The organism is Cytobacillus sp. FSL W7-1323, from assembly GCF_038595015.1.
Taxonomy (GTDB): Bacteria; Bacillota; Bacilli; order Bacillales; family Cytobacillaceae; genus Cytobacillus; species Cytobacillus kochii.
Map to the genome: position 1 here is coordinate 4,033,541 of NZ_CP151998.1, position 115,343 is coordinate 4,148,883.

Genomic DNA, 115,343 nt, shown 5'->3' on the forward strand with positions numbered 1-115,343 from the left:
CTATCGATGACAGTATGAAAGATTTTGTTTATGATTTCTCTCACTTTGCTAACACCAATGAATTACTTTTCATAACAGATATTTTAGTAACAGATTATTCTTCTATTCCATTTGAATTTTCATTACTGAATAAACCTATGATTTTTTATCCATATGATTTAAATCATTATAAAGAAAGTAGAGGGTTTTGGACCGAATATAAAGAACTTGTACCCGGTCCCGTTGTTTCTTCCACTAATGAGCTAATTGAAGTCATTCGTCAGCAAAGTTTTGATTACCATTTAATAAATACATTTAATCATGAGTGGAATACTAATAATGACGGTAAAGCGAGTTATCGATTCGTGAAATATTTACAAGCAGACTTACATTCTGAACATAAAAAAGTAGAGCGTAACCAATAGTTACGCTCTTCCTTTATACTTATTTTAATTAAAGTATTGATTCAAACCGTTATAAATTCCTTTAGCTGCTTTTTTCTGATAAGCTGCTTTCGTAACAACATCATATTCTTCAGGGTTTGAAAGAAATCCTAACTCTACTAAGACTGCCACATTTTGATTCTCACGAATGACATGGAAGTTCCCATTATTTTTAACCCCACGATCTCGTAACCCTGTTTCAGCGACAACGCCATCTTGAATCAATTGGGCTAGCTCTCGTTCATTCTCATTAGAAGGTAAATAATAGGTTTCAATTCCATTAGGACTAGGGTCTGGATTTGAATTATAGTGAATGCTAATGAAAGCATCTGCACTATATTGATGGCTAATTTCTACACGTTCAGCTAATGTTAAATATACATCAGTAGACCGAGTCATGATTACCTCAGCTCCTGCGGCATTTAAATAAGAACGCAGATAATTAGCGGTGTTAAGATTCAAGTCTTTTTCTATGCCCATTGCCCCTGGGTCATGACCACCATGTCCAGGATCAAGCACAATAACTTTTCCTTGTAATCCTTTTTCCATCGTATTCGTTTTAATATAACCAGTATGAGCTTTTCCATTTACAATCACAGTCACTTCATACCAATTCGATGTAAAGGTTTTATATTTAATTTTGGAACCTTTACTATAAGTTTTCAAGACACTAGACGTATTAGAGGCCTTTGTATAAACTGTCACTTTTGATTGTGCTGTACCTGTTAATGTTTGTTGTGGGTTTTTACTATTTTCAACATCTTTTTTATTGATATAACCTGTTGTTGCTTTTCCATTTACATAAACAGTTGCTTCGTACCAGTTGTCAGTATACGAACGATACTTAAGGATGGACCCAGAGCCATAGCTTTTCAGCACATTAGCTGAAGTTGATTCGTCTGCATATACCTTTGTTGGCGAGGCCAAAGCCACTCCTCTATAATCAGTTCTAGCTGCATCCTCGTCAATAGTTGCGCTTTTTTGAATATAGCCTGTTGTTGCTTTTCCATTTACATAGACAGTTGCTTCATACCAATTCTTCGTGAAGGTTTTATATTTAAGGGTACTACCTTCATTATAGCTTTTTAGGATACTTGAGCTTGTTGAAGTACTGCTATATACATTGACACGTTTTTTAGCAATGCCACTGAGTGTCTCTTGCTTCGCATCACTATTGATTACATCACTTTTATGAATATAACCCGTAGTCGCTTTTCCATTCACATAGACAGTCGCTTCATACCAATTCTCAGTATGTGTTCTGTATTTTACACTTGTACCTTCATTATAGCTTTTCAACACATTAGATGATTTTGATAATCCGCTATACACATTGAGTTTTTCATTTTTCACCACACCATTTAACGTAGATTGTGGTGTGTTTTCTGGAATCACATCATCTTCATGAATGAAGCCATATTGCCATTTACCATTTACATAAACTCTCGCTTCATTCCATTGAGCAGAATATGTTTGGTACACAACCGTATGCCCTTCCTTATAACTCTTTAAGACATTCGAGTTTTTAGACGGTGTAGCATAAACATGTAGATTCTCGTTATAAACGATTCCTCTCGAACTCTCTTGCTTTTCAACAAGTAAGTCAACATCATCACTATTGATGTAACCAGCTACTGCCTTACCATTTACATAAACAGTTGCTTGTAACCATTGATTATTTGACTTTTCAAATTTAAGAATTTTACCTTGAGAGTAGCTCTTTAACACTGTAGAATTTCGACTGGATTCTGTGTAAACATTTGTGGGGTTTTTAAGTGCGACACCTTGTACAGTAACTAAAGCTTTACTCATAAGCATTCTTGATTTTACAGGTTGCTCATCACTTACTTCCTGTTCATCTGGTACCGCTTGTTGTTCTTCTTCTTTTAATTCATCTTTTTGACTTTCTTCTTCAGTGAGTTCATCCTCTTCAGTAAGATTATCTTGTCCTTCTGTTGAGTCGATAGAAGTATTCTCCTCACTTACCGCCTCTTCCTCATTAGGAGCATTCTCTTGCGGTTCTTCTGTCAAAGGGGTCTCAATCGTTTCTTCCTGTTTCTCATCACTTAGCTCTTCTTCATCAGGTTTATCTTGAACAATCGCATATTGATCAATTTCTTCATTAAGGACGTAACCAAGTACTTCATTATCTTCTTCGTCCTTTGTTTGAATATAAGAGTACTCGTCCCCTAATTCTACGATATCAAATACTGAATCTTTAATTAAATGAAATAAAATCTCGCTTTCTTGTGAATCTTCAAGATATACAGCAACTTGTTGTTCTTCATTTACAACATATGTAATTGGTTCTTGTTCAACACTTTTATTATTTATCTCATTCGCATATCCTATATTCGAAGTTAAACCGAATACTAATAAAGCAATAAGAAACATGGAAATATGTTTCTTTAGTTTAGTCATTTTCTCCTCCTCTTCTAAAGTTATGATACTTTATAACTAATTTTCCAGTAGTGCTAAATTCTACATACCCCACCATTCATATTAACATATTAAAATATGACAGTATTTATTATTTTTTTTACATTCACTTTACGAATGAGAAGAACTTTTGTCTAATACTGTCTATTTTACATTTATTTTATATCCACCGAACTAATAATTTGGTATTCTATAACATATATCGATTAAATTAACATTTATATGGAGGAAAAGAAATGCGTAGCCAACCTAAGAAAAAGAAGCCGTTATGGTTAAAAATAACTGGTTCTATTGTTCTGTTAATAGTCATTGCAGTTGGCATCTATGGGTTAATGGTCTATCGTTCTGTTTCAGGGGCTGTAGAAACGATGCATCAACCAATCAAGTATAAAACAGAGAAAAGAGAGCAGGAGCTTACACTGACTGAGAAAGAGCCATTTTCTGTTTTAATGCTCGGAGTAGATGAAAGAAGCGGAGACAAAGGGCGTTCAGATACAATCATTGTTATCACTGTTAATCCAAATGACCAATCAATGAAAATGTTAAGCATCCCAAGAGATACACGTACAGAAATTGTCGGTAAGGGCATTGATGATAAGATTAATCATGCTTATGCATTCGGCAATGAGGAAATGGCAATGGCCACGGTGGAAAACTTCCTTGATATCCCAATTGATTATTATATTAAGGTAAATATGGAAGGATTTAAAGATATTGTTGATGCGGTTGGAGGCATTACAGTTAACAGTTCCCTCGCATTTGCACAAGGGAATTCTTCCTTTACAGAAGGGACAAACACCTTAAATGGCGACGAAGCATTATCCTATGTCAGGATGAGAAAAGAAGATCCAAACGGTGACTTCGGTCGTCAAGACCGTCAGCGTCAAGTGATTCAAGGAGTCATTAAAAAAGGGATGAGCATTAACACACTCACAAACTATGATGACATCTTAGATGCGTTAGGAAAAAATGTTAGAACGAACTTGTCTTTCAACGAAATGCGTGATATCCAAAAAAATTATAAAAATGCAGTCGGAAAAATTGACCAACTAACCATATCCGGAAATGGTCAGCGTATCAATGATATTTGGTATTTAATCGTTTCGAATGAAGAGCAATTAAAAGTACAAGAAGAATTGAAATCACACTTAGATATATAAGAAAAAAAGGTCTTATTCTATCAACCTATTCGGTTAAGAATAAGACCTTTTTTTAACTTCTTTTAATCAACTGAAGTGAGCTTATTGTTCCATCTTCTACTCCTTGAAATAAGTAATCAAATTCTTCTCCATGATATAAGAAAGATTTCGTCTCTTCTAACTCCATATCTGGTTCTCCTAATTGATTAAATAAGGTATCTGTAGATGGACCATTCATATCAATAATCACACCATTGATTACTTCATCTTTGTAAATAAATTCTGTATGTTCAAGAGGTTCCTCCATCACTTGCCCTTTCCCTAAAGTATTCATAACAGTTTCTAGAGGGATATCAGGACCGACAATGCCATTTAATTTGTTCTCAATCTCTTGGTCAACAACTGTATTATTTAATCTTGCCAAAACCGTTGTACTAACCCAGCCTTCCTCATTATCATTTAGTTGGATTTTAGCCCATCCGTCTTCTTCTTCTAATACTTCATATGGAAAACCAAAAATAGCAAAGTCTATTGCTTCACTTTCCATTGTTGGCTCTTGTCTTATATTAGCACTTGAGACAGTTATATACCTAATATCTAATGATTCATCCTTTAAACCTTCTTCTATAACTTTGGGTTCTTCTGATCCTGCAGATGATTCAGTTTGGTTGTTCTTCACAGTCGGAGTCGCTGAGTGATAATTATTTATTAAAACTAGCGTGCTAACGGATAATAATATTAAGAGTGCACTTAATCCTAAAACAAATTTCCATTTTTTACGACTAGGTTTTGTACGTTTTTTTACTCTTGAACTTCGCTGAATATCACTAGAACCAATGTTAGCATTATCGGGTTCAATGTTGTCAGTATAATTATTCAACTGACTACGCCTATCTAAAATATCCTGTCTAAATTTCTTCTGTTCCTCTTTGGTTAGTGATTTAAAATCCTTTAGGAACTTTTCATACTTTGGAATAATTTCATCGATAGTCCCGTAATCTCTCACTTCTCCCGCCTCTAGCCATAATGCTTTATCACAGAACTTCTTTACCTGTGCAATACTATGACTAATAAAGAAGATGGTTTTACCTTTTTGTTTAAATTCATTCATCTTATCTAAACATTTATCAGTAAAGGTTTGGTCACCAACCGAGAGGGCTTCATCAATGACAATAATATCAGGATCAATATTTACAGAAATGGCAAAGCCTAATCGTGACTTCATACCACTAGAATAGTTTTTAACTGGTTGGTCGATAAACTTACCAATATCAGCAAAGTCAATAATCTCAGGCATCAGCTGCTTAATTTCTCTCTTATTAAACCCTAACATGAGACATTTTAATTCAATATTCTCTCGACCTGTTAATTGATTGTTAAGCCCTGATGCAATAGCAATAAGCGATGCACTACCATTAATCGTTATATTACCAGTGGTAGGAGGTACTACTCCTGTAATAAGATTGGACAGTGTAGATTTTCCAGCACCATTAATACCAATCACACCAATGACATCACCTTGGTAAGCAGTGAAGTTGATATGTTGCAATCCGTAGAAATCTTCACCGTATCCTTTAGGTACGAATATATCTAATAGTTTTTCTTTATTGTTTTGATACATTTTAAAACGCTTCGTTACATTTTCAAAATGAACTGATTCAATGGCCATATCTTTTTCCCCATTATTTATTAAATTAGTCCTTTTTACTATACCAAATTTTGCAAAGAAAAAAAGGCTAAAAATCAATTTAGCCTCACACTTCATAAACATTTATTTAATTTGTTACAAGTCCTGCTTGCTTCTTCATTGCCTTTTCTTTAAAGGCACGCTTCTCGGAAGCATTCATCGCTTTATATTCCTTTAAGAAAGCCTGATATTTTGGCATGACTTCTTTAATCGGACCAAACTCTCTCACTTCACCATACTCCAGCCAAAGTGCTTTCTCACAGAAACGATTCATTTGACCAATCGAGTGACTAATAAAGAAAATTGTTTTTCCTTTTGCTTTAAACTCATTCATCTTATCTAAGCATTTATCGGCAAATGTCTGATCACCTACTGAAAGTGCTTCATCAATCACTAATATATCCGGATCAATATTTACAGAAATAGCAAAGCCTAAACGTGATTTCATCCCACTGGAATAGCTTTTGACCGGTTGATCAATAAATTTACCTATATCAGCAAAATCAATAATTTCCGGCTCTAACTCTTTAATCTGCGCTTTACTAAAACCGAGCATCAGACATTTTAATTCGATATTTTCGCGCCCAGTCAATTGATTATTCAAACCTGAATTGACAGCAATTAATGCCGTCTTCCCATTGATGGTTACCTCCCCTGTAGTAGGTGGGATAATGCCGGCAAGGATATTGGACAGCGTAGATTTACCAGAACCATTCACTCCAATAAATCCAACAACGTCACCTTTTTCAGCTGTAAAACTAACATTTTGCAACGCGTAAAAATCTTCACCATAACTTTTCGGTAATAAAATATCTAATAACTTTTCCTTATTACCATCATACATTTTATATTTTTTTGTAATATTGTTTAAAACAACTGAATGTTCCATAATTCACATCCATCTTATAGAAAGTCTACGAAGCGATCTCTAAATTTCACATGTAAAATCGAACCAACGACAAATAATAGTATAGTAATTCCCCAGAAATAAAGGCTATATTCCCAATTCACAAATGGATACCAATTTAGACCTAAGATTGTCGCACGATATCCTTCTGCTAAGTAATAAATCGGGTTCAGCTGCATTAATGTTGGCACAATCTCAGGCTCAAGTTCATATGGTGGCCATAAAAATGGTGATACATAGATGAGAATCCTCACTACTGATTGAATAGCCATTTGAAAATCACGTACGATTGTTGAAATAGTAGAGGTGATTAGTGATAGCGCAACCAAGAATATTAAGGTCGCTAACATCATATATGGTAATTGTATATAATATACAGAAATTGGATAACCCATAAATTGGAACATAATGAGTACAATAACTAGTAACATTAAATGTTGATAAAGCTTTGCAAAAATCACATAGGTAGGTATGACACTCATTGGGAAACTCATTTTGGATACCATCTTAATTCTCGAATAAACCGATTTCGAGCCCATTGTGATCGATTGATTAATAAAGAACCAAACGACTATGCCTGATAACATCCATGAAAAATAAGGAATAGCTCCTCCATCACCCATTTGTACATCAGGTCTACCAACTGCTTTAAATATCCCATAGCCAAACACAAACCAATAAATCGCAATTTGAATCATAGGGTTGATAATTTCCCATAGAATCCCTAAATAGTTGTTTCTGTTCGCACTTTTCATTTCATAAACAGAAAGGCGTCTAACTAAATAAAAACTTTTTATTTGTTCTTTTAAAACTGTCACTACAGAACGCATGCGTTTTTCCTTTCCGTGCCTTTAATTTTCTTTTAACAATGAATTACTCTCCCCGAGAAAATATTTTATCATTGAATGATGAAATTGTCATTTTCTGTTGCGACAGAGCAAAAATAAAAAGGGAATTAAAAGATGAATAATTCCCTTACATTGCCGATAATAATATTATAATGATTTCCCTAGTACTTTACCATAAAATTGGTTTAATGCTTCTTGATTATACTGTTCGTCATGAAATGTACTTCTCTCAGGTAAACATTTTTGTCGGTAACGCTCAACAAATTGAATTAACTTTTCAGCCAATGCTTCTTGACTGTTTTCTACTAACTCACCATAGCCTTCTTTAAGGACACTTCTAACACCTGTTACATCTGTTGCTATAATCGGTTTGCCTATAATCAATGTTTCGAGTAGAACGAGTCCTTGACCCTCATAATTTGAAGAAAGAACAAAACAATCACACTGATTAATAAGAGCAAAAGGGTTAGATAATTGTCCCACCAATATAATGCGATCATTCATTTTTAGCTTCTTAATAAGAGATTGCAATGATTCTTTAAGTGGTCCTTCCCCAACGATATAAAGCTTAATATGTTGATCATATTGGTATAAAGCCCAAAATGCATGAATTAATTTTTCATGACCCTTTTCAGGTGAAAGTCTACCAACAGTGACAAAGTTCACATCTACTTCTTCAGGAGCTATGACTCCTTGAATAGTTAACTTAACAGATTCTGCTAATTGGTCCGTAACAAGATAATTATTCCCGTTCACTTCGATATAATCATATTGATTCATCAGTGTCTTCACACGGTTACTATCAACAAGATTATTAACATATGTCATTTTTTTGTGACTATCTGGTACTAACTGCTCTAAGTTTTTCATATTCGTTTCATGTGTCGATTCTGCTACTGAGATGATTCTATCATAATATTTATAAATAGAAAAAATCACTTTTAGATTCTTTTTATGTTTAAATTTTCCTTTGATTTTCTTATTAAATTCTTCCATCATATCGTTATGAAGATAAATAGATTTATTCTTTATTCGCGAAAAGGCAAATAGGAGACTCCAAAAATCATTATAACCACCAAAATTTATTGCATGATCAAATTTCACGTCTCCAACTAACCGGCGAAACTCATTATAATATAAATGTGCTGGAAGTACCTTTTCTACAATTTGTCCACTGACACCACGATTCAAGATCCATTGATGTTTATAGCTATCAAGAACTGTTCTACCGAGAACACCAGGTCGATAAATAAAATGAACATTAGGATTAGCTCTTTTAATATTTACCCATTTTTCTTCAGAACCTTTCGGATTCTCTATGACAACCACTTCGTATTTATCATAATCAATCGCATTTAATAAGGTTAAAGCAGACATCGTTATACCATTATTATAGAAAGCTCCGCAATACATAATAATTTTCTCTTTATTTGTTTCCGTTTTAATTAAATGCTTCTGTTCTTTGTCTAATAAGATTGATAACAGTCTTGAAGCAGCCTGTCCATCATCATTATAACAAAACTGTTCTTGATATTCTTTGTACTTCTCATTATATTTCTCTTGCTCTAAGTCGATATTTTTAATATGCACAATCACTTCTTCTAATTGTTGAGTGAGTGGTCCAGGTAATTGATCAATCGGGAGGTAGAATCCTCTTTCATGACTATATTGTTCAATATCATCTCCATAAAAAATGACTGAACGCCCGGTCGGCAAGAAGTCAAAAAAGATGCTAGAATAATCAGTTATTAAAATATCGACTACTGATAGCAATAAATTTGTATCCATACCATTTGGTACACATAGATCTTGTTTTTGGTTTTCCTCAAAGTACTTAAAGGTAAAATAATGAGACTTCAGTAATACAGTATAATCACTGCCTAATTCCCTCTTTAATTGGAGGACATCCTGAAGTAGTTGCTCACTCATATCTGCCTCATTCCCTACCGTCCCCCGCCACGTTGGGGCATATAAGATCACCTTAGTTCCTTTCGTTACCCCTAATTGAGATAATAGATCCTTATTCGGAGCAGCTAGCGTTCGATCGACACGAGGATAACCAATATCAGCTACCCTTCCTGGATAGATTTCATAAATATCATGAGAAGACAATAGTTTTTCATATGTAAACTGATTAGGACTAACCAATATATCCGTTTGCAATAAATTCCGCTGGATATTCATATGATCAGTCATGCCCGCTTGTTTAATATCTCTTCCCAACGTCTTTAGAGGTGTCCCATGCCATGTATTTACATATACCTGACCTTCTCGTTTAATGAAATAATAAGGAAAGGACGTATTATTAATTAGATATTTGGCAGTAGCTAAGTATCTTAAATAAAGATCATTATCTACTGCCACAAATTTTATATTTTTTCTTTTTGGTAATGCGTCTACAAAAGAATCTTTTTCATTCACCACTATAATATGAAGAAACTGATCGAAATCAGTTCTTTTTTCAAACGCTAAAAAAATAGCTAATGGATTACACGTAAAACTCTTACCATGATATGCCTCATACAAAATCACTCGATCTTCCACTTTTAAATGATTCACATAATAATTATACTTCGCGCGAATCTTAAACCGTTCATTCTTAATATAATCACGTATAGGTTGTTTAATAAAAGGAACTTTGCGACTGAAGTATTTCATTAGATTACCTGCCAAATTGATCTGCTCCTCTTTCATTGAAAATATGCCAATTAAAATTATTTTGAGTATTCTTTATTTTTATTTGATTCTACTATATTTTCTAATATTTTCATAATATCATCTTTTAGTTCCTCATTCTGGAGTGAGAACTCTATAGTAGTTTTAATAAACCCTAATTTTTCTCCTACGTCATATCTTGTTCCCTCAAAATCATAGCAAAATACCGACTTATATTCATTCAATGCTTGAATAGCATCAGTCAATTGAATTTCCCCACCAGCACCAATTTCTTGATTTTCTAGATAACTAAAAATATCTGGAGTTAATATATATCTTCCCATAATCGCTAAATTAGAAGGGGCAGTACCTTTTAAGGGCTTTTCTACAAATTGATTGACCTCATACAATCTTCCATTATTATTGGAAGGATCGATAATACCATAACGATCTGTTTCATCATCATCTACAGTCTGGACACCTACAATTGAAGCTTCAAGTAAATCATATTGATTAATTAATTGCTTAATACACGGCACATCACTTTGTACGATATCATCACCTAATAGCACAGCAAAAGGTTCATCACCTATAAAATTCCTCGCACACCAAATCGCATGCCCAAGCCCTTTCGGTTCTTGCTGTCTTATATAATGAATATTCGCAATTTTAGAGGGGTATCTTACCCTTTCTAAAATATCTAACTTTCCTTTATCTAAGAGGTTCTTCTCTAACTCTGGAGCATAATCAAAATGATCTTCGATTGCTCTCTTTCCTTTACCGGTAACAATAATAATGTCTTCAATACCTGAGGCTACAGCCTCCTCAATTATGTACTGAATAGTCGGCTTATCAACAATAGGGAGCATTTCCTTTGGCATAGCTTTGGTAGCCGGTAAGAACCTTGTTCCTAATCCGGCTGCTGGGATAATAGCTTTTTTTATACTAGACATTGAACGACCCCTTTGCAATGGTTTTAATTTTCTAAAAATAGTATATAGAAGATAATTTACCATGTTTTTCATAATAAATATATCTAAAAAATATTTATAATCACATTTGTCTTTATAAAAAACACCTTAAACTAATAGTTTAAGGTATTTACCCTTATATAATATTTAATTTTCCAATTGCTTACTTATCAATTCTTTTTTTATAGTGCTAATTAATTTTGTTAGCAGGTTCACTTTCCGAGTTGACGTTATTTCCTCATTCTCCTTTACACATAATTCAAACTTAGAAATATACCACGGAATATCTACTATAAATTCAAAACGTTTTTGAGTTGTTGTAATCGCAAATTGTTGTACTACTAATTCTTCACTATTTTTAATAGTGCAAGGGATTAGTTTATTTTTATATTTAACAAACACTTCTCGATTAAATGAAGTACCTTCAATTTGGTAATAAAGATATTTCAGTCGTAATTTCTCAATGATAATTTTCCTAAAAGATGTAAATTTATTGACATCATATTGTTTACCATATTTAACCTTCAATAATACCTTCTTTTCTATTGTATTAAAATTTTGTTTTAAAATATATTTATCTTCTATTTTCCCCAAAAGCAACCGCATAAGGTATATAAACTCTTCCACTTCCGATTCTTCCAATACATCTAACATTTTACTGTAATTTTTTGAGATTAAAAAAAGTCTTAAGTGATAAATTATTAAATAACTCACATAAGGAAAGGAATTATTATCCATTTCAATTGATAACTTTAATAATGGCATATATGATTTTTTTAGAAGAGGGATGTACCTATCCCTCTTCTCCCAATTTATATCAACCAAAGAATTTTGTTCTTCTCTTTTCCTATAAAAATAAATACTGTTTTTTATAAGACCATATTTTTCAACAGACAGTATAAATTGATTTACAAAAAAAGCATCCTCAAAAAAACTAATATCAGATCTAAACGTCAATCCCAGATCATTCAGAACCCTCGCCTGAAGAATTGTCCCACCAATATAAAAATGTGGACTACTATATTCTCTAGTTATATCTATAACCCTATCATTTTTACTACTGAATCTATAATTTAATTTATGTTCTCCTTGTACTCTTCCAAAATACACAATAGGTGAAACAGCAATATTAACTGTAGGATTGGCGGTAAAGAACAAAAAGGCATTGTTCAAATAATCCAAACTCAACTTATCATCCGCATCAAGAAAAACTACATAATCCGTTGAAATAGGAACGCAGGACAAACCAATATTTCTAGCAACTGAAGGTCCACTGTTATTTATTTTTCTATATATTATGGTTTCTGGTAACTTTTCTAAGTATGCATGACATATTTTTTCACTATTATCCGTACTACCATCATTTATAAGAATTATGCTTATATCATTTAAAGGGTAATCTTGATTTATTACACTCTCGATAGTTGTACTTAGATACTTCCCAGAGTTATAAATAGGTATAATTACTGAGAATTTCATCATATTTCCTTTCTATTCCTTACTATTCATTAACTTTTGTATAAAGTTTTCTAACATTAAGTTGGAGTTTTCCGTATATATATTTGCTAAAACTGATTTAACTTTCTCATAAGTCACATTCGGATATTCTAAATTTAAGATAGTTATTTTATTCGCTAGTGTTTCAACATCTGTGGAATTAAATTCCAATAATTGCTCGTTAATATCTGAGTAAACTCCTCTTGCCTTTTCATACTGCTCAAAATCATTTATATATAATAAGAATTTCTTATTAATTGCTAGACCATCAAATATAATTGAAGAATAGTCACTTATTATTATGTCAGAAATCAATATAAGTTCTTGAACGTCAATACTTGAAGATGGATTAATAACCTGACTATTTACTTCCTTACTTCCCAAACTCATACTATGATCTTTATCAATTACTACGTAATCATCGTTTAGTTTTTCTAAAAGATTATTTAAATCCAATTTATACTTATTATCAGGTCTATGGGATTTAAAATTATAATCTCTCCATGTTGGAACATATAAAATAACCTTTTTCCCAATTGGTATATTCAAACCTTTTTTAATTGATTCAATTAGTTCTGTGTTTTCTTGATTTGATTTTAGCCATTGAACGCGAGGGTAACCAAAGTTTAATATTTTCTCTTTCGGAATAACAAAGGCAGATATAAACTTTTCAGATGCTTTAGGGGAATCAGATAGTAGAAAATCCCACCTCATAATATCTCTTTGTTTCTGCTTTTTATGGTTCCTGTTATATTTTGATATATACATTTCATGACTATCAAATAATAATTTTTTATAGGGTGTCCCATGCCACATCTGAAGCCAGTATGCACCTTGTCTTTTTTTAAAATCTAGAGGTAACCAACTTTCTCCAATTACAATCTTTGAGGTTGCTAATTTTTCATAGAATTTCATTGACCTAGGAGTAATTCTGAATTCAGAAGGAACCCTATTGTCTTTTGTAACGAAATGAATCTCAAATTGAGATTTCCTTTCCTGTAAGTATTCAAAAAAGTATCTTGAGTTGCCTATATATCTATAATCAAAGCCCAAAAACAATATAGAATTCTCTTTAATCGCTCTATTATTAAACGACTCAATTTTTTTAAGCTTTTGATGTTTTTTCTTGTTTTTATAATAATTAGTATTTCGAATAAAATCAGTCAGCTTATTATATTTAATCTTATTTTTATATTTTTTTGCAATTTTAAAAATAGGTACTAATTTCCCTTTAGACTGTAGCCAATCCACAAATAAAATTCTATTAACCTTACTTCGCTGAACATACCTTCTTCGGAATAATAAATGGTTTAAAGGTATAATATTTAAGGGGACATAGTAATGTTTGTTTTTCGTATTTAAAATGGAGATAACTTTTTTTAAAGTCTTTCTTTTATAACCAATCGGAGCCCTCTTTTTAGCATAGTAAATAGATTTTTGTATTAAATGTTTATACACCTGATAATATGAACTTTTCCCTCTTGGATTAAACAACTTTATACTATTTTCAACTGCTTTTAAATACGAAGTTATATGGTCTGTCCCCATAGTATTAGTTTTTGTAGTCGAATGTTCATTTACACGTACCCAATACAAAGGATTAGAGATTATTGCAATCGCATTGGCTTTTTGTGCAACATCAAGGTAAAATTCAAAATCTTCATAAATATACCCCTCTCCATACCTTATATTATTATTTATCAAAAACTCTTTTAAATATAATTTATTAACACTAAAATAAGTTGGTGCCTCATATAATTGTTCACAATCAATGTTATATAATGCTTGTTTATTTAAGAAAAGATCATTATTAACATATACAAGTCCTTTATCCTCATAATAATAAGCCCAATCACATAAAACAAAATCATAAGAACCCTCAATTGCTTTATCAAACATTTTCTCAAAACAACTAGAGTCTAAAATATCATCCCCATCTAAAAAGAATATATATTTCCCGTTCGACTCCTCAATACCTCTATTACGAGCAGTACCTTGTCTCATGTTTTTTTCTTGATAGATAGTTTTAATACTAAAACTTTTTGCATCATTAACTCTTTTAAACTCCTCAATAAGTTCATGAGTTTTATCAGTTGAACAATCGTCTATAATTATTACTTCAACACTACCCTTGAAACTCTGCTTCTTTACAGAATTTAAAGCTTCATCTATATAAAGCTCTACATTATATGTAGGTATAATTACGGATATATCAAATTCCATCTTGTTTCCCCTCTCAAAGCTAGTTAAAAGAACTTATATAATATAAAACATTGTAAAGTAAATTCCAATATTATAAAAGAGTAGATAAAATAACATTTTCCTATTTTAGAATAAATACTTTGTCAAATCACAGAACACCAAAACTATTATATCAGTAAAATAGGACCACACAATACCACTATTATCCTTCTTCATTGAAAATATCATATTATAAATGGTTATATCAGGAAGATTTCACTAGATCGACCAGTAAAACAAGTATTAAAATTACTTATTTGTATTTAGTAATTAAACAGTGCAAAATATCTAATTTTTAGTTAATTTTTTTGTTTTTCTTAGAAATACATAACTTTTCCCGGCAATAAATATAGTTTTTTTATTTTGTCAATGTTCTATGTAATTCATTAAACTACCCCTACCTAGGAAAAAACCGGTAAGCGCGCTTCCTTTAAGGATGAGAGAGAGTGCAGGAGTTTGAGGTTGTGCTTAAGTCGTATGAGCCAATGATTTTTAAGATTATGAGGAGTTTGGGGATTTATCGGGAGAAAGAGGAATATTATCAGGTGGGTGTGATTGCTTTGTGGGAGGCTTGGGAGCGATATGATGAAGGGTTGGGAAAGCCTTTTATTAGTTATGCTTATGCTTGTGTGAGGGGGAAATTGTTGAATGAGTTGAAGCGGTCGATTAACTACGCAGAGCGGTGGGTAGTGACTGAGGAAGAGTTTTGGTTATTGGTGGCTGGTGATGAAACGAGTGATGATTCTTCTGTTGAGTTTGAGTTTTTACGGGTTTGTCGAGGATGTTTGACGGAGAAGCAGTTTAAGTGGGTATGGTATACACTCATGTATGATCACTCGATTCGAGAGATTGCCATTAAAGAGGGGGTGTCTATTTCTGCTGTGAAGCAGTGGCGGGAAGGAGCACGGAGATCCTTAAGGAAGTAGATGGGGCGAGAAGGAACGCGCCATTAAGTGTGAACGGGAGCATTCCTCTCTTCATTAATTAATTGGATTGTCTCTTCAAGAGTGATAGGTTCTTTGGTATTTGGGTTCATATATTTGGGATAAAGTAAATAGGCGGCAGCGAATACTTCTACAAGTGTGCGTTGCCTTCTTCTTCTGGCTACCATTTGACGATCATCTGTTAAGCCCCAGTTGGAGTAAAAAGGGGCTCCGACTGTTGTAACGGGAATGCCTCGCATGAGTGCTTCGAAACCGGATAAAGAAGTAATAGTATAAACATGGTCAACGGTTTTTAGTGAATCATGCAAGCTAATTGGTTCGCTGACAATCTGTGCTAGATGTGTGACGTCTTTTGGATTGGATTGCAGCGGTCTTTTACCAGATAATACGTCAGGATGCGGCTTATATATAATTTGTGCATGAGGATTTTCCTCCCGAGCTAAGCGGACCAAGTCATTGTTTGTCCAACGTGTAGCTGCTCCCATCAAAATCGAAGCGTCATCTTCTACTTGTCCAATGACTAGTATCCGCTTGTTCGCTTTCCTGCCGTAGACTACATTCACATCTTTTGTTGAAAGATGGTTATATTTACTTAAGCCGTTTTCTTTTATTTCTTCTATGATGCGCGCTGCCCGATCTAAGATATCTTGGTCAAAATGATGATGATTCAGTAAGTGCTCTAAGTCACTTGGTTGTGTACTATCATAATAAATACCTGTCTTGTCTATGCATAAGGAGTATGGCAATGTATGCAGCGCCCCTAAACCAACAGAGCGGACAAAGCCATCCTCCACACGATATATGGGAACTTGATAGGCTTCAGCTATATCTTCTAGCTGTACATTTTGTTTAGATCCCCATATTAAAAACACTTTTTCCCTGTTTACACGGAGCAACCTGTGTAAAAAAACAGTAGTAAAAGTATGGGGGATAAAAATAATCTCATATTCACGAAAAAATTCCTTCACACACTCTTGTTTCCAATGGGAAAAGTAAAATGCTAGCGCAATCGGTTTTGTTCCACTATTCCTTTTCACTTGGCGAACACTTTGTGAATATTTTCGTAGCTCTTTTACTTTCCTAACACCTTTCTTTGCTAATACTCTCCATTTTTTCACTGTAGGACACCTTCTACGATGTAGGATTTGAGCATATCCTTGTCTTCACTGTTGCCTGAGTATAGAATTTGTTCCTCGGCTATTTTTTCTCCTGTTTGTTGAACGATCCAGAAGAGTAATAATTCACGATCGCTTGGTTTTCTGCCAAGTTGATTGACTAACTCACGATACAAACCTTGTGGGTAAGACTCTAGCTTCACACCTCGTTCTATCAATGTACGCATATAATCTGAGCCATGGGGATAGCGATGAATAAGGCCCGGCTCATTACATAATAATAATTCCACCTGTGATAAGTTGACCTGCTCATGCAATTCGGGATGAATGGCACTAAATATAACGAATGAACGGTTCCGATCAACCAATGGAAAGGTTGGTTTTGTGACAAAGATGAGGGTATCAAATTTTTGGCAGAAATGATGCAGTGCCTCTTGTGATGTCGCTTCTAGTACAATACCTATCTTTTTTTGAGTGGTCAGCAGTTGTTGAAACTGACCTTCTGATTGGATCAATTGATTGACAACCACTTTTTCACTATAAGTAGAGGCGTTTAGTTGATCAAAATCAAAATTGACTGCCAAAGAAAGATAAGGTACCTCTATTGGTTCTATTTGCTTCTCCCGTAAAAGCCGTTTCGCCTTATAGGGATGACCGCAATGATTAAGGATAGCTGCAAACTGCATAATATCTTCTTTAGAAAAATCTACATCCAACATTTTTAATGTCTCTTCTGTTGCTTGTAATAACCTATCTGATGGGCCTTCAATTTTCCATAGTAATCTAATTAAAGCAAGCATTTGTCGCTTAGATTTTTTTTCTACTTTTAATAAGGAGGAAAGTGCTGCTTGATAATGCCCAAGACCGGCATAAGCAATGCCCTTTTCACAATATAGAGAGTCAGGTAAGCTGTTCTGTCGCTGCTTTTCTTCTATTAGCCGCAAGGATTTTTCGTATTGTCTCGCATCATTTAGGAGTTCAATATACACTTGCTCTCTTCCAGGTTGATAAACTAAATTTAATGCTTGTTTATATAATTGTTCAGCTTCAGAAAAGGCAAGTGCTTGTCTTTTCTTATCACCCTCTAGCTCCATATTTTCTGCACGTTGTCTAATTAAGATTTTCATTGCTTCTTCTAGTTGAATATGTTCACCGGTATCTGGGTTCATATACCGCGGATACACAAGATAGCTGATTGCAAATAACTCGTCAATCGTACGTTTCCGTTGCCTTCTAGCGTTGGGCTGCCTATCTGTTGTTAGGCCCCATCCTGCATAAAATGGCGATCCGTAACAGGTAACTGGTATACCGCGAATAAGGGCCTCGAAGCCAACGAGAGAAGTCATCGTGTATACATGATCAATCGTCTGGAGTGCATCAACGATACCAAGCGATTCAGTTACAACTTTCGCCACATCGGTCACATCCATTGGATTAGAAAATGCTTTACGATATCCGCCGAGAACATCAGGATGGGGCTTATAAATGATTTCACATTCTGGATGCTCTTTTGCAGCTGCACGAACGAGATCATTATTGGTCATTTTCGCTTCTAGTCCATATTGGATCGATGCGTCATCTTCTACTTGCCCTATGACTAAAATTCTCTTTGACTTTTTCTCACCATAAATCTTATTGATATCAGTTTGCGCCGTATGGTTATATTTTGATACGCCCTGCTGAATAAGCTGTAGCCGACATTCTCTTGCACGCTGCAACATTTCTGCCGATACTTCGTAAGTATTTAATAATTCTTCTAAATCTGATGGCTGCCGAGCATTGAAATAAAGGGTCTTCGAATCAACAGCGATGGATAGAGGAAACGTATGGGCTGCACCTAAGCCTACTGAGCGGACAAAACCATCTTCCACACGAAGGACTTTAATACCTTTCTTAGCTGCATAAGCTGTTAGTCCTTCAGGTTCTTTGAATCCCCAGACGATAAACACTACCTGAGAAGCCTTATTGATGAAAGGTTGCAATCTTTTTAAATCCCCTTGACCAAAAACAAACGCGGTGCGATATTCTGAGAAAAATTTGCTGCTATGTTCCCTTTTCCAAGGATTAAAGCCAAACATAAAGGCGACAGGCACTGCCTCACTTTTGCTCCAATTCTCTCCCATTTCAATAAATGGCTTTTGTTCGTTCCCTTTTTTCAGTGAAAGTTGTTTTAAACCTTTTTTTATTGTTTTTTTCCAACCCATACGTACAATACCTCCTTCCTTTATACTTGTACGAAATGTGTTTTCAGCCCTTTGACCCAATCCATTTCCTTTAGGGATACGGATGGGGCTCCTCCAATGACTTCAGAAATAAATGGCAGCCCCCGCTTAGCACTACCTTTTAGTCGTGGGATAAGATGAAAATGAAGATGCCGTACAAGCTCATTCATTGAAGTCATATATAAACGTTCACTGCCAATTACTTCTTTCAATGCGATCTCAACCACTTTGACGATATGAAAAAAATCATGCTGTTCTGCCTCGTTTAAATCGTGCCAATGTTCAATATGTCTCTTCGTTTCCAAGTGTAAATAGCCTAATGCAGTTCTTGATTCAACCGCAACAAGCATCCACCGATCATTACTGTAAATTACTTCACGCTTATGAGTGAACTGTTTTTCACAAATTGCACAGCTATTCAAGAGAAACACTCCTTACTGTCTGACCGCCTGTTGGTTAAGAAAATCCTTTACAAGTGCCGTGTAATCAAAACTTTGACGAAGAATGGATTCTATAATCTCCCGCACTGCGCCATTACCGCCCATCCGTTCCGCAACGATTTCCGCTTCTTGCTTCACTTCCTCAATCGCGTTTGCTGGACATGCAGCTAACCCGACCATATTCATTGCTTCTATATCATTGAGATCATCACCGATATAACACATTTGATTCACATCAATATCTATTTCTCCCGCTAATTGTAAAAGGGCGGATACTTTATCTTTCACACCTTGCTGCACATAGTTGATGTTCAGTTCCGCTGCTCGTTTCTCAACTGCCGCAGATCGTCTGCCTGTAATAATCGCAACCTCTATCCCAACAAACTTCGCTAGGCTAATTCCCATGCCATCATGTACATGAAATGCCTTTACTTCTTCACCACTGCTTGATAACAAGAGTTTGCCATCGGTTAACACACCATCAACATCTAACACGATTAAGCGAATATTCTTCATCAGTGTGCCTCCTACAACCCAAGATGCATAAGGTCATGAATATGAATCATACCAGTGGGCTCATGTTTTTCATTGACTATCGGCAGCACATTTACTTTATGCTGCTCCATTAATGTCTTCGCTTCAGAAGCAAGGTGATTTTCTGATAGGAAATATGGTTGTGGATTACAATATTGAAGGACTTGTTCTTCAAGTATTGTATTTGTCACCGCAAATGCTCTTCGAATATCACCATCTGTTAAAATCCCGAATAATTCATTTTTCTCTGTGACTACACTAATCGCGCCCATTCCTTGTAAAGTCATAGAGAATAGTGCTTCTTGAACGGTTGCATGTGTTGCAATAATCGGGTTTTTGCGGGTATTAGCGACCACATCAGCTGTTTTAAGTAATAATCTTCTACCTAATGAGCCTGCCGGATGAAAGACTGCAAAATCTTCTGGCTGAAAGTTTCTTGCTTCTAGTAAGGCAATGGCTAAGGCGTCTCCTAAAGCTAAAGTAACCGTCGTGCTTGTTGTAGGAGCTAAACCATGTGGGCAGGCTTCTACTACATTACCTATACAAAGGACGATCTCTGACTTTCTAGCCAATGTTGATAATGGGTTTTTCACAATACTAATCATTTTTGCACCGATTCTTTTTATGGACGGGATGAGCTGTAATACTTCTTCCGATTCCCCACTATTTGATATCGCTATCACTACATCCTTTGCCGTAACCATCCCTAAATCTCCATGCAACCCTTCCGATGGATGAAGGAAAATAGAAGGTGTACCTGTACTCGCCATAGTAGCATTGATTTTTCTGGCAATTATGCCTGATTTGCCTATGCCTGTAATAACCACTCTTCCTTCACATTGGAGAATCATGGCAATCGCTTCATTGATATGTGGACCGACTTGATCTTTTAACTGCATAATAGCTGTTGCTTCTTTTTCCAAGACAGAAATTACGTGATTAGTATAATCCAGCTGGTTCGTTTTCATATTCAGCATGCTCATTCCCTCCTGCATAGGATGACGCTTTTAATAAACAATCCATAGCTACAATCGGTTTTAATATTTGTTCTACATCACTTAATTTCACCATATTCGGTCCATCAGATAACGCTTTTTCAGGGTTAGGGTGAACCTCCATAAAAATAGCGTCGACACCAACTGCTGCTGCGGCACGAGATAAGTAAGGAACAAATTCACGCTTCCCTCCTGTACTTGTACCATTGCCTCCTGGGATTTGCACACTATGTGTGGCATCAAATACAACTGGTGCCATTTCTCTCATCATTGGTAATGAACGCATATCCACAACTAAATTGTTATAGCCAAATGTTGAGCCTCTTTCTGTAAGTAATATTCGGTCATTGCCTGCTTCCTTTAACTTTGTCACAACATTGTTCATGTCAGTAGGAGAGAGGAATTGACCTTTTTTTACATTGATAACTTTTCCTGTTTTCGCTGCAGCAGTAAGCAGGTCTGTTTGTCTACAAAGAAAGGCTGGGATTTGGATAATATCCAGTACTTGACTAGCTAAAGCCGCTTGGCTAGGCTCATGAATATCTGATAACACAGGAATGCGAAAGGCATCCTTCACATTTGCTAACATGTTTAATCCCGCTTGAAGTCCAGGCCCTCTTTCGGAAAAAATAGAAGATCGATTCGCTTTATCAAATGACCCTTTGAAGATAAATGGAATGCCTAAATGAGAGGTAATTTCTTTTAATCTTGCCGCTGTCTCCATCACTACTTCTTTGCTTTCTAACATACATGGTCCGGCAATTAATACAAAAGGACGCTCACCGCCAAATACGATTTCATCATTTAATCTGACTGTTTTAGACATACTGTTTTCCCCCTAGAATCTCTTCTATTTTTTGAATATCTTCCTTTGTGTCTACACCGTGGAACGGGTCATCTGTTGCAATCATTTTAATCAGGATATTATTTTCTATCAGTCTTAGTTGCTCAAGCATTTCTGCTTGTTCAAGCGGTGTTTGTGGGAGCATAACGAATCTCATTAATATTTCACGTGGATAACCATAGACACCAATATGTTTAAAATAATCGGTTTTCTCGCCTCTTTGAAAAGGAATCGGTGCTCTCGAAAAGTAGAGTGCCTCATTTTGCTCATTTGTAACGACTTTTACCACATTTGGGTCCGTGATATCTTCAGGGCGATTAATTTTTTTCATAGCGGTGATTACAGCCCTATTTTGCTGTTTTCGAGAGGTACGAACCATCTCATTAATTAGTGTAGGCTGGATGAGGGGCTCATCTCCTTGAATATTAATGAAAAAGTCACCTTCTATATTGGATGCTACTTCAGCCATACGGTCAGAGCCCGTTTCATGGGCGGCGCTTGTTAATATCGCCTCACCCCCGATTGATTCTACTACTCTCTTAATTTCTTCATGATCAGTAGCGACAATGACGCGTTCTAATTCTTCCGATTGGCACACTTGGCGATATACCCGTTCAATCATTGGTACACCAGCAATAAGTGCAAGTGGTTTACCTGGGAATCTAGTCGATGCGTACCTTGCGGGAATGATTCCAATCGCTTTCATCCAATACACCTCTCTCATAATCTTCTAATCTATTCGCTAAATTCTTTGCTGTTTGTTTATTAGGTCGATTGAGCACACCTTCCGTTTGGTAATGAAATCGTAAATAATAGAGAAATTTTTCAATTTTATCTATAGATAAAGGCGTCGATAATGACTTTTGCAAACTTTGATATAAAAGATCTGGATGCGGACATCTTTCCACTAGTGGGTCAATATTGTATAAGGCATCTCCTAATGTAATCACCTTTTTGTAATGAGCAAGCGCTTCTATTCCGACTGTTGAATTGACCGTCACCACAGCTAAGCTAGCCTTCAAAAGCTTGTCCATCCTATATTTTTGCACAAATTGTACATTTGTATATTTGTTCTTTAATGATTGATAGTTTTGTCTTGATAAGTCTTCAGGATGTTCCTTTACAATGACTTTGATTTGCCTGTGATACGTCTGGTTATATTGTTCCACCGCTTTTAAAGTAATTTCTAGTAATTGCTCCATTGATTGAATATGTGGTGAATGATAAAAAATTTGCGTATCACGAGACACTTGAAACGGGAGAAAGATATATTCACCCCGCAAGTCAACCTCATCTTCCTTTCTTCGGCTATACCATTTCTTATGAACGAAATATTTGAGTCCTTGCCAGAAATTAATATGAGCAAAATAGTTTGGGTGGATACGCAAAAGTGACCCTGCCATTGATAATAGTTTTGCTGAAGCAACCTTCACTAGATTTTCCCTTTTTAGTTGCTTCAGTGATTCTTCCTCCGGGCGAAACATAAATTTCATCAGACGCGGACGGTCGACCTCCATATCCTGATAGAAGGAGAAGTCTCTCGGGACGCTTGAACAGGCATTAATCCCATTCGGGTCACACGTAATCGTATACGGCCTGAACAACCCATCTTCAAAGAAATACGTCCGCAAACCCTTCTTCTTTGCTAAATAACGGCATATTTGGTCAATCCAGTGATAGCCATTAAACAAGCAAATTACTTCTATGTTGTACTTATCAAGCAGGTGATCTAGTGCTGCCATGTACCGCTTATACATCCTAAGCTCACTTAGCGGAATTTCCTTTTGCAGTACCCTTTTTGTAAAAGTAATATTATATATCTGTAGATCCATTAACTCCTTGTCACTAATCGGGTATTCCTCTTTCGCCACATGATTAGGTAAAAAAACGGTCGGAATGGTCGTTTTCATTAGTAACTCATTTAATTCAAGCTGGATTAAATGAACTTGATGACCTTTTCGCTCCAACTCAGCCCCAATATCATGAAAAAGCCTCTTATTGCGGTTGCCTCGAATAAACATGAAATGAGCCATTAGCATCCTCCAAATTCATCGGCTGTATTTAACGCTTTATTTGCCTAGAGTGTATCATGACAATCGCCGAAAAATGATGGATTTACCGATTATTTACAAACCATTTAATAGATATTTACATTTGTTAGAAAATTTTCATAATAGTTAATGGAGGGTTTACAATTTAGGGGAAGTCTTTTCAATAGAGGAGCTAGCTTTAGATTTTCTTTTACAATAATCTCCGCTTCGATGATACGTTATTGAATACTTAGTTTAGTTAAACAAATTGTTTTAAGTGTAAACCTCAAACTAATGGTGTAGATTTTGATATTTCCTACTCTAAGAAAGCAATCATTCTTGGTGTATATTCTATAGATAAACACAAACTTCATCTGTGTTTTTTGTAACTTGTGTAGTTAGGAAGAATGTACTCCTTCTTATAGTTGTAATCTCGATTCGCTCACACCACTCGCCGGTTTTTTCTCTTCTTATGTTCGTATTCCCAGTTTGCCAACACCACTTGCCGATTGTTCCTCTTCTTATGTTCGTATTTTCGGTTTCCTAACACTTCTATGGATTTTCACACTTCATGTATCTGAATATTATTTTTTCCCCTTCTTCGTTACTTCTAAGTGTAATCAACTTGCACACAATTCTTTGCTACGTTCTTGGATTTCCCCCACACCATCTACTTCCCTTAAATCTGATTGACCTACTATTAAACATCCTTCCAATTTAGCAACCCCCTCTCCTCATAAAGTTAATAGCACTCACACAGTTTTACTCATGCAACTATTTTCACCCGAAACCCTTCAGATATCGGAGTCATTCAGCAAAAAAAGGCATTCAATCAAACGTTTGATTGAATGCCTTTTTCATTTATTCAGCTTTCTTCCATTCTCCTATTCTACGAGGATCTGCAGCTCCATCTAATGTACGGTCATTTAGTTGTAGGGATAAGGCATTGACACTGCCGAAGTAAGTGGCGTTGTCATTGATTTTCACTTTATAGCCTTTACTTTGTAGTTCGTTATAGGTTTCCCGTTTGAAGCCTGGTTCAATTTCAATTTTATCGTCTTCTAAATAGAAGCGTGGTCGCTCCACAGCTTGTTGTAAACTATAACCATACACAAGATGATAGAGAATGGATTCGGTGACCACTGCAGGAATTCTTCTTCCTCCAGGTGAGCCTATGCCGATAACTTCTTTATCATTTGCTAGAATCGTTGGCGAGATAAAGCTTCTTGGCCGTTTACCTGGTTCAAACACATTCGGACTTTTTTCATTTTCACTGTAATTCGTGAGTGCGTTATTCAGGAAGAACCCTTCCTCCATATACTCTCCTGTTCCAAAGAAGTTCCCTAATGAATTCGTTGTTGATACCATCATACCGTTATCATCTACGACAACAAAATGAGTGGTATGCCCATAATCTTTACGCTCTGCCTCTGAATCATTTAATCGGGCACTTTTGAAAATATCCTTATGCTCCTCCACCAACTCATCAGTAAACTCTTTACTCATTGATTTTTCCAAATCAAGATCGGTATAATCCATATCCCCTATTTGTGATAATCTCTGCTCGTAGGCAATTTTACTAATTTCTCCGAAAGAGGCGACAAATGAAGGTTCATCTTCCCATTCTTGTTCTTCTAATACTTTCTCTGCCATCTGCAATGATTGAATGACGGTCAGCCCTGAGTATGGGGGGGCAGATGAAAAAACATCATAGCCCATAAACTCTCCCTGCACTGCTTTCATTTTTTGTGAAGTATACTTACTAAAATCACTGCGGTCAAAAGAGTCATGTTGCTCAGCGAATGATTCTGCCATCTCACCTCGGTAAAATGCTGCCGCACCGCCATCACGGATGTTTTTAAGCGTCTGAGCAAGAGCTGGTTGTACGAGACGATCACCTGGTTCTATCGGCTCCCCATCAATAATAAAAGGTGAATCTTCATCCTCGTCTATCCGATTTTTTAGCGCTACCTTAAAGCGATACGATAAATCCTCATCTACCTCGAAGCCGTCTGCAGCTAGTGGGATCACTTTATCCATAATCTTCTTAAACGACATACTTCCTTCAGCCTCATGAATATCTTCCATTCCCTTTACAAATCCAGGAATGCCTGAATCTGATTCTACTTCCTCCGAAGAGAGCGGAGCCATTTCTCTATATTGCTGAACGAATGGCTTTGCGCCTTCTTGATATACAAGTGTCTCCCCGCCACCGCCAAGGCCAGAGCCATATGGTTCGACAACGGCTAATGCATAAGACACAGCAACAGCTGCATCAACTGCATTACCCCCTTCGTTTAATACTTCCATTCCTACCTTTACAGCTAACGGGTGGCTTGCACTTACCCCATATTCACCGCTCTCTGTTCCTATCATCGGGAGGCTCACCTCTTCTTCACCCTTTCCATCAAATACCCGCAGAAGAACAATCACAATGAGAATAACGACCAGCAATCCTAGCAGTATAAGTTTTTTCTTCATTGTTCCTCCTTCTTTAATCTTGGTTTTCTTGCACCTTCACCTTCAATAACTCGATTTGTATTTCTTGTTCCTCTTTTTCTGTTAGCGTATCTGTTTGACTGAAGCCAACGATAAAAAGGAATAAACTGGCTACAAATAAATAAGGCAATAAACGTGTGAAGAACTTCTTCATTCTTCTCCCTCCCTTTGTTTAACCGTAAACGTTAATTTATCATCAACTGTCGCGTGATCCACATCCAAGTCTCTCGTTAATTGTCGGATAATTGACTGCTGTGAGAGCTTGTCCCAGTTTGATAGAGGGGCCGGTGTAGCTTCTCGTATTTTCATAGGGGTAATTTCGAAATTCGTTTCCCCTGTAGGCATGAGATGAAATTGTACGAGTGCTGTTTCTCTCGTTCTTGACCAGCCTTGGTCGAAAATAAAGTTACCCAAGCTATAAAAAATAACTGTGTCATCATAGACCTCAATCGACTCTAATACATGGGGGTGGTGTCCAATAACTAAATCGGCTCCAGCATCTGCTAACGCTCTTCCCAACTCTTTTTGTCGATCACTCGCTCGACTATTATATTCACGTCCCCAATGGGCATGGACAATCACGTAATCTGCTTTTTTCTTTGCCTCTGCGGTTAATGGGATAAAAGTGGCTGGATCAAAATCTAATATGCCGGCTTGTTTTTCTCCTGCCTTCGTTTCTTCAGAACTTATGTCGGAAAAACTAAGTGTGGCAATCGTTAATCCATTGATTTCCTGATAAGAAATACGATTACTAGCATCGGTACTATTTGTCCCAGCGCCAACGGCATCGATTCCTTGTTCATGAAAGGTATCAAGGGTATCAATCATTCCCTGTTCTCCGTAATCCATCATATGGTTATTCGCCATGGCCATCGTTTTAAATCCAGCATCCTTCATCGCCGCAACCGATTCACGATTGGCTTGCAATGTAATCTCTTTGTTTTCCATCGGTTCGAGCTCTCTGTCGCTTGCTACATTTTCAAAATTCCCTGTCGCATAGTCCGCTTGATTAAACAAAGGCTGAACATAACGGAATAAATAGTCATAGCCATAACGGTTTGTTACTTCTTCCACATGTCTCCCTACCATCACATCTCCAACAGCCACGCCCGTTACTTGCGCATTCTCTTCTGGCTCAGCATCTGCATCCGTACGAATATCAAAACTATAGATAATAGCAAATGCGACTATTAACACCGGAAAAAGAATCATGATATGCACAGGAATACGCCTTTTCTGCTTCTTTAAGAAACGAAGAAGTTGTTCATGAAAATTAAGCTTCCTAGGTTTCTTTTTATGTTCCATTGTGGTCTTCTCTCTCCTTTAAAATAGGTAATACACGTACATAATGCCAAATGTGGCAGCGGATAAAAGCAGTGTGCTACCTAATGTAATGGTAACTCCTTGTTTTTGAATCGTATTTGCAATCAATCCTGGTACAATAACCCCCAGCCCTCTAAATTCATTAATCTCAAACGGTAATATCGGGTAAAAATAATCTAATATCAATTTGAGACATATCCCGGTAATCAGCATCGCAGCAAACTTGCGACGTCCGTATAAAATAACGACCTTTGATACACCGTATTTTACAATCACATAAGTTAATAAACTGACGAGCAAAATAATTAAAACAAAGATTGGCTGGTCTAATACAAGAGCCAGATAACCTGGCACGACTAACCCAGCAGGCATAATCCCAAATTTCTCAGCAAATAAGAGACTGAGTAGGACGCCTAGAATAAGAGATATGTATAAATCATCACCAAACATGGAAAACGCTCCTTAACTGACTAATTGTTTTATTTTCAAATGTTGAATTTCTTCTATTAACGGTTCTGCAGCACCATGTATATTGCCGACTCCATAAATGGTAGAACCTTTCATTTCTCCTTTTAAATGCTCGAGAATTTCTCCCGTATCCGACCCTTCTAAGTTTTCTAATGAATGGGCAGGTATAAGTCCTAGTTCGTATGCTTTCACAATCGGTTCCGCCGATTCCCCAATCACAACAAGTGTTTTCATTGGGATAAATGGTAAAACATCTCTTGCAAATTGTTCCGTACGATCAACGCGGTCTGCACGGCAATTCATGATAACAATGGGTTCCTTTGTCGGATATCCGACTTCTTCTACGCGCTTCCAAATATTCAAAGTTGAAGACGCATCATTTGCCGCAAAACCATTAACAAAATAGGATGGTTCTTTCGAATGTCCAATTGGCGAAATTCTCATCGCTCCTGGATCTGGTGGCGCATTGAGCATCCCTTGTCTTGCCGTTTTTTCATCAATACCAATCGCTTCTGCTACAGCCAGTGCTAAAGAGGCATTATCAGGGAAAACCATGTAATCGAACTGTTTTAGATATGTTTCTGAAATCTTACTATTATCTGCAACAATCACGGTCGTGTTACGTTCCGCAGCTACTTTTTCATAATAATCACGATATGCATCATCGGTAATAATTAGATAACCATTATGTGGGATAGTCGCTGTAAAAGCCTCCGCAACTTCATCTAATGTTGGTCCCATGACATCCATATGATCCTCTAATACATTAACGATAACGCCGATGTTCGCTTGTAGTAATTCTTCTTGGAAAGTGATTTGGTAATCGGGGTTAACCGCCATACATTCACTGACCAATGCTTCCGCCCCACGCTCAACCGTCTCTTTAATCACTTCCTTCTGTTCACCAATGTTAGGCCCTTGAGGCTTTCTTACGATTGGTTTCTCTTCTGGATCATTCCAATAAATCATCCTCGCATCCGTTCCGGTTGTTTTTCCTACTGTCTTATAACCAGCTTCGAATAATATCCCGGTAATAAGCCTTGTGACTGTTGATTTCCCGCGGATTCCATTAATATTTACTCGTATCTTTAACGCATCTAGCCTCTTACGATGTTTTCTCTTCTCCATAATTCCTGCCGTTAATAAAATGAGACAGCAAACAACAATAATCCACATATGCCCGCCTCCTCTTTTCCTTTTTTTTTCATTGTCAAATTGGCACGATTAATATATTAATATATAAATATTTCATAGCCATCACATGGAAATAAACTTTTTTTACCGATAGATGACAACCAGATTTGACTTAAAACAACAATTTCGGAGGGATAAATCACTATTAATAAACAATTTTTTCTAGTTGTTCAAACCGTTTTTCTTATAAAACATTTTTTATGTCCGTAGGTAGGTATTTCATTTATAAAAATTAGATGACAGGTGAAATCAATGCTGACATAAGATAGAAAAAAACTTCTCAAAGAGGAAATATCCAGAAGGGTGTCGAAAAAAAGTTGAACAAGGATGTGAAATGTATGAAAGAAAAATTATGGGAACAAATCGAAATGGATACACTAACTTCACGCCTTCTTGCTATTGGAAACCTACAAAATAATCCAATGGGCGTATCCATTCAATCATTCGGACAAACGATGGCTTACACTGTTAAAAGTATTCCGGGGCCAGCTTTTAATGTGATCAAAGGGCTTTGTGGAGAAGACGAGTTATTGCTTGATGAAATAATTGATTTTTATGATGAAAAACATATTCCTGCTCGCTTCGAAATTGCACCGAGTCATCATTCCCAATCATTATTAAAGGCATTGCATAAACGTGGTTTTTATCAGATAGACTTTCATACCACTTTATATAAGCAGTTACCAGGTACCATAAAACCTGTTAATAACGCAATAGAAATTCGCGCCTTACATCAAGATGAATTCCAAACTTTTGCTGACATATACACACAAGGCTTTCAAATGCCTTCTTTCTTACTTGAAGGCGTAGCACAAAACAATGCTGTCCTTTATTCGTTACCAGAATGGACTTTTTACTTAGCGTTAGTGGATCATGAACCGGCTGGTGTCGGCGTACTTTTTTGTAATGAAAAAGGGGGGAACCTCGCCGCTGCCTCTACCTTACCTACTTTTCGTCAAAAAGGTGTGCAGTCTGCACTTATTCAACAAAGATTTCAACATGCGCAGGAAATCGGCTGCAAATGGATAGTTGGGCAGGCCTCCTATGGTTCAGGTAGTCAGAGGAATATGGAGCGAGCAGGAATGAGGGTTGCCTATACGAAGGCGATATGGGTGAGGGATGAATCGTTATGAGGAGTAAAAAAATAGAGCCCCTTTTAAAAAGAGCTCTAATAATTGTACCTTATCTAGATGTATATCCAGCGTCCGCATGAATAGTGGTACCTGTAATATAAGATGATGCATCTGATGCTAACCATAGACTTGCTTGAGCAATCTCTCTTGGTTGACCAAAGCGATTCAACAAGCTTAGTTGTGGAGCATATTCTTCTTCCGTAAATCCAAACTGATCAAGCGCACCTCTGAGCATTGGTGTATCAATTGCACCAGGAGCTACTGAATTCACACGTATATTTTTTGGACCATATTCCATTGCAGCTACTTTAGTCATTCCAACTACTCCGTGCTTGGCTGCTACATAAGCAATATTTTGTGGTTGTGGACGGAATCCGCTTACAGATGAGATATTAACAATCGAACCACCGTTTCCTTGTTTTTCTAATTGTTGGAGCTCATATTTCATACAAAGAGCCGTACCTGTTAAGTCTACAGACATTAAACGGTGCCAATAATCTTCATCGAACTCAGCGGCTAATTTATCATCTGGTGTTAGCGCAGCATTATTTACAGCTACATCTAATTTACCATATGTGTCTACAGCAAATTGCACCATGTTTTGTACTTCCTTTGATTTCGAGATATCTACTTTTACAAAAGCGGCCTCTCCGCCACTAGCTTTGATTTCTTCTACTACTGCTTGGCCTTTTTCCTCATTAAAATCAGCTACGACTACTTTCGCTTTTGCCTCTGCAAAAAGTTTAGCCGTCGCTTCCCCCATACCCATTGCTGCGCCTGTAATGATAGCGACTTTACCTTCTAATACTGGAAATGTCATTGTTCTTTCCTCCCTTTCCTTTGTTCAGTTTCTATTAAATCTCATCATTTTTAGTGTCTCAATATACAAACTGGGTCATTTTGTTCAGTAATGTGCAACCGATTTTATTTTGTTCAGTAAAATTGCAAAATATGTAGGAATTCAACATAATAAGAGAAGAGGTGATTCTCTTGGAGCATGATTTTTTAGATAAACGCGTACAAAGGTCACGCGCAGCTATTAAAACAAAATTTATTGAATTATTATACAAAAAGCCTTTCGCCCAAATTACTATATCTGAGATTGCAAGAGAGACAAATTATAATCGTGGAACATTTTACGCCAATTTTCATTCGATGGACGAGTTACTAAAAGAGGTCATTGATGAGACATTACATGAGATGATTGAACAAATTGGTATTCCTTATCAAGCTTATGAACAAGTTTATTTACGAGAACTTCCGATTGAGGAGATTACTTTATTCAATTATTTCAAAGAACATGCATCTCTATATCAATTATTATTAAGTGACCATATTCGTGTCGATTTCCGCTATCAAATGGCACAAGCAATTGAACAACTCTTTTTAGATGAATACGACTATGTGTTGCCTAAGGATAGTTCAGTTGACGCTAAATGGTTATATATTTATCGAGCCAATGGCATTGCTGGTCTCATTATTCGCTGGATTGAAGAGGACTTCCCACATACACCCACATATATGGCTGAACAAATTGTTGAACTTATGGTCGTTTCGACTGAATCATTTTTTGTAAAAGGAAAGGGGCATCCTCATGATTAAAGTGTTATTCGTTTGTTTAGGTAATATTTGTCGTTCACCAATGGCAGAGGCGATATTTAGACATAAGGTGGAACAAGTTGGACTAGAGAAGGAAATATTCGTAGATTCAGCAGCGACGAGCTCTTGGCACATTGACGCGCCTCCACATAAAGGGACACTCGCGATTTTAAAAGACTATCGTATTTCCTCTAAAGGATTAAAAGGACGTCAATTACAGAAAGAAGACTTCGAAGCATTTGATTATATTGTGGCAATGGATGAATCGAATATAAAAGATATATACCGTATACTTGGTCAACCTCAGCATCCAAAAATATTCCGTTTATTAGATTTAACTCAAGATGCAAAAGATGTGCCGGACCCTTACTATACCGGGAATTTCCAGGAAACATATGATTTAGTGAGCGCTGGTTGTGAAGCCTTGATGAAGAAAATAAAGGAAGAACGAAGATGATGAGTTATAGACCAAACTGTTTGAGATGATGGTCTAGATGCTTGTATATACCCTTTCCCCATTGCTCAGCGGTTAGTTTACCAAAAAAAGAATGGGGATGGGTTGTACACTTTTCTGGTCCATCAGCATGGAATTGCAACAATTTTTGTTTCAACTTTTCCTTCTCTTTGCTAAAGTCCCTATCATTGACAATTAAAATGGTCGGAATCGTAGACATATTTTTAGGTAAAGTCTTTTCGTTATAAAAAATCGGTTTGGCGAAGTTTCCTACAAAGATTCCCAACCAACTCCTTTTAGGAGAAGATTCCCCCATCGCAATATCTTGAAAGGCTGAGCAATGAGCCAGCATTTGGGCGACATTCATCTTCCCCCATTGCCGTTTTGAATTGGAGCTCAAATGATCTATACGTGTTATGATTTCCTCTAAATATACCGGATCATAGATACTTTTCATTTCCCCTCCACCCCTCTTCAAGCTCAATTTATTATACAATCTATAGCTTTCAACAAAAGAATTATTAACTCCTTCTAATATAAAAAAGAGCCCCAAAAAAAGAACAAATCCTCTATAGATTTGTTCGTTCTTCAGCTACAATATTTGTCTTGGTTATTACTTCTCGTTTTCGGCAATCCAAGCAAGAATGGCTTCAATAACTTTCTTCAAGCTCATTCCTCTTTCTGTTAAGGCATATTCAACTTTTTTCGAAGAATCTTCTAAAAATGTTTTACTCACAAGTTCTTCCTTAATGAGTTCATTCAACCGTTCTGTAAGTAATCGGTCAGAAATACCATTAATTTCATCTGCTAATTCAGAAAATCTCTTCGGTCCGTCCATTAAGGAATAGATGACCATGCCCATCCATCTGCGACCTATAAATTCAATCGCTTCATGGTAGTTGCTACAGATATGCTTAGAATCCGTTTTCAATTTATGGTTACAATCCATTCTTTATAGCTCCTTTACCTGTCCTCATTAAATAGTACCATATATTCATTAGTTGACAACATAACTTACGAATGGTAAGTTTATAAACGATATAAACTTACTAAACATAAGTAAAGGTGGAGAAATAAATGTCAGAATTAGTTACTCTTATGAATGAACGCAAGTCTGTGAGGGTATTCGACCCTTCTTTTAAAATAAATCAAGAAAGTTTAGAAGAACTATTAGCACATGCTATTTCAGCTCCTTCTTCTAGTAATTTACAATCATGGAGATTTATCGCTATCCAAGATGAAGCAATGAAAAAGGCATTACCTGTATTTGGCAACAACCAAAAAATTGTAGAAAATGCTTCTGCTGTTATTGCCGTACTTGGTGATACGGAGGCTTATAAAAATGTTGAGGAAATCTATACTCAAAATGTCGAAGCTGGTTACATGGATCAATCCATTGCTGACCGTACCATCAGCAATACACACCAATTTTATCCTGGCCAACCGAAAGAAGGACTAATGAACATCGCAAGCTATGATGCTGGTCTGATTTCAATGCAATTGCTTCTGCTCGCAAAAGAACGTGAGCTAGATACAATCGTAATGGGAGGCTTCGATAAAGCTGCCTTCGCCAAACAATTTGAGCTAGAAGAAAATATATTCCCGATTACATTAATCGCTATCGGTAAAAGCGCTGCACCTGCCTTTAATACAACTAGACTACCTCTTGAGCGCGTAGTGAAGTTTTATTAATCGTATGGAAATGACACCGACTATCAATGAGAACCATTGAAAAGTAAGTTATGTGTGAACAAAGACTTTTTGGTCTTTGTTCTTTTTTATGGTGCGGTATATGACCTTTATGGATTGAAATTGGAATCGATAAGAGTTCAGATTGGAGTTTGATTTTGTTTAGATGAGGACAGATGATGTTTTAAATTTTAATAATCTTGGATTTGATTAAAATGAAAAAGCAGCAATATAGGGAAGGGTTTGGATTATTTTTTTGTAAGATTAGGTTGGAAACACGTTAATTAACTGGAGACATCGGTAAATTTGATTCGTTTAACCCGGTATCGCGTCAAGCTTTCAAATGCGGATTTCAGTTTGAACGGTTTCAACCCACATCGATTCAAAGTTTAACAATAAAAGACAGGCCCCTGTTAGTGATGAATTAGTGGAATCAGTTAAGAATGGATCAACTCAGCTATTCCTCAGCTACTGCCGTCATATCAGCCTTTGCTGCTTCCATTATGGCTTCTAACTCAGCGATTTTTTTCTGATTCTCCTCAATGGTTGGATCGTAATTTTTGATCAGTTCATTTGTGTACGCATCTAATTCAGCTACACGTTTTGCCACTTCTGACTGTGTTTTTTCTTTTATTTGTTGATCTGCTTCCGCTAGTTTTTGTGGGATTTCTTCTTTTAATTTAGCAATTTGTTTATTTTTTTCTTCGTTGACAGCCGTTTCTATCTCGGCAATGGACGCTGCTTTTTTTGCAGAAAACCAATTCGTTAGCATCGATTCCATATCTTCACCTGCAGAAACAAATCGAAAACTAACAGAAAGAAGGAAACCTGCGAAAAGGCAACTAAACAATATTTTGATATATTTCCTTTTTTTATGACTCATTTTGTTTTCCTCCCTTTACGAGATTTCCAGGGCCAAGCAAGCTGGCCCTGAAACGAATTAATCATTGACAATATTGTTGACAACGTCATCTAAACTCATCTTTGCATCTGCCTCTAATTCAGCAGCTTTCGCTGTTATAGCAGCCTCTTGTTCTGCGACTAAATTAGCTAGGATGGCATCTAATGCCTCTCGAATTTCTTCAGCCTTCCAATTCGCCTGATTACGAAGATTTCGGCTACTAATTTCAACTTGAGATTCCACTTTTGTAACAATTTCCTGTTTCGCTGCTACAATCTCTTGCTCAAGTTCTGTTACTGCATCAGCTTTCGCTTGATTTAATTCCGCTGTGACTTGCTCTAAAGCCGACTGGCCCTTCTCACTAGCAAAAGCTTGGAAACCAGCCGTTGCTTCCTCCTGCATTAAATCGCCTTTTGCCTTAATATGAAAATAGCCTTCTAAAAATAGTTGATAGAATTGATAATCCATATTTTCCAAGATCAACAATTTCTCACCATCTAGGGATGCAATATGTTCATATTTGGCCTGGTCAATAGCTAAAGTAGAACCTTCAATTTCACGCAATGTTTTCTCGTCAATTTGACTGGCTGCTAATTCCTTTAATGTTTCATTTTCTGCTCTGAGCTCTGTTAATAACTGTTCAAAATTGGCATCCGATTCACTCAGAACCTCAGCACTTGTTTGGTTAAATAAGTTATCATACCAAGTTTTCAAAGCCTGTCCCGCATCTGTATTCGCTAACGAAAAGCCTGCTCCGGTTAGCAATCCGACTGTAACTGCACCAGCTATGATTTTCTTTTTCATCTTCCCGACCCCTTTGTCGAAATTTATTTTTCTAACGTTTCTTCTAAAAATAATAGTATTTCTTGATCCATCTCAGATTTAAGTTCTTCCTTCTTTTCACCTTCATACGTATCAAATGAGTCGCTTAGTTCTTTTTTTATGTTTTGAATATCTACTTTGTATAAAGTTAAGTATTGGTTAATCTCTTTTTTCGCTTCTTCACTTGAAACTACTACGTTTTTTTCCATTGCTTTTTCATAGGTTAGTTGTGCATCTAGCTTTTGCTGTTTCATTTGTTCAGACCAAGATTCATAGGCGGTTGCCAGCTCATTGTTGGTCTGTTCCTCACTTATCTCGAATAATGCATTACTCCACTTTCCTAGAGATTCGCTCGAAAATGCTTGAACGAAGACACCTGTTAGACCAATCATGAGACAAATAATGATTGTGATGGTCGTTACCTTTTTCACTCTCATACTGTCCTTTCTTGCTCACATTTATTTTTCATAGGGGAATCAACCATAGATGTGTGTTCATTTTTAGGACAAAGTAAAGCTAGTATTCAACTGCTGTGACTTTTATCCTAGAATCATCACTTTCCCCCTTTCATTTGTCATTTGTTCTTTCATGTGTTCTATATTGTTCTTGATAAAAAACACTACACGTAGTATAAATGAGACGCATCATAATGAAAAACGTAATAGTTTACCAAAAATTCAGAATATATTATTGATATCTATGTTTTTCTCATTCTTCCTATTATTTACACTCATTCACACTTGAATAATAGAGAAGAAGTGCTTCCACTCCTTTTCTAGCAAGACTTTTAAATCCAATTACCTATATGTACAACAAGAAAAATAAGGAAAAATATTCAACCTCCCACATCCATTTAATAGGTCACTTGTTCTACCAAATACTTATCTCTCATTCCAATTTACTAGGTAGTTTTAGTATCAAAAAAAGACCTGCAAAAGTGACGATGCAGGCCTATAGTTCAGCAGTCATAGGTAGAATAGATCTAGTTCCAACTGTTTATTAATTGCTCTAGCTCCTTTTGGCTCCCTACACCTGCTATATCTTTTTCATACCAATTGTTTACTTCATCTCTCGTTACTTTCGTTTCACTTCCATTTACATGAAAACTTATCCATTCCACGTTTCGCACTAAGGAAAAAAGAACAGTCGCTTGTTTTTTCATTAATGCCTCTCCATCATTGACTTCATGATAAAATACTTCAAAACCATACGGTTCTTGCTCTGTCTTTAATTCAAAATAATCTATTGAGTCCGCTGTCTCATTCAGTATATTTCCAACGGCACTATTGTCACCAATATAGGCACCCTTATATCGGAATAATTCTTCTTCTTCTGCACCTTGGCAACCAAAGAGAAGAAAGAATGGCAAGAGTAAAATAAAAAAGTTCTTTCTCGATAACATTTAACCACCTCCTGGCCGATTTGAATCAACCCATCTCACAAACACAATAACATATTTTGTTAAATTCTCTAACAATAATCATGCAAATTCTCCTCAATTGTAATAGTATAGATTAAATACACAAATGTTGAAGGGAGATGATGTGATGAAAACGCACTCGTTACGATCAGAAAATCAGCATTTATTTTTATTTGAGGAAATAACAATTGAACAGCTTCACAAATTGTATGATACAGGTGAGTATACAGTTGAAGAAGTCATTCGATCTTTTCTTGAGCGCATTGAACAATATGAATCGACATATAATGCTTTTACATTTATGAACGAACAGGCGCTTACTGATGCGAAAACCATCGATGCGAAACGAATGCGTGGGGAAAAGGTGGGCCCATTAGCAGGTATCCCCGTAGTTGTGAAAGAAGCTGTCGATATGGTTGGTTTTCCATCTACATTTGGCTGGGCTCCACTCGCTAAACATACAGATGGAATAGAATTATTACCACAGAAAGATGCCACCATTATCTCTAGATTAAAAGCAGCTGATGCCATCATACTCGGCAAAACAAATATCCCTGCCTTTAGTTGTGCATACCATGCTAATACTAGTTGGAAAGGTCCTACATACAACGCGGTAAATAGAAAATTAACACCTGGTGGTAGTAGTAGTGGCACGGCTACTGCCGTATCTGGTAACTTTACCGTTCTTGGAGTAGCAGAAGAAACAGCGGGTTCCATACAAGTACCAGCAGCAGCGCAAGGAATTGTTGGTATTAAACCTTCATTCGGACTCATTCCTACTACAGGTGTGACTCCGCTTGCTGGCAGTACAAGAGATGTACTAGGGCCACATGCCAGAACGGTGCGGGATGCAGCGATTATGCTTGATGTTATCGCAGGCTATTCACCTGATGATGCTAAAACCATTTCTAGTACGATTCCAGAGAAGGGCTATACATCTTTCCTTTCATCACATGCTCTGAAAGGGAAAAAGATTGGTTTATACGGCCCTAGTTGGAGAGAAACGAAAATGACGGCAGAAACGGAAGCACTTTATAAAAAAAGTATTTCAATATTGCAATCACTGGGTGCAGAGGTGATTGAGGATCCTTTTCATGTAAAGCCACTGGCTCCATATATGAAAACTATTGATACAATGATTGGAAGAGAATCCTTTTTTTACGACCTTAATCAATACTTCAAAAACCTTGATCCTTCGTTAAATATGGAGAAAGTTTTCTTAAAAGCGGGAGCAATACCTTGGGAAGAAGACCAGCCCTTAGCTTCCTTTGTCCGACCACTTGAAGCCGACAAAGCTTTCGAAAATGCTGAACGCTTACCTGATTTAACACGCTTTAAAGAAACGAAGAACGAACTGTTACGCACCATTACCTACATTATGGCTGAGCAACAATTAGATGCTTTTGTTTACCCAACCATGCTAGAAGATGTACCAACTTTAGATCGTGAGGATGTTGCGACTTCTACCATATCCGAAATTAATATTAGTGGATTGCCACTCATAACAATACCAGCAGGGTTTTATAGTAACGGCTCCCCCTTTAACCTCGCTTTTTTTAGTACAATGTGGAGCGAAGGTGACATACTTGGTATGGCCTATGCCTATGAAAAAGCTGCCGGTGGCCGTATAGCTCCGCAATTAGTGAAAAAGGAGTAGCCCTTCAATCGAATGGGCTCTTTTTTTGTTAAATAGCTATTAGCATCATCGTAATCGTATAAACGATTAAGCTAAACGATACTGTCAGCCAAAAGTATTCTTCTCTGTTTCTTTTTCATCACGGATTTTCTTCAAAAGGGAAACCAAATTTAAGCAAAAAACAATACATAGGACTGGCATCAAATAGAAGCCGATGAAACTGAAAGTTAGCATTGAATCACTCCTTATATTCATGCTCCATAAAAAAAGATGCTCTTAAAGAACATCATCTTGATTGTACTAACTCATTAACACTTGATAAATGATATACCCTATGATGGCAAGAACAATAACCATTCCCCCAACAGTTGGCGCACCGTAAAAAGTTCTATTCCAGTCATCATCTGTCTTCATTTTGCTCTCTTCGTCTTTTTTCTTTTTCAAACCATCACCTCAAGTTTACTTCGCATGATATAATCGTTGAGATAGAAAATAAGCGATACAGCCGGCAAGTAATGCAAATAAATAAGGGAACGGGTTAGCAATGGCCCCAAATGCTACTGTTTGACTTTGCGTTGTACCAAATGTAATCTCGGGTGTGTATATAAGTGTCAAGATTAGACCGGATCCGATTTCAAATACATAAATAAGAACGATAAAACTTAGTAAGAATATTATAAATTTTTTCATCAGATGTCCTCTTCCTTGATATCGTTACCTATATTTTACCATAAACAGAAAATAGGAGTTGAGTAAATCTTGAGTGCAATTATATTATTTTTATTAGCCGGAATTGCAGAAATTGGTGGCGGTTATTTAATTTGGCTATGGCTAAGAGAGGGGAAACCTTTTTATTGGGGAATTGGTGGTGGTGTTGCCTTAGCCTTATACGGCGTGATTGCTACCTTTCAAGCCTTCCCATCTTTCGGACGTGTGTATGCTGCCTATGGTGGTGTATTCATTATTTTGTCTGTCCTTTGGGGCTGGGGCATTGATAAAAAAGCACCTGATATGTATGACTGGATTGGAGCTGCCATCTGCTTGGTTGGTGTTGGCGTGATGTTACTTGCGCCTCGTCATTAAGCATGCGATTAATGCTGAATTGGTGCTTAGTTTAATTGTAATGTAAAAGTCTTTCTAGGTAAAAGCGAATGATGTTTGCATAATGGGTGATTGGAGCAAGTGCGGACTTTTTAAATTTGCCCACACTTCTTGTGATTTTCGATTTCATGCTGATTTTTGAACCGTCTTTGTGTGTGGGTTTCTCAATTTGAACCTTCTTGTAACTATACGGACCCACGATTTTTACTTTTCCGCCAATAATAAACGATAGAATTTAAAATAAGCCCTGTTGCTGCGCCTACACTATCAATTAATACATCCCTTACTTCACCCGAACGCCCTGGAATAAAAAGCTGATGAAATTCATCAGTCGCCGCATAAACTGTTGTGAGAATCCAGGATATAAGCAGCTTTTGACGAGTAAGTATATTCCCTTGTCGTATGGCAAAAAGAATAAATATCCCTAAAATAAAATAAGCAAAAAAATGCGCGTTTTTGCGAATAAAAGTCTCTAAAGTATGTAAGTTTTCAATTGAAAATGGAACCCAAGCAGCGATAACTTCTGTAATCCCACCACTTAATTGACTTGATTGTGTCCCTGGTTGATGAGATAAAATAAAGATCATTGCCATCCACAGAATACTAGGGAGCCAATATAATTGTTTTTTCATAAGCATGTCGTCCTTTATATGTCATAACTCTATTATACCTTAGTAGATGACATCCTTCACGGTTATTACGCACAGATATGGCAAGTTACGGTTTTCTAAAATATTTGTTCACATTTGTGATTTGTCAGTACAACTGGTATTTTTCTAATCTTTTGTGTACATTTCTCATTCTGCTAACACTCCTAACAGCTCCCCTCCCTCTTGTGCTCGTGACCCATACGTTAACAGCTACGCCAACCTTCTTAGTTGCAACCCTAATCTCTCCCACTTTATTCAGGAGAGGCTAAACTATTAGACTCCCCATTTTACCTATCAAAAAAACCCCACGGGCAATGATGTCCGTGGAGTGATCTAATTTCACCTATTCATCATAGGCATTTAATGCATTGATACCGTGTGCTAGCGCGGAACCTGCTTTTAAAGCAGTTGCGACAAAGATGCCTTCGACAAGTTCTTCTTTTGTAATACCGAGTCTTTTCGCATTCTTTGTGTGTATGTCAATACAGTAGGCACAACCTGTAATATGGGCAACGGCGACAGCAATAAGCTCTTTATCTTTTTTATTGATGGCCCCGTCTTTCATAGCTGCTTCATCAAAACCAAAGAAACCTTTTACCGCATCTGGAGCATAGTCTTTCAACTCAGTCATTCTCTTCATATTAGCCGCTTGGTAGAGGTTATCTGCTTCTACTTCCTCATAAGCATTTAACGCATGAGTGCCATGTGCGAAGGCAGAGCCTGCTTTAAGAGCGGTTGCTACTAAGACTGCTTCTGTAATTTCCTCTTTTGAAACCCCCAATTTCTTCGCGTTACCTACATGGATTTCAATGCAATACGGACACCCCGTAACATGAGCACAGGCGACAGCAATAATTTCTTTCGTTCTTTCCGTAATAGCGCCATCCGCTAATGCTGCCTTATCAAAGGCAAAAAAGGTTTTATTGGCTTCCGCTGCTGACTTTCCTAATTCTCCAATTCTACTAATCTTTGATTTTTGATACAAACTGTCATTTGCCAACATATTCTCCTCCGATTCATTTTATTTCCCCAGAAATATTCTTGAAAAAAGGAAGAGAATCCTTTATTTTCGACAAATTCCTTTTAAATCGATCAAAACTCCCAGCGTTGAGTGAGCATTTTTCTACGTGTGTAAAATTCCACACCATCACTACCATTTACGTGAAGATCACCATAGAATGAATTTTTCCAACCTGAGAATGGGAAGAAGGCCATTGGTGCTGGTACCCCAATATTTACCCCTAGCATACCCACTTGGATACGTTCTCTGAACTGACGGACATCGCTGCCGCTCTTCGTAAACAAGCAAGCACCGTTTCCGAATTCTGATTGGTTCGTTAGATCAATTGCTTCTTGGAGAGATGATACACGGATAATTGATAAAACGGGTGCGAAGATTTCATCCTTCCAAATCTTCATTTCCGGTGTTACTTTATCAAAAATGGTTGGCCCGATAAAATAACCATCTTCATGGTAAGCTTCATCCTTGCGTCCATCACGTACTAAAATGGCACCTTCTTCTTCCCCTGATTCAATATAACTAGCTGTACGTGCTTTATGCTCTGGACGAATCACTGGACCTAAGAATACATTTTCGTCCATACCATTACCAATTGTAATTTGATCAGCAGCGGTATTTAATTTTTGTAATAAGGGCTCAATCACATCATCTACTGCCACGACAACTGAACATGCCATACAACGCTCTCCTGCAGAGCCATATGCTGCACCAATAATTTCTTTAACTGCAGCGTCTAAATCAGCTGTTGGCATAACAATAGAATGGTTTTTCGCTCCCGCCAACGCCTGTACTCGCTTGCCGTGAGAGGAAGCTGTTTTGTATACATATTCAGCAACAGGTTGGGATCCAACGAACGAAATAGCTGGAACGTCCTTATGTTCCAATAAACCATTCACGACATCATGAGCACCGTGAACGATATTCAATACGCCGTCTGGCAATCCTGCTTCTTTAAATAATTCTGCTAAGCGATTAGCAAGTAAAGGTGTTCTTTCTGATGGCTTCAATACAAATGAGTTACCACAAGCAATGGCTAATGGGAACATCCAGCACGGGACCATCATCGGGAAATTAAAAGGTGTAATACCACCCACTACCCCGACAGGATAGCGATACATACCCGATTCGATATTTGTGGCGATATCAGGTAATTGTTTACCCATCATTAACGACGGTGCACCTGCAGCAAATTCTACACACTCAATCCCACGTTGTACTTCACCATATGCTTCTTTAAAGCTTTTACCATTTTCTTCGGTTACAAGCTGTGCCAACTCATCCCAGTGGTCGACCAGTAGTTGTTGATATTTAAAAAGTACGCGTGCCCTTTTTGGTACTGGCGTTTGACTCCACTTTTTGAATGCCTCGCTTGCTGCTTTTACTGCTTCATTGACATCATCAATAGTTGAAATCGGTACTTGCGCTAACTCTTCACCAGTTGCTGGATTAGGAACCGGTTGATAGTTTTCCGTTTTTGCCTCTACCCATTGTCCGTTAATAAAATTCTTTAATGTAGATGTTGTAGTTGTTGTCATTTGTCATACTCCTCTCAAATTTTAAAATATAGAATACAAGACTACTGCTAGTAACATAGCAATTGTTGGAATAACTACACTGAGCCAGAATATTGGCCAGTACGCACGTTTATGTGTTTCTCCACAAATCGCTCGCACTGTTGTAACAACATAACCGTTATGCGGCATAGAATCTAGACCACCTGAAGCCAATGTCGCTACACGGTGCATGGCTCCTGGATCGACACCTTGAGCTAAATAGATCGGCGCTAAAATAGGTAGGGCAATACCTAAACCACCTGAGGCTGATCCTGTAATTCCACAAATTAATGTGACCGCCACCGCCAAACCTAATATAGGTGGACCTGGCAAACTTACAAGTCCATCGACTACAGAATCGAATGCAGACACTTGAGCAGCTACACTACCAAAGCCAACGACAGCACAAGTATTCGCAACGGCGACAAGTGCATCTTGTGCTCCTTTTGCTAACGCATTCCAAAATTGTGCTAAAAACTTGTACATTGTCAGACATGCAAGGACAATACCAGCCGTTAATGAAATAAGGGCTGCTGCAGTAGAAGAAGCAAACTGTGCAATAATATTTAGCATAACAATAACACAGACTAATGGCAAAATTGAGAAAACAATATGAGGTAATGTTTTTTCCTCTACCAAGAGTTCTCCTTCTGTTTTCTCCACCAAACCTGCAGATACTTCTTCTTTTGCCCTATTTCCTGGCAATGAGAAAGTTTCCCCTCTTTTAACAGCATTTTGAACGAATTTGCTTAATAACAGGCCTCCCGTAATCATTACAAGAAGTGCCATGAGTACCCCGACCCAACCGCCAGCCGTGGGAGTTGTACCGAAAAACTCAGTTGGGATTAAGTTTTGAATTTCTGGACTACCTGGTGCGGTCATCGTAAATGAAATCGATCCAAACACAAGAGCAGCAGGGATAAATCGATGTGGAAGATTCGCCGCTCTAAATAATGAAACAGCAATAGGATAAACAGCAAAACCGACCACAAATAAACTTACTCCACCATAAGTCATGATTGCGGCTGCAGCCACTACGGCAAATACAGCCCTTTTCGCGCCTAATGTTCTCTTAATCCATTGGGCAATGCTCTCAGCGGCACCTGTCTCATGCATTATCTTCCCAAAAATCGCTCCTAGTAAGAAAATTAAGAACCAAGAGGCAAAATAATTTGTGAAGCCGTCCATATAATAACCTGCCAGTGCCGTCTCTAAATTTAAGCCACCTGTTATGGCAACAACAATCGAGCTTAGAATGGCAGCAATAATGATATTAATGCCTCTTAATGTTAAAAACATCAGTAGGACTAAACCTAATATTAACCCTAGCATTCCTAACATTTAAACGCCCTCCCCCGGACTATTACTTCACTTGTTCCTTTTGAGCAAATTGATAATGATAGCAAGCAAGATATAAATCTTCTAACTCAGGAACTGTTGGCACTCTTGGGTTATTCCCAGGACTACCGCTTGCCATGGCATCATGCGTCATTTTACTAATCGATTGTTTAAATAGACTCTCATCTATTCCCCATCCAGACAGATTAGGAATATTTAAGTTCACACATAACGTTTTAACGGATTCTACTGCCAAATCAGCTGCTTGCTCATTTGTTAGAGGCTCACTTCCTTTAGTAAAGATTCTTCCTAAATCGGCTAGCCGATCGACACAAGATTCTCTACTAAACTCTAGAACAGCTGGCAATAGCATAGCATTGGAGTAGCCATGGGGCACATGGAAAAGGGCACCTATCGGTCTTGACATCCCGTGCACAAGACAAACACTTGCGTTAGAAAATGCCATCCCTGCTTGCATTGAACCTAATGCCATTGCCTCTCTTGCCTCTAAATCCTCACCATCTGTAAAAGCTGTCTCGATATTCTCGACAATTAATTTCATAGCTGATAAAGCCATCATATTTGTCATTGGGTGTGCTTTTCTCGATATGTACGCTTCTATCGCGTGACTGAGCGCATCGACCCCGGTAGCTGCAGTGACATGTTGGGGAGATGACATCGAAAGCACTGGATCCACAATAGCTACAGTCGGCATAAAGACTGGTTGTTTAATCATCATTTTGACATCATTAGTCGTATTCGTAATGATGGTTGCATCTGTTGCTTCAGATCCAGTTCCAGCAGTTGTTGGAATAGAAATATGATCGATAGCCGCACTACTTGCTAATTTATCTGCGCCCATATAGTCACCAATATATCCACCGTTAGTAGCTAATACAGCTACCGCTTTGGCTGTGTCAATGCAACTTCCACCTCCAAGCGAAATAATTAAATCACAGGCTTCCTTTTGAAAAAGAGATAATGCCTCTGCCACAAACTTATCAGTTGGTTCAGTAGATACACCTAAATAAAGAATAGTTTCAACATTAGATTTTGCTAAGTTGGCTTTCGCTTTTTTCGTCCACCCTAGGCCATCAATAATTTGGTCACTAATAATAAGGGCTTTCTTTCCTCTTAAACTGGCTTCCTCGCCAAGTTTTTCAAAAGAACCTTTCCCATATAAGACCGTTTGTGGTGTTCTAAAAATCTGCGTACTCATTTTTCTCCCTCCTCTATACATTTATTTATATGCAATTGATGTGCCAAAAAGAAAACCCTTACATTCAAAAGATTGTAAGGGTTGTAGTGTAGTAGAATCACTACATGTGTAGATTTTATGTAGTGAAATATCTACACTCATTCATATTTGATACTTTCTCAACTTTTGATATAATGTGGTTCGATGAATACCTAAACGTTCCGCTGCTTTTTTCTTATTGCCACCAACTTGACGCAAAGTATCTATAATAAGGTCTCTTTCCCGTTTTCTCCCCATATCTTTCGCTTCTTCTATTAAAGAAGGTTCCTTTGTGATAGATTTTGGTTGTTCTTCTAAATAAGTATGTATATGGGTAATGTCAATCACGGATTGTTCGACGAGGGTAACTAACCTTTCTATGACATTAACAAGTTCACGAATATTCCCCGGCCAATCCCGTTGTACAAGTATTCCAATTGCTTCAGGTGTGTAGATCTTCTCTTTGATTTGATATTGCTTGCAGATTTTTTTCGTATATTCATTTAATAATAACGGAATGTCTGTTTTCCTCTCTTTCAAGGAAGGAAGAAGAATTTCGATGATATTTAGACGATAATATAAATCCTCACGGAAGCTCCCCTCTTGAATACATTTTTTCAAGTTACGATTAGTTGCGGCAATGATCCGCGCACGAATCGGGTATTTCTTGTTACCACCAATTCTCTCCGCTTCTTTTTCTTGCAAGACTCGTAATAGTTTCGTTTGCATGACTAAAGGTAATTCGCCAATCTCATCTAAAAAGAGCGTTCCATACTGCGCCAATTCAAATTTACCTAATTTCCCACCTTTCTTTGCTCCAGTAAAAGCACCTTCTTCATAGCCAAATAGCTCTGATTCAAACAGACTTTCTGGGATTGCCCCGCAATTCACACTAATAAAAGGACCCTCGGCAAACGGACTCAATACATGCATGCTTTTCGCAACCATTTCTTTTCCTGTTCCGCTTTCTCCCGTAATCAGTGTGGTAGCCATTGTACGCGCAGCACGCCTTGTTAATCGTTTAATCTCTTTAATTTCCCTACTTTCACCAACAATATCGTCTAATGTAACATGGCGATCGTTTTTAAGTTGTTCGACAAAGGGCGGACGATTATTACTGTTTTCATGTTGATTCTTTTGTAATGATTGATAGATTTTGTATACTTCTGTCACACCCTCAAAAATAAGCATGCCAATGGCACCAATCACTTTCCCATCTTGCCATAGTGGAATACGGTGAACGATCATATCTTGGCCATTTATTCTTTGGACTACCCCACGTTCTGGTGTAGCTGTTTTAACCGTTTGATGAAGATTCGTATTTTCAATCACTTCAGTCACATGACGGCCAATCGCATCCTCTCTCTTCACACCAACAAACTGACTATAAGCTTCATTAAATTCCTGCACGACCCCATACTGATCAACAACAGCGATCCCTTCGTAGGCTCGTTCTAAAATAACCTTCAATACTTCTGTGGCATTCTCTTGCTGTTCAAGGCGATGAATCCATTTTTTATATCCATCCATCATCTCTCTTGTATGAATCATTCCGACAACACAATCATTTTCATCTACTACTGGCAGTTCCTCATAAGGAAAGGAAGCTGCATAGAGGATGGAATCATCCAACCGGACATAGGCAAAATTCCTCGTTGGCACCGGATGAATGTTGATATCTCTATCTTGACCTTTAAGTAGATAAGAAAATAATTTTTTCATAGATACGATGCCAACTAGCTTCTTATGATCATCAATGACTGGTAAGCTACTTACTTGATATCGATTCATCTTTTCACCAGCTTGTCCTAATGTTTCTCCTAAAGAAATACAAGGTGGATCAGGCGACATCCAATACCTTACTTTCAAGAATTCCTCTCTTTCTAGCTTTTCCCTTGTCTTTGAACGGTCTTCAATAAACATGAAAGGCACCTCCTGCAAGAAATGAAACGAAATATTCAAAAAATATATTGGAATTTATTCTCCTCTTCAACTATTATAAACTTATTCACTCAAACGTGATGAAGGATTCACCATATTTTTTTACATAGAAGGAGGATGTATATGTTAGAAAAGCTTTATTCATTATTACAAGAACATTATAACGAGATGGTTGAAATCAGAAGACATTTGCACCAGCACCCTGAACTTTCTTTTCAAGAAGTAGAAACACCCAAGTTCATTGCTAACTATCACCAAAAGCTTGGACATGAAGTCCGAACTGGTGTAGGAGAGCGTGGTGTTGTCGCTAAATTACATGGAGCAAAGCCCGGAAAAACCATCGCTTTAAGAGCGGATTTCGATGCATTACCCATTCATGAGGAAAATGATTTTCCTTATAAGTCTAAAAAACCCGGTGTCATGCATGCTTGCGGTCACGATACACACACAGCGACATTACTTGTTTTAGCAAAAGTACTCAATAAACTTCAAAATGAAATTGAGGGCACAATTGTCTTCATTCATCAACATGCGGAAGAATATATGCCGGGTGGTGCGATTGCGATGATTGAAGATGGTTGCTTGGAAGGGGTCGATGTTATTTTCGGTCAACATATTTCATCCGGTGAACCATTAGGTGAAATCGGCTATCGTTCTGGACCACTCATGGCAGCAGCTGACCGCTTCCATATTAAACTCCAGGGAAGAGGTGGACATGGCGCCCATCCTCACGAAGCCAATGACAGTATCGTTCTCGGCGCTCAACTCATTGTTAATCTCCAACAAATCGTTAGCCGCCGTATTGATCCACTCGAATCTGCTGTTCTTTCTATTGGTGAATTCGATGCCAAAAATGCATTCAATGTCATAGCTGATTCTGTCACACTTACAGGAACAGTTCGAACCTTTAACGAAAACATAAGGAATAAGATGGAAAGAGAAATCGAGCGAGTAATTGAAGGAACCTGCTTAACTGCAGCTGCAAGTTATGATTATAACTATGTTCATGGCTACCCAGCTCTTGTCAACCATGCAGCTGAAACAAAGTTTGTTGCTCAATTAGCTGGTGAGGTTCCTGGTGTAACTGCGGCTGTTGAGATTGCCCCCCGTATGGGTGGTGAAGACTTCGCTTACTATTTACAAAAAGTACCTGGCACCTTCTTCAATACCGGTGCAGCTATTGTTGGAAGAACACCATACCCTCATCATCACCCTAAATTTGATATTGATGAAAGAGGCATGCTCATTGCAGCAAATATGCTCGCCACAGCAACAGTAAAGTATATGGAACAGCAAGGTGTAGTGGATACCACAGTTATTGAGACGCTTTAATCTGTTCTGAGGCACTTTGTTTTAGAATCATGATTGATGTGATCCACTCTAAGAGGGTGTAGGGTTTACTGAGGGCGGCGAATGCTTCTTTTTATACACTTGTGGCAGCAATCTCTTACCACTTTATGTGCGTTGTCATAAGTCGCCTTCTACAAAACGAGGAATACCCATATGCAATAAGATCGTATTACGCGCAGTTGGCTCTGGGTTTTCCTTTGCTTTTGCGCGTATTACCCTTTTACACGCAGTTAGCCCTAAGTTTTTCTTTTTTTTTGCGCGTATCTCTCTTTTACGCGCAGTTGGCTCTAAGTTTTTCTTTGCTTTTGCGCGTATTTCCCTTTTGCGCGCAGTTGGCTCTGGGTTTTCCTTTGCTTTTGCGCGTATTTCTCTTTTACGCGCAGTTAGCTCTAAGTTTTCCTTTGCTTTTGCGCGTATCTCCTTTTTACGCGCAGTTGGCTCTAAGTTTTCCTTTGTTTTTGCGCGTATTTCCCTTTTACGCGCAGTTGCCACTGGGTTTTCCTTTGCTTTTGCGCGTATTTCCCTTTTACGCGCAGTTGACTCTAAGTTTTTCTTTGCTTTTGCGCGTATTTCCCTTTTACGCGCAGTTGGCTCTAAGTTTTCTTTTGTTTTTGCGCGTATCTCCCTTGCGCGCAGTTGCCACTGGGTCTTTCTTTGCTTTTGCGCGTATCTCCCTTTTACGCGCAGTTTGCATTGAGTTTTGTTTAGTTTTTGCGCGTATTTCCCTTTTGCGCACACCGCATTCGTTTTTCCCTCCTGTCTGAGTGCCGTAATTACTTATTTTTCTATACTAACCCTCGATTCCAAGCCGAGTACAACGTTCCTTCCTTTTAGCAACTCTTAATCACCCGGACAGCCTCCCCTAACATACTAAATTACAACATTTACCATAAATGGGGTTCTGCCGAGAAAAAAGAGACAGCCTCAAGGGACTGCCTCCTACCTTCCTTATTTTTCCGTTAATTCAATTCTCCCATTACTTGTCTTCAACTTCACTTCTACCGACCCGTCACCAATGGTTCGATTTCCTTCATTCGATCCAAGGATATGCACCGAACCATTGCTCGTGTTAGCTGTGATGGTTGTATTGTTAACTGCTTCTTCTACCTCAACAATAATCGCTCCATTGGAAGTAGCCAAGTCTAACGGAGAGTGAATAGTTGGTAGTGACATCTGGATAGCGCCATTACTCGTTCGAGCTTTTATTTCACCTTGTATATCATTTGCAATGATTGCACCATTACTCGTTTTTGCATGAATATAATCACTATCAAGTTGCTTTAATCGTAGCTTTCCATTCTTCGTATCTAATATGACTTGATTGGCATTCAACTCCGATACATCTATGACACCATTGCTGCTTTCGACACTTATTTCTTCATATGCTTCTCTTGGTAAATAAACTTCTATTTGTTTATTAAACTCTTCTAAATCAAAACTAAATAAGCGAAACGTTCTTTTATCCGTTTGATGCTCTACTTTCAAAGTATCTCCTGCAACGGATACTTTGAAATCCTCATGTTCTTTTCCTTTCATTTCACCACTTAATCTCACCTCTGCCTCGCCATCGGTTGGAGCGAGGATAACTTGGGCATTATCTGTTTTAACCTCAACATTGTTAAAGGCTTCTTCAATTGTTTTCGTCTCTGAAACATTTTCTGCTTGCAATTGCCCATAGGTAAACGCAAACCCTACTCCACCAACGCAAACGAGCAATCCACCAATTAATAATAACTTCTTAATCACCCTTCATACCTCCTTTAACAATCGAGACGTTATAAGAAAGATAACGAATAAAAATTTTCTTCATGAATTTAGTAACATACATCATAGCGACCAATAATAATAACCCCAACCCACAAAAAAGAATAGCAGCAAATAAGTTCACTAATTCAAATGATGAGGTTATAAAAATGTCGATGAGCACTAATAAGGGTGAAATAATACCTGCAAAACTTACAATCCAACCGGAAAAGATTATACTAACGATGGCAAGGAAGGGACCGAGGACAATGATTAGATTAAATAGACCTAATCCAATGACAGCCAATGTCGCCTGCAAAATATTTTGGATGCCACCCTCACCTTTTGCTTGCTCGATATGGTAACTCGCCTTAACCTCCTTAGCAATACCTCTCGGTGAACCGAGATCTTTAGCAATTTCCTCCTCTGTTTTCCCCTCTTCTAAACCAAATTCAAAATGGGCTTCATAATCTTGAAGTAATTCCATTCTTTCTTGTTTATCAATATCTTTTAATTCCGCTTCTAAGGTGATGAGAAATTCCTGTTTATTCATCTTTAACACCTTCTTTTATTAAATGATTAACCCCGTTTGTAAATTCGTACCACTCTGCTAACAACGCCTGTAAATAGATGCGTCCTTTATCTGTTAACTGATAATATTTTCTTGGGGGACCTTCTTTAGATTCCTGTAAATAAGTTGTAAAATACTCTTCCTTCGTTAACCTGCGCAATAATGGATAAACCGTACCTTCAGATATTTGAATTTGGTCAGATATCTTCTGTACTAGCTCATATCCATAATGATCCTGCTTATCAAGCAAAACTAAGACGCATAACTCGAGCACACCCTTCTTAAACTGGACGTTCATTTTCTTCCTCCTTCCACTACTATATATTATATAGTACTAAACAATATGTGTTATTAATTTCTGTAATCATACTATAGCAGGTAGTATTATACATTGCAAGGTACTGAATGAAATTTTCCAAAAAAAAGAAGCCCGTAGACTTCATTTTTAGCTTTAGACTCTTAAAGGAACATCTTTACTAATCGTTGTGTTCATTTTCTTTTGCTTTATCTCTTTATTCCTCATTTTTGCTTCTATATAGGTAAAAAGCACTTCCAATAACCAACAAATCAACCAATAGATCAGAGCAGCGACTAAGTACATTTCCAAAAAGTGATAACCATCATTAGCAATGATTTTTGCCAGCGCCATCACTTCTACAACTTTTACCGCAAATGCTAGTGAGGTCGCCTTTATTAAACCAATAAATGTATTTCCCAAGTTTGGTAAGGCCACTAAGAAAGCTTGCGGTAGGACAATTCTTTTTAATGCTTGAAAAGTAGTCATTCCCACAGAATGGGCCGCTTCCATTTGCCCGATTTGTACAGCATTTAAGGATGCCCGCATAATTTCTGCTTGATAAGCTGATACATTAATTGTGAATGCAATAAAAGCATAAAGCAGTGGTGAAATATGATCAGCATTATAGGCTGTACCGAAAGATTGATTCATTTTTTCTAATAGAACAGGCACACCGTAGAAGAATACATATAATTGTACCAATAATGGCGTACCCCTAATAAATGATATATAAATAATGAAAAGGCGATTAAGGATAGGGACGCGATAAATTCGGCAAAGAGCAATTAGCAGACCGAATATCAATCCAAACACCATTGCAACAACAGCAATTGCTAAGGTGATTGGCACCCCTTTTAAAACCTCGGGAATCTGCTCAATAGCAAATTCAAAATTGATCATAGGCATTAAGTGTTCATTCCTTCATTATGATTTGGATAAACTGACCTTTCCTTTCTTTAAAACCTTTTCTAATGTACTAATGACCATTTCTATTAAAATACAAGTGCCCCAGTATATAAGAGAAATGACGACATAAATCTCAAACATACCTATACCATGGTTATTACCTAATATAATCCTTACTTGACCCATAATATCGATAATACCAATCGTGAATGCTAAGGAAGTATCTTTTAATAGTTCGATAATGTTATTACCTAAATTCGGTAAAGATAAAACGAAGGCTTGAGGCAACACCACTCTCCATAATGCTTGTGTATAGGTCATCCCTACACTATATGCTGCTTCAAATTGATCCTCACCAACTGCCAAATAGGCAGAACGTACAACTTCTGAAAGATAAGCAGCATTATGCAGGGAGAGACTAATTAAAACAAAAATCATCCGATCCATACTATTAATATCAATTTGAAAAGCTAATAACAGCTGTGGTAACCCAAAATAAACAAGAAATAATTGCACTAATAAAGGTGTCGATCGACAGAATGAGAGATAAAATGTTGCGATTTGATAAATTACTTTGAATCTCTTAATACGGATAATCGCTATAGCTACACCTAAGACTAATGAACAAACTAAGGAAATGAGTAACATAAATAAAGTGATTGGTAGCTTATCTAATACTTGTATAAACAAACTAAACCAATCATTCACCACCGACATCCAACCTTCTCCCCTTTCTAATAACAAAGAATAATCCGTAATTCGACGTGATTACGGATTAAATTTATAGTTTTCCTCATTGATATAATCTAGGTTCTCAAAGAAATTGACTTCAAACCATTTTTCAGCCAAATCTGGTAAGGTACCATCCTCAATCAGCTCTTTCGTCACATCATCGAACTCTTTAGCTAGTTCTGTGTGTTCTTTATTAAAAACGGTATAAACAGGCTCTTTTGACACAATCCCGGCCACTTTCAAATTTAAATCCAACTCTTTTTGGACAGCATTGAAAGTTGTTACATTAATAAACATGGCATCATCCTTACCATCATTAACCCGCCCTAGGTTATCTGCATTAGAAGGAAATTCAATACTCTCAATATCAATTTGCTCATCAGGATTGTTTTTGTTATAACTATTTAATATTGTTCTTAAACCACCACTAGGAGACATCGGTGCTAATTTCTTGCCTACCATATCTTCTAATGTTTTGATATCATCACGATTTGGTTGTGTTACGAGAGAAGTGAGTGAATAACCAAATTCCTGTTCAGGATAAAGGAACTTTTCTTCTCTTTCAGGGTTTTTAAAAAACCAATTAATCGCAAAATCATATTTGCCTGTATCCACGCCAACTAAATTTGCTTCCTCTTCTCCCCAAACATATTCAAAATGGTAGTCTTCTAATTTCTTTTCTACTTCTTTCAAATAATCCATATCGTAACCAATTGGCTCATTATTATCATCCGCATATAGGAATGGTGGATTCACCTCGTCACTTATGGCGACAGTAATAACTTTCTTACCATCTTCAGTTGTCCCATTACTTGAAGACGAGCACCCAGCAATGAATAAAACGCTTATTATAAGTAAAAATGTAATTTTTAACCCTTTCATATTAGTCCTCCATTCTCTTAGATAGTAAAGTCTGGTTCCTTCATTATTCTTTTTAAAAACTTTCTTGTTCTCTCTTGTTTCGGGTGAATAAGAATGTCGTCAGGTGGCCCTTGTTCAATAATCTGACCATCATCCATAAATACCACTCTATTCGAAACCTCACGAGCAAAATCTATCTCATGGGTGACAATCATCATCGTAACCCCGCCACTAGCAATTTCTCGAATAATTTCTAGCACTTCTCCTACCATTTCCGGGTCAAGTGCTGAAGTTGGTTCGTCAAACAATATAACGTCCGGATTTAGTGCTAACGCCCGGGCAATCCCCACTCTTTGTTTTTGACCTCCAGATAGTTGTTGCGGATACGCATTGATTTTATCTGCTAAACCTACCTTAGTTAGAATGTCTATCCCGATTTCTCTCGCCATTTTTTTCGATTTCTTTTGTGCAACGATTAAACCTTCTGTGACGTTTTCTAGAACCGTTTTATTCTCAAAAAGGTTATAGTGTTGAAAGACCATCGCCGTCCTTCTTCTTAATTGGAGAATGTCTTTCTTTACTGGTTTTTTTGTTTGTATCGTTAAATCATGGATTGATATTGTTCCTTCGTCTGGCTTTTCCAAATAGTTCACACATCTAAGGAGCGTTGTTTTTCCTGAACCGCTCGGACCAATAATTGTAACAACATCCCCTTTTGATACTTCTAAATCAATACCTTTTAATACATGGTTATTTTTAAACTTTTTATGAATATGCTTCAGTAAGATCATTTAAACCTCACTTTCCTGCATTACTGCATTGGTGTTAGAATTTTATAAAAAAAGATTAACAAAACAATTTCTATATGTAAAGTCGGAATTTTATTATTTTTTAAATATTTCAACAAACCAATATCCTCTCCTTGACGAACATGAACCACTTGTTTAACATTTAAACCAACAAAGGAAGTAGGGATTAGATAGTTCATTAGAGGAGGAAGAGACATTGGTTTCACAATTATTCGTGAAGACGGAAGAGCAGAGAAAATGGTTACATGCATTACAAACAAAAAAAGCGACGTTTCTTAGTCGTTCACAAGAAATAGATGAAGAGGCGAAATTCCCTCATGAGAATATTCGTGAATTAGTGGAATTAGGTTATACAAAAGTGACATTACCTAAAAGATATGGCGGTGAGGGGCTTGGTGTGTATGACATGGTTCTTTTCCAAGAAACCCTTGCTTCCTACGATAGTGCCACTGCCTTAAGTATCGGATGGCATGTTGGTGGATTAGGTGAAATCTATGAAAAGCAATTATGGACAGAGAAACAACTTGCCTCTTTTGCAAATGATGTACAAAAAGGCGCACTTGTGAATCGGTCTGTAAGCGAAGCACAAACAGGTAGCCCGACAAGAGGTGGCAGACCCGGAACTACCGCTGTGCGCAAAAATGGTTCGTGGGTTATTAATGGTCGTAAAAATTTTACAACAATGTCGCCTGCTTTAACCTATTTTCTCACTTCTGCCTGGATAGAGGAGAAACAAACGATTGGCTTTTTCTTAATTCATAAAGATACGCCAGGATTATCTATTGACGAAACATGGGACGTCGTGGCTATGAGAGGAACAGGAAGTCATGATCTCGTATTAGATCAAGTAGTCATTCCTGAAGAGGCACTCGTTGAAACAATTGCTGACAGGGGAAAATCTTTAAACGGATGGGTACTACATATCCCCGCCTGCTATCTCGGAATTGCTCAAGCAGCTAGAGATTACGCCGTACAATTTGCCTTAGAGCATAAACCAAATAGTATAAAAGGGTCTATTAGTGAATTACCGAATGTACAAACACTTCTCGGTGAAATCGATGCCGCTTTGCTTGCTGCAAGACATCTACTCTATCACGTGGCCGAAGTATACGATGATATAAATAGAAGAAAATATATTGAAAACGAACTAGCTGTTGCTAAATACCAAGTAACACATGCAGCACTTAACGTTGTCGATAAAGCGATGCGTGTCGCAGGAGCAAAAAGCTTACAACGTAATAATCCACTTCAAAGATATTACCGAGACGTCCGTGCTGGTCTTCATAATCCGCCAATGGACAATATCACCATTCAAAAACTTGCTGAATCAGCGATTGCTCAGTATAAATAAGGGCAAGCTAAAATCAGACACGCGGGAATTCCAAAATGAAATTTCTCCGTGTCTTTTTTTGTGGCGTTAGGGGAGAGCTTTGTAAGGAGTTGAGTATTTTAAAACTGTGGGGATTAGTAGGGAAATTGAGGACTTCGACTCAGCGCATCTTTGTCACTTGTAATGTTTGTCATCACGAATTTAGCAATCTATCTTACCGCTTGCTTTTACTAATGACTATTTTAGGTCCGTCCCCACATCTTTTTGCTTTTTATTTGGGATGTGTTCGGATTTCGTTTTTGGCAACACACCTACTTGCTTTTCATCCCAGTTATGTTCGTATTCCCATTTTGGCAACACACCTACTTGCTTTTCATACAAGTTGTGTTCGTATTCCCAATTTGACAACTCATCTATCTGCTTTTCATCCTAGTTGTGTTCATATTCCTAATTTGGCAACTCATCTACCTGCTTTCCATCCTAGTTGTGTTCGTATCTCCAATTTGACAACTCATCTCACTGCTTTTCATCCTAGTTGTGTTCGTATCTCCCATTTGACAACTCATCTACCTGCTTTTCATCCTAGTTGTGTTCGTATTGAACCTTTTACATTTCCCAAGGCTTCTTTTTATCTTTTTTTTACCTAATTACCTTCACTATCCCTATTTTCCTTCAATCCAGTGGTCTCATTTCACTTAGCCTCACACCATTGTGTCTATATTTGAATAGAAACAGAGATAATAAGCTTAATATTGTGGTCCCGATTAAGAAGGGCAAATAAGTGTTCCATTCAGTTATCACACCTGCTAAGAAAGTAGCGAGCATTCCGGTAAGACTTGTCAGAACATATACTGCGCTTCTGACGCGAGCGATTAAATGATCGGGTGTAATTCCTTGTTGGACAGAGATTTGGACAACAAATCCCATTGAAAGCGCACCATCGAATAGAACCATCCCCAAACACATCAAATAAAAATGACTAGTGGTCAAAAGTATAATCCCAACCCCTGAGATAGCCATGAGGAGACCTAGGAAAGGTAGCCAATTCATTTGATTAAACCGCAGCATGAGAAAAACACCTAGCAGATTACCAATACCGGCGCATGACAGTAACAGTCCAATTTGTGTTTCTGAAAAAGCTAGTGTTAAATCTGCATGAATGATGACACTGAGAATGATAAAAGTGGTACTAAAGGAGAGCACAATCGCCGTTAGAGTGATTAACTTTTGTGAAGCATTAATAAAAAGGTGGCCCATTCCTGCTTTCGATTCTTCGATAAAAGCCCTTACACTTTTTACTAAAGTTTGTTGTTTTTTCACCGTTGGTTGATGATTGTATTTTGTGAAAATTAGCAGAAGCATGGCTGCGAGATAGAGCGTGCCACAAATGATGAGCGTAGTCGAGCCACCATATGTTGCAAAGAGATAGCCACCTAAGGCTGGGCCAATGAATGTAACAATGGCATCCGCTGCCTCAAGTAAATTATTCGCACTTAAAAGCCTTTCCCTCGAAACAATGCGGGGAATCATTGCTTGTTGGGCAATTTGAATAACAAGACCAACAAAACCGAGTAAAAATATAATGATAGTAATCAACCATAGATCCCCTATATCTCTAGCGAAAATATAAGAAAGAAAAAATAACAAACAGCCGTATACGAAATTGGCAACCCAAGCTACAGTCACCACATTGATTCTTTCAATAAACGTTCCTACTGGAATGGCAAAGAGAATCGATGCCGCCTTTTGCACCATTAATACAGCCGTCGTTACAATAGGAGACCCAGACATACCGAGAACAATGAGGGGAAGGATAAGTTCATAAAAACGATCACTTAATAAACGCGATAAGTAATGACTCCACACTTTGATAAATTCTCCGTTTATCATCGACCCTACCTCATTCCCCTTCTATATCGTTTTCGTATATTTTACCCATGCCAATACATTCAATAGAATTGTCACGATTAAAAGCACACTTGAAGCAAGGACAACCGAACTTGTTATATCCATCAAGGCACTAAAATCTTCTATTTCTATAAGAAATTTTTGCACCATTAATTGAAATAAAATAGCCGTACTACAACAGATGAAACTTAAAAATGAATACGTCATCCACCGTTTGGCATTTTCTTGTTCTCGACCAAGATTAAGCAACGGTAAGATCCAAGCAACTATGCCTAAAACCAGACTCCCTATATTTAACCAACCCATAATAACCACCTTTTGCTCACCATTTATTCTCCACCCTCTCAGCAAAACCAAGAAAGTCTTTCAGTACAATGGTTGTTCCATCATCTAATACCGCTTTACCAGTGAAATGACCAAATACTTGATGCTGATCACTAGAAATAACTATGACCGAGGTGTAATCTTTACGATCTAAAATGGGGATGAAGTCCATTTCGAACCTTCCATCGCTTGAAGTGAATCGCCAAGGTGAGAGATAGTCAAAGATTCCATTATTCTGTGGGATATGGAAAGTAACCTCTTCCAGTTTATGGGCCACTCCATCATAGAAGAGCATATTTTCACTGGCAAGAGAAGTATCGCCAAAGCCATAGCCGATATTAAAGCCGAATGTTTTCCCCTCGACAACACCAGATGCTGATCCCCAATACCACGTATTTTTATATGTCCATACACCCCTGCCCCAGTCTAATGTAGCAAAACTGTTCTTTTTCTGAAATTGATATTCTGTTTGCCCATAGTTGACACTGCCCTTTGCACGCATCCCATTGATCTTTTGATTATAGTAAAACGCTTGTCGATCTTCCTTAAATGGAATAGCCATTACAATAGAATCTTTAGCCTCATTAATTAAATCAATGTCACAGGCAAAGTCAGTTTTACCATCGAAATTTTTCATATGACAACATAATTTCCTACCATTCTTTATATGCGAAAAGGACAGCTTAATTCGCTTATCTTCGTAAACAATATCGCCTTCCTTTGAAGTCGACGGTAAGTTCAACTTCCCAAATGTAAGAGGCTTCATAATGCTTGTCGTTCGATAAGAAGCACGCTTAAAATCAAGAAAAGACACACTCAATAAAGCCATGTAGGAATTGTCGGCAATGGTCAGAGCCACACCAAAATCATCATTACAAACTAAATAATAATCCCATTCCTTTATTCTCCACGCTTGAGCCTTGATGGCCTTTCGATCATATGTAAGCAGGAGCTGTTTTGCATACCCTGATTGAACAAGTTCCCCTTTATCATTTAAAAGATGACCCGCTTCCGTCATTTCTCTCTGCACAACATAACCTCCCTAAGTGAATTCATATTGGTCCGGTTGAAGATGAGACATATCTGCTTCCAATAGGATGTTTTTCTGACCATTTACAATTTCAATTACTGAAAGACAAGTATCATGAATGTACGGGGCATCCCAAAGGTTTTCCATAGGTATTTGTTTCATGTAGGCAAGAAGCGTTTTGATTACGACCGTATGTGTAACAAGCAAAACATTTCCATTCTTATGGTTTGTCATCACTCTTTTTAGCACTTTTACTGCTCGATCCTGTACTTGCTGAAAACTTTCTCGTTCTGTTGGATGATAGAGATGAGGCGCACACCAAAAGGCATGGAATTCATCTGCGTATTGTTTTTGGACATCTGATTGTTGCTGCCCTTCCCAACTTCCCATATAAATCTCTTGTAAATCCTCATCAGTAAAAACCTTAATTGGGCGATTGCCTTTAATCAGGCTCGCCGTCATCATCGTTCTTCCACTTGGACTGGCATAAATCACATCAAACGGGACTTTGCTTAAATGTTCTCCTAATAATTTGGCGTTCTCACTCCCAATTGTTGTTAGGTCAGAATCTAATCTTCCCTGTAGCCTTCTTTCTCTATTCCATTCTGTCTGACCATGTCTTGTCATGTATATTTTCACCATTCACCCTTCTTTCTGTACAAAAACTAAAATCGAAAGCTTATCTGTTGAAAGGAATGTATACCTGTCCCAAATTGATCCAATTGATGACTCTTTAAATACTGAACTGCATCATAAGCTTCCTGCAAAACAGTCGGTGCTAATCCTAATGTATGATGTGATCCGAACACTTTTGCTACATTGGGAATCATCGCTATTTTTTCAATTGATCGCACGAGATCAGATGGACTCGTAGAAGGATAAAAAGCGAATATAGGCTCGGTATCATACAATAAATCGCCTGTAAATAGGTAGTTATGTGTTTCATCATAAATAGTAATATGCCCCGGTGAGTGTCCTGGCGTATGATAGATTTTAAGTTTTCGATTCCCTAATTGCAGCTAGTAAAGCGGTCGGCTCTCCTGTAAAAGGCTGATATGTTTCAGGATTAAATGTTTTCGGTTTGGGGATTGTAATATCTCTTTGTATATCAGTGCGGATTTGTTGGAGCGTAAGACCACTAATACCATTAACTAACCAGTCTTTATCTAGCTCATGAACGTAAATCGTATCGTACAATCCATGTCCACCAATATGATCGACATGAACATGCGTTGTTATGACCTCAATAGGTAAGGAAGTTAATTGATCGGTTATACGTTTAATGTTATCTATTCCAAGACCTGTATCAATGAGTACCGCTTTTTCTTCACCAATGAGCAAAAACGAATGTACTTTTTCCCAGTGGCCATATTCACTAATCGCATACGTTTTACTATCAATTAATTGCACAGTAAACCAAGAATCTTTAATTAACACAAGCTTCACCTGCATTTCGAAAATTGAATTAGAAGAGCATTGGGAGTAGTCGATTGATTATAATGTTCTTTATTAAGTATAGCAATTGCCAATGTATGTGAATAGGTAGCATTTTCAAAAAGAGATAAGTGTTTGAAAGTGAACAATTTTTGTCTTTGTCTTTTTTTCCATAATTTATGATAATCAAGTGCGAATAACCTGGAGTCAGTATGTTTATTTGTCGTCTACTTTCTGTTTATCGATAGCAAAAATTCTTCCACTTCGTTTGTCAGGTTCTTTTATAGCCCACTTTCGATTTTTCCAAGCTTTTTTACCTACCTTTATTCCTGATTCCTCACTTTCTTTCCGTTCTTCCAAACCAATTTACCAGCTCCGCTAACGAGCTTTGCTCTGTGACCATCTGGGTCAACTAATTTAGCAGATTGTTATTTGCGTATATGTATCCATTTGGCGTAAGAATATCATCATCATCACCAGCGCATCTGGATCAAGGGAGAAAAACACCATGAGTTGGATGATAATCTTGCTATTAAATAATAGTGATCCGTTTTCGTCATCAAACTGATATCCAGCATATCGGTAAAGTAAGGAAATCTCATTAGATTGCAAAAAAAGGGACCAAAAAAGCTCACATAACGGCTTTTTTTGGTCCCTCGATATTTATCCTTTTACCATTCTTATAATATGGTCAAGGTCTGGTTTCGTCAGCGATGCATCTAAAGTTTGGTTTAATACATTAGAAATCGATTCAAACAACTGACTTCCTTCTTTGGTAAGAGTAATATAACTAGCTCTTTTATCGTCTTCACAAATTGATCTCCATACAAGTTGTTTGTTTTGGTAATTCTCCATGCGTGTAACTAATCGAGACAAAGCGCTATGACTAAGTCCGATTTTGGGTTGTAAATCCGTTAACCTTAATTTAAATTTATCTGCTTGTGATAAATGATACAAGAGATAAAATTCATTAAGGTTTAAATGGTATTGCTGTTGTATAACGTTATCTATCGCGTTATATAAACGGTTATAAAATTTTGAGTAGTTTACCCAAAAGTCGACTAATCGTTCAGGCGTTTCCAATGCAATCCCCTACCTCGAAAAACTATATTACGCATCTAATAAGCATATTATATCGTTAAACACACTACAATCAAAGTTCTATGCTCATTAAGCCAATTAAGTTGACAGGAAACAAAGATTGAATTATTATTTGCATGCGCAAACAAATAAAATGCGAGGTGATTCATCATGCTCTTCAATCATCAAAGTTCCTATCAAGATAATTAATTAACTTTAGAGTTCTATGTTCCATGGGAAACTCATTCATTTTGGACATAAAAATTAAAATTTAGGGGGATGTTTTTCGTGCGTTACTTAGCATATATTTTAGCCGTATTGGCAGGAACAGCACTTAGCTTCGAAAGCGCAATATACGGTCAACTTGGAGAAGCAATAGGAAAGCTAGAGACCAGTTTTTATAACTTCTTTATGGGCACTCTTATCATGGGAATAATATGGTTATTTTTTGGTAAGGGGAAACTTTCCTATACGATGGAAGCACCAAAATGGTCACTTTCTGGAGGAATTTTAGGAGTCATATATTTAACAGCTATCGTTATAAGTGTTCCTTTTGTTGGTGTTGGGATAACGATGGTTACAGTAATTATTGGTCAACTGATTATGAGTATGATCATTGAACACTTTGGTTGGCTTGGTATTAAACAAACTAAAATCAATAAAGAAAAAGTATTTGCAGTAATTTCTATGATTATTGCCCTTATATTAATTAACTAGGAGGTCTCCTTATGGATAGTTTAATGATTCTATTTACCTTATTAGGTGGTATCGCATTAAGTGCACAGTCATCCGTCCACGCAACCTTCAGCCGGAAAGCTGGAACTATCGAAACAACTTTTTTAACCATGTTAACTGGTTTAGTCTTTCTGACAATTATTATTATATTTTTCGGTCAAGGCAATGTACTTGGAATCCTTTCAGCACCTGTATGGCAGTTAAGCGCTGCACTTTTAGGTACGGCGTTCTTACTTCTCTCTGTCATAGCTGTTCCAAAAATCGGGGTTATAGCAGCCAATGTTGCCATTATCAGCGGACAACTGGCAAGTAGTATGATTATTGATCACTTTGGTTGGTTTGATAGTTTAATCATACCTTTAGACTGGAAACGACTTGTTGCACTAATATTTATGATTATTGCTGTTTATTTCATCTACAAAGGAAATAAACGCTCTAACGCTGAAACCATTTCTTGAAGTTACCATAAACATAGAAACGCTACAAACCCAAAAAGAGTTTGTGGCGTTTTTATAATGGATATTCCATTAATTAAATTCCCCAATATTTATACATATATTATAAGGATAATTGTTAGCTCTAACCAAAATCAGGAAGATAAATCATCGCTTCTTCCCCTAAACGCTTTAGTCAAGCCAAATAAATGGAATGATAAGTCAATTAAATTTTAAAGCCTTATTACATTTAAGATATCATCATGTTCTTTTTAAACTAGTGAAATCTAGCATTTTATCTCATCCTACTATAACCGCTCTCGACTCCAAGTTGTTCCTGTTTTGATTATCTTAGCTGGAGAGCCCGCAATGGTTGTATGTTCTTCGGAGAAAGGTTTAGTAACAACTGATCTTGCTCCGATGATCGTATCGTCCGGAATCACCGCGCCTTTGGAAATCAAGCAACTAGCAGCAACCCAAACATGATTACCAATGACCACATCCTTTGCACCGTTCAATCTTTCATTTGTTTCAAGGTCAAGAACGGAATGAGCATCTGTTGTTCTCACGGCTATATCATAAGAAAACATACAGTCCGCTCCAATGGTAATATTCTTTCCTTCTTGTGATAGTAGATAGACATTCTTAAAGGTCGTTCGGTCACCAACTTTAATCGATTGTTTTTTGCCTTTTAATAAAATATGACCAATCAAGTCGGTATCTTCCCCTATCATAATTTCATTATTTGAACCTCGTATGTGAATTAATATATTGGATAGTTTTGTCCCTTTTCCAATATGGATTTTATTATTTGAACCAGTGATTTTTAATTCAGCATTTTTAAAAACAAACGATTCTTCATCGTATATTAGTTGATTGTTTTTTCCAAATACTTTCGTCGTTAGTCCTTTAATTTCTTCTTGAAGTATCATGAAAATGGACCTCCTTACAATTATTGCTCGTATTATAACATCACTGAGGTATTGTAAAGGAGGAATTTACAGAAACTGAAAGCAACTGTTACATATGATTTAATTGTTATCTTATTTTTGCATTTACATCGTACCCGATATATAATGTATCGTGTACGATGTAAATGAGGAGGTGGTCAAAGTAAAAGCACAGACATTAGAAAATCAATTATGTTTCGCTATTTATAAAGCAACAAATCAATATACTAAGTTATACCGGAAAGCACTGGAACCGTTTGACCTCACTTACCCTCAATATATTGTCTTACTGGCTCTGTGGGAAAATGATCATATGATTATTAAACAATTAAGTGAAAAGTTATCGTTAGGGATTGGTACTTTAAACCCCATTATTTCTAAACTAGTAGAAAAAGATTATGTAATGAAAACACCCTCACCTATGGACAAAAGATCTGTAGTCATTTCATTGACCACAAAAGGTAGAAACTCCGAAAGTACGATATCAGAAATGATTTCAACTAAAGCTACAAAATGGGATTCATTTGCTATATTTGATGATCAATTCAAATTAAAATTACAAGAATTGAATACACTGTTATCTCAATTAAATGAAGGGGAGGAGAAAAAATGAATTTATATGATATAAACGTAAAACTCGAAAACGGTACCAATTATCAATTGGAGCAATATGAAGGCAAGGTATTACTAATTGTCAATACCGCAACAAAATGTGGCTTGGCCCCACAATTTGCAGAACTTGAGAACCTATATCAAAAATATAAAGATGCGGGACTGGTTATATTAGGATTTCCTTCGGATCAATTTAAACAAGAGCTCGACTCTGCTGAGGAAGCGAGTGAAGCTTGTCGGATGACCTATGGTGTTTCATTCCCTATGCATGAAATCATTAAAGTGAATGGAAAAGAAGCACACCCTTTATTCAATTATTTAACGACAGAAGCAAAAGGTTTTCTAAGCAAAAGCATTAAATGGAACTTTACTAAGTTTCTCATTAATCAAAATGGAAATGTGGTAGAGCGCTTCGGTCCTACAGATAAACCAAGTGATTTTGAGGAAAAAATAAAACAACTACTATCAAATTAAGAAATATGTCACTTCGCCTTCCCCATGGTAGATAACTATGATTATTACCGTTCACTTTAGGGTATTACAATTAATACCATCATTTTATTTATCAAGGGGAGGCTCATTCATGAATCAGTCAAAGAAACTAGGTATCGTCTACCTTATTACTTTCGCTATAATGATTTTCTTAAATTATTGGTCAGCTACAAATGTTGGCAATGTTGCTGATGCTAACCAACCTTTAATACAACCTGCTGGTTTTGCATTTTCCATTTGGGGGTTCATTTATTTACTTTTATTTATTTGGATTATCAGAGCTTTTTTTGTGAGAGGTGATGCTGTTTATGTAAAAACTAGCTACCTACCAGCTCTTAACTTTTTATTAAATGGCTGTTGGATTCTAGCTTTTACTGCTCAAGCACTACTAACATCAGTAATCATCATTTTTGCTTTACTTGTCACCTTAATTCTAATCTACGGTAGAATAAACGATACAACTCATACTTTCTTTGAAAAACTGCCATTTTCCATTTATATTGGTTGGGTTTCTGTAGCAAGTATTTTAAATGTATTTGTTTGGTTTGTAGGGATGGAACAGACTGTTTTTCTCGGATTGAATGAAGTGACTTGGACCTTTATTATGTTAGCAGTTGCTACAATATTAGCGATTGTTTTCTCTATTCGATTTAAAGACTTTATTTATACACTTGTTTTCATCTGGGCATACATTGGTATATATGCTAAAACACCTAATGATGCTGTGAAAAGCTTTGTGATGATCCTCATCCTTTTATTAATCGTTATTTTTATCTATACGCTCTACAAATTTTTCAAAAAGTAAATACAACTTAAGAGGCAAATTATGAAGAAGATAATCAAATCAAAAGTATTCCTTATCCTATCAGCTCTAGTAGTTACAGCAATCGGTGGATTTTTCATCTGGACTCAGCTCACTTATCATTCAGTGGATGAGCCAACGATCCCCGTAGACAAACAAATAAGCGTTGAAGATGATTGGCTTTTATTCGGTGACCCTAATAGTCAAATAGGTCTGATTCTTTATCCGGGTGCAAAAGTAGAACCCGAAGCTTATGCTTATATCGGTCAAGAATTAGCTAAAGAAAATCTATTTATCGCTATACCACATGTCACACTAAACATCGCCATACTTGATGTTTCTAAAGCTAACGAAATCATTAGTACGTATAAAGATGTAGATTGGTTTGTGGGAGGCCATTCAATGGGTGGTGCAGCAGCAGCCATGTACGCCGATAAAAACATAGATCAAGTACATGGTTTAATACTACTGGGTGCCTATGCCTCTGATAATGATACACTGACAAATTCGCAATTACCTGTCTTATCCATAAGTGGCTCAAATGATGGCCTAAGTACGCCCGCTAAAGTTGAAGAGAAGAAGGTTTTTCTTCCAGATGAAGCAGACTTCGTAGAAATCGAAGGAGGAAACCACGCCTATTTTGGTGTATACGGAGAACAATCTGGTGACAACCCAGCCGACATTTCTATTAAGAAACAACAAGAAACGATCATCGATACCATTACTCATTGGATAAAAGAACAAAAACAATAATTAAGAAGGGCTATCTACTATAGATAGCCCTCCTGTTATTCTCCTCTAATTCCTTCTACTTCAATCTCTGTAATATGATAAGATGAATGAAATGCCAGAGGTAACCAGTCTTCAACTAAATGAATTTTCTTCATGCCTGGAGTTGGCATAAGCAGTTGAATTTTTGATAATAGTTTTGTTTCATCCATTTCATAGGAGACAATATAAAATTGATCAAACGTTTGTTTAAGAGAATCGAATTCACCGAAGCTTAATTGTTCAAAATTCTGAGAAGTGACGTCTTCTAACATTAACTGTTCTCCTACTTCATTCATTTGTTCTAATTGCTGCCAATCAATATGACGATTAATCTTGGAGAGTTCAACTAAATAGTGCTCCTCTTTTCGACTCGGTGATGATTGTGGTGAAGGTCCTCCACTTTTAATGATAAATAAAGAGTTTGTTGCCTTATTTTCGAATTTAAGATAACCCCATGCATAACCGGCTTTAGAAAATTCAAATTGAATCCCAAGCTTGCGACATTCTTGTGCTACGGCATCTTCAATATGATTGCCTTTTACCCATGCATAACCTGTACTAATAAGCATTTCACGTTTCTTCTGTTCACGCTCATGAATGTAATGCCTATATCCTTTTAATATACCATCAACAATCGCCTGACTTAATTCAGGTGAAAATTTATAATTCATCAAGTGATTATTTCCTCCTAAGTTTTCTTTTTCACATATTCAACCTTTTTTGGAAAGGAAGATCATTGCTTGTTTTGGAAAAAAACCATTTTTATTACCATGCCCTTTTGTCTATTAATTCTTTTTCGTTCTCCCATACCATACGCAATAGGAGCTTCTTTATTCTTTTCTATATTCTATTATTTATGGTCTTCTAGTAAAGAGAAATGATAAAAGCATTCGCCTAATGAAGAAACGAATGCTATCTTTCTTTAGCCATTTTGAATAGAAACCGAAGTTTTTTCTCTCTTTATTTTCCAGTTGAGTGATAAAACTTTTTCTATCTCGTTTAATTGCTCCTCACTTACCTTTATATTAGTTACTCCGTTTTCTACGAGCGTGTAATCTTGGTCTTTCTCTAATCCGAACTTCATACTTAACATGCGTTGCAAGCCAGGGAAGGTAAGGAATTTGATGCGGTAACCATTGTTAATCATTGAAACAAAGTTTGCCTCATCTTTTTGAGCCAGATGAGCTAATTGTTCAAATTCGAACTGCTCGTTGTACTTTCTCCACTCTGTCGCTTCGTTTGACAAAGATTTTCTTATAATTTCTTCGTCCGTTACACCTTTATTACGTAACAGCTCAATCATATATGCTTCCATTAAAGTTAATTGTTGTTTCAACATTCATCAGCTCCGAGGTTTTCTTTCATTTTACCACGGGATTGGCTTATTAAAGTACTCATTCATTACTTGAAACCAAATATAGTAACCAATATTATTCGGATGCACCCCATCTGCCAATGTGTCTTTTAACTCAAATGAACCGTCCGCCATTCTTTTTGCCATCGGTCGATAAATATCTATATATGACCACTCGTTTTCTTTAATATACTGTTCTGTTGCTTTTAAATAGTCTTGATAAGAATGATTGCGCTTATTATCAATTTTTCCGTTATAAAGAACAGTTGTCGGATTGGGAGAAAGAAATTGAATTTTCGTATCAGGAGAGGCCTTTTTAATTTTATCAACGGTTTTTTCAATCGCTTGCTCTGTTTCTTTTATGCTTTGATGATATTGATAACTATTAACGACACCTGTTTCAATCATTACCAAATCAGGCTCTGATTTTACCAACTTTTCAACCGTTCCATCCTTAAGTAGCATATTTAAGGTGTAACCGCTTTTAGCAAAGTTATGAAATGACAGCTTTTTTTTATGTGGCAAATGGCGTTCTCGCACTTCCTTTTCTAATAAACGAAACCAAGAAAACATCGGATGAGATGCCCCTTTCCCACGAGCAACACTACTGCCAATAACGGCTACCTTTGCACCGTTCTTACTGTAGCTTTCAGAGACAATATAATCATAAATTGTTGTCTGGTCGCTAAATGAATGGATTGTTTTAGCCGACACAGCAGAGCCAGAAAACAATAAAATACTCGTAAACACTAAAATCATCGTTTTTTTCATTTTATTCGCTTCCTTTCATACTCTCTGCTTACCCTTTTCACTGGTACTTAATCTAGGTCATTTTGACTTCTCTCTCCCATGGGAATCTGATAAAATAAGGAAGCACAGTTTTTCTTGAAAGGAGGAAACTAGATGGTCTCTTCTAAGGATGTTGCCAAACATGCTGGCGTTTCTCAAACGACCGTATCACGTGTACTTAATACTCCAAACCTAGTCAAAAAACCAACAGTAGATAAAGTGATGGCTGCGATTGAAGAACTTCATTACATTCCTAATGCCCATGCCCGTTCTCTTGTACAAAATAAAACAAACACGATTGCGTTACTTTCTGGACCCCTTCATAATCCTTTTTTTGTCGATACAACAGCTGCAATTGTTAATTACGCTAATAGCAAAGGTTATCGTGTGCATGTTCAATTTGTGAATGATGAGAAATTAAATGAGGCATATACTTCAGTAGTTGAAAATAAGGTAGATGGAGTCGTGATGTCCTGTATCTTACTTGATGATCCTATTTTCGAGAAGTTTGAGAAAATGGATATACCATTTATTACATATAATCGAAAACATATTAATAATAAACATTTTGTTGAAATCGATAATTTTCAGGCTGGCATACTTTCAGCTCGTCATATGCTAGAGTTAGGTCATAAACAAATTGCTTGGATTGGAGGTCCCTCTACCGTTAGTACATTTAAAAATAGATACGATGGCTTCGTTGAAGGGATGAACACTCAATACCTTGCATCGCAATATGTGATTCAAACGAATACATCAAAACAAGCGGTAAAAGAAGCATTTGAAAAACTGATGCAATTACCGACTCCACCGACAGCTATTTGTGCTGCAACAGATGCAATCGCTCTACAAACAATTGATGAAGCAACAAAGGCCGGTTTTCGTGTCCCAGGCGATATTAGCGTAGTCGGTATCGATAATGTTGACTTAAGTAAACACGGTAGTATCGAGTTAACAACCGTCGGAAGTATCTCTGAGCAAAATTTAGGTTTTCTAGCCATCAATGAACTGATTGAAATGATTGAAAATAAAAAAAACAGTTGCGTAAAAATCACTGAATCTGTTAAAGTATTTAATAGGAAAACAACAAAGGCATATCAATAGTTTTTATTTATGCAAAAATGAATACGTAACCATTTTAAAGCATAATCCCTTACCCTCTTCCATATGAGCTTGAACGACTCATGTGGAATCGCTTTACAGAAAAATGGTTACGTATTCATAATTTAATATTCTAACTTGTAAGGGTTTACAATTAAGGAGGAGAAAAACCGTCATGAAATGGAAAAACAGAAAATACGGCGAAGAATCACCGTATATCCCAGCAGGACCTTTTAAGGTTCGCTTACCTTTTATCCATTACCGTTTTGAATGGCCCGATTATGTGCAAGGACTATTAATGTGTGCTGTTGATTTATCAGCCATCCCGCTTTTAATGGAATTACTCGGTATGCCTTTTGAAGTAGCACTCGCTATTGTTGTTTTAAATGGACTTTTTTACTTATTACATCATTTACTAGGTGATCCGGCTGTACCTGGTTGGATTACACCAGCCATTCCTTTAATCATGCTGTACTGTCAGCAATTCCCTGAAGGACCTGAACGTGTTCACTCACTGATCGCCTTCCAATTAACACTCGGTATTCTATCATTATTACTCGGGGCTACTGGGTTGGCATCAAAGGTTGTTCGCTTTATTCCGCCCGCATTAAAAGCTGGTGTTATCCTAGGAGCTGGTTTAGCAGCTGTCATCTCTGTTTTCCAAGTTGGTGGCCGTTTTGAATTGTTCCCTTGGACCATCTCGATTGCTATTGGAATTGGGTTTTATCTTTTATTTTCAAAACATTTTATTCAATTCCAAAACCGCAATGCCTTTTGGAAAACCATTGCTAAACTAGGTATTTTCCCTGTGATACTGGTAGCTGTATTTATTGCCCCATTATTTGGGGAAGCAAAGTGGCCAACAATTGAATGGGGATTCTCATCACCAGATTTTATTACATTGTGGAATGAGTACACGGTATTCGGGTTAGGCTTACCCCCATTCATGATGTTTATTACAGCCATCCCTACTGTTCTCGCTGCTTATATTGTTCTTTTCGGTGATGTATTACAAGTAAAAGCATTAGTGGAAGATGGTCAATCTATCCGCCCTGATGAAAAGGTTGATTACAACCCTAACCGATCTCACTGGATTTTCGGTATTCGTAATGGTGCCATGAGTATTATTGGACCTGATGTCACGATGGCAGGACCTGTATGGAGTGCAATGCAGGTGGTAATGGTTGAGCGTTTCAAAAAAGGAAGAAAAGCTATGGACTCGATTTTCGGTGGTATGGGTTCATTCCGCTGGGGAACGAATACCGGCTTATGGTTACTTCCAATCGTAAGTTTCGTTGAGCCTATATTAGGTGTTGCGATGGCATTAACTCTTCTCATTCAAGGATATGTAAGTGTGAAAGTTGGTATTTTAGAAGCACGGAGTCAAAAAGATCTTGGTGTAGCTGGGATTGTCGCAGCTGTTCTATGTATTAAAGGCGCTGCTTGGGCGTTTGCTGTAGGTATTATTCTTTGTCTATTATTATACGGAAAAGATTTCTTTAAAGGAGAAGTAGACAAAACGTTTAATAAAGATAGTGAAGATCTCAAAAAACAAGAAAAGCAGGTGAGTTAATATGAAGAAACAATTATATATCAATGGTAAATGGAGAGACTCAGCAAACTATGCTGAACTCCTCTCCCCCTATACAAATAAAGTGATTGCGCAAATTCCACAAGCTTCAAAGGAGGAAGTGGAAGAAACCATTGAGATTGCGCATCAAAAAAGAACAGCGATGGCTCGTTTGACTGCCTACGAGCGTGCAGAAATATTAGAAGAGCTTGTTCTATTATTTAAGGAAAATCGACAAAAAGCTGCTGAAATCATTTCTTTAGAATCAGCGAAACCATTGAAATTCTCACTAGGTGAAATTGACCGTACGATTGAGACATATAAATTCGCGGCTGAGGAAGCAAAACGCTTAACAGGAGAAATGATCCCGATGGACGCAGCCAAAAACGGGGCTAATCGATTCGGTTATACAATCGAGGAACCGATTGGCGTAATTGGTGCCATTACACCATTTAATTTTCCACAAAATTTGGTAGCACATAAAGTGGGACCAGCGATTGCCTCTGGAAACCCGATTGTATTAAAACCAGCATCGCAAACACCATTATCTGCTCTATTTCTTGCTGAACTCCTTGACCAAACTTCTTTACCTAAGGGTGCATTTAACGTAGTTACTGGCAGTGGTCGTATTGTCGGAGATGCCCTTGTCGAGAATCCGCTTGTGAAAATGATTACTTTCACTGGTAGCCCAGCCGTTGGTATTGGTATTCGCAATAAAGCAGGACTAAAGAAAGTTGCTTTAGAACTCGGCTCTAATGCAGGACTGATTATTGATAGAAACGTAGACTTAGAAGAAATCGTAGCTAAATGTGTAACAGGTGCCTTTTCTAACCAAGGGCAAGTCTGTATTTCTCTGCAACGCACTTACGTACTAGAAGAGATTTTTCCTGCGTTCGTTGAAAAGTTTGCCGAAGCTACTCAGGCGTTAACAATCGGAGATCCAATGCATGCAACAACTGACCTATCAGCGATGATTCATCCAGCTGAACAGGAGCGAGCATTGAGTTGGGTTGATGAAGCAGTCTCCTTAGGAGCAGAGATTATTACAGGCGGAAAAATTGAAAATGGCGTATTTTTACCAACCATCTTAACGAATGTCGATGCGACTGCAAAGGTTTCTTGCCAAGAAGTGTTTGCCCCTATTGTTATTGTTAACCGTATCTCTTCAATTGAAGATGGTATTATTGCAATCAATGATTCTGACTATGGTTTGCAGGCTGGTATTTTCACTAATGATATTCAAACTGCCTTCCATGCTTCTAAAGCACTTGAAGTGGGCGGCGTGATGATTAATGATATTCCGACCTATCGTGTAGACCAAATGCCATACGGCGGAGTGAAAGAAAGCGGTACGGGCAAAGAAGGTTTGAAATACGCGATTCACGAAATGACTGAAACTAAATTAATTGTTTGGAACCAAAATTAATTAGAGGAGTGACCATCATGTCTGAGAAAATCACCTTTACACCTATAAGCTACACAGGCTGGGATGCTCTTTCCCACCTCGTTGAAGAAGTAGAAAAGTTTAACGTCAAAAAAATCCTTGTGATTACTGACCCTTTTTTAAAAGAAATTGGCTTAACGGATAAAGTGACGCATCCACTTAATGAGGCAGGATATATCACTGATGTTTACACTGATGTTGTTCCTGAACCACCACTTGCCGTTGGGGAAAAACTGGTCTCCTATACGCGCGAACACGCTTTTGATATGGTCATCGGCATCGGTGGCGGAAGTGCACTTGACTTAACAAAATTAGCTGGCGTTATCGCTGTTCATGAAGGTGATGTAGCTGATTATTTAAATCTAACCGGCACAAAATCGATTACAAAAAAAGGATTACCGAGTATCTTAATTCCAACTACATCTGGAACAGGATCAGAAGTAACAAATATCTCCGTCCTTTCATTGGAAACAACAAAAGATGTCGTCACGCATGATTATTTACTTGCAGATGTAGCTATTGTTGACCCAGCACTCACAATGTCTCTTCCTGCAAAGGTAACAGCTGCTACTGGGATCGATGCCCTTACACATGCGATTGAAGCATATGTGTCTAAAAATGCTAGCCCAGTCACGGACGCTTTAGCACTACAGGCCATTCGCCTAATCAGTCAATCCATCCGCACAGCTGTTCATCATGGCGACAATAAACAAGCACGCATTGACTTGAGCTATGGTAGTTATTTAGCTGGTATTGCTTTCTTTAACGCAGGTGTAGCTGGGGTTCATGCACTTGCTTATCCATTAGGCGGGCAATTCCATATTGCCCATGGTGATTCAAACGCTGTTCTTCTGCCATATGTGATGGGCTATATTCGTTCTGCATGTGAAAAAAGGATGAAGGATATTCTCGATACAATGGGCTTTAGCTCTACCCATCTTTCACAAGAAGAAGCTTCCCACCGTTGTGTAGAAGAATTAAAACGCTTAGTCGAAGATGTTGGCATCCCGTCTTCTTTAAAAGGCTTTAACATTGGCCATGATGCACTTGATTCGTTAACAGAAGATGCGACAAAACAAACTCGTTTACTCGCGCGAAGTCCAATGGAATTGTGTAAAGAGGATATATATACAATTTATGAAGCCGCCTTTGAGGGTAAAGTAGTTGATCAAACGCTAGTAAAAGCATGATGATAAAAAGGGGTGCAATTCATTACTTGCATCCCTTTTTTATTAGATAAGAAAGTATAAAATTTTTCAATGAGTTTTCATGTCTAGCTCCAGGCGCCATCGGCTCGAGGTCATAAGCCAATCCGTCAAAAAGGTTAAAGAACAACCTTTCCGCCGGCTCGTCTTATGCTTGTCGCCGATAGGCAGGCGCCTTGCGCTTTTCTTATTAATCTGTTTTCAATTCATAATTAGCTACTCGATTCTCTTTAAATGTAATGATTAGCCATTCACTATCAATACTAATGATACTCCTTTCATTACCCAAATAATAAACGATGTTATTGTCACTCTTAAAATACGTGTTTTCTGTTGGTGTTCCTAGTTTTTCAATTACTTCGTTATAATGTCTATTTTTTAAATCATACGTATTTAACAAATCGTCTATCATTCCCACTCGTTTGTGTGGATTATTTCTCCAATCCATTTCATTAAATTTGGCATGAACGCTATTAAAAACTAGTAGGCTAATCAATGCGATTGGCATTACCAATGCTAAAGAAAACAACCAAAGTTGCTTGGGCTTCTCCCTCCTATTTGGACGTAAGCGTTTTATCGCAAACCACACACATAAAAAATACAATACACTTGGTAAAATGGCATATAGCACCGTATGAAGATTCATATTAACATCAGCCAGCGAAAACAAAATGAACAGTAGAAGATTAACCATCAAGTACAATATCGTTACGATAACTAGAAGAGGTAAAACTGCTTGAGTGAACTTCATAAATTAGAATAAGCTCCTTTTATTTATTTGGTATTATTATACATTCATTTAAGTTGATATTGGTAGTTATCTAGAGTGATTGTTTTCACACGGTCAGGGGAGGCGAACATGGCATTCTGGTGGCTATTAAAATTATTCTCCTAGAAGGCAGTGACTGCTCCTTTGCGGCGCTCTTTAATTACATTCAACTGTCAGTGTCAAGCTAGCGATGTACATATTTGATTATTTCAGTAAATACAAAATGAAATATATGATGTGGGGTTTTATGGGGGTTACCAACACATATTGACTGTTTTCTCGTCTCTTGTGTGCTCATTTTCCTTTTTGCCAACACATCTTGGCGGGTTTCATCTTTTGTGCGCATTTTCCTTTTGCCTATACATCTTGGCAGTTATCTCATGAAAGTGTACCATTCCTTGATTATGTCAGGTGATTCTCGTTTCTATGCTCCCCCCCATCCCCCATTCATGGATTTTCCTTTAAACAATGATTTCTTCTTTTGTAAATTTTCCACATGACAGGATCCTTTCAAAAATAGCTTGATTGCCTTAATCATTCACTTATAAAGTTATTATAAATTTCCGAAAATCATTGACTTCTACTCTAGGTAATTATACACTGAATGAGAATGATTATCGTTATTAAATTACTACATACGATTGTCACAGTTTAATAGAAGAGAAGGGGAAAAAAATGAAAGCAAAGAAGTCGTTCTTATTACTACTATTACTTGTATCTACCGCCATGTTTGCCTTAATTGGTTGCTCAAATAATGAATCAACCGCTTCTGAAGATGAAAAAGATAAAGAGGCGGAAACAACTACAGATCAATCATCCGAAACAGAATATCCAATTACGATTGAACATGCTTTTGGTGAAACAGTGATAGAAGAAAAACCTGAAAGAGTAGCAACAATTCAATGGGCGAACCATGATGTTGTACTAGCCCTTGGCGTTGAGCCTGTCGGTTTTTCTGCAGCAAACTATGGTGTAGAAGATGGTAGTGGCTTACTTCCATGGACTACGAAGAAACTTGAAGAACTTGATATTAAAAATCCTAATATTTATCAAGATACAGATGGTCTTGATTTTGAAGCGATTGCAGACTCCAACCCTGATGTTATCCTTGCTGGTTACTCTGGAATTACACAAGAAGATTACGATTTATTAACACAAATTGCACCAGTTGTCGCATATCCAACTACTCCTTGGACAACAACATGGCGTGAACAAGTGCTTCTTAATGCCAAAGGGATGGGTATGGAGAAAGAAGGAGAACAACTCATTAAAGATACAGAGGATTTAGTTGCGGAAAAAGTTGCAGAGTATCCTGAATTAAAGGGGAAAAAAGTAGTTTGGGCTAACTTCTCAGCAAACGATTTGTCTCAGTTCCACCTCTATACACCTGCTGATCCACGTGTGGCATTCCTAAAGGAAATGGGATTAGAAACACCTGAGAGTATTACCAATCTAATCCAAGATGAAAATGCATTCTCTTTATCTTTAAGTGCTGAAAATGCTGATGTACTTAATGATGCTGATATTATCATCGGTTATAATGATGAAAGCACATATGACGCAGTAAAAGCAGACGCTCGTCTTGGCAAAATTAAAGCTATAGAAAGAGGATCGGTTGTCTTTATTGGTAACAACACACCACTTGCAGCTTCCGGGAACCCTAACCCGCTTTCTATCGAATATACAATCGATGAATACTTAGAATTAATCGCAGATGCGGTTGAGAAAGTTGATGAATAATTTAATTGAAAAGCAAGTCCCAAAAAGGCATCTACCAAAGCATTTGATAATTGTGCTCGTCGCATCTATCATTCTACTATGCTTATGTGTTGTTGCCTCTTTGGCATTTGGCGCAAGGTTTGTATCATGGAATGAGTTACTTACCGGTCTATTTCACCCAGAAATAGAATCATTTAGTTCAAGTGTTGTGCAAGAACGCATCCCTCGTACGATTTTTAGTTTATTATGCGGTGCTGCTCTTGGTGTTTCCGGTGCACTCATGCAATCTGTAACAAGAAATCCAATTGCTGACCCTAGTATTCTTGGCGTAAATACAGGGGCAGCGCTTTTTGTCGTCTGTGGGATAGCTTTTTTTCAAATTAGCAGTGCAGCTGAATATATTTGGTTTGCGATTGTTGGAGCTATGCTAACAGCGATTTTTGTATATGGAATTGGTTCAATGGGGAGTTCAGGTGCGACCCCACTTAAGCTCGTCTTAGCTGGGGCAGCAACAAGTGCCGCTCTCTCTTCCCTCGTTAGTGCCATTATGCTATCTCGTACATATGTCATGGATCAATTTAGATTTTGGCAAGTAGGTAGTGTAGGATCTGCTAACTGGAACTTAATCCTCACTTTTTTACCTTTTTTAGTTGCAGGGATTTTGCTTGCGATCATGACTGCTTCTGCTTTGAATGCATTAGCACTCGGTGACGAAGTGGCTACCGGACAAGGTGTCAGAACCGGTATGATTCGTTTAATCGCTGCATTTGCAGGGGTCATTTTATGTGGTGCCGCAACTGCGCTAGCCGGTCCAATTGGCTTTGTCGGTTTATTAGCGATGCATTTGATGCGACTCATTCTAGGTGCTGATCTTAGATTCACCATTCCCATGTCGGCAATATCAGGTGCAGTCATTTTAACAATCGCAGATATCGCTGGTCGTATCATCGGTAGCCCAGGGGAGTTAGAAGCTGGAGTTGTTACAGCCTTTATTGGAGCGCCTTTATTAATATTTTTAGCGATTAGAATGAAGGTGCGTTCACTATGAGACATCCATTATTAACCGTTATTAAACAAGGACGAATAAAAAGAAGACAGCGCTGGTTACTGATTAATAGCATACTCTTTGCTACAGCCTTAGCATTATGCTGTGCCATGCTCATGTTTGGTAACTCCTATTATCCGCCACAAGAGATTTGGAGTGCACTAACAGGGAATGCTGCTGGCGGTGCTTCCTTTGCCGTCAATACAATCCGTTTCCCGAGAATGTTAGCTGGTTTTTTTGCTGGTATTGCTTTCGGCATAGCAGGGAATACATTTCAAACGATGCTAAGGAACCCGCTTGCTAACCCCGATATTCTGGGTATAACTGCTGGTTCAAGTGTGGCTGCTCTAATTTGTATTCTTATTTTCCATACAAGTAACACGGTCGTATCTATTGCATCTGTCATTGCCGGATTATTAACGGTTTTCCTTATTTTTATTTTATCTAAAGGAAAATCTTTTTCCATCGGACGATTAATACTAGTCGGTATTGGTATTCAAGCTATGTTGAGTGCAGCCATTTCTTTTCTATTAATGCGAGGGGCGCAAGAAGATATACCTACTGCCTTACGATGGTTAAACGGCAGCTTGAATGGTGCTCAGCTAGATTCAACGATTCCATTAATGATTACTGTCATCCTATGCGCGCCTATTGTTGCCATTTTGGGTAGACAGCTCGGCATTCTTGAATTAGGTGAAGAATCCGCGACATCGCTCGGACTCAATACGAATCAAACAAGAATACTCCTTGTACTAACTTCGGTTGCCATGCTAGCCATTGCCACCGCAACGACCGGACCAATTGCTTTCGTTGCCTTTTTAGCTGGACCGATTGCCAAAAGACTAGTTGGTGTCGGGTATTCTAATGTCATTCCTGCAGGTCTCGTTGGTGTGAATCTTGTTTTAGCAGCTGACTTGATTGGTCAGTTTGCTTTTACAACTAGATATCCTGTTGGTATTATTACTGGATTACTCGGGGCACCATATCTAATTTACTTACTTATCCGTATGAATCGAAAGGGTAGTTTATAATGAAAACAATACACCAATTTGAAACGAAGGAAGTCGTAGCCGGTTATGATCAGAAAACGATTCTCCATGGGTTGGATGTGGAGATTCCAAGCAATAAAATAAATGTCATTATCGGGGCAAATGCTTGTGGAAAATCGACTTTGTTAAAAACGATGGCGAGGCTAATCAAACCACAGTCCGGTCAGGTTATTCTTGATGGGAAATCAATTGATCAAATTCCACCGAAGCAACTCGCTCGGGTACTCGGTATTTTACCACAGTCCCCTATTGTTCCAGAGGGAATTACAGTAACTGATCTCGTTGGTAGAGGGCGTTATCCTCACCAGAAAATGTTCAGTGGTTGGTCTAAGAAGGATTATGAAGCGGTAGCTGAAGCAATGGAAATTATGAATATCGCAGAACTTGCCGATCGTAATATTGACGAACTATCTGGTGGTCAGAGACAACGAGTATGGATCGCCATGGCACTGACACAACAAACGGATATTTTATTTTTAGACGAGCCGACTACGTTTTTGGACATTGCCTATCAAGTAGAAATTTTAGATTTATTAACCGATCTCAATCGTAAATACGGGACAACTATCGTCATGGTTTTGCATGACATTAACTTATCTGCACGTTACGCAGATTACATTTTCGCATTAGAAAAAGGGCAGCTCATCGCAGAAGGTGAACCTTCTCAAGTCATCACAACTGATCTTGTGAAACAAGTCTTTGGTCTAGATTGCACTGTCATCAATGACCCTGTCTCCCTCTCACCTATGGTTGTACCTAGGGGCAGATACCATGTACAAGTAAATGAATCGTTATAAAAACAAGAAACTCGCTTCTGTAAAATGAGCGAGTTTCTTTTTTTACATTAAATAACACCTTCCTGTATTTGCTAATATCATTGAAAAATGGTATGATGAATATAATTATTTTTGTTCGGTGTAAAATTGAGAGAGAGGAAATCTCTTCTAAGGAATTTTTTGTCTTAAAATCGTATGTTTGAACAAGGGTAGTAATACATTTGTGGTAACCCCACAACAGGAGACGATAACATGGAAACAGGTACAGTAAAATGGTTTAACGCAGAAAAAGGTTTTGGATTTATCGAGCAAGAAGGCGGAGAAGATGTATTCGTACATTTCAGCGCAATTCAAAGCGAAGGCTTCAAATCTTTAGACGAAGGTCAAAAAGTAACATTTGACATCGAACAAGGTCAACGTGGTCTTCAAGCAGCTAACGTTAACAAAGCATAATTACTATAGAAAAAAAGACTCCATCTAGGAGTCTTTTTTTCATTAACGGTAAGGACACATTATCTTCACTAATGAAAGGGATTGAGATTATGAGCGTAGAAATGTTTCGTATCGGGGAAATGGTAAATATAAAAAGGACGAAAGAGCAAGTGATTATATCAAAAAGCCAGTATGTAAAAAATATGAAAAGATACTCTTATGTCGTTAATAAATATCCTGGTACATTTTTCTTTGAAGAAGAATTGATGAAGTGCGAAAAGAATTAAGTTCTTGCATCTGTAATCAGTGATTCTATTTTTATGCTAAAATTATAGTATCAATCAATTTTGGAGAGATGTTCGATGATCAGTAAAGTAAAGGATAAAACAGTTTACCAATCTCTAGTGGATACGTCTACTAAATTATTTGAGTTGTTAACTAAAAACTTAGATGTCAATTCTGCATATATAGCCAAAAAAGTAGGCAATAAAATGACTGTTATTAATTCCTATAATAAAGTGGAATTTATCATACCAGACGATATTGCTGTTGATTATCAAGAATCGAATTGCAAACTTGTATTAGAAAATAATGAACCTGCGAAAACCGTGATGAATTTAATGGCTGATGAAGAAACAAAAAAGCGAAAAATCACCGATGAGCTTGGTGTGAAAGCCTTTATTGGGGTTCCGTTAAATCGCCCAGATGGATCAAACTTCGGCACGCTCTGTTTAATGGATAAAGATGAAAAAACCTTTACCAATGAACAAGTGGAAATGGTCCAATCCATTGCCGATGTCCTCTCCTATATTATTGAACTCGATGACCTTTATGAAGATATTGATTTACTCAGCGTACCCATTATTCCGATATCAAAAGGGATTGCTATCTTGGCACTACAAGGCAACGTCAACGATAAAAGGGAAAGAAAAATTCTTGAAGATACATTAAATTATACATTAAGCCATAAAATTTCTTCTTTTCTCATTGACTTATCTGAAATGCAAATCTCTAATTATGAATTTTCCGATGCTCTTAATCGATTAGTCTCGGCTCTTAAACTTATGGGCGTGAAGGTAATGCTTTCTGGTATTCCAACAGCACTTGCTAGCTCAACAAGAATGAGAGACCAATTCCAAGATTTAGAAGTAACATTTGTCAGAAGTATTGAAGATGGACTAAAAAAATTAGGTTATCAAATTGTGGAACGTGAAGAAGAGCAGTAACTCCTACTGCTCTTCTTCACGTTCCCATGTCTTAACCTTCCTATTAGACGAAAGTCTCCTCTTCTCTCTTTGACAGCATAGTCATTCCCGCTTTTATAAGCTAAATATCTCCATACCTCTTTAATGGCCTTGTTTAGAATCTACCTCTTCCTACCAACCTTCCTTGTGCGAATCAATCAAATGGTTAAAAAGTAGTTTAAGTGTACAAGCACTAAATGCATCCTTTGCATAAAACTATTAGAAAAGGAGGTATTTTCATATGGTAAAAATATATATCGATCCTGGTCATGGTGGTACTGACCCTGGAGCAGTAGGTAATGGTTTACAGGAAAAGAACCTTACACTACAAATAGCTACAAAGGTAAGAGATTTATTATTAGGATATAGTAATGCTGAGGTACGAATGAGTCGAACAGGTGACCAAACCGTTTCTCTTGCCCAAAGAACAAACGATGCCAACGCTTGGGGGGCCAATTACTTCTTATCCATTCATATTAATGCCGGTGGCGGTACTGGCTATGAGGATTATATCTATCCTGGATCCGGCACACCAACAACAACCTATCAAAATATCATCCATGAAGAAATAATGAAAGTCGTTAACTTCGCCGATCGTGGGAGAAAGCAAGCCAATTTTCACGTTTTAAGAGAAAGCAATATGCCTGCTATTTTAACAGAGAACGGTTTTATTGATACAGTTGCTGATGCCAACAAATTAAAACAAGCGTCATTTATTCAAGCCATTGCCCAAGGACATGTAAATGGACTCGTACGTGCCTTCAACCTGGTTCCATCAGGAGGAGCTATCTATCATACAGTTGTCAGCGGAGATACTGTCTACGCCTTATCACAAAGGTATGGAAGCACAATTGCACAAATTCGAAGCTGGAATGGATTAGACGCTAATTATACGATTTATCCTGGGCAAGTTTTGCGGGTGAAATAAAGCAACTATTTTATATTAAAAGTTAAAGTCGGGCTGCCCTTAAACATAACAAGCCCGACTTCCTCTTTCGAATATAAACTTTCTTATGCTTTCTGACTTTCTTTCCATTGTACAATCGATTTAGCTAACTTTTTTGGCGTATTTTTAAAAGCGTCTATTGTGCTCCCAGCTAAATGTGCAGTAATTGTTACATTATCAAGATCTAAAAACGGACTTGCCTCTCCTAAAGGTTCATGGTCAAAAGTATCAATCGCTGCACCAGCAATTTGTTTCTCATTTAATGCTCGAATAAGATCTTCTTCACATACTAGTCCTGATCTAGCTGTATTGATAAGAACAGCAGTACTTTTCATCATCGCTAACTGTTCATACCCGATAAGATGCTTCGTTTCCTCCGTTAATCTCCCATGTAGAGTCACAACATCTGAATCTGACAATATAGTTTCTAAATCTACTTGTTCAAAAGCCGTTTCCCCCTGAAAATAGGGATCATAGAAAATAATTCTAGTATCAAACCCACTTAGAAATTTGCCAACAAGTTGACCAATATGACCATAGCCAATGATTCCTATTGTTCTATCTTCTAATTCTGGTACGAAATCAGCATTACTAAAATCTTTGCGCCAATCTCCTTGTTTTAAGGCAGCATGTGAACGGGCAATATTTCGAATTTCAGATAGAATCATCCCCACCGTAAATTCAGCTACACTTCTTGCATTTCTACCGGGTGTATTAATCACTTCTACCCCTCTTGCTTTAGCCTCATTAATGTGAATATTTTCTACACCTCCACGTAAAACCCCTATCAATTTAAGATTTGTGGCTTTCTCGATCACTTTTTGACCAATTGGTGCAAATTGTGTAATAATCACCTCATACTGATCGATATCGTCATATAAGTTTTCTGGTAAACATACTGCTTCACTACCTTGTTGCTCAATAGCAAGATTATCCTTTTGCAACGCTTCTAAATTCTCATGTCGCCATTCTCGAATCGCCAGCTCGATACCGTTATCTATTAAAGTTTTTAATCCTTGTTCCATCATTTCCTTCGTAATAAATAAATCCGCAATTGCTAAGCATTTCATCTGTGCTTCTCTCCTTATCTCATTAACATTCCACCAGTAGCATCAACTGTCGCCCCGGTCATATACTTAGATTTTTCTGATACTAAAAAAGCTGCAATATCTGCCATTTCTTCTGGTTTTGCTACTCTCCCAACTGGAATTCGATTGACATAATAATCACCTTTTTGCTGCAAAGAATCTTTAATCATATCGGTTTCTACAATACCGAGTGCCAAGTTATTAACTGTAATATCATCCTTTGCATGTTCTCTAGCAAGTGAAATCGCAAACGCAATCATCCCAGACTTACTAGCTGCATAGTGTGAATGACCTGTTGTTGAGCCATAAAACGCTGCCTGTGACGTAATATTGAGGATACGACCACTTTTCTTATGAAATAAACAGTGTTTTATAAACCCTTGTGAAGTTAGAAACACACTATCAAGATTAATTCCGATTGTCTTCTGCCATTCTTGTAAGGACATATCTTTAATATAATTGGTTGGCCATACTGCAGCATTATTCACTAAAATATCAATCGATTCCTCTATCCGTTCACTTGCCTTTTCCATTAACTCTGCTACTGCTTTCTCATTCGAAAGGTCGAGTTGAATGGCCACTGATTTTTGTCCATATCCTTGTATCTCTTTAACTACTGCCTCTGCTTGTTCTCTGTTCCCTTGGTAAGTAAGGACCACATTCGCCCCCTCTTTACCGATGGTTCTAGCAATCTCTTTGCCTACGCCACGAGAGGCGCCGGTCACAACAGCTGTTTTTCCTCTTAAACCTAAATCCATTCTTATATCCCTACCTTCCATACCTCTTCCATTTTCGCTAGTGTCTGTTTATATTGTTGATATTTTTTTTCATAGATTGCCTTGTTCTCAGGGCGAGGTTGAATAATACGATTCACTTTCACCATTGCTTCAGCCGCTTCTTTAATTGATTCGTAGTCCCCATTCATAACGGCTGCACACATCGCAGTTCCCAGCGTTCCATGTTCTTTTACTTCAACAATTTCTAATGGTATTTGCAAGCTATCAGCAAATATCTGTAACCACACATCAGATTTTGTCACACCGCCAGCTATTCTAGAGGCTTCAGGTTTTTCAATATATTTTAATAATCTTTCAATATGATAGATATGTCCAAAAACAATCCCCTCATAAACAGCTTGAATAAAATGTTTCTTTTCATGCCAACTATTCATTCCAATAAAGCATGATGTCGCATGTGGCACTGTATTCGAACCGAATAAAAACGGAAAGAATACAAGCTGACTCTCCTCTGGTGTCGTTTCTTCCACCAACTCATTGCAAATATCATAAATCGATTGTCCTGTCAGTGCACATTGTTGTTTTTCCTCTATCATAAAATGATCAATAAACCACTCCAGGTTACTTGCTGAGGTTGGGCTTGCTTCCGTGGTTAGCCAATAGTCATCCAAGCAGTAAATCGATGTCATAAATAGTTCACGATCAATAACTGGTTTTTTCGTAATATATTCATTTATACTCCATGTACCTGCAACAATCGCTAATCGGTTTTCTTTTACCAAACCAGAGGCAACTGCCGAAGCTGCAATATCAAAAATCCCACCTGCTACAGGCGTCCCTTCCTGTAACCCTGTCATTTCAGCAATCTCTTTAGTAATGGCCCCACAATAATCTGTTGACTGTTTAAGTGGTGGCAATTTATCAATGAGATCGTCGATACCAAAAAAGGATAATAATTGTTGATCATAACAGCGGTCACGGACATTTAACAAATTTGTTCCTGAGACATCTGTTAGTTCTAAGAAAGCTTCGCCCGTTAATTTAAAACGTACATAATCTTTCACTGTAAATATATAATCTGCTTCTTCTATAACAGATGGTTGGTAATCCTTTAACCATCGCAGTAATGCTACAGGCTGACCCGCCCAAACAGATTGCATTGTCTTTGGTAGCACCTTTTCTTCAAAATTACTATCGCCGTACCATTCTTCTATATATTTCTTGGCACGATTATCTGTTGAGATAATCCCGTTATATACTGGCTCTCCTTTTTTATCTGAAAGATATAAACCATTCCCATGTCCAGTAATCGCAAGACCAACAATTTTACTTGTATCAATTGAACAATGATTAATTAACTCTCGAATGACTGCTAGATTCGCTTCCCATAACTCATACATATCACGCTCTGTATGATAGGGTTTTGGCATAATCATTTTTGTCTTCTTAGATGCTATGCCAACTTCTTTGCCACCCAAAGTATATAATGCTGCTTTTGTGATCGTACCTCCATTATCGATTCCCATAATATACTTCTCCATTGTTCTACCCCCTAAGATAATAATCCAGCAATCTTAATAATTATCCACCCTAACGGTGTGGTCGCTCCCCCAACAAGATTAGCAAGCTCGGTCTCTTTATGAAAACTACTAGGTAAAGCGACATTAGATAGGTTAGCAGCTTCTGTAAATCCAGCAGCTATATCGGTCCCTATATAGAGCACTAATGTCATAATCGCTATTCCGGTTATATATAATCTCACCATATTTTGTTTAAGGTAGGGCGCACACATGGCAAACAGAAATGAAAGCGATGCCAAATCAGTGAATGGCAATAAACGATTACCTGGTAAAATAACAGCAAGTAATAATGTCGTTGGTATCATTAGTAAACCCGTAGCTAACACCGACGGTCTTGCAATCAATAATGCCGTGTCCATCGCAATATAAAACTCTCGATCTGGGAACCTTCTTTTTAAAAACGTCTCGGCAGCTTCTCTAATAATATTTAATCCTTCCACAAGCACATCGACCATTTTAGGTAGTAGAACCATTACTGCCGCAACCGTTATACCAAGAGTCAGGACAGCAGCTACATCGAAACCAGCTAAAATCCCCAATAATGTTCCAATTAATGCGCCCAATGTCATGGGCTCTCCAAATATCCCAAACTTCTTTGTAACCGTTTCAGGATCTGCCTTTACATCCCTTAAACCTGGAATTCTTTCTATGATCCAATTAATCGCTATACCTACAGGAACAAAAATGGCTGTGGTCCCATGCGGAAATGAAATCCCTTTTAATTGATAATCTTCTTGTATACGTGAAGCCGTCTTATCAGCGATATAGAGTGTTACCAGAAAATGGACAATCGATGCTATAACTCCTAACCAAATATTCCCTGATAGCGTGTAAACAATTGCACCAACAATCATAAAAATCCAAAAATTAAAGATATCAATATTCACTGTTTTTGTTGCCTTCAAGAAAAGCAAAATTATATTTACTAGTATAAGCCCAAAAACAGCGAATGGCACTATTGGTGACCCCCAACCAATTGCTGCAGCTACTGGCCAGCCTGGGTCTATAATCGTTAAGTTCAAATTAAAACGCTCAACCATAGATTCTGCTGCTGGTCCAATGCTTTCAAGCAATAAGGTAATAATGAGATTAATACCCACAAAACCAATCCCAACTAGCATGGCTGCTTTAAACGCTTTACCAATAGGTACCCTAAAGCATAATGCCAATAGAAAGAAAATAATCGGCATCATGACAGATGGACCTAAATCAATAATCCAATTTATAAGCTCCATAACGCTCCCCCTAAACTTTTTTTAAATAAAAAATCCCCCACAAAGAAACGGTACTAGACATACCAATTCCTTATGGGGGTTATTTCTCATGGACACTGAACCCTCAAATCTATTTTGTTGTCAAAATAACCATAAAGAAGATTGACTAGTTGTTACAGCCAAAAAGCCAGCTTTAAAAACAGAATCAAGTTGTTCTTTTTGATCAATAAATCCACCTGCCAACAAAGGTGTATGTGGTAAAACCTCTCTAATACGTTTAATATACTGTGTTGCAAATGGACCTGGTAAGACTTCTACTGCATCGAATTGCGATCCATTTAAAGCACTGAGAGATTGTTCAAAAGAACGTGAATCCAATAGAAAAATTCGATAGATTGCTATTAATCCTATCTTCCTCGCTTGTTGAAGTACACGCTGATTAGGTGAAATGACCCCATCCACTTTAAATAAATCCTTCAACCACTTTACTCCTTTTGCATCCTTTGTTAACCCTTCGACTAAATCAATATGAACAAGTACCTTTTTATTATGTTCATGGCATCTTTTTGTTAATTGACCTAAGTTCCCAATATGAACATCAGATAACAATATAAATGGTGACTGACTCTTTAAAGCATCATCTAAATATTTTAACTGTCGAATGGATGGGATAACTGTTTTTTCATTAAACATATGACACCTTCTATTTTTTGATAATTTTATCGTAAAACGCTTACATAATAGTGTCAATCTGTTTTACTTCAAGTCTATGATCCTATCTTTGGCTTAATGCCTTATAATCCTGATAGGCATCGGCAACAGTGCCACCTTTATGAATAATCGTATGGAGTGCCGCTATAGCAGCAACAGGATGATCATTTTGCGTTACGTTTCTCCCTACCGCAACTCCTTTCGCTCCCACACTCATACAATGATGAACAAATTCAAGATATTCTTGAAAATCATTTGTTTTAGGCCCGCCTAATGCTAATACAGGCCGTTTAGCAGCTTGAATAATTAACTGATCATCTTTTGTACCAGTAAATCTAGTTTTTATAATATCTGCACCTAGTTCCGTTCCTAGTCTAGCAGCAGTAGCAATAACGTCAGGACTTTTGGAAGCCTCATTTGTTACAGCATAACCATAAGGTAATGTTTCACACATATAAGGCATCTGCCAGTGATCTGCTTCTTTCGCTAATTTCAAAGCAATATCATGAGCTACTTCCTCATTTTCAGCACCAGGGAAAGTCATAGAAATGACCCCATCTGCTCCTAAGCGCACTGCATCTTCAACTGAAAAAGCAGCTTGTGTATACGGTACACTTGGATCATAAATTTTACTCGACATATCCACTCGCAAAAGCATCCCTACATCTGGAAACTCTTCCTCATAGATATTGGCCATTCCGTAAGTAACTAATATGGCATCTAAACCTTGGTTTACCATTTGAGGTAACACATGAATGGCCCTATCAATCCCCTCTGTTTTGTTAGAAAAGTAATAGCCATCTAGGGCAAGCACTAATGCTTTACCGTCTTCAGCAAATATTCGACGCATTCTTCTCTTCTTAGACATCCAATCTCTCCTTTTCAAATAAAAAAGACCTCATAAATACCCATTAACTAAACATTAGCTAATGTATTTATGAGGTCTCACGTCAACACATGACCGTAATTTTTTATATATTTTGTTTTAACATATTTATATTATCAGAAAAAACAATAAGTAGTCAAAGTTAATTTTCATTTATTAATTATTTACATCTAAAGTCTTTTATATTAATATTGTTATCGAAAACCGATATCGTTATTAGAAAACAAAGGGAGTCCTTATGGTTGGAAAACAATAAGATATTAAGAAAGTTATTTTTAGGCTTTATCCATATTCATATTTTACATCATGCCAAAGAGCATCCCATATATGGAAGCTGGATGTTAGACGAATTAAGAGAACATGGTTATACCATTAGTGCAGGTACACTATACCCTATATTCCACGGAATGGAAGCTGATGGTTTGTTGCTAAAAGAAGACCAATTGGTAGATGGGAAAATAAGAAAATATTATCGCATTACTGAAAAAGGTGAAGCTATTTTAATTGAAGCAAGAGCAAAGGCCTATGAATTATTCAAAGAAATTAAAGAGTAAAGGAGTCCTGCATGCAATACTTTAAAAAACTACTTGAGATTTTCATTGTATCAACAAGACTTGGTTTCACTTCTTTTGGAGGACCAGTCGCACATTTAGGTTATTTTCATCAGGAATATGTTCGAAAAAGAAAATGGATGGACGAAAAAAGTTATGCTGATCTCGTAGCATTAAGTCAATTTCTACCTGGCCCTGCAAGCAGTCAAGTCGGAATTGGCATTGGTGTCATGAGAGGTGGCGTTTTAGGTGGGATTGTATCTTTTATTGGCTTTACAATGCCCTCAGTCATTGCTCTTATTTTATTCGCTTACTTTGCTCAACAGCTTGGTCTAGTGGAATTTGGCATCATCCAAGGGTTGAAAATAGTTGCTGTAGTCATTGTTGCTCATGCCATTTTAGGGATGGCTAAGAGTTTAACCCCTGACTTGACTAGAAAATCAATCGCTTTATTCGCGCTTTTAATCACCTTACTTATTCCCCATAACCTATCGCAGATTGGGGTCATTCTGGTAGCTGGATTGCTTGGTTATTTTATGTTTAGTAAAAAAGAGGAGCATGACGGTTTATCATTACAAGTACCATTATCAAAGAAAGTAGGATTGGTTTGTTTAAGTTTATTTTTCGGGCTTTTAACCATCCTTCCGATTTTAAACAGTATAATTTCAAGTACTTGGCTAAGTATGGTTGACAGTTTCTACCGGGCTGGGGCATTGGTATTTGGAGGAGGACATGTAGTTCTTCCCTTATTAGAAAGAGAATTTGTTCCTACTGGATTCATTAGTGAGGAAGCCTTTTTATCTGGTTATGCCGCTGCGCAGGCTGTGCCTGGTCCACTATTTACCTTCGCAGCATTTATTGGCGCTGATATGAATGGTTGGTTAGGAGGCATGATTGCAACATTTTCTATCTTTTTACCTGCCATACTACTTATCTTTGGTGTCTTACCTTTTTGGCATGCATTAAGGAAGAATCATCACATAAGAGGAGCATTTATTGCCATTAACGCTGCTGTTGTTGGAATACTAATATCAGCCTTTTATATGCCCATATGGACGAGTGCTATTATTACGCCATTAGATTTTTCCTTAGCAGCTATATTATTCTTTATGTTGGTTTATTGGAAACTCCCCCCGTGGCTCATTGTTTTAGCTGGCGCAATAGGGGGAGTATTGATAGAAATGACTTGAACACCTTTAAGCCGTTATTATAAAATAACGGTTTACTTTATTTTTGCTTCATCTTCAATTGATTTTCTAGCTCCGTTACACGATGCTCTAGTTTCTGCCTTTCATCAAGCTCCATTCTTAATTTCTCCTCCATCAATTCTCCGTTTTTTAAATACCTTTTTATGACCTTACTCGCTGCTACAAATACAATGATCAGTAAGGTAGGAATGATAAGAACAAATGTCAATATTATGATTCCATTCACCAATGAAAACATATCCCCAAACCCCATGGCTTCTACTCCCAACTAAATGAAAATCTTATTGCTTAATTAGTATATAGGACACATTTTCCTATAGCCACTCTTTATGTACCTAAATATATAAGAAACAACTAATAGCATAAACTGAAACTTCAGCTAATAAAAATTTGTTTCCATATTCATTAACTTCTACTCCACTAAATATACGTTAACAGTAACACACGTACCTCATCGTACATCCTATATTCATCTAAAAAATGAGGATAATTTCTTATTATCCATTTTAAAAATTCATATGTAGGGAAATGCTCAAAAAAGTTGGATGTCAATAATGATACTTGCCTTTGTGAAAGCTGATCTATGCGGTTATTGGCAATGTAACTTAGACTACCTGCTGCTATATTCATCCAGTATGTATTTAAATCTGCAGATAAATCTTCTAATGGATACGAATCACCAAAATCATGATAGATCTTTGTTAAGTCTTCAAAAGGCATGGGATGATATAGATTTTCCCTTTTTTCCATTAACTGTTCGAATATTGTTTGTTTATTGATATACCCACCACCGATTAGACGCTATTTGTTAACACAGGGATAATAAAGGTTTCTATCGAGAGCTACTTTTCCCAGTATCAAAAGAACCACTGATAAAAGAAAAAACCCCCAATAACAATGATTACGAGTAAGAGTAAATCCTTCCAGCCCATCCCACTTACATCAGGTGACGGACTCTGACTTTTATTGATGCTATCATTTAGCGTAACTGTGGGTTGGTTCTCTTCCTTTTTCTTTCTATCTTCTGATGGCATTCATACACCCCTTTTTGTTTCGGACTGTAGGGAAAAGCAATAGATAGCTATATTTACTGCATTTTCCCTTTTTTCCTCTATTATTCTCGATCCCTTGCAGCTTGCGTATCACGAATATTCTTTTGCACTGCGACACTTGCAAATAAGCTAAGGACAAAAGCCATCGCATAAAATCCCTTTTCACTTAGAATAATACTACCAGCGTTATATAACCCAATGGCCATTAATGAAACGGCGACAATTAAAGCGAACCAACTGATCCCGTAATAAATACCCGTCACAGAAATACCATCTTCCTTGTCTCTTACCGCCTTTTGTAAAGAAACAGCGGCATACAATCCAAATATTAGAACAGCAAAATAATAGCCCTTCTCATTGAGTTCCATTGCAGCATTAAATAGACCAATTATATAAGCAGTCACACCTACGAATAGGGCTGCCCATGAAGCACCTTTAAAAGCTGCTGATGGTTCCCCTTCTTTTCTTTCTTCTTTCACTTTATTACTAGTCTTTTTCGCCTTTTCTACCATCAACTCTTCATCACTCGACAATATAACCTCCACCTTTCTTAACTCCACCACATGGCTAACACAAAAGTTGACCAGCTTGACATGATGAAGCTTATAATAACTACCACTCCAAGAATCTCCAAGTATTTTACCTTCATTTTATGTTTAATTACTCTGTAAAATGTTATCGCAATCGCTAGCATATAAAATAAATAACTGCTTATCGTTACGATTGCTAAAAAAGTGAGTGGATAAACATTAGGCAAAATGGCATGAAGGGAATAAGCAAAATCTTGACCAAAAATGGCCAATACCGAGCCAAGAAGTAAACAAATGATCACAATCATCTTATACCTCATTTTGTTTAATTTAGTGTAATTATACACTTTTCAAGCTCGTTTAGAAACGTTTATTTATGAAAAATCTAATTTTTGAGAATAAATACCTAAAAAGAGTTGGTTCGTAAACTCGAACCAACTCTTCTTTTATCCTTTATTCAGTTTTAAATTAGCTTCCTTTATGAACAAATTCACCTTAAAGATCGTTTTAAACATCAAGTAACCTACCATTGCACCCATCGTATTGAGGATAATATCATCAATATCAAACTGGCCGACCTGCAAGAAAAACTGTAGAAGCTCAATAGAAAAACTCGCAGTAATGGCCGTGATGGTTACGATTGAAAAAAGACGACAATGTTTAAAAAGCACCGGGAGCAATAATCCTAATGGCAGAAAAATAAGGATATTTCCAATTGTGTTAGTGATAATAATATCCAAATTAAAGCGATCAGCACCTAAAAGATAGGTGATTGTCGTTTTAAAAGGAATAATATTTACATTCATGCCCCATTCAGATAAATTAAAGTTAAAAAAGCTCATTTGTGCTTCTCTTGAGAAAAAATAAAAATTATCTACATAACCATTAGCGTAATTCATTACTCTCTCCAAGAGCCGACCGATAATTAACTGCCATAAGACGACTAGCGTAAACAATGAAAACAGCAACCAGCTACTCACTTTATAGAGCCAATAGAATGGGAAGATAGATTGATTATAACCATGTGCAATACTTTTCTGATTGCCAAAATCAGCTAGAGCCAACTGTACGGCCTCTTTTTCACTCTTGCCATCAGTAAAAAAATATGGTCTTTCATTTCATCAATGATCTCTTGTTTTTCAACATGATCACAATCAATTGTATTTACAATTTGGTTGATATAGGATTCAATCTCTTTGTCCACTTGAGCCCCTCCGTTGTTACGTTAATCAAATCATTTACTTTTTGCCACTCGCCTAGTTTCCTACTTAATTCTGTTTTTCCCCCGTTTGTTAATTGATAATACTTCCTTCGACCACCAAGCTGTGAATCTTCCCAATACGCTTCAATCCAGCCATTCTTCTCCAGCCTCTTTAAAGCCGGATACAATGTCCCTTCACTCATGTTATACAACTCATGACTGTTTTCCTTTAAGCTCTTCACCATCTCATATCCGTACATATTTTTTTTAGATAATAATGAAAGCAATAAAATATCAATACTACCCTTCATGATTTCTTTGTCCATTCTGTTTCTCCTTTATTTGGAAAGTCGCTAAATATATTGTAATACGATGTACATCGTATTACAAGGTAATTTGTACAATTATTGACTTTATGGACTGAACATACACATTTTTTCAAACTTTAAAAACATTATCATGTAAAACAAGGAAATATTTGTTATTATTTTTGTAGTAGAAGAATCTTTTTTCTGCCTTAATAAGAATTTAAGAATGGAGAGAAAGTATGCTTAAAATTCTACAAATGATCTTATCTATTCTCGCTTTAATTACCATTACATATATTTTCATAACGGAAGATTTCACATTGCAGCCATTGTCGTTACTGCTATTAGGGTTGATGTTACTTATTATGACTATTACTCTATTTCAACAAGGTCATAAAGGGATCGCTTTATTTTGCGCCATTGTGATGTTCATATATATGATTGTTTTCATACAAAATATCGTTTATAGGGGTATACTATGGAATTAATATACGTTTTTATTATTTTTCTTATTCTATTTCTCATTAGTGCTGTGCTTAATATTCTGTTGAAAATGACAAGAAAAAGAGACTGGCTGATTACTTTATTTATTAGTGTTTTTTTAAGCATTATTATTTACGGGGTGCAACAATAGATTTGAAAATGGAGGGATATGGCCGAAATGGATGATACAAAGGAACGCCTCATACAGGAAAGTGAACAACATTTCCACTCATTAATGAAACTGATTGAATCTGTTCCTGTAAGAAAAAGAAGCCTTTCTATCGAGACAGCTGAGCGGGATAAAAATTTTCGTGATATTCTTATGCACCTATATGAATGGCATGCGATGTTGGAACGCTGGTATAGAGAAGGCATGGCCGGAGATACACCATCCATGCCGGCACCCGGGTATAAGTGGCGAGATATTCAACCGCTTAATCAACAAATTTGGGAAAACTACCAAGATATGAAACTCAACCAAGCAATCATGAAATGTAAATTAAGCCATGAGCGAATCATGAACATTATCAGGACCCATACCACTGAAGAAATCATAACCAAAAAGCATTACAAATGGACAAAAACAAGCAATCTATATAGCTATTTTGCTGCGAATACATCCAAGCACTACTTGTGGGCAATGGGGAAATGCGAAAAGATTATTGTTGAAATCAATGCAATGAATTTGGTGGTAGACAAGGTGTGAATAGCTCTTAGATGACCGGTTTATCACTTTTAGCTCATTATTCTCCTTATCAATTGTGGAGGTTTCTTCTTTTGCACCACTCTCAGTTCAACTTTCTCTCTCGAATGCGTGATTCGCATTTTGCAACGTTCTCTAATCAGTGTAGAGATAAAATAAAGTCTCTTTTAAAAAATAGTTTTTTAAATATTTTCCTTCTACTCATGGAGCAGGTTAGTTGATCAAGGATATTTTTAGCCAAGAGAGAATATAAATTTTAGTAGGAAAATAGATATGTTTTGGTAAGAGGTATTCATTGAAAAGAGCGCCCAGGAATTAATAGTGTGGAATCAAAATGGATCGTCAGCTCTTTTTCGTCTTGGGGCAGGGTGCTTTAACCAAAAGAAAAACTAAAAAGAGTTTGGAGGAAAGATAAGGAAATGGAATTCGCGTCTCTATCATCAATTATTGTAGCAATTATCTTTATATCCATATCAGTCTTTCAAATATTACTTTCACTTGGTTATCCATTAGGTGAATACGCAATGGGTGGCTATTATAAGGTTTTACCCCAAAAATTACGTATTGTGAGTGTAATAAATGCCATAATTCTCTTATTTATGGGCTTTGTTTTTCTGCAACATACAGGTGTCTTGAATGGGTTTAGTTCTTTACCTACAAACATATTAGTATGGGTTATTACCCTATTCCTCGGTTTTAATACAATAGCAAACCTAATATCTCGAAGCAAGAAAGAAAGGCTTATTATGACACCACCATTATCAGGTATTACTTTTATATTATGTTTATTTGTTACTTTATCATGAGGATAGAAATGAAGGTCGAAAATTAATCTGTTGCTAAGGTAACGGAGCAGGTTCGGTAAATGTTATGATAGTAACTTAATCTAATTCTATCAATCTAACACAAGGTGATAAAAAAAGGAGAAATGACAAATGAATTCAACGCTGCCATGCATCTAAAGTTGACGCCTTGCAATAAAAATAATGCGCCCTAAATCGATATCTAGAACGCATTTATATAATAATAAAAGAGTTATAAATCTTTATCCTGTTTTTCAATAAGAAAAGTAATAGGGACGAATAATAAAAATGCCATCAATAGTAATGTTCCTCCAATAATAAAAAGTACCATCACAAAAATGTCATTTAAATTAAATGGATTTAGGTTGTACATCCACATCCCTATAGTCAATCCGAAGGCCCCTATCATTCCCAAAATACTGTGGATAGAAACAAGCTTTTTATACTTAATTGTATATACACGATAAAAAATTCCCCATGCAAAGACAGATAGCCATCCTACTAGCAGAATATGTGCATGAATGGGCCTTAATGAATAATCCATATTCCCAGACATTTGAGAGCCAATGAATGTGCCTATTATTCCAAATATCGCAGCGAAACGAATTAATCGAATACTCCATATTTGTTCCATTTCTTCATTCTCCCTTATTTTTTTTTGTTTTTAGTAAAATTGTAAACGCTGTTCCTTCGCCCTCCGTACTGTCGACTGTAATTTTCCCTTCATGCAAATCGAGAATTTGCTTAACTATAGCCAGCCCTAGTCCTGTCCCATCTTTTCTTCTTGCTGAGTCAACACGATAAAAGCGATCAAAAACCTGACTGATAGCTTCAACATTCATCCCAATACCTGTATCTTTAATAATAATTGTAATCAGAGAATCTGTTTGAGAAAGGTTAATTAAAATACTCCCCCCATGAACATTATATTTTATCGCATTTGTAAGCAGGTTGTCCCAAACATTAATCATCAGTTCAGGGTCCGCTCTAAAATAAAGAGGGGGAAGCTTATAAGATATATCAATTTCTTTTTCTTCTAACCTCCATTGATATCTACGTATCGTTTGTATAAGCTGTTTATCTAATCGGACGTTCGAAAGCTTAATAGGATAAGATCTTTGATCAAGCGATGTTAAAAGCAACAGTTGCTTAGTAAGATTTGAAAGGCGCTTAGATTCGTCGTTAATAATTTGCAGATATTCGTTACGCTCCCTTTCTGTTAACTTATTCCCTTTCAAAATTTCTGCATATCCCTGAATATTCATCAATGGTGATTGGAAATCATGCGATACATTATTGATGAAGGCTTTTCGGGCTTCATCATTATGTTTCAATTGTGTTTGCATCCTGATGAAGCTGTCTATCAACTGGCCAATCTCGTCGTTTCTTTTAATTTTTAAAGAGTAATGGAAGTTCTCTTGTGCTACTTCTTTTACCGCTTCAGTTAACTTTGTTATTGGTTGTATAAGGTATTTAGCAAACCAAATCATCCCACTAATACTTACAAAAGCAACAGCAACAATGAAACCCATGAGAATCATGTGAATATCAGAAAAAAGCAGCCTGTTATCGGGGCGTAGGAATAGACCATATTGTTGTCCATTCTTGGTTGAGGGCACACCTACAGTATTTTTTAATTCATTTGAAAAATGACCCATCATGAAAAATTGATTTGAGAAATTATTCATTCCATGATAAATCTCATTATTATTAAGCACTTTTAAGGCTTCTTCAGGGAGTTCCTTGTCAGAAAAAGGTTGGCCAAAATAGTACTCTTCACCCGATTCACTTAGCACATAAATCTGATATCCCAGGTTAGAAAGTGATTCTAAATAAGGCTTAAAAGAGGTGCTCGAGGAATGCATTTTCTCAATTCCCGAAGCGATTTCTTCTGCAATCTCTACATTTTGCTGATCAACTTTATCTTTTGTCGAAGTCATGTAAACCCAATTGGCTAATAAAAACCCAATTATGATACTTATAGTTAAAATGACAATTGTGGCAAAGATGAATTTTCTATAAAGCGTCTTCATTGTATGACCTTAAGCTTATAGCCAATTCCTCGTATCGTTTGAATTTCCACCAATGATTGATTTCTTTTTAATCGTTCTCGGATGCGATTGATATGCGTATTAAGTGTTTGTTCGCTGCCTTCATATTCCAATCCCCACGCTTGCTCGATTAGAGCAGCACGAGGTGTAATTTTATTTACACGTGAAGCAAGGAGACTGAGTAGTTCAAACTCCTTTAACGGTAGAAGAATGGTTTGTTGATTAATCATTACCTCGAAGCTTCGACGATCCATCATTAAATTCCCCACTTTAATCACAGTTTCCATAGCCCGTTGCGTACGCCGTAATATGACAGCAACACGGAACAATAATTCTTTCACTTCGAATGGCTTAACAATATAATCTTCCGAACCGGATAGGAAGCCTTTTTCCTTATCATCCAGTTGATCCTTCGCAGTTAGTAGGATGACTGGGATAAGAAAGTCTTCTGATAACAGCTTGGTCAATTCAAATCCATTCATCCCTGGCATCATGACGTCAACAATAGCTAAATCAACTATCGAATCTTCTAAAAAAGATAGTGCTTCTTCAGCGTGATTAGCCCGATATACATGATAGCCCTCTCGGCTTAAGTGTATAGAAACTAGTTGTTGAATGTAGATATCATCATCTACAACAAGTATTTTCATAAAGAGACCCTCCTTAAAGTTATTATACAAAGAAGAATCTCTTTGTAGTCTACTGATCATTGTGAGAAGGATTTTTTTCTTTCTCAAATAACAGCATTAAAGCTGGTAGTAGCATTCCGCGAACAAGGAATGTATCTATCAGAATCCCAATTGCTACTATGAATCCAAAAACAAACAGATCCGCAATGGGCATAGTTGTTAAAGCAGAAAAAGTAGCGGCCAAAATAATACCGGCGGATGAAATGACTCCTCCTGTATTTCGTATTGAGATTTCAAGTGCCTTTTTTACTCGATGTGTTTTCCTTTCTTCAATAAAACGTGAAACAAGAATGATGTTATAATCTATTCCTAATGCTACGAGGAAGATAAAAGCATAAATTGGGACACGAGTACTTAATGCCTCATAGCCAAACAGGGTATCTATGAGAAATATCCCGAGGCCTAAAGCTGAGACGTAGGAAAGTAAGATTGTTGCCATCATATAAATTGGCATCTTAATGGAACGTGTAAGAACGAATAATAACGCTAATATTAGTAAAGTTTCTAAAATAACAATCTTAATAAGATCATTGTTATTAATTGCTCGCTCATCTACTAACTTGGCAGTAACTCCACTAATATAGGCTTCTCCATCCACTGAAAGGTCCTTAAGAATCTCAGGTGTTTGATCCTGTAATTCCTGAATAAAGTCAATGGCTTCTGTAGAATAGGGACTGATAGACAAAGCTACATTCAATTTTATGGCGCTTGTATCATCATTTATTGCAGTCAATCGGACAGCTGCAACTTCGTCAAAGGTATACAGTTCTTCAATAATTGCCGTTTGCTCTTCTTGTGTCAGAGCTTCATCACTATCAATCAGAAATATGGAAGGAGCCAGCTCTCCTTTGTCATATTTTGTTTCAACAATTTCATATCCTACTCTCGAAGGAAGGTCTTCTGGGAAGTTTTTCACTGTGTCAAATTCATAATTAAGATTTATGACATTCAAAGCAGTGATCATCATAAATAAGGCAACGAATACACCGGATAAGACGGGTTTATTAACAACAAATTTTGCAATTGGGCCCCAAATACCATGTTTCACTTCTTTTTCCATCTTGAATTTCGGCACCTTTGGCCAGAATGCTCTACGGCCAAACAACGTAAATAAAGCTGGAACTAACGTAATTGATGCCAGCATAATAATGAACATTGCTATCCCGAAAATAGGAGCAAAGTTTTGATAATCACGAAAATCAGCGAAGAATAAAATGAGCATCGCAGCTAAAACTGTTCCACCTGCAAAGAATACAGGTTCTCCAGTTGCATGCATCGCATATTTCATCGCCTCGTACTTACTTTCATATTTGTTAAGTTCCTCACGGTAACGAGAGAAAACAAATAATGAATAATCAATGACAGCTGCAAACAACAAGATGCTCATAATTGAAGTCGTTGAGTTATTAATCTCAAGGCCCGCTGCACCCATTAAGGCCACACTTTGATTTACTACCTGGTAAACAATAATTGTAGCGAGTAAAGGAATAAAAGCAAGTAATGGTGAGCGATAGATGACAATAAGCAATATTAAAATAATGACAATTGTAGCAATAAGTAAGACAAAATCAGCTTGTTCGAACAATTTAACCGTATCTCCCGCAATTCCTGCCGGGCCTGTGATGTAAAAGGAAGTGCTTTCAAGATTTTTAGCAATATGATTACCAATTTCAGAAGCTTGTTCATTGATTTGCGAATATTCGTCATTACCAAGCCCTTGTTCTAGCTCCATTGGAACAATTAAAGTTGAACCATCTTCAGAGATAAAGGTATTCAACGCTTGTGGCTGGAGTTGGTTAATATTGAGAATTGATTCGACCCCATTAATTTCTTCAGCTAGTATGCCATCTAAAATCTGTTTAGATTCGTCGATATTTATGTCTCCATTTTCATTATGAAATACAAGTATTCCTGGTGTTCCTTGCTCATTTGGGAAAATGTCTTCTACTTTTTTTTCAGCGATGATGGATTTCGCTTCATCAGGCAGAGACTGGAAATTTGTTACTTTAAAATCATCAAGATTTGGTCCAGCACTTAATCCAACCATTAGTACTAACCAAGCAATAATCGTTATCCACATTCCTCGCTTAGTTGAAACCCAATTTGTAATAGGATATAGCAGTTTGTTCACAATCAAACCTCCTTAAAGTATTCGAATGTAATCATACTTAAGGAATATAAACTTAAAATTAACTTTTGGTTACAAGAATCAATGGAATAGATATTTTTGTTTATCTAAAGGGACGGTTAATTGAGAAGGTACATGATTATTGATGTTGAATAATAATATAAAGAAATTATATGGGAAAGGACAATTTTGTAATGTGTACGAAACGTACTACATATACACCTAATGCATTAATACGATATATGCTAACATATAAAAAACAGGGAACTTTGGAGGCACACCACCACGGATTAAAATTATATAGACCATCAAGGACATATTGTGAAACAGTGCTTTTAAAAGGAGTTGGATAGTATGGATAAAAACAAAGATACAGAAATAAAGCAATCTTCAAAAGCAGAACACATTCTACTTCAGATCAATAGTAAAACGAAACTAGGCGACTTACGAAAGATCGCGAAGGATATTAAAAAAGATCACGAACTAGCTATGGAACTTTGGTCAACCGAAGAGTTTTTGCCTAGACTATTAGCAATCTTAATTATGGACAAAAAACTTCTTTCTCAAGATGTGCTAAATAAGCTTGATAAGGATATGCAGACTCACACTTTTGATGAGCGAAATAACTTAATGGATTGGTTAATGGCTAATCAACTCACCAAAGACAAGAAGAAAATTGCATTGATGGAGTCATGGAAAAATAGTCCTTCTGCTCTTCAAAGGCGAGCTTTCTGGTATTATCAAGGGCGATTGAGATGGACTGGACAAACACCGCCTGATAACACCGCAGACTTGCTATCTGCATTAGAAGCTAATATTATGCAGGAGGAACCGGAAGTTCAATGGGCTATGAATTTCACCGCAGGCTGGATAGGCGTTTATGATGAAAAGAATCGTACACGTTGTATGAATCTTGGTGAGAAAACGGGTCTTTACAAAGATGAAAAGGTAGCAAAAGGTTGTACTCCCAGCTATTTGCCACTGTTCATTGCGATTGAAGTTGACAAACGAAAAAAATAATTAGTTACCACAGGGTTCATGCATTTGTGAACGTTGGAATACGAATTTGTTGCTTCAATATTAAATTATTTTATTATCAAGTAACCAATCAGCCAATCTTATTTTATATCGAAAGCAATGATTACTCTTGCTAGCGCGATATGTCACACTGAAATTTGTTCTCCTCCTTTTACTGACCCCATCACACATCTAGAACGATAGCTCCATACAAAAAAAACCCCCACAAATTCCTGTGAGGGGTATCTTTCATTTCTATCCATTATTCAGCTTGATACTTACCTAAGAATTCCTTCACTTTATCAGCATCGGCTTTTAGTTCATTGCCAGTATCTACTAGAGGACTTACTGTAGATGAGGCTTTGATTTTATTACCTTGGTAGTAGTCGATGATTTCCTCTTGGTTGATAGAGTAAAGTACGGCTCTTCTTAGATCGGCACTTTCAGATACGGCACGACCTTCTGTATTAAATAGAAGGTATGATACAGCATTACTTGGAATGCTTTGTAATTGTAGTTTGCTATCGCCTTCTACCGTCTCATATTTATTTTCTGGTACGCTGTATTGAATATGTGTTTCTCCGTTACGTAAGGCAGAAAGTGAGCTATCAATATCGGCAATGAAACGAACATTTACTTGATTAATATTTGGTTCATTTTCAGTATCCGTCATATAACCTGGGTTTTTGTAGAATACAGCTTCATAATCATTTTTATGAGATAAGATGTATGGGCCACTAGCATATAACGTATTGTCATAGCTATCGCCTTCAGTTACTGTGTTTTGGTCACCATAAGCGATGTCCTTGTTTACATCAAAGTCTTCCACTTTATACGTGTTGATTGATTCGACTTGTTCTTTTGATACAATACCTGCAGATTGGTGCGCAAGGTAGTTTAATACTTGTGGGAATGGTTCTGTAGTTGTTACTTTCACCACTTGGTATTTACCTGCTGCGTTATCTACTGCATCATCTTCAGCAACTAACTCGGCAATCTCTGTATCTAATCCTTCTTCAAGTGCTGCTTTAACCGTACCCTCGCCACCTGAAGTTTGTACTTTCTCTAATTCTGAAACATCTGTCACAACTTCAGCTGTCTCAATATGCTCATGTAAGCTATATGTGCGGTGATCTGGTACAGAATTTTTATCCTTCGCACGTTCTAGTGAGAAGACAACATCCTCTGCACCAACAAGGTCATCTGTTTCTTCTGCTTTTTTATCAGTAACTTTGGCAAAATTAACGTCATCTCTTAATAAGAAATAATACTCAGAATTGCCATCTGCAATACTAAAATTACGAGATAGAGAACCATCAGCCGTCACAACATCATCATCTGTTAAGTTTACAAGGCGAATATACATATTCGAATTCAACATATTAATAGAACCATCGTTCCCTTTAATTGGGTCAAGGGAAGTCAGTGTTGAAAGTGTTTGCGATAATACGAGTGGATCTGATTCTCTCTTCGCTTCATCTTGGAAATCAATCGTTTCCCATGCTAAAGAGCGCGATTTAGAAAGGCGAACAGAATCTGGTACTAACACATCTTTATTCAATGCTTGTGTTTTGTAAGAGCTATATAATGGTGCAATATAAGCTTTATCAAATACAAGTTTTTCCTCGAATTCCTTATATGTTTTTGCGTATTCTTCTGGTGTTTCAGTACTTGCTTTATCTATCAACTCATCAATCTCTTTATCAGCCATAATGCTGTAATCTCCACCGCTAATAAACAATGAACGCACAGCGTAATCTGGATTTCCTGTTACAGTCGTCCAACTTGATAAAGCAACATCATAGTTTCCTGCATCTTGTTGTGCTTTAAAGCTACCATAGTCAGGTTGGATGTTTAATTTTACATCAAAACCGTTTTTCGTTAATTGGTCACGAACAATGTTCATGTCCTCTTCACTACTGCTCATGCCAAGAATCTCTATTGTTGGCTTAGAGCCATCACCACTACCTGAACCTTCATTCTCAACATCAGATTTTGTATTCACACATCCTGTTAGAATCAATGTAAATATTAACAAGAATGATAGTACCGCCTTTTTCATCTGCTTTCCCCCCTGAAAGTCTTTTATTTATTAATCAAGCTTAGGGTCAAGCGCATCACGCAACCCGTCCCCAAGAAAGTTAAACGATAAAACTAATGCAATAATAGCAATACCAGGATAAATCGCTAAGTAGGAATGTGATTCTAGATAAGCACTACCTACTTTTAAGATATTACCCCACTCCGGTATATGCGGCTCAATTCCTAATCCTAAGTAACTTAAACTACTTGTAGCAATTACTGCTCCTCCAATTGTTAACGTTGCCTTTACAATCATTGGTGCCATACTATTTGGGACAATTTGTTTAAAAATAATCGATAGATTACTTGCTCCGAGCGCACGAGCCGACATAACATATTCCATATTGGAAATCATCAGCACATTTGCTCGCATCGTTCTTGCATACGTTGGAATTGAACCAACACTTAAGGCAATCACTAGTGTCGTTGTGCTTGCCCCGAAAGCTGCGATAATGACGATCGCAAGTAAAATACCTGGAATAGCATATAATACATCGAGTAATCGCATTAAAATATTATCAGTGCGTTTCCCATAATAACCAGAGATAGCACCTAGAATCCCACCAACCACAAACGGAATGAAGGTCGATAAAACCCCTACAATCAGAGATATCCTGGCCCCAAAGACAATGCGTGAGAACACATCGCGACCAAAATTATCTGTACCTAAAGGATAGGTAAGACTTGGCATTTGTAATGTAGCACCATAATTATTATCAACCGCCATACCATAATCGAAGGTCCAATAACTGCAAATCGATAAGGTGAAAATAAACAGAATGAAAAATAATCCTAGCATCGCTGTCATATTACTCGCAATTTTCTCCCACATCGCATACCATTTAGCAACAGTAGATGGCGTTTTGCTGAGCACTTCTAATAGCATAAATAAACCTAAGGCAAGGGCAAATAAATTACCGGTTAAAGAAGTAAGTATTAATAGGATTCCTACATACAACTTCCATTTCGATGATTGTCCGTTATCTTTTATTACTAAAAGGAGTACAACCAACTGAAAAACGAAGATGGCCAGTAACAAAAACATACCCATAAGGAATGTATTAGCTACGTAAGGTTTAAACAAGTTTAATGAAGATACCGCAATCACGTAGAATTGCGTCATCAACATAAACATAGTAAATAAGTATTGTGGGCTTTTTTTCTTTTTAATAAGACCAAATGCAAAAGCGGTTGTGAAAATATTACCGACCAATACACTTAATAGTTGGATATAACCCCAAATTCTTGTCGACGAGCGTATAACGCCATCTCTTTTCAAATCCCGCTTCACTTGGTAAGCAATAAAAGCTTGAATGAAAGAGAAAACGGCATAAGCAATAAATAATGAAAAGAAAACTGGCTTGATTGCCCCTGTTGAAAAATCAATACCTGCAAGCAAAAAGATCATTGTTAAGGCAATAGAGACAACAAGGGCAAAGTTGGCCTGCGCATATTCAGATGTCGCCTTTAAGGCGAATTTTTTTAACAAGCTATCTTTATGAGTAGACATGCTGCACCTACTTTTAATATTGTTTCATTTTTGAACGAATTCTTGGATCGATAAATGCATATAAAATATCAATCAATAAGTTCACTAATGAGATTGTAATGGCAATGTATACAACACCGCCCATAATAGCGGGAATATCAGGGATAAATTGTTTATCAACAATATAACTTCCAATTCCACTAATATTAAAAACTTTTTCTGTAACAGCAGCTCCACCGAGCATACCGCCAAACATTAAACCAATTACAGTAATAATTGGTATCAAAGCATTTCCAAAAGCATGGCGCCAAAGTATTCGGCGTTCATTAAGACCTTTTGCTCTTGCTGTAATAATATAATCTTCATGGATGACTTCTAGCGTAGATGAGCGAGTCATCCGAGCAATGGAAGCCATTAAACCGGTTCCCAGGACAACCGCTGGCATGATAATCGAAAGCAAATTACCTGGTGTAAAAGTAGCCGGCAGCCACTGTAACTCAATCGAAAATGTTAAAATAAAGATTAAACCTTGCCAAAAATTCGGAATCGATAACCCAATTAAAGCTACGAACATAAGCGTATAATCTAAAAAAGTATTTGACCTTGTAGCGGAAATGATTCCAATAGGAATGGCAATAACAATCGCTAAAATTAAGGCAATAAACGTTAGTAATAATGTAATTGGAATTTTTCTAGCGATGGCATCCACAACATTTTCATTTCCGGCAAAAGAAGCACCTAAATCAAATGTGAAAATACCTTGAATTGCTTGCCATAATTGAATCCAATACGGTTGATCTAAACCGTAAATTTGGTTAAATGTCGCGATCTGTTCCTTTGTAGCCGTTACTCCCAAAATATTGGCAGCTGGATCAAACGGTGAAATATACAAAATCGTAAACACAAAAAAAGCGACCCCAACAATAACAAATAGGGTGGAAACAAGCCTTTCAAAGATATACTTGATATACGGATTCATATACAAGAAAAGGAGGATATAGAACAATAATCCAGGTATGAACGTTAGAACAACAATTATTGGATGTTCTAATAATGATCGCATGATACTTGCAAAAGTTAATTGATCTTCTCCTCGCTGTGCTAATTCCTCCTGAACTTTATCCTCTACTACCTGAAGAAACTCATCTTCTGCTCTCTTTTCAGCCACTTGTTTCATTTTCAACTCATCTATCTTTTGCTGAAAGAACGTTTGCTTTCGCCTTTGCTGTTCTATATGCTTCGTAATTAATTTTTCCTTTAAACCGGCTTCTGTGCATGCTTGATGGAGCTCACGCCATAACCGCTGATAAGCGTCATCTTTTCTCTTTATTAGGTAAATAATGAAGCTAATCACATAAACTGGTAATCCTATAATCAACATCACCCATTTTAAAAATGGGTATTGGTTCATTTTCCCAAAGGTTTGACTGAGTGTCGAAAGCACATTAGGAACGCTAGATGAATGTCTCTGTGGCGCATTATTGACTGTATTCATTCATCCGTTCACCCCCTTTAGTCCCGATAATTCCTAGTTGTATACTATATTTTAATTCTAGTATAATATGACTGTCAATATTGTTCGAGTGTAAACATCAAAGTTTGGTAGGTGGAGAAAGTGGAACCGTTATTAAAAATAGAAAATTTACAAGTATCCTTTATGTCTCGAGAGAAGGAATTTGAAGCTGTCAAAGGTGTCAGCTTTACTGTCAATAAAGGAGAAACATTAGGCATTGTCGGTGAATCAGGCAGTGGCAAGAGTGTCACTGCCCGCTCGATTATGAGACTGCTCCCGTCTCCTCCTTCCCTTTTAAAAGACGGCGAAATTATGTTTCTCGGTAAAGATTTGGTCAATGCAAGTGATCAAGAAATGGAAGCAATCAGAGGGAAAGATATTAGCATGATCTTCCAAGATCCAATGACCTCGTTGAATCCGACGATGCGTATTGGTCAACAATTAACTGAAACGATGCTAAAACATACAAGAGGACTAGGTAAAACACAAGCAAAGGCTGAAGCCATTGAGCTTTTAAGATTAGTAGGGATTCCAAAGCCAGAAGTTCGTTTTGCCCAATACCCACATGAGTTTTCTGGCGGGATGCGGCAACGGGCAATGATTGCTATCGCTCTTGCTTGTCGTCCTAAGCTACTCATCGCTGACGAACCAACAACAGCACTTGATGTAACCATACAAGCGCAAATACTGAACCTAATGAAGCATATGCAAGAAAAATTTGGTACTGCGATTATTTTAATCACCCATGACCTTGGCGTTGTTGCTGGCATGTGTGACCGTGTTGTCGTAATGAAGGACGGGGAAATCGTTGAAAAAGGCACAACCGAAGAAATCTTTGAGCATGCCACTCACCCTTATACATTACGATTACTCAACGCTTTACCAAAGCTTCATGAGAAAAAGAAAGCAAAACCAGCACCGCGTATTAGTGAAGAGATCAATGCAAAAGAACCCCTTCTCGAAGTAAAAGCATTGAAACAACACTTCGATTTAGGCAAAGGCCAAGTGTTGAAGGCTGTTGATGATATTAGCTTCTTTATTAAACCTGGTGAAACACTTGGTCTTGTCGGAGAGTCTGGTTCAGGAAAGTCCACCACCGGGCGTGCGATTTTAAGATTAAATGAACCAACTGCTGGTGAAGTGTTGTACCAGGGTATTCCTGTGAATCAACTAACAGCAAAGGAAATGAAGATGATGCGCAGACATATGCAAATGATTTTTCAAGATCCTTATGCTTCATTAAATCCGCGCTTTAAAGTAATTGATATCATCGGTCAAGCACTAGATATTCATAAGCTCGTAAAAAATAAGCAAGAACGCCGGAAACGCGTAGAAGAGTTACTAGAAATGGTGGGTTTGGAGAAGGAACATGCAATGCGTTATCCCCATGAATTTTCAGGGGGACAAAGACAGCGAATTGGGATTGCCCGCGCACTTGCCGTCGAACCAAAATTCATCGTCTGTGATGAACCACTCTCTGCACTAGACGTATCCATCCAAGCGCAAATCGTTAAATTACTTGAAGACTTACAGCAAAAGCTTGGATTGACTTACCTATTTATTGCCCACGACCTCTCCATGGTTAAACATATTAGTGACCGTGTAGCCGTCATGTTCGGGGGAAAAATCGTCGAACTCGCAGAAAGTGAAGAACTCTATGCTAACCCGCAACACCCATATACAAAATCGCTACTCGCTGCCATCCCAATCCCTGACCCAGCGATTGAACGGCAGAAAAAACGCGAAACTTTGTCCGCACAAGAAGAGCGACGTGAGGAATATCAACTCGATAATGCTGAACTTGTGGAAGTAACGCCTGGGCATTGGGTTGCTCAGCCGAAGGTAACAGTGGGAATATAAAAGAAAAGCCGGCCATTCATTTTCGGTCGGCTTTTCTTATAGGGGATTCTCTAGTAGACAAAATAGATAAGAATAGTAGTAATCATGCCGACCCAAACACTCAACAAAATACAATAACCCATTATATGGCGAATATGCAGACCAACAACACTTAATATAGGTAGAGCCCAAAAGGGTTGAATGAGATTCGTCCAACCATCTCCCCAACCGACAGCCATTGCAGTGATGGCATGATTTACTCCTAGTTGTGCTCCTGCCGCTACTTGTAATGGACCTTGTAATGCCCATTGTCCCCCACCAGACGGGGCGAGTAGGTTCACCGCGCCTGCAGTCCAATAAGTAAAAACACCAAAAGTATCTGATGTGGCCACATTGGTTATCCAATTGATAATAGACTCGGCTATCCCTGAGCTACCGAGTACCGCAATAATGCCAGCATAGAACGGAAATTGCAAAATAATCGGTGATATCGATGAGGCCGCATCCTTAAACGCTTCTGCATATTGAGTAAGCGACTGATGAAATAATAAACCTAAAGATAGAAACGCAAGATTAATAATATTTAAATCTAAATCTCTACCATTCCAAAATGAAACTAGTAAATAAATGAGTCCAATCAAACCTGTTACCGTCCCCCAAACCTTCGATCGCTCTAACTTCATAGCCGGACTATCTATTTTCTGTTCCTTTTGTCGAGAAGTTACCTTTTTTTCTTTTTCTACAAAAGGAATAATGTCTTTTTTTGGTGCCATTAATATGATGAATAGTGGCATCGTTATCACTAAGGCAATAAGAATCGTCATTGTACCTGGATGAAATATTGTCTCGGAAGTTGGAATGACACCAATAACACTTTGAAGAAAATGACCTTCTGTTGCCACTGATAATCCAATTGAACTCGATAAACCAGCTGTGTACAATACCGTGGGTGCATATGCAGCTGCTACCAGTAATGGAAAATGCGCCTGCTGATTTCTTTTACCAACCTCTCGGGCGATGATTGCACCGACAATGACCGCCAATCCCCAGTTAATATAATAGGCAAATGAGGATACGAGAAAGGTGAGAATATAAGCTTGATTTGCACTTTTGGCTAATGATGCTACACGGCTGAGAAAACGTTGGATAAAAGGGACTTTAGCTAATGCCATTCCCGTCATTAATAATAAAACCATTTGCATAGTAAAGGTTAAATAAGTCCAAAAACCATCACCGAAAGACTCCACAATCACCAATGGCTCACTTGGATTCATGATTAAAGCAAGACCCATCATGAGTAACATCAGAATAACAGCAATGACAAAGGCATCCGGTAAAAATCTCTCAACCATTTTTGAAAAACGGTGTGCTAATCGATTCATTCACTACCCCCCCTAACATGCTCGTCAGCACTAGGCTGTAGTACATGGTATGAACGAGAGAAAAGGGATATACGCTTTATTTTCTCAAAAGTTTGTCCAAACTCTATTTGGTTACAAAACTTTAATTATGTAACACACTTAAGAATCTTTCACATGCTCTAATGTAATAGTTAACATGGCGAACTTTCTCCTTTATAATATAAGAAAAAGTAGGAAAGGATGATTTTGATTGCCCATTATGAAACCTCTATACCCTCCCCAACAATTCCGTTTTCTTCTTGCACTCCATGCTCGAAAGGAATTATCGTCAGACCACCTTCAACACCTACAAGCAATGAAAAAGGAGCAGATGGTGAAATACGTTGGACAACCCTCTTAAGCGAACTGCCAGATGACATTCCCATTCTTTATGATCTCAATTTAGAGATTAACCAATCCATTATTCAATTGGATGCTCTTTGTATTCTGCAGAATAAAATAGTTATTTTCGAAATTAAAAATTTCAGTGGAAATTATACACTGGTTGGTGACCAATGGCTTAGTCCTTCAAAAAAGAAATGAAAAGTCCACTCATCCAAATCAAACGAATGAACCACTCATTCACCAGTTTCTTAAGAGGTACCAGCTCCCCATTCCCTTTGAATACCAACTCATATTCGTTAATCCCAAATTTATTTTATATGGTGCAAAACCAAATGAAAGTATCATTTTTCCTGGACAAATTCCTCCATACCTTGACTCATTAAAAAAACAAACTATCTCTCCAACATTACTTCACACTAAAATCATCGAGACATTATTAAACAACCACAAAAACAAACTAAACATGCTTGTTAAACCAGAATATCATTATGAAGAATTAGCGAAGGGTGTGTTTTGTAATAAGTGTTGTGGGAGGATGGAGCGATTGAGTAAAAAAACTTTTTTATGCAAGAAATGCTCCCATTCGGGATTTGTAAATGACATCATCTTAAACAATATTAAAGACTATTCAATCCTATTTCCTGAGAGGAAAATTAAAACATTAGATATGTACGAGTGGATTGGGAAGCAAGTAAGCACTGCCATTATTCATAGAATTTTGCAGAAAAACTCTAAAAGATTCGGAAATGGCCGAGCAACCTATTACGAACTCATAAATAGCTATTTTTAACCGTACCTCAGGTCATGAAATTCCTTGATTAAACAAGAGACTAAACACTTTTTTGACGATTTGGGGCAAAGCCATAACTAATGACCGAAGAAAGAAAAGTCGTGGCTCTACCTTTTTTTCCCGGCTTATCTTTTCTTTCTTAACCAGATTAGGCGCGATTCTTCCTTTTGCCCTACTTATCTTTTCTTTCTCAACCAGATTAGGCGCGATTTCTCCTTTTTCCCTACTTATCTTTTCTTTCTCAACCAGATTAGGCGCGATTTCACCCTTTCCACTAATTATCTTTTCTTTCTCAACCAGATTAGTCGCGATTTTACTCTTTTCCCTACTTATCTTTTCTTTCACAACGAGATTAATCGCGATTCTTCCCTTTGCCCTACTTATCTTTTCTTTCCCAACGAGATTAGTCGCGATTCTTCCTTTTTCCCTACTTATCTTTTCTTTCACTGCCAGATTAGTCACGATTCTTCCTTTTACTCTACTTATCTTTTCTTTCACAACGAGATTAGTCGCGATTCTTCCTTTTTCCCTACTTATCTTTTCTTTCACTGCCAGATTAGGCGCGATTCTTCCTTTTACCTTACTTATCTTTTCTTTCACAACGAGATTAGTCGCGATTCTTCCTTTTTCCCTACTTATCTTTTCTTTCACAGCCAGATTAGTCGCGATTCTTCCCTTTACCCTACTTATCTTTTCTTTCACAACGAGATTAGTCGCGATTCTTTCTTTTACCCTACTTATCTTTTCTTTCTCATCCAGATTAGTCGCGATTCTTTCTTTTACCCTACTTATCTTTTCCTTCACAACTAGATTAGTCGCGATTCTTCCCTTTACCCTACTTATCTTTTCCTTCCCAACGAGATTAGTCGCGACTCTCTCTTTTCCTCTACTTTTCTTTCCCATCCAGATCAGTCGCGACTATTCCTTTTTTAGATGAAACGACTCGCAGTCATTCTATTTTCAAAAAAATTAGCTTTCTTACTAGAAATAGAGGGAGTGCTTCCAATGAAGACTCACTCCCTCTCTCCCATTACACAATAAATATCGGTTTAGCCTGCTTCAATTTCCCTGCCACAGTTTCAAGTGGTTTGCCAGTGTGTACATCTAGAACGGTTGATGCTTCATTAAACCAACAGTCCGGTGCTGCTGCACCCCAGAATGTTTGGCGGCGTTTGTCGTTGAGCTCCCAACGTATTGGTTTGAAGTCGGGATCGCTCGTTAAATAATCGCCATTATATAGCTCGATACGGTGGCCATCTGGGTCTCTTAAATAGAGGAAAAAGGCATTGGATAAGCCGTGTCTTGCTGGGCCACGTTCAATATTTTCTGCATAACCTAGTGCTGCTAGCACATCACAACCATGAATTAGGCTCATCGGATCACTGAGCCAATAGGCGACGTGATGTACACGAGGGCCTTCCCCATTCATAAAGGCGACATCATGGACGGATGGTTTTCGATGAATCCAGGCTGCCCAGATTTTATCCTCTTCAGTTGCCGTGTATTCTGAACAAGAGAAACCGAGTTCTTTTGTATAAAAATCATAAGCGGCTTCCACATCAGAGACCATATTATTGAAATGGTCAATCCGTTGGGCCTTTGCGCCTTGATATAAATCGTAGCGTTGTAATAGGCGCTCAACTGTATCCATTTTCGCAAAAAATTCTAACGGGATTCCTGAGACATCTTGTACCCGTAAAGCCCTGCCAATGGCATGCTGGATCCCCTCTTCTAACCACTTTGTCTTCATACCGTGCTTTTCAAACATAGCTGCCAATGCATCTAAATCAGCATCTGACCTTACTTTATAGCTTGTGACTTCAACATGTGGTGCGTCTGCTTTCTTCAACACTAGACTATGATGAACATGTTCCTCTAAGCCTCTTAAATAAATCGTATTTTCATCCGATTCGGTTTCTACTAAACCAAGCCCTTTGATATAAAAATCACGTGATCGTTCTAAATCGGTCACATGTAAAATCGCTCTAGCCGTGCGAATAATATCAAAATCTACACTCATCACGCGCTCCCCCTTAAACGTTTAAAAACTTTGAATTGGACGCTTTGCCTAAAAAGTCTTGTACTCTGGCCTTTAGCTCATCCTTCGCTTGATAATGATCAAAGTAGGTCATCCCCATACGGATAGGATCGCCGAAGAAGTAGTATTCATAATGCATTTGCCTACTGCCAAATGCACTCATCGTGATATCCCAAGCCAACCTAAATAGTTGAACTCTCTCGTAACCTTCTAGATTCTTCCCTTGTAATCCACGGTGAATAATATTACCAATTTCTTCATTTTGAAAATCAGCTTGTGTTGGAATTCCCATTAATCCTGATGCACCTAGTACACGCAGAATTTCTATGAGACGAGGATAAACTCTTGGGTACCAGTTACGTGCAGCATCGAGTGCCTCGTAATCAGGTGTCATGGTCCCCCACTTATCGAGCTTTGCATTATGTTCAGCACGGTACATATGAGATTTCATCGTTTCAAGTGCCAACATGATTTCTGTTCCTTTGTCTTTCACATGTTGGAAACTATCAATACCAATGGCATCCATCATCGACAAAGCTACTCCAAGTAAAAATTCTGTTTTAATGATATTTTTTGAAACGACTTGGTGCGACATATGCACGACCGCATTTGTTTCGCGGAAGGTGCGGTTACAAATTGATGAATTCCCGCACACAAATACACGCTCCCACGGAACAAATACATTTTCAAATGAAACAATCGCATCTCCTTCTTCAAAACGGGAGCTAAGTGGATGGTCATAACCATTTCTCCCATAATCGAATGATTCCCTACTAATAAACTTCAATCCTGGGGTATTATTCGGAATGGCGAACGCTAAAGAATACGGATCATCCAATTCACCTGCTTTTTTCACAGTCGATGGAAATACAAGAATTTCATCAGTGATACCGCCTTGCGTTGCTAATAAACGGATACCATCCACATATATCCCTTCATCTGTTTTCTTCACTAAATGGAGGGCGACATTGGCATCCTTCTGTTCATGTTGTGCCTTAGCCCTGTTCACTTGTGGATGAATCAATGTATGTGTCAAACTAATATCATTTTCCCTAGCAAATTCGTAATACTTACGTGCGTTTTCTGCGAACATCGGATCTGCTTCAGCAAATAATTCATTTGATACACCCATGGCCATCACTTCTGCATTCAAGTAATCGGGGGAGCGCCCCATCATACCGCCTGATGTAAGGGCCCACTCTTGAATGGCTTCTCGTCTTTTTATTACATCTTCAATCGTTTTTGGTTGCAACCAAGTCATTCCTACTTGTTCACCTGTTGTCGGTGATGTGTAAAGCATTTTTGCCGGTTTCTCAAACTGCAAATCATATAGATCTGCCATTGATTTCACGACACCTTTTAAACCGGGATGTGTTGTTACATCTTGCACTCTTTCGCCGTGCAAATAAATATTATTGCTCGCCTTTTTTAGTCGCTCGATATATTGCTTTCCATTCTTTGCCCCCATCTATTCCCCTCCTTATTTTTTCTTACCGAATTGTGGAATATGGTGATCACTGATGGCGACATGAATGACCTTAGGTTCTGTGTAAAATTCGAAAATGGCATAATGTCCACCTTCTCGTCCGATACCACTCGCCTTCGTTCCACCAAACGGAATTCGTAAATCCCGTGTGTTTTGCGAATTTATCCAAATCATGCCTGCCTCTACAGCTTGGGCCACACGATGACCACGCTTAATATCATTCGTCCAAACGAAGCCAGCTAAGCCATATTTCACGTCGTTTGCCACTTTGATGACCTCTTCTTCTGTTTCAAATTCAATCACAGCCATCACTGGTCCGAAGATTTCTTCCTGGCAAACTTTCATATCATTCGTCGCGTTTAATAATAAAGTTGGTGGAACATAATTACCGGCAGAGAATGCTGCTGGCACATCCCCTTGGAAAACGTCACAGCCTTCTTCTCCCGCGATTTCAATATATTTTTTCACTTTATTATAATGGGCTGTTTCAATCAGCGGGCCAAGTTCAGTGGCCTTATCCATGGGATCACCAACGACGATATTCTTCACCCGCTCTTTAAGTGCTGCAACGAACTTTTCTTTAATATTTTTGTGCAAAAACACGCGGGAGTTCGATGTACAGCGTTCACCGTTAAAGGAGAATATCCCCCAAACAGCTGCATCAAGGGCGCGATCTAAATCGGCATCCTCAAAAACAATCAACGGTGATTTCCCGCCTAATTCCATTGAGGTTTTCTTCAACGTATCGGCAGCATTTTTAATAATGGTCGAGCCAGTCGTTGTTTCACCCGTAAATGAAATCGCTTCCACATCAGGATGACGAACAAGTGCATCTCCGGCTGTTTCCCCGAAACCATGGACAATATTGAATACCCCTTTCGGCAAACCTGCTTTTTG

Annotated in this window: 119 protein-coding genes and 3 pseudogenes (2 of these 122 running past the window's edge); 39 read left to right on the plus strand and 83 right to left on the minus strand. The window is 37.4% G+C overall.

Annotation, left to right across the window (positions count from 1 at the left end):
- Positions 1-404, plus strand: partial view of a CDP-glycerol glycerophosphotransferase family protein gene (locus tag MKX67_RS20490; protein ID WP_322909718.1) — the 3' portion only. It extends 811 nt beyond the left edge of the window; only the last 404 of its 1,215 coding nucleotides appear in the window; its start codon lies off the left edge, out of view; it ends in the stop codon at positions 402-404.
- A 24-nt stretch (positions 405-428) separates the two neighbouring features.
- On the opposite strand, the gene MKX67_RS20495 is transcribed toward MKX67_RS20490, so the two are convergent.
- On the minus strand, positions 429-2,843 hold the full coding sequence (locus MKX67_RS20495; RefSeq protein WP_322909719.1) for an N-acetylmuramoyl-L-alanine amidase: 2,415 nt from the start codon (positions 2,841-2,843) through the stop codon (positions 429-431).
- A 254-nt stretch (positions 2,844-3,097) separates the two neighbouring features.
- Between MKX67_RS20495 and MKX67_RS20500 the strand changes: the two genes are divergently transcribed.
- Positions 3,098-4,021 (plus strand): LytR family transcriptional regulator, encoded by a 924-nt coding sequence (locus tag MKX67_RS20500; RefSeq protein ID WP_322909720.1) that lies wholly within the window; start codon positions 3,098-3,100, stop codon positions 4,019-4,021.
- Positions 4,022-4,073: 52 nt separating this feature from the next.
- Here MKX67_RS20500 and tagH (MKX67_RS20505) read toward each other — a convergent pair whose 3' ends face one another.
- From tagH (MKX67_RS20505) to MKX67_RS20535, 7 genes and pseudogenes are all read right to left on the minus strand, one after another.
- Positions 4,074-5,669 carry a teichoic acids export ABC transporter ATP-binding subunit TagH gene (gene tagH, locus MKX67_RS20505; protein WP_322909721.1) on the minus strand — a complete coding sequence of 532 codons (1,596 nt, stop codon included), beginning with the start codon at positions 5,667-5,669 and terminating at the stop codon, positions 4,074-4,076.
- Positions 5,670-5,790: 121 nt separating this feature from the next.
- Positions 5,791-6,576, minus strand: a pseudogene (gene tagH / locus MKX67_RS20510) (teichoic acids export ABC transporter ATP-binding subunit TagH); the annotation flags it as partial.
- 14 nt (positions 6,577-6,590) lie between these two features.
- Entirely contained in the window at positions 6,591-7,424 is an 834-nt protein-coding gene (locus MKX67_RS20515) for an ABC transporter permease (protein ID WP_307315892.1), read from the minus strand.
- A 165-nt stretch (positions 7,425-7,589) separates the two neighbouring features.
- Complete coding sequence (locus MKX67_RS20520; RefSeq protein ID WP_322909722.1) at positions 7,590-10,115, minus strand: glycosyltransferase; 2,526 nt, start codon at positions 10,113-10,115, stop codon at positions 7,590-7,592.
- A gap of 41 nt (positions 10,116-10,156) precedes the next feature.
- Entirely contained in the window at positions 10,157-11,050 is an 894-nt protein-coding gene (galU, locus tag MKX67_RS20525; RefSeq protein ID WP_251162159.1) for a UTP--glucose-1-phosphate uridylyltransferase GalU, read from the minus strand.
- 165 nt (positions 11,051-11,215) lie between these two features.
- Positions 11,216-12,547 (minus strand): glycosyltransferase family 2 protein, encoded by a 1,332-nt coding sequence (locus MKX67_RS20530; protein WP_307315898.1) that lies wholly within the window; start codon positions 12,545-12,547, stop codon positions 11,216-11,218.
- 12 nt (positions 12,548-12,559) lie between these two features.
- Positions 12,560-14,788, minus strand: a complete 2,229-nt coding sequence (locus tag MKX67_RS20535; RefSeq protein WP_307315900.1) for a CDP-glycerol glycerophosphotransferase family protein — start codon at positions 14,786-14,788, stop codon at positions 12,560-12,562.
- Positions 14,789-15,252: 464 nt separating this feature from the next.
- Here MKX67_RS20535 and MKX67_RS20540 point away from each other — a divergent pair, with 464 nt between their 5' ends.
- Positions 15,253-15,732, plus strand: a complete 480-nt coding sequence (locus MKX67_RS20540; protein WP_322909723.1) for a sigma-70 family RNA polymerase sigma factor — start codon at positions 15,253-15,255, stop codon at positions 15,730-15,732.
- Between the two features lie 23 nt (positions 15,733-15,755).
- Here the strand turns inward: MKX67_RS20540 and MKX67_RS20545 are convergent, their stop codons facing one another.
- The 13 genes from MKX67_RS20545 to pgsB form a co-directional block, all read right to left on the minus strand.
- A complete protein-coding gene (locus MKX67_RS20545; RefSeq protein ID WP_322909724.1) occupies positions 15,756-16,868 on the minus strand; it encodes a capsular polysaccharide biosynthesis protein in 1,113 nt (370 codons plus the stop codon).
- Positions 16,865-19,069: a hypothetical protein gene (locus MKX67_RS20550; protein WP_322909725.1), complete on the minus strand. Its 2,205-nt coding sequence runs from the start codon at positions 19,067-19,069 to the stop codon at positions 16,865-16,867. Before MKX67_RS20550 ends, MKX67_RS20545 begins: the two co-directional genes overlap by 4 nt.
- Before the next feature lie 20 nt (positions 19,070-19,089).
- On the minus strand, positions 19,090-19,509 hold the full coding sequence (locus MKX67_RS20555; RefSeq protein WP_095371791.1) for an HIT family protein: 420 nt from the start codon (positions 19,507-19,509) through the stop codon (positions 19,090-19,092).
- A 12-nt stretch (positions 19,510-19,521) separates the two neighbouring features.
- Entirely contained in the window at positions 19,522-20,043 is a 522-nt protein-coding gene (locus tag MKX67_RS20560) for an HAD-IIIA family hydrolase (RefSeq protein ID WP_307315913.1), read from the minus strand.
- 11 nt (positions 20,044-20,054) lie between these two features.
- Entirely contained in the window at positions 20,055-21,038 is a 984-nt protein-coding gene (locus MKX67_RS20565) for a KpsF/GutQ family sugar-phosphate isomerase (RefSeq protein ID WP_322909726.1), read from the minus strand.
- Positions 21,001-21,882: a 3-deoxy-8-phosphooctulonate synthase gene (gene kdsA / locus MKX67_RS20570; protein WP_095371788.1), complete on the minus strand. Its 882-nt coding sequence runs from the start codon at positions 21,880-21,882 to the stop codon at positions 21,001-21,003. Before kdsA ends, MKX67_RS20565 begins: the two co-directional genes overlap by 38 nt.
- Positions 21,875-22,606 (minus strand): 3-deoxy-manno-octulosonate cytidylyltransferase, encoded by a 732-nt coding sequence (gene kdsB / locus MKX67_RS20575; RefSeq protein WP_095371787.1) that lies wholly within the window; start codon positions 22,604-22,606, stop codon positions 21,875-21,877. The genes kdsA and kdsB overlap by 8 nt, the downstream gene beginning before the upstream one ends.
- Complete coding sequence (locus MKX67_RS20580) at positions 22,563-23,933, minus strand: hypothetical protein (RefSeq protein ID WP_157733882.1); 1,371 nt, start codon at positions 23,931-23,933, stop codon at positions 22,563-22,565. Before MKX67_RS20580 ends, kdsB begins: the two co-directional genes overlap by 44 nt.
- Positions 23,934-24,791: 858 nt before the next feature.
- Complete coding sequence (locus MKX67_RS20585) at positions 24,792-26,411, minus strand: gamma-glutamyltransferase (protein ID WP_095371785.1); 1,620 nt, start codon at positions 26,409-26,411, stop codon at positions 24,792-24,794.
- Positions 26,412-26,424: 13 nt separating this feature from the next.
- Positions 26,425-26,583: a hypothetical protein gene (locus MKX67_RS20590; protein ID WP_157733881.1), complete on the minus strand. Its 159-nt coding sequence runs from the start codon at positions 26,581-26,583 to the stop codon at positions 26,425-26,427.
- Entirely contained in the window at positions 26,580-27,734 is a 1,155-nt protein-coding gene (locus MKX67_RS20595; protein WP_307315929.1) for a CapA family protein, read from the minus strand. Before MKX67_RS20595 ends, MKX67_RS20590 begins: the two co-directional genes overlap by 4 nt.
- A gap of 18 nt (positions 27,735-27,752) precedes the next feature.
- Entirely contained in the window at positions 27,753-28,202 is a 450-nt protein-coding gene (pgsC, locus tag MKX67_RS20600) for a poly-gamma-glutamate biosynthesis protein PgsC (protein WP_095371783.1), read from the minus strand.
- A gap of 12 nt (positions 28,203-28,214) precedes the next feature.
- Positions 28,215-29,396, minus strand: coding sequence for a poly-gamma-glutamate synthase PgsB (gene pgsB, locus MKX67_RS20605; RefSeq protein ID WP_322909727.1), 1,182 nt, complete (start codon positions 29,394-29,396; stop codon positions 28,215-28,217).
- A 356-nt stretch (positions 29,397-29,752) separates the two neighbouring features.
- Between pgsB and MKX67_RS20610 the strand changes: the two genes are divergently transcribed.
- Positions 29,753-30,547, plus strand: a complete 795-nt coding sequence (locus MKX67_RS20610) for a GNAT family N-acetyltransferase (RefSeq protein ID WP_322909728.1) — start codon at positions 29,753-29,755, stop codon at positions 30,545-30,547.
- A 49-nt stretch (positions 30,548-30,596) separates the two neighbouring features.
- Here the strand turns inward: MKX67_RS20610 and MKX67_RS20615 are convergent, their stop codons facing one another.
- Positions 30,597-31,367 carry an SDR family oxidoreductase gene (locus MKX67_RS20615; protein ID WP_095371780.1) on the minus strand — a complete coding sequence of 257 codons (771 nt, stop codon included), beginning with the start codon at positions 31,365-31,367 and terminating at the stop codon, positions 30,597-30,599.
- A gap of 170 nt (positions 31,368-31,537) precedes the next feature.
- On the opposite strand from MKX67_RS20615, the gene MKX67_RS20620 reads away from it, so the two are divergent.
- Positions 31,538-32,149 carry a TetR/AcrR family transcriptional regulator gene (locus tag MKX67_RS20620; RefSeq protein WP_251162174.1) on the plus strand — a complete coding sequence of 204 codons (612 nt, stop codon included), beginning with the start codon at positions 31,538-31,540 and terminating at the stop codon, positions 32,147-32,149.
- Positions 32,142-32,603 carry a low molecular weight protein-tyrosine-phosphatase gene (locus MKX67_RS20625; protein ID WP_322909729.1) on the plus strand — a complete coding sequence of 154 codons (462 nt, stop codon included), beginning with the start codon at positions 32,142-32,144 and terminating at the stop codon, positions 32,601-32,603. The genes MKX67_RS20620 and MKX67_RS20625 overlap by 8 nt, the downstream gene beginning before the upstream one ends.
- Positions 32,604-32,607: 4 nt before the next feature.
- Here the strand turns inward: MKX67_RS20625 and MKX67_RS20630 are convergent, their stop codons facing one another.
- Both MKX67_RS20630 and MKX67_RS20635 read right to left on the minus strand, forming a co-directional pair.
- The gene (locus MKX67_RS20630; protein WP_095371777.1) at positions 32,608-33,057 is read right to left on the minus strand and encodes a DUF1569 domain-containing protein; all 450 of its coding nucleotides are present in this window, start codon (positions 33,055-33,057) and stop codon (positions 32,608-32,610) included.
- A gap of 156 nt (positions 33,058-33,213) precedes the next feature.
- The gene (locus MKX67_RS20635) at positions 33,214-33,549 is read right to left on the minus strand and encodes a helix-turn-helix domain-containing protein (protein WP_095371776.1); all 336 of its coding nucleotides are present in this window, start codon (positions 33,547-33,549) and stop codon (positions 33,214-33,216) included.
- A gap of 128 nt (positions 33,550-33,677) precedes the next feature.
- Here MKX67_RS20635 and MKX67_RS20640 point away from each other — a divergent pair, with 128 nt between their 5' ends.
- A complete protein-coding gene (locus MKX67_RS20640) occupies positions 33,678-34,292 on the plus strand; it encodes a nitroreductase family protein (RefSeq protein WP_095371775.1) in 615 nt (204 codons plus the stop codon).
- Between the two features lie 454 nt (positions 34,293-34,746).
- On the opposite strand, the gene MKX67_RS20645 is transcribed toward MKX67_RS20640, so the two are convergent.
- The 4 genes from MKX67_RS20645 to MKX67_RS20660 all read right to left on the minus strand — a co-directional run bounded on the left by MKX67_RS20645 (position 34,747) and on the right by MKX67_RS20660 (position 37,414).
- On the minus strand, positions 34,747-35,172 hold the full coding sequence (locus tag MKX67_RS20645) for a hypothetical protein (protein WP_322909730.1): 426 nt from the start codon (positions 35,170-35,172) through the stop codon (positions 34,747-34,749).
- Between the two features lie 57 nt (positions 35,173-35,229).
- The gene (locus tag MKX67_RS20650) at positions 35,230-35,994 is read right to left on the minus strand and encodes a hypothetical protein (protein WP_095371773.1); all 765 of its coding nucleotides are present in this window, start codon (positions 35,992-35,994) and stop codon (positions 35,230-35,232) included.
- Positions 35,995-36,017: 23 nt separating this feature from the next.
- Entirely contained in the window at positions 36,018-36,449 is a 432-nt protein-coding gene (locus MKX67_RS20655) for a hypothetical protein (protein WP_095371772.1), read from the minus strand.
- A gap of 545 nt (positions 36,450-36,994) precedes the next feature.
- Entirely contained in the window at positions 36,995-37,414 is a 420-nt protein-coding gene (locus MKX67_RS20660; protein ID WP_322909731.1) for a DUF4825 domain-containing protein, read from the minus strand.
- Between the two features lie 145 nt (positions 37,415-37,559).
- Between MKX67_RS20660 and MKX67_RS20665 the strand changes: the two genes are divergently transcribed.
- Complete coding sequence (locus tag MKX67_RS20665; RefSeq protein WP_342488699.1) at positions 37,560-39,089, plus strand: amidase; 1,530 nt, start codon at positions 37,560-37,562, stop codon at positions 39,087-39,089.
- Between the two features lie 279 nt (positions 39,090-39,368).
- On the opposite strand, the gene MKX67_RS20670 is transcribed toward MKX67_RS20665, so the two are convergent.
- Together MKX67_RS20670 and MKX67_RS20675 are read right to left on the minus strand one after the other, a co-directional pair.
- Entirely contained in the window at positions 39,369-39,512 is a 144-nt protein-coding gene (locus MKX67_RS20670) for a hypothetical protein (protein ID WP_157733880.1), read from the minus strand.
- Positions 39,513-39,527: 15 nt separating this feature from the next.
- Complete coding sequence (locus MKX67_RS20675) at positions 39,528-39,758, minus strand: hypothetical protein (RefSeq protein ID WP_341097982.1); 231 nt, start codon at positions 39,756-39,758, stop codon at positions 39,528-39,530.
- 66 nt (positions 39,759-39,824) lie between these two features.
- Between MKX67_RS20675 and MKX67_RS20680 the strand changes: the two genes are divergently transcribed.
- The gene (locus tag MKX67_RS20680; protein WP_095371767.1) at positions 39,825-40,151 is read left to right on the plus strand and encodes a YnfA family protein; all 327 of its coding nucleotides are present in this window, start codon (positions 39,825-39,827) and stop codon (positions 40,149-40,151) included.
- A gap of 203 nt (positions 40,152-40,354) precedes the next feature.
- On the opposite strand, the gene MKX67_RS20685 is transcribed toward MKX67_RS20680, so the two are convergent.
- The 6 genes from MKX67_RS20685 to MKX67_RS20710 form a co-directional block, all read right to left on the minus strand.
- Positions 40,355-40,801 carry a VanZ family protein gene (locus tag MKX67_RS20685; RefSeq protein WP_342488700.1) on the minus strand — a complete coding sequence of 149 codons (447 nt, stop codon included), beginning with the start codon at positions 40,799-40,801 and terminating at the stop codon, positions 40,355-40,357.
- 361 nt (positions 40,802-41,162) lie between these two features.
- Positions 41,163-41,819 (minus strand): carboxymuconolactone decarboxylase family protein, encoded by a 657-nt coding sequence (locus MKX67_RS20690; protein ID WP_342488701.1) that lies wholly within the window; start codon positions 41,817-41,819, stop codon positions 41,163-41,165.
- Between the two features lie 92 nt (positions 41,820-41,911).
- Positions 41,912-43,375, minus strand: a complete 1,464-nt coding sequence (locus tag MKX67_RS20695; protein ID WP_342488702.1) for a CoA-acylating methylmalonate-semialdehyde dehydrogenase — start codon at positions 43,373-43,375, stop codon at positions 41,912-41,914.
- A gap of 21 nt (positions 43,376-43,396) precedes the next feature.
- Positions 43,397-44,734 (minus strand): SLC13 family permease, encoded by a 1,338-nt coding sequence (locus MKX67_RS20700; RefSeq protein ID WP_342488703.1) that lies wholly within the window; start codon positions 44,732-44,734, stop codon positions 43,397-43,399.
- Between the two features lie 22 nt (positions 44,735-44,756).
- Positions 44,757-45,950 (minus strand): iron-containing alcohol dehydrogenase, encoded by a 1,194-nt coding sequence (locus MKX67_RS20705; RefSeq protein WP_342488704.1) that lies wholly within the window; start codon positions 45,948-45,950, stop codon positions 44,757-44,759.
- A gap of 141 nt (positions 45,951-46,091) precedes the next feature.
- Complete coding sequence (locus MKX67_RS20710) at positions 46,092-47,891, minus strand: sigma-54-dependent Fis family transcriptional regulator (protein WP_307315973.1); 1,800 nt, start codon at positions 47,889-47,891, stop codon at positions 46,092-46,094.
- Between the two features lie 141 nt (positions 47,892-48,032).
- On the opposite strand from MKX67_RS20710, the gene MKX67_RS20715 reads away from it, so the two are divergent.
- Complete coding sequence (locus MKX67_RS20715; protein ID WP_342488705.1) at positions 48,033-49,241, plus strand: M20 family metallopeptidase; 1,209 nt, start codon at positions 48,033-48,035, stop codon at positions 49,239-49,241.
- Between the two features lie 135 nt (positions 49,242-49,376).
- Here MKX67_RS20715 and MKX67_RS20720 read toward each other — a convergent pair whose 3' ends face one another.
- The 8 genes from MKX67_RS20720 to MKX67_RS20755 all read right to left on the minus strand — a co-directional run bounded on the left by MKX67_RS20720 (position 49,377) and on the right by MKX67_RS20755 (position 55,161).
- Positions 49,377-49,997 carry a hypothetical protein gene (locus tag MKX67_RS20720; RefSeq protein WP_342488706.1) on the minus strand — a complete coding sequence of 207 codons (621 nt, stop codon included), beginning with the start codon at positions 49,995-49,997 and terminating at the stop codon, positions 49,377-49,379.
- Between the two features lie 210 nt (positions 49,998-50,207).
- On the minus strand, positions 50,208-51,005 hold the full coding sequence (locus MKX67_RS20725) for a DUF4097 family beta strand repeat-containing protein (RefSeq protein WP_342488707.1): 798 nt from the start codon (positions 51,003-51,005) through the stop codon (positions 50,208-50,210).
- Entirely contained in the window at positions 50,998-51,555 is a 558-nt protein-coding gene (locus MKX67_RS20730; RefSeq protein ID WP_095371758.1) for a DUF1700 domain-containing protein, read from the minus strand. Before MKX67_RS20730 ends, MKX67_RS20725 begins: the two co-directional genes overlap by 8 nt.
- Positions 51,548-51,871, minus strand: coding sequence for a PadR family transcriptional regulator (locus MKX67_RS20735; protein WP_095371757.1), 324 nt, complete (start codon positions 51,869-51,871; stop codon positions 51,548-51,550). Before MKX67_RS20735 ends, MKX67_RS20730 begins: the two co-directional genes overlap by 8 nt.
- A 153-nt stretch (positions 51,872-52,024) precedes the next feature.
- Positions 52,025-52,777: an amino acid ABC transporter permease gene (locus tag MKX67_RS20740; RefSeq protein ID WP_289434724.1), complete on the minus strand. Its 753-nt coding sequence runs from the start codon at positions 52,775-52,777 to the stop codon at positions 52,025-52,027.
- Between the two features lie 18 nt (positions 52,778-52,795).
- A complete protein-coding gene (locus tag MKX67_RS20745; RefSeq protein WP_095371755.1) occupies positions 52,796-53,494 on the minus strand; it encodes an amino acid ABC transporter permease in 699 nt (232 codons plus the stop codon).
- Between the two features lie 51 nt (positions 53,495-53,545).
- Positions 53,546-54,391, minus strand: coding sequence for a transporter substrate-binding domain-containing protein (locus MKX67_RS20750; RefSeq protein WP_322909739.1), 846 nt, complete (start codon positions 54,389-54,391; stop codon positions 53,546-53,548).
- 17 nt (positions 54,392-54,408) lie between these two features.
- Entirely contained in the window at positions 54,409-55,161 is a 753-nt protein-coding gene (locus MKX67_RS20755; RefSeq protein WP_095371753.1) for an amino acid ABC transporter ATP-binding protein, read from the minus strand.
- 214 nt (positions 55,162-55,375) lie between these two features.
- Here MKX67_RS20755 and MKX67_RS20760 point away from each other — a divergent pair, with 214 nt between their 5' ends.
- A complete protein-coding gene (locus tag MKX67_RS20760) occupies positions 55,376-56,530 on the plus strand; it encodes an acyl-CoA dehydrogenase family protein (protein ID WP_322909740.1) in 1,155 nt (384 codons plus the stop codon).
- 216 nt (positions 56,531-56,746) lie between these two features.
- Here the strand turns inward: MKX67_RS20760 and MKX67_RS20765 are convergent, their stop codons facing one another.
- The 8 genes and pseudogenes from MKX67_RS20765 to MKX67_RS20800 all read right to left on the minus strand — a co-directional run bounded on the left by MKX67_RS20765 (position 56,747) and on the right by MKX67_RS20800 (position 62,288).
- Positions 56,747-56,917: a hypothetical protein gene (locus MKX67_RS20765; RefSeq protein ID WP_342488708.1), complete on the minus strand. Its 171-nt coding sequence runs from the start codon at positions 56,915-56,917 to the stop codon at positions 56,747-56,749.
- Between the two features lie 264 nt (positions 56,918-57,181).
- On the minus strand, positions 57,182-58,399 hold the full coding sequence (locus MKX67_RS20770; protein WP_307315991.1) for an MFS transporter: 1,218 nt from the start codon (positions 58,397-58,399) through the stop codon (positions 57,182-57,184).
- Positions 58,400-58,420: 21 nt separating this feature from the next.
- Entirely contained in the window at positions 58,421-58,723 is a 303-nt protein-coding gene (locus MKX67_RS20775) for a hypothetical protein (protein WP_322909742.1), read from the minus strand.
- Between the two features lie 16 nt (positions 58,724-58,739).
- Entirely contained in the window at positions 58,740-59,771 is a 1,032-nt protein-coding gene (locus MKX67_RS20780) for a DUF2804 domain-containing protein (RefSeq protein ID WP_342488709.1), read from the minus strand.
- A 12-nt stretch (positions 59,772-59,783) separates the two neighbouring features.
- The gene (locus tag MKX67_RS20785; RefSeq protein WP_342488710.1) at positions 59,784-60,410 is read right to left on the minus strand and encodes a histidine phosphatase family protein; all 627 of its coding nucleotides are present in this window, start codon (positions 60,408-60,410) and stop codon (positions 59,784-59,786) included.
- Positions 60,411-60,436: 26 nt separating this feature from the next.
- Positions 60,437-61,223: pseudogene (locus MKX67_RS20790) on the minus strand (MBL fold metallo-hydrolase).
- A 198-nt stretch (positions 61,224-61,421) separates the two neighbouring features.
- On the minus strand, positions 61,422-61,565 hold the full coding sequence (locus MKX67_RS20795; RefSeq protein WP_157733878.1) for a hypothetical protein: 144 nt from the start codon (positions 61,563-61,565) through the stop codon (positions 61,422-61,424).
- A gap of 303 nt (positions 61,566-61,868) precedes the next feature.
- Entirely contained in the window at positions 61,869-62,288 is a 420-nt protein-coding gene (locus MKX67_RS20800) for a MarR family transcriptional regulator (RefSeq protein ID WP_157733877.1), read from the minus strand.
- A 285-nt stretch (positions 62,289-62,573) separates the two neighbouring features.
- On the opposite strand from MKX67_RS20800, the gene MKX67_RS20805 reads away from it, so the two are divergent.
- Both MKX67_RS20805 and MKX67_RS20810 read left to right on the plus strand, forming a co-directional pair.
- Positions 62,574-63,002, plus strand: a complete 429-nt coding sequence (locus MKX67_RS20805) for a DMT family transporter (RefSeq protein WP_322909746.1) — start codon at positions 62,574-62,576, stop codon at positions 63,000-63,002.
- Positions 63,003-63,013: 11 nt separating this feature from the next.
- A complete protein-coding gene (locus MKX67_RS20810; protein WP_095371744.1) occupies positions 63,014-63,478 on the plus strand; it encodes a DMT family transporter in 465 nt (154 codons plus the stop codon).
- Positions 63,479-63,762: 284 nt separating this feature from the next.
- On the opposite strand, the gene MKX67_RS20815 is transcribed toward MKX67_RS20810, so the two are convergent.
- Positions 63,763-64,386 (minus strand): acyltransferase, encoded by a 624-nt coding sequence (locus MKX67_RS20815; protein ID WP_342488711.1) that lies wholly within the window; start codon positions 64,384-64,386, stop codon positions 63,763-63,765.
- Positions 64,387-64,558: 172 nt separating this feature from the next.
- Between MKX67_RS20815 and MKX67_RS20820 the strand changes: the two genes are divergently transcribed.
- The 4 genes from MKX67_RS20820 (at position 64,559) to MKX67_RS20835 (ending at position 67,063) form a co-directional block, all read left to right on the plus strand.
- The gene (locus tag MKX67_RS20820; protein ID WP_157733876.1) at positions 64,559-65,017 is read left to right on the plus strand and encodes a MarR family transcriptional regulator; all 459 of its coding nucleotides are present in this window, start codon (positions 64,559-64,561) and stop codon (positions 65,015-65,017) included.
- Entirely contained in the window at positions 65,014-65,490 is a 477-nt protein-coding gene (locus MKX67_RS20825) for a glutathione peroxidase (RefSeq protein ID WP_307316008.1), read from the plus strand. The genes MKX67_RS20820 and MKX67_RS20825 overlap by 4 nt, the downstream gene beginning before the upstream one ends.
- A 109-nt stretch (positions 65,491-65,599) precedes the next feature.
- Positions 65,600-66,313, plus strand: a complete 714-nt coding sequence (locus MKX67_RS20830; RefSeq protein WP_095371740.1) for a tryptophan-rich sensory protein — start codon at positions 65,600-65,602, stop codon at positions 66,311-66,313.
- A 21-nt stretch (positions 66,314-66,334) separates the two neighbouring features.
- Entirely contained in the window at positions 66,335-67,063 is a 729-nt protein-coding gene (locus tag MKX67_RS20835; protein ID WP_342488712.1) for an alpha/beta family hydrolase, read from the plus strand.
- A gap of 35 nt (positions 67,064-67,098) precedes the next feature.
- Here MKX67_RS20835 and MKX67_RS20840 read toward each other — a convergent pair whose 3' ends face one another.
- The 3 genes from MKX67_RS20840 to MKX67_RS20850 all read right to left on the minus strand — a co-directional run bounded on the left by MKX67_RS20840 (position 67,099) and on the right by MKX67_RS20850 (position 69,206).
- The gene (locus tag MKX67_RS20840) at positions 67,099-67,755 is read right to left on the minus strand and encodes a hypothetical protein (protein ID WP_281202726.1); all 657 of its coding nucleotides are present in this window, start codon (positions 67,753-67,755) and stop codon (positions 67,099-67,101) included.
- A gap of 248 nt (positions 67,756-68,003) precedes the next feature.
- Positions 68,004-68,420, minus strand: a complete 417-nt coding sequence (locus MKX67_RS20845; RefSeq protein WP_307316017.1) for a hypothetical protein — start codon at positions 68,418-68,420, stop codon at positions 68,004-68,006.
- Positions 68,421-68,447: 27 nt separating this feature from the next.
- Complete coding sequence (locus MKX67_RS20850) at positions 68,448-69,206, minus strand: SGNH/GDSL hydrolase family protein (protein WP_342488713.1); 759 nt, start codon at positions 69,204-69,206, stop codon at positions 68,448-68,450.
- Between the two features lie 132 nt (positions 69,207-69,338).
- Between MKX67_RS20850 and MKX67_RS20855 the strand changes: the two genes are divergently transcribed.
- From MKX67_RS20855 to MKX67_RS20870, 4 genes are all read left to right on the plus strand, one after another.
- Entirely contained in the window at positions 69,339-70,328 is a 990-nt protein-coding gene (locus MKX67_RS20855) for a LacI family DNA-binding transcriptional regulator (RefSeq protein WP_307316020.1), read from the plus strand.
- 172 nt (positions 70,329-70,500) lie between these two features.
- Positions 70,501-71,898 (plus strand): hypothetical protein, encoded by a 1,398-nt coding sequence (locus tag MKX67_RS20860; protein WP_341052317.1) that lies wholly within the window; start codon positions 70,501-70,503, stop codon positions 71,896-71,898.
- Between the two features lies 1 nt (position 71,899).
- Positions 71,900-73,321, plus strand: coding sequence for an aldehyde dehydrogenase family protein (locus MKX67_RS20865; RefSeq protein ID WP_342488714.1), 1,422 nt, complete (start codon positions 71,900-71,902; stop codon positions 73,319-73,321).
- A gap of 17 nt (positions 73,322-73,338) precedes the next feature.
- Entirely contained in the window at positions 73,339-74,529 is a 1,191-nt protein-coding gene (locus tag MKX67_RS20870) for an iron-containing alcohol dehydrogenase (RefSeq protein WP_251162207.1), read from the plus strand.
- Between the two features lie 205 nt (positions 74,530-74,734).
- On the opposite strand, the gene MKX67_RS20875 is transcribed toward MKX67_RS20870, so the two are convergent.
- The gene (locus MKX67_RS20875; RefSeq protein WP_342488715.1) at positions 74,735-75,295 is read right to left on the minus strand and encodes a hypothetical protein; all 561 of its coding nucleotides are present in this window, start codon (positions 75,293-75,295) and stop codon (positions 74,735-74,737) included.
- Positions 75,296-75,988: 693 nt separating this feature from the next.
- Here MKX67_RS20875 and MKX67_RS20880 point away from each other — a divergent pair.
- The 8 genes from MKX67_RS20880 (at position 75,989) to MKX67_RS20915 (ending at position 82,506) form a co-directional block, all read left to right on the plus strand.
- Positions 75,989-77,053 carry an ABC transporter substrate-binding protein gene (locus MKX67_RS20880; RefSeq protein ID WP_342488716.1) on the plus strand — a complete coding sequence of 355 codons (1,065 nt, stop codon included), beginning with the start codon at positions 75,989-75,991 and terminating at the stop codon, positions 77,051-77,053.
- A complete protein-coding gene (locus MKX67_RS20885) occupies positions 77,046-78,080 on the plus strand; it encodes an iron ABC transporter permease (protein ID WP_307316040.1) in 1,035 nt (344 codons plus the stop codon). The genes MKX67_RS20880 and MKX67_RS20885 overlap by 8 nt, the downstream gene beginning before the upstream one ends.
- On the plus strand, positions 78,077-79,108 hold the full coding sequence (locus tag MKX67_RS20890) for an iron chelate uptake ABC transporter family permease subunit (protein ID WP_251162210.1): 1,032 nt from the start codon (positions 78,077-78,079) through the stop codon (positions 79,106-79,108). Before MKX67_RS20885 ends, MKX67_RS20890 begins: the two co-directional genes overlap by 4 nt.
- Positions 79,108-79,923: an ABC transporter ATP-binding protein gene (locus tag MKX67_RS20895; protein WP_095371727.1), complete on the plus strand. Its 816-nt coding sequence runs from the start codon at positions 79,108-79,110 to the stop codon at positions 79,921-79,923. The genes MKX67_RS20890 and MKX67_RS20895 overlap by 1 nt, the downstream gene beginning before the upstream one ends.
- Positions 79,924-80,154: 231 nt before the next feature.
- Positions 80,155-80,355 (plus strand): cold-shock protein, encoded by a 201-nt coding sequence (locus MKX67_RS20900; RefSeq protein WP_095371726.1) that lies wholly within the window; start codon positions 80,155-80,157, stop codon positions 80,353-80,355.
- An 89-nt stretch (positions 80,356-80,444) separates the two neighbouring features.
- On the plus strand, positions 80,445-80,621 hold the full coding sequence (locus MKX67_RS20905) for a hypothetical protein (protein ID WP_180316921.1): 177 nt from the start codon (positions 80,445-80,447) through the stop codon (positions 80,619-80,621).
- A 75-nt stretch (positions 80,622-80,696) separates the two neighbouring features.
- Positions 80,697-81,560, plus strand: a complete 864-nt coding sequence (locus tag MKX67_RS20910) for a GAF domain-containing protein (RefSeq protein WP_095371725.1) — start codon at positions 80,697-80,699, stop codon at positions 81,558-81,560.
- Between the two features lie 259 nt (positions 81,561-81,819).
- On the plus strand, positions 81,820-82,506 hold the full coding sequence (locus MKX67_RS20915; protein ID WP_095371724.1) for an N-acetylmuramoyl-L-alanine amidase: 687 nt from the start codon (positions 81,820-81,822) through the stop codon (positions 82,504-82,506).
- An 83-nt stretch (positions 82,507-82,589) separates the two neighbouring features.
- On the opposite strand, the gene MKX67_RS20920 is transcribed toward MKX67_RS20915, so the two are convergent.
- From MKX67_RS20920 to MKX67_RS20945, 6 genes are all read right to left on the minus strand, one after another.
- Positions 82,590-83,594, minus strand: a complete 1,005-nt coding sequence (locus MKX67_RS20920; protein WP_307316051.1) for a 2-hydroxyacid dehydrogenase — start codon at positions 83,592-83,594, stop codon at positions 82,590-82,592.
- Between the two features lie 14 nt (positions 83,595-83,608).
- Complete coding sequence (locus tag MKX67_RS20925) at positions 83,609-84,370, minus strand: SDR family oxidoreductase (RefSeq protein WP_095371722.1); 762 nt, start codon at positions 84,368-84,370, stop codon at positions 83,609-83,611.
- A gap of 2 nt (positions 84,371-84,372) precedes the next feature.
- A complete protein-coding gene (locus tag MKX67_RS20930) occupies positions 84,373-85,890 on the minus strand; it encodes an FGGY-family carbohydrate kinase (protein ID WP_342488717.1) in 1,518 nt (505 codons plus the stop codon).
- Positions 85,891-85,901: 11 nt separating this feature from the next.
- Complete coding sequence (locus MKX67_RS20935; protein ID WP_342488718.1) at positions 85,902-87,164, minus strand: PTS transporter subunit IIC; 1,263 nt, start codon at positions 87,162-87,164, stop codon at positions 85,902-85,904.
- A 120-nt stretch (positions 87,165-87,284) separates the two neighbouring features.
- Positions 87,285-87,836, minus strand: a complete 552-nt coding sequence (locus MKX67_RS20940) for a glycerol-3-phosphate responsive antiterminator (RefSeq protein WP_095371719.1) — start codon at positions 87,834-87,836, stop codon at positions 87,285-87,287.
- An 82-nt stretch (positions 87,837-87,918) separates the two neighbouring features.
- Complete coding sequence (locus MKX67_RS20945) at positions 87,919-88,722, minus strand: hypothetical protein (RefSeq protein ID WP_340976640.1); 804 nt, start codon at positions 88,720-88,722, stop codon at positions 87,919-87,921.
- 260 nt (positions 88,723-88,982) lie between these two features.
- On the opposite strand from MKX67_RS20945, the gene MKX67_RS20950 reads away from it, so the two are divergent.
- Both MKX67_RS20950 and chrA read left to right on the plus strand, forming a co-directional pair.
- A complete protein-coding gene (locus MKX67_RS20950) occupies positions 88,983-89,294 on the plus strand; it encodes a PadR family transcriptional regulator (protein WP_180316920.1) in 312 nt (103 codons plus the stop codon).
- 11 nt (positions 89,295-89,305) lie between these two features.
- Positions 89,306-90,481 (plus strand): chromate efflux transporter, encoded by a 1,176-nt coding sequence (gene chrA, locus MKX67_RS20955; RefSeq protein ID WP_340976641.1) that lies wholly within the window; start codon positions 89,306-89,308, stop codon positions 90,479-90,481.
- A 37-nt stretch (positions 90,482-90,518) separates the two neighbouring features.
- Here the strand turns inward: chrA and MKX67_RS20960 are convergent, their stop codons facing one another.
- From MKX67_RS20960 to MKX67_RS20995, 8 genes are all read right to left on the minus strand, one after another.
- Complete coding sequence (locus MKX67_RS20960) at positions 90,519-90,752, minus strand: hypothetical protein (RefSeq protein ID WP_095371716.1); 234 nt, start codon at positions 90,750-90,752, stop codon at positions 90,519-90,521.
- Between the two features lie 167 nt (positions 90,753-90,919).
- Entirely contained in the window at positions 90,920-91,249 is a 330-nt protein-coding gene (locus MKX67_RS20965) for a YxiJ family protein (protein WP_342488719.1), read from the minus strand.
- Positions 91,250-91,356: 107 nt separating this feature from the next.
- Positions 91,357-91,533: a DUF6366 family protein gene (locus MKX67_RS20970; RefSeq protein ID WP_095371714.1), complete on the minus strand. Its 177-nt coding sequence runs from the start codon at positions 91,531-91,533 to the stop codon at positions 91,357-91,359.
- Positions 91,534-91,613: 80 nt separating this feature from the next.
- A complete protein-coding gene (gene yiaA / locus MKX67_RS20975) occupies positions 91,614-92,084 on the minus strand; it encodes an inner membrane protein YiaA (RefSeq protein ID WP_342488720.1) in 471 nt (156 codons plus the stop codon).
- Positions 92,085-92,101: 17 nt separating this feature from the next.
- Positions 92,102-92,389 carry a hypothetical protein gene (locus MKX67_RS20980; RefSeq protein ID WP_307316074.1) on the minus strand — a complete coding sequence of 96 codons (288 nt, stop codon included), beginning with the start codon at positions 92,387-92,389 and terminating at the stop codon, positions 92,102-92,104.
- 138 nt (positions 92,390-92,527) lie between these two features.
- Positions 92,528-93,145, minus strand: coding sequence for a VanZ family protein (locus MKX67_RS20985; protein ID WP_342488721.1), 618 nt, complete (start codon positions 93,143-93,145; stop codon positions 92,528-92,530).
- Positions 93,136-93,285: a hypothetical protein gene (locus MKX67_RS20990; protein ID WP_342488722.1), complete on the minus strand. Its 150-nt coding sequence runs from the start codon at positions 93,283-93,285 to the stop codon at positions 93,136-93,138. The genes MKX67_RS20985 and MKX67_RS20990 overlap by 10 nt, the downstream gene beginning before the upstream one ends.
- Complete coding sequence (locus MKX67_RS20995) at positions 93,246-93,608, minus strand: PadR family transcriptional regulator (protein ID WP_307316080.1); 363 nt, start codon at positions 93,606-93,608, stop codon at positions 93,246-93,248. Before MKX67_RS20995 ends, MKX67_RS20990 begins: the two co-directional genes overlap by 40 nt.
- A 221-nt stretch (positions 93,609-93,829) precedes the next feature.
- Between MKX67_RS20995 and MKX67_RS21000 the strand changes: the two genes are divergently transcribed.
- The 4 genes from MKX67_RS21000 (at position 93,830) to MKX67_RS21015 (ending at position 95,582) form a co-directional block, all read left to right on the plus strand.
- The gene (locus tag MKX67_RS21000; RefSeq protein ID WP_289434757.1) at positions 93,830-94,078 is read left to right on the plus strand and encodes a hypothetical protein; all 249 of its coding nucleotides are present in this window, start codon (positions 93,830-93,832) and stop codon (positions 94,076-94,078) included.
- Positions 94,069-94,224 carry a hypothetical protein gene (locus MKX67_RS21005; RefSeq protein ID WP_180316918.1) on the plus strand — a complete coding sequence of 52 codons (156 nt, stop codon included), beginning with the start codon at positions 94,069-94,071 and terminating at the stop codon, positions 94,222-94,224. Before MKX67_RS21000 ends, MKX67_RS21005 begins: the two co-directional genes overlap by 10 nt.
- Before the next feature lie 27 nt (positions 94,225-94,251).
- On the plus strand, positions 94,252-94,779 hold the full coding sequence (locus MKX67_RS21010) for a ClbS/DfsB family four-helix bundle protein (protein ID WP_307316087.1): 528 nt from the start codon (positions 94,252-94,254) through the stop codon (positions 94,777-94,779).
- A 416-nt stretch (positions 94,780-95,195) separates the two neighbouring features.
- Positions 95,196-95,582, plus strand: coding sequence for a hypothetical protein (locus tag MKX67_RS21015; protein ID WP_342488723.1), 387 nt, complete (start codon positions 95,196-95,198; stop codon positions 95,580-95,582).
- A 229-nt stretch (positions 95,583-95,811) separates the two neighbouring features.
- Here the strand turns inward: MKX67_RS21015 and MKX67_RS21020 are convergent, their stop codons facing one another.
- The 4 genes from MKX67_RS21020 to MKX67_RS21035 are packed head-to-tail and all read right to left on the minus strand — an operon-like array spanning position 95,812 to position 100,450.
- Positions 95,812-96,213, minus strand: coding sequence for a hypothetical protein (locus MKX67_RS21020; protein WP_307316089.1), 402 nt, complete (start codon positions 96,211-96,213; stop codon positions 95,812-95,814).
- A gap of 4 nt (positions 96,214-96,217) precedes the next feature.
- Positions 96,218-97,612, minus strand: a complete 1,395-nt coding sequence (locus MKX67_RS21025) for an ATP-binding protein (RefSeq protein ID WP_342488724.1) — start codon at positions 97,610-97,612, stop codon at positions 96,218-96,220.
- A complete protein-coding gene (locus MKX67_RS21030) occupies positions 97,609-98,280 on the minus strand; it encodes a response regulator transcription factor (RefSeq protein WP_307316091.1) in 672 nt (223 codons plus the stop codon). Before MKX67_RS21030 ends, MKX67_RS21025 begins: the two co-directional genes overlap by 4 nt.
- Positions 98,281-98,329: 49 nt before the next feature.
- Positions 98,330-100,450: an MMPL family transporter gene (locus tag MKX67_RS21035; protein WP_342488725.1), complete on the minus strand. Its 2,121-nt coding sequence runs from the start codon at positions 100,448-100,450 to the stop codon at positions 98,330-98,332.
- Positions 100,451-100,801: 351 nt separating this feature from the next.
- On the opposite strand from MKX67_RS21035, the gene MKX67_RS21040 reads away from it, so the two are divergent.
- Positions 100,802-101,467: a DNA alkylation repair protein gene (locus MKX67_RS21040; protein WP_342488726.1), complete on the plus strand. Its 666-nt coding sequence runs from the start codon at positions 100,802-100,804 to the stop codon at positions 101,465-101,467.
- Between the two features lie 259 nt (positions 101,468-101,726).
- Here MKX67_RS21040 and MKX67_RS21045 read toward each other — a convergent pair whose 3' ends face one another.
- The 3 genes from MKX67_RS21045 to MKX67_RS21055 are packed head-to-tail and all read right to left on the minus strand — an operon-like array spanning position 101,727 to position 106,530.
- Positions 101,727-103,526, minus strand: coding sequence for an ABC transporter substrate-binding protein (locus MKX67_RS21045; RefSeq protein WP_342488727.1), 1,800 nt, complete (start codon positions 103,524-103,526; stop codon positions 101,727-101,729).
- Positions 103,527-103,556: 30 nt separating this feature from the next.
- Positions 103,557-105,056 carry an ABC transporter permease gene (locus MKX67_RS21050; RefSeq protein WP_342488728.1) on the minus strand — a complete coding sequence of 500 codons (1,500 nt, stop codon included), beginning with the start codon at positions 105,054-105,056 and terminating at the stop codon, positions 103,557-103,559.
- A 13-nt stretch (positions 105,057-105,069) separates the two neighbouring features.
- On the minus strand, positions 105,070-106,530 hold the full coding sequence (locus MKX67_RS21055; protein ID WP_342488729.1) for an ABC transporter permease subunit: 1,461 nt from the start codon (positions 106,528-106,530) through the stop codon (positions 105,070-105,072).
- Between the two features lie 120 nt (positions 106,531-106,650).
- Between MKX67_RS21055 and MKX67_RS21060 the strand changes: the two genes are divergently transcribed.
- On the plus strand, positions 106,651-108,408 hold the full coding sequence (locus tag MKX67_RS21060; protein ID WP_342488730.1) for an ABC transporter ATP-binding protein: 1,758 nt from the start codon (positions 106,651-106,653) through the stop codon (positions 108,406-108,408).
- A 50-nt stretch (positions 108,409-108,458) separates the two neighbouring features.
- On the opposite strand, the pseudogene MKX67_RS21065 reads toward MKX67_RS21060, so the two are convergent.
- Positions 108,459-109,815, minus strand: a pseudogene (locus MKX67_RS21065) (TIGR00366 family protein).
- 173 nt (positions 109,816-109,988) lie between these two features.
- Between MKX67_RS21065 and MKX67_RS21070 the strand changes: the two are divergent.
- Positions 109,989-110,330, plus strand: coding sequence for a nuclease-related domain-containing protein (locus MKX67_RS21070; protein WP_341098028.1), 342 nt, complete (start codon positions 109,989-109,991; stop codon positions 110,328-110,330).
- Positions 110,331-110,676: 346 nt separating this feature from the next.
- A complete protein-coding gene (locus tag MKX67_RS21075; protein WP_342488731.1) occupies positions 110,677-110,922 on the plus strand; it encodes a hypothetical protein in 246 nt (81 codons plus the stop codon).
- Between the two features lie 12 nt (positions 110,923-110,934).
- Here MKX67_RS21075 and MKX67_RS21080 read toward each other — a convergent pair whose 3' ends face one another.
- The 4 genes from MKX67_RS21080 to hpaE all read right to left on the minus strand — a co-directional run.
- Positions 110,935-111,825 carry a hypothetical protein gene (locus MKX67_RS21080; protein ID WP_342488732.1) on the minus strand — a complete coding sequence of 297 codons (891 nt, stop codon included), beginning with the start codon at positions 111,823-111,825 and terminating at the stop codon, positions 110,935-110,937.
- A 127-nt stretch (positions 111,826-111,952) separates the two neighbouring features.
- Entirely contained in the window at positions 111,953-112,942 is a 990-nt protein-coding gene (gene hpaD, locus MKX67_RS21085) for a 3,4-dihydroxyphenylacetate 2,3-dioxygenase (protein ID WP_342488733.1), read from the minus strand.
- A gap of 13 nt (positions 112,943-112,955) precedes the next feature.
- Positions 112,956-114,428: a 4-hydroxyphenylacetate 3-monooxygenase, oxygenase component gene (gene hpaB / locus MKX67_RS21090; protein WP_342488734.1), complete on the minus strand. Its 1,473-nt coding sequence runs from the start codon at positions 114,426-114,428 to the stop codon at positions 112,956-112,958.
- A 12-nt stretch (positions 114,429-114,440) separates the two neighbouring features.
- Positions 114,441-115,343 carry the 3' portion of a 5-carboxymethyl-2-hydroxymuconate semialdehyde dehydrogenase gene (gene hpaE / locus MKX67_RS21095; RefSeq protein ID WP_340976668.1) on the minus strand. The gene runs 618 nt beyond the window's last position, so the window shows 903 of its 1,521 coding nt (coding positions 619-1,521); its start codon lies beyond the right edge, outside the window — the gene reads right to left on this strand; its stop codon occupies positions 114,441-114,443.

What these genes read in the sequence shown, in the direction of transcription:
- MKX67_RS20905 (WP_180316921.1), top strand. Translation starts at nt 80,445, where the DNA reads ATGAGCGTAGAAATGTTTCGTATCGGGGAAATGGTAAATATAAAAAGG.
- MKX67_RS21005 (WP_180316918.1), top strand. Translation starts at nt 94,069, where the DNA reads ATGGAATTAATATACGTTTTTATTATTTTTCTTATTCTATTTCTCATT.
- MKX67_RS20945 (WP_340976640.1), bottom strand. Translation starts at nt 88,722, where the DNA reads ATGTCTAAGAAGAGAAGAATGCGTCGAATATTTGCTGAAGACGGTAAA.
- MKX67_RS20970 (WP_095371714.1), bottom strand. Translation starts at nt 91,533, where the DNA reads ATGCCATCAGAAGATAGAAAGAAAAAGGAAGAGAACCAACCCACAGTT.
- MKX67_RS20935 (WP_342488718.1), bottom strand. Translation starts at nt 87,164, where the DNA reads ATGGAGCTTATAAATTGGATTATTGATTTAGGTCCATCTGTCATGATG.
- kdsA (WP_095371788.1), bottom strand. Translation starts at nt 21,882, where the DNA reads ATGTCTAAAACAGTCAGATTAAATGATGAAATCGTATTTGGCGGTGAG.
- MKX67_RS20885 (WP_307316040.1), top strand. Translation starts at nt 77,046, where the DNA reads ATGAATAATTTAATTGAAAAGCAAGTCCCAAAAAGGCATCTACCAAAG.
- MKX67_RS20775 (WP_322909742.1), bottom strand. Translation starts at nt 58,723, where the DNA reads ATGGGTTGGTTAAATATAGGGAGTCTGGTTTTAGGCATAGTTGCTTGG.
- MKX67_RS20535 (WP_307315900.1), bottom strand. Translation starts at nt 14,788, where the DNA reads ATGGAATTTGATATATCCGTAATTATACCTACATATAATGTAGAGCTT.
- MKX67_RS20940 (WP_095371719.1), bottom strand. Translation starts at nt 87,836, where the DNA reads ATGTTTAATGAAAAAACAGTTATCCCATCCATTCGACAGTTAAAATAT.
- MKX67_RS20960 (WP_095371716.1), bottom strand. Translation starts at nt 90,752, where the DNA reads ATGGGGTTTGGGGATATGTTTTCATTGGTGAATGGAATCATAATATTG.
- MKX67_RS20560 (WP_307315913.1), bottom strand. Translation starts at nt 20,043, where the DNA reads ATGAAGAATATTCGCTTAATCGTGTTAGATGTTGATGGTGTGTTAACC.
- MKX67_RS20965 (WP_342488719.1), bottom strand. Translation starts at nt 91,249, where the DNA reads ATGGAAAAAAGGGAAAATCTATATCATCCCATGCCTTTTGAAGACTTA.
- MKX67_RS20755 (WP_095371753.1), bottom strand. Translation starts at nt 55,161, where the DNA reads ATGATCTTACTGAAGCATATTCATAAAAAGTTTAAAAATAACCATGTA.
- MKX67_RS20550 (WP_322909725.1), bottom strand. Translation starts at nt 19,069, where the DNA reads ATGGGTTGGAAAAAAACAATAAAAAAAGGTTTAAAACAACTTTCACTG.
- MKX67_RS20770 (WP_307315991.1), bottom strand. Translation starts at nt 58,399, where the DNA reads ATGATAAACGGAGAATTTATCAAAGTGTGGAGTCATTACTTATCGCGT.
- MKX67_RS20995 (WP_307316080.1), bottom strand. Translation starts at nt 93,608, where the DNA reads ATGGACAAAGAAATCATGAAGGGTAGTATTGATATTTTATTGCTTTCA.
- MKX67_RS20615 (WP_095371780.1), bottom strand. Translation starts at nt 31,367, where the DNA reads ATGACATTTCCAGTATTAGAAGGTAAAGTCGCTATCATTACAGGCGCA.
- MKX67_RS20590 (WP_157733881.1), bottom strand. Translation starts at nt 26,583, where the DNA reads ATGAAGAAGTTCTTCACACGTTTATTGCCTTATTTATTTGTAGCCAGT.
- MKX67_RS20735 (WP_095371757.1), bottom strand. Translation starts at nt 51,871, where the DNA reads ATGAACGTCCAGTTTAAGAAGGGTGTGCTCGAGTTATGCGTCTTAGTT.
- kdsB (WP_095371787.1), bottom strand. Translation starts at nt 22,606, where the DNA reads ATGAAAGCGATTGGAATCATTCCCGCAAGGTACGCATCGACTAGATTC.
- MKX67_RS20595 (WP_307315929.1), bottom strand. Translation starts at nt 27,734, where the DNA reads ATGGAACATAAAAAGAAACCTAGGAAGCTTAATTTTCATGAACAACTT.
- MKX67_RS21030 (WP_307316091.1), bottom strand. Translation starts at nt 98,280, where the DNA reads ATGAAAATACTTGTTGTAGATGATGATATCTACATTCAACAACTAGTT.
- MKX67_RS20845 (WP_307316017.1), bottom strand. Translation starts at nt 68,420, where the DNA reads ATGTTGAAACAACAATTAACTTTAATGGAAGCATATATGATTGAGCTG.
- MKX67_RS20655 (WP_095371772.1), bottom strand. Translation starts at nt 36,449, where the DNA reads ATGAGAGTGAAAAAGGTAACGACCATCACAATCATTATTTGTCTCATG.
- MKX67_RS20740 (WP_289434724.1), bottom strand. Translation starts at nt 52,777, where the DNA reads ATGCCTATGATCAATTTTGAATTTGCTATTGAGCAGATTCCCGAGGTT.
- MKX67_RS20850 (WP_342488713.1), bottom strand. Translation starts at nt 69,206, where the DNA reads ATGAAAAAAACGATGATTTTAGTGTTTACGAGTATTTTATTGTTTTCT.
- MKX67_RS20635 (WP_095371776.1), bottom strand. Translation starts at nt 33,549, where the DNA reads ATGGATTGTAACCATAAATTGAAAACGGATTCTAAGCATATCTGTAGC.
- MKX67_RS21020 (WP_307316089.1), bottom strand. Translation starts at nt 96,213, where the DNA reads ATGGAACAAATATGGAGTATTCGATTAATTCGTTTCGCTGCGATATTT.
- MKX67_RS20890 (WP_251162210.1), top strand. Translation starts at nt 78,077, where the DNA reads ATGAGACATCCATTATTAACCGTTATTAAACAAGGACGAATAAAAAGA.
- MKX67_RS20630 (WP_095371777.1), bottom strand. Translation starts at nt 33,057, where the DNA reads ATGAAAAGTATCTATGATCCGGTATATTTAGAGGAAATCATAACACGT.
- MKX67_RS21070 (WP_341098028.1), top strand. Translation starts at nt 109,989, where the DNA reads ATGATTTTGATTGCCCATTATGAAACCTCTATACCCTCCCCAACAATT.
- MKX67_RS21045 (WP_342488727.1), bottom strand. Translation starts at nt 103,526, where the DNA reads ATGAAAAAGGCGGTACTATCATTCTTGTTAATATTTACATTGATTCTA.
- pgsB (WP_322909727.1), bottom strand. Translation starts at nt 29,396, where the DNA reads ATGTGGATTATTGTTGTTTGCTGTCTCATTTTATTAACGGCAGGAATT.
- MKX67_RS20580 (WP_157733882.1), bottom strand. Translation starts at nt 23,933, where the DNA reads ATGGCTCATTTCATGTTTATTCGAGGCAACCGCAATAAGAGGCTTTTT.
- MKX67_RS21080 (WP_342488732.1), bottom strand. Translation starts at nt 111,825, where the DNA reads ATGGGAAAGAAAAGTAGAGGAAAAGAGAGAGTCGCGACTAATCTCGTT.
- MKX67_RS20895 (WP_095371727.1), top strand. Translation starts at nt 79,108, where the DNA reads ATGAAAACAATACACCAATTTGAAACGAAGGAAGTCGTAGCCGGTTAT.
- MKX67_RS20860 (WP_341052317.1), top strand. Translation starts at nt 70,501, where the DNA reads ATGAAATGGAAAAACAGAAAATACGGCGAAGAATCACCGTATATCCCA.
- MKX67_RS20710 (WP_307315973.1), bottom strand. Translation starts at nt 47,891, where the DNA reads ATGTTTATTGAAGACCGTTCAAAGACAAGGGAAAAGCTAGAAAGAGAG.
- MKX67_RS20825 (WP_307316008.1), top strand. Translation starts at nt 65,014, where the DNA reads ATGAATTTATATGATATAAACGTAAAACTCGAAAACGGTACCAATTAT.
- MKX67_RS21015 (WP_342488723.1), top strand. Translation starts at nt 95,196, where the DNA reads ATGGAATTCGCGTCTCTATCATCAATTATTGTAGCAATTATCTTTATA.
- MKX67_RS20865 (WP_342488714.1), top strand. Translation starts at nt 71,900, where the DNA reads ATGAAGAAACAATTATATATCAATGGTAAATGGAGAGACTCAGCAAAC.
- MKX67_RS20565 (WP_322909726.1), bottom strand. Translation starts at nt 21,038, where the DNA reads ATGCTGAATATGAAAACGAACCAGCTGGATTATACTAATCACGTAATT.
- MKX67_RS20875 (WP_342488715.1), bottom strand. Translation starts at nt 75,295, where the DNA reads ATGAAGTTCACTCAAGCAGTTTTACCTCTTCTAGTTATCGTAACGATA.
- MKX67_RS20500 (WP_322909720.1), top strand. Translation starts at nt 3,098, where the DNA reads ATGCGTAGCCAACCTAAGAAAAAGAAGCCGTTATGGTTAAAAATAACT.
- MKX67_RS20750 (WP_322909739.1), bottom strand. Translation starts at nt 54,391, where the DNA reads ATGAAAGGGTTAAAAATTACATTTTTACTTATAATAAGCGTTTTATTC.
- MKX67_RS20585 (WP_095371785.1), bottom strand. Translation starts at nt 26,411, where the DNA reads ATGAAGAAAAAACTTATACTGCTAGGATTGCTGGTCGTTATTCTCATT.
- MKX67_RS20815 (WP_342488711.1), bottom strand. Translation starts at nt 64,386, where the DNA reads ATGATACTTCAAGAAGAAATTAAAGGACTAACGACGAAAGTATTTGGA.
- chrA (WP_340976641.1), top strand. Translation starts at nt 89,306, where the DNA reads ATGCAATACTTTAAAAAACTACTTGAGATTTTCATTGTATCAACAAGA.
- MKX67_RS20515 (WP_307315892.1), bottom strand. Translation starts at nt 7,424, where the DNA reads ATGCGTTCTGTAGTGACAGTTTTAAAAGAACAAATAAAAAGTTTTTAT.
- MKX67_RS21010 (WP_307316087.1), top strand. Translation starts at nt 94,252, where the DNA reads ATGGATGATACAAAGGAACGCCTCATACAGGAAAGTGAACAACATTTC.
- hpaB (WP_342488734.1), bottom strand. Translation starts at nt 114,428, where the DNA reads ATGGGGGCAAAGAATGGAAAGCAATATATCGAGCGACTAAAAAAGGCG.
- MKX67_RS20980 (WP_307316074.1), bottom strand. Translation starts at nt 92,389, where the DNA reads ATGATTGTGATCATTTGTTTACTTCTTGGCTCGGTATTGGCCATTTTT.
- MKX67_RS20870 (WP_251162207.1), top strand. Translation starts at nt 73,339, where the DNA reads ATGTCTGAGAAAATCACCTTTACACCTATAAGCTACACAGGCTGGGAT.
- MKX67_RS21040 (WP_342488726.1), top strand. Translation starts at nt 100,802, where the DNA reads ATGGATAAAAACAAAGATACAGAAATAAAGCAATCTTCAAAAGCAGAA.
- MKX67_RS20855 (WP_307316020.1), top strand. Translation starts at nt 69,339, where the DNA reads ATGGTCTCTTCTAAGGATGTTGCCAAACATGCTGGCGTTTCTCAAACG.
- MKX67_RS20695 (WP_342488702.1), bottom strand. Translation starts at nt 43,375, where the DNA reads ATGACAACAACTACAACATCTACATTAAAGAATTTTATTAACGGACAA.
- MKX67_RS20495 (WP_322909719.1), bottom strand. Translation starts at nt 2,843, where the DNA reads ATGACTAAACTAAAGAAACATATTTCCATGTTTCTTATTGCTTTATTA.
- MKX67_RS20625 (WP_322909729.1), top strand. Translation starts at nt 32,142, where the DNA reads ATGATTAAAGTGTTATTCGTTTGTTTAGGTAATATTTGTCGTTCACCA.
- hpaD (WP_342488733.1), bottom strand. Translation starts at nt 112,942, where the DNA reads ATGAGTGTAGATTTTGATATTATTCGCACGGCTAGAGCGATTTTACAT.
- MKX67_RS20745 (WP_095371755.1), bottom strand. Translation starts at nt 53,494, where the DNA reads ATGTCGGTGGTGAATGATTGGTTTAGTTTGTTTATACAAGTATTAGAT.
- pgsC (WP_095371783.1), bottom strand. Translation starts at nt 28,202, where the DNA reads ATGTTTGGTGATGATTTATACATATCTCTTATTCTAGGCGTCCTACTC.
- galU (WP_251162159.1), bottom strand. Translation starts at nt 11,050, where the DNA reads ATGTCTAGTATAAAAAAAGCTATTATCCCAGCAGCCGGATTAGGAACA.
- MKX67_RS20910 (WP_095371725.1), top strand. Translation starts at nt 80,697, where the DNA reads ATGATCAGTAAAGTAAAGGATAAAACAGTTTACCAATCTCTAGTGGAT.
- MKX67_RS20640 (WP_095371775.1), top strand. Translation starts at nt 33,678, where the DNA reads ATGTCAGAATTAGTTACTCTTATGAATGAACGCAAGTCTGTGAGGGTA.
- MKX67_RS20700 (WP_342488703.1), bottom strand. Translation starts at nt 44,734, where the DNA reads ATGTTAGGAATGCTAGGGTTAATATTAGGTTTAGTCCTACTGATGTTT.
- MKX67_RS20660 (WP_322909731.1), bottom strand. Translation starts at nt 37,414, where the DNA reads ATGTTATCGAGAAAGAACTTTTTTATTTTACTCTTGCCATTCTTTCTT.
- MKX67_RS20705 (WP_342488704.1), bottom strand. Translation starts at nt 45,950, where the DNA reads ATGAGTACGCAGATTTTTAGAACACCACAAACGGTCTTATATGGGAAA.
- MKX67_RS20880 (WP_342488716.1), top strand. Translation starts at nt 75,989, where the DNA reads ATGAAAGCAAAGAAGTCGTTCTTATTACTACTATTACTTGTATCTACC.
- MKX67_RS20925 (WP_095371722.1), bottom strand. Translation starts at nt 84,370, where the DNA reads ATGGATTTAGGTTTAAGAGGAAAAACAGCTGTTGTGACCGGCGCCTCT.
- MKX67_RS20915 (WP_095371724.1), top strand. Translation starts at nt 81,820, where the DNA reads ATGGTAAAAATATATATCGATCCTGGTCATGGTGGTACTGACCCTGGA.
- MKX67_RS20810 (WP_095371744.1), top strand. Translation starts at nt 63,014, where the DNA reads ATGGATAGTTTAATGATTCTATTTACCTTATTAGGTGGTATCGCATTA.
- MKX67_RS20730 (WP_095371758.1), bottom strand. Translation starts at nt 51,555, where the DNA reads ATGAATAAACAGGAATTTCTCATCACCTTAGAAGCGGAATTAAAAGAT.
- tagH (WP_322909721.1), bottom strand. Translation starts at nt 5,669, where the DNA reads ATGGCCATTGAATCAGTTCATTTTGAAAATGTAACGAAGCGTTTTAAA.
- MKX67_RS20530 (WP_307315898.1), bottom strand. Translation starts at nt 12,547, where the DNA reads ATGAAATTCTCAGTAATTATACCTATTTATAACTCTGGGAAGTATCTA.
- MKX67_RS20675 (WP_341097982.1), bottom strand. Translation starts at nt 39,758, where the DNA reads ATGAAAAAATTTATAATATTCTTACTAAGTTTTATCGTTCTTATTTAT.
- MKX67_RS20645 (WP_322909730.1), bottom strand. Translation starts at nt 35,172, where the DNA reads ATGAGTCATAAAAAAAGGAAATATATCAAAATATTGTTTAGTTGCCTT.
- MKX67_RS20685 (WP_342488700.1), bottom strand. Translation starts at nt 40,801, where the DNA reads ATGAAAAAACAATTATATTGGCTCCCTAGTATTCTGTGGATGGCAATG.
- MKX67_RS20665 (WP_342488699.1), top strand. Translation starts at nt 37,560, where the DNA reads ATGAAAACGCACTCGTTACGATCAGAAAATCAGCATTTATTTTTATTT.
- MKX67_RS21050 (WP_342488728.1), bottom strand. Translation starts at nt 105,056, where the DNA reads ATGTCTACTCATAAAGATAGCTTGTTAAAAAAATTCGCCTTAAAGGCG.
- MKX67_RS20920 (WP_307316051.1), bottom strand. Translation starts at nt 83,594, where the DNA reads ATGAAATGCTTAGCAATTGCGGATTTATTTATTACGAAGGAAATGATG.
- MKX67_RS21000 (WP_289434757.1), top strand. Translation starts at nt 93,830, where the DNA reads ATGCTTAAAATTCTACAAATGATCTTATCTATTCTCGCTTTAATTACC.
- MKX67_RS20715 (WP_342488705.1), top strand. Translation starts at nt 48,033, where the DNA reads ATGTTAGAAAAGCTTTATTCATTATTACAAGAACATTATAACGAGATG.
- MKX67_RS20835 (WP_342488712.1), top strand. Translation starts at nt 66,335, where the DNA reads ATGAAGAAGATAATCAAATCAAAAGTATTCCTTATCCTATCAGCTCTA.
- MKX67_RS21025 (WP_342488724.1), bottom strand. Translation starts at nt 97,612, where the DNA reads ATGAAGACGCTTTATAGAAAATTCATCTTTGCCACAATTGTCATTTTA.
- MKX67_RS20650 (WP_095371773.1), bottom strand. Translation starts at nt 35,994, where the DNA reads ATGAAAAAGAAAATCATAGCTGGTGCAGTTACAGTCGGATTGCTAACC.
- MKX67_RS20900 (WP_095371726.1), top strand. Translation starts at nt 80,155, where the DNA reads ATGGAAACAGGTACAGTAAAATGGTTTAACGCAGAAAAAGGTTTTGGA.
- MKX67_RS20830 (WP_095371740.1), top strand. Translation starts at nt 65,600, where the DNA reads ATGAATCAGTCAAAGAAACTAGGTATCGTCTACCTTATTACTTTCGCT.
- MKX67_RS21055 (WP_342488729.1), bottom strand. Translation starts at nt 106,530, where the DNA reads ATGAATACAGTCAATAATGCGCCACAGAGACATTCATCTAGCGTTCCT.
- MKX67_RS20930 (WP_342488717.1), bottom strand. Translation starts at nt 85,890, where the DNA reads ATGGAGAAGTATATTATGGGAATCGATAATGGAGGTACGATCACAAAA.
- MKX67_RS20610 (WP_322909728.1), top strand. Translation starts at nt 29,753, where the DNA reads ATGAAAGAAAAATTATGGGAACAAATCGAAATGGATACACTAACTTCA.